General features: G+C 36.3%; 74 protein-coding genes and 1 riboswitch (2 of these 75 running past the window's edge). Of the genes, 22 read left to right on the forward strand and 52 right to left on the reverse strand.

Going from position 1 to position 115,343, the window contains the following annotated elements; genetic code table 11:
- On the reverse strand, positions 1-452 hold the 5' portion of the coding sequence (locus tag ACQY44_RS22435) for a PepSY-associated TM helix domain-containing protein (protein ID WP_428232503.1). Its footprint begins 664 nt before the window's first position; 452 of the gene's 1,116 nt are visible here — the first part of the coding sequence; its start codon is at positions 450-452; its stop codon lies beyond the left edge, outside the window.
- 460 nt (positions 453-912) lie between these two features.
- Between ACQY44_RS22435 and ACQY44_RS22440 the strand changes: the two genes are divergently transcribed.
- A complete protein-coding gene (locus tag ACQY44_RS22440; RefSeq protein WP_428232504.1) occupies positions 913-3,297 on the forward strand; it encodes a TonB-dependent receptor in 2,385 nt (794 codons plus the stop codon).
- 253 nt (positions 3,298-3,550) lie between these two features.
- Here the strand turns inward: ACQY44_RS22440 and ACQY44_RS22445 are convergent, their stop codons facing one another.
- The 8 genes from ACQY44_RS22445 to ACQY44_RS22480 form a co-directional block, all read right to left on the reverse strand.
- Positions 3,551-4,939 carry an AMP-binding protein gene (locus ACQY44_RS22445; RefSeq protein ID WP_428232505.1) on the reverse strand — a complete coding sequence of 463 codons (1,389 nt, stop codon included), beginning with the start codon at positions 4,937-4,939 and terminating at the stop codon, positions 3,551-3,553.
- Positions 4,940-5,141: 202 nt separating this feature from the next.
- Positions 5,142-5,384: an acyl carrier protein gene (locus tag ACQY44_RS22450; RefSeq protein WP_089351709.1), complete on the reverse strand. Its 243-nt coding sequence runs from the start codon at positions 5,382-5,384 to the stop codon at positions 5,142-5,144.
- 185 nt (positions 5,385-5,569) lie between these two features.
- Positions 5,570-6,976 carry an MATE family efflux transporter gene (locus tag ACQY44_RS22455; protein ID WP_428232506.1) on the reverse strand — a complete coding sequence of 469 codons (1,407 nt, stop codon included), beginning with the start codon at positions 6,974-6,976 and terminating at the stop codon, positions 5,570-5,572.
- Entirely contained in the window at positions 6,976-8,808 is a 1,833-nt protein-coding gene (locus tag ACQY44_RS22460; protein ID WP_428232507.1) for an IucA/IucC family protein, read from the reverse strand. Before ACQY44_RS22460 ends, ACQY44_RS22455 begins: the two co-directional genes overlap by 1 nt.
- 22 nt (positions 8,809-8,830) lie before the next feature.
- On the reverse strand, positions 8,831-10,180 hold the full coding sequence (locus tag ACQY44_RS22465; protein ID WP_428232508.1) for a lysine N(6)-hydroxylase/L-ornithine N(5)-oxygenase family protein: 1,350 nt from the start codon (positions 10,178-10,180) through the stop codon (positions 8,831-8,833).
- A gap of 17 nt (positions 10,181-10,197) precedes the next feature.
- Positions 10,198-12,639, reverse strand: a complete 2,442-nt coding sequence (locus tag ACQY44_RS22470; RefSeq protein ID WP_428232509.1) for a GNAT family N-acetyltransferase — start codon at positions 12,637-12,639, stop codon at positions 10,198-10,200.
- On the reverse strand, positions 12,617-14,137 hold the full coding sequence (locus ACQY44_RS22475; RefSeq protein WP_428232510.1) for a pyridoxal phosphate-dependent decarboxylase family protein: 1,521 nt from the start codon (positions 14,135-14,137) through the stop codon (positions 12,617-12,619). Before ACQY44_RS22475 ends, ACQY44_RS22470 begins: the two co-directional genes overlap by 23 nt.
- Positions 14,138-14,168: 31 nt before the next feature.
- Positions 14,169-14,801 (reverse strand): nitroreductase family protein, encoded by a 633-nt coding sequence (locus tag ACQY44_RS22480; RefSeq protein ID WP_428232511.1) that lies wholly within the window; start codon positions 14,799-14,801, stop codon positions 14,169-14,171.
- Positions 14,802-15,071: 270 nt separating this feature from the next.
- On the opposite strand from ACQY44_RS22480, the gene ACQY44_RS22485 reads away from it, so the two are divergent.
- Positions 15,072-16,190 carry a taurine catabolism dioxygenase TauD gene (locus tag ACQY44_RS22485; RefSeq protein ID WP_428232512.1) on the forward strand — a complete coding sequence of 373 codons (1,119 nt, stop codon included), beginning with the start codon at positions 15,072-15,074 and terminating at the stop codon, positions 16,188-16,190.
- Between the two features lie 118 nt (positions 16,191-16,308).
- Here the strand turns inward: ACQY44_RS22485 and ACQY44_RS22490 are convergent, their stop codons facing one another.
- Both ACQY44_RS22490 and ACQY44_RS22495 read right to left on the reverse strand, forming a co-directional pair.
- Positions 16,309-16,926, reverse strand: a complete 618-nt coding sequence (locus ACQY44_RS22490; RefSeq protein ID WP_428232513.1) for a response regulator — start codon at positions 16,924-16,926, stop codon at positions 16,309-16,311.
- Positions 16,923-18,932, reverse strand: coding sequence for a tetratricopeptide repeat-containing sensor histidine kinase (locus ACQY44_RS22495; protein WP_428232514.1), 2,010 nt, complete (start codon positions 18,930-18,932; stop codon positions 16,923-16,925). The genes ACQY44_RS22490 and ACQY44_RS22495 overlap by 4 nt, the downstream gene beginning before the upstream one ends.
- A 135-nt stretch (positions 18,933-19,067) precedes the next feature.
- On the opposite strand from ACQY44_RS22495, the gene ACQY44_RS22500 reads away from it, so the two are divergent.
- Positions 19,068-22,601, forward strand: coding sequence for a T9SS type A sorting domain-containing protein (locus tag ACQY44_RS22500; protein ID WP_428232515.1), 3,534 nt, complete (start codon positions 19,068-19,070; stop codon positions 22,599-22,601).
- 121 nt (positions 22,602-22,722) lie between these two features.
- Here ACQY44_RS22500 and ACQY44_RS22505 read toward each other — a convergent pair whose 3' ends face one another.
- The 4 genes from ACQY44_RS22505 to ACQY44_RS22520 form a co-directional block, all read right to left on the reverse strand.
- On the reverse strand, positions 22,723-23,157 hold the full coding sequence (locus ACQY44_RS22505) for an META domain-containing protein (RefSeq protein ID WP_428232516.1): 435 nt from the start codon (positions 23,155-23,157) through the stop codon (positions 22,723-22,725).
- A gap of 158 nt (positions 23,158-23,315) precedes the next feature.
- Positions 23,316-23,450: a hypothetical protein gene (locus ACQY44_RS22510; RefSeq protein WP_428232517.1), complete on the reverse strand. Its 135-nt coding sequence runs from the start codon at positions 23,448-23,450 to the stop codon at positions 23,316-23,318.
- Between the two features lie 31 nt (positions 23,451-23,481).
- Positions 23,482-25,899, reverse strand: coding sequence for a heavy metal translocating P-type ATPase (locus ACQY44_RS22515; protein WP_428232518.1), 2,418 nt, complete (start codon positions 25,897-25,899; stop codon positions 23,482-23,484).
- Positions 25,900-25,987: 88 nt separating this feature from the next.
- Positions 25,988-26,551: a helix-turn-helix domain-containing protein gene (locus ACQY44_RS22520; protein ID WP_428232519.1), complete on the reverse strand. Its 564-nt coding sequence runs from the start codon at positions 26,549-26,551 to the stop codon at positions 25,988-25,990.
- A 251-nt stretch (positions 26,552-26,802) separates the two neighbouring features.
- Between ACQY44_RS22520 and ACQY44_RS22525 the strand changes: the two genes are divergently transcribed.
- On the forward strand, positions 26,803-27,024 hold the full coding sequence (locus tag ACQY44_RS22525; RefSeq protein WP_428232520.1) for a heavy-metal-associated domain-containing protein: 222 nt from the start codon (positions 26,803-26,805) through the stop codon (positions 27,022-27,024).
- Positions 27,025-27,128: 104 nt separating this feature from the next.
- Here the strand turns inward: ACQY44_RS22525 and ACQY44_RS22530 are convergent, their stop codons facing one another.
- From ACQY44_RS22530 to ACQY44_RS22570, 9 genes are all read right to left on the reverse strand, one after another.
- Positions 27,129-27,680 carry a 4'-phosphopantetheinyl transferase family protein gene (locus tag ACQY44_RS22530; RefSeq protein WP_428232521.1) on the reverse strand — a complete coding sequence of 184 codons (552 nt, stop codon included), beginning with the start codon at positions 27,678-27,680 and terminating at the stop codon, positions 27,129-27,131.
- Entirely contained in the window at positions 27,677-27,931 is a 255-nt protein-coding gene (locus tag ACQY44_RS22535; protein ID WP_428232522.1) for an acyl carrier protein, read from the reverse strand. Before ACQY44_RS22535 ends, ACQY44_RS22530 begins: the two co-directional genes overlap by 4 nt.
- 4 nt (positions 27,932-27,935) lie before the next feature.
- Positions 27,936-29,213 (reverse strand): beta-ketoacyl-[acyl-carrier-protein] synthase family protein, encoded by a 1,278-nt coding sequence (locus ACQY44_RS22540; protein ID WP_428232523.1) that lies wholly within the window; start codon positions 29,211-29,213, stop codon positions 27,936-27,938.
- Positions 29,210-29,647, reverse strand: coding sequence for a 3-hydroxyacyl-ACP dehydratase FabZ family protein (locus ACQY44_RS22545; protein ID WP_428232524.1), 438 nt, complete (start codon positions 29,645-29,647; stop codon positions 29,210-29,212). The genes ACQY44_RS22540 and ACQY44_RS22545 overlap by 4 nt, the downstream gene beginning before the upstream one ends.
- 19 nt (positions 29,648-29,666) lie before the next feature.
- The gene (locus ACQY44_RS22550; RefSeq protein WP_428232525.1) at positions 29,667-30,719 is read right to left on the reverse strand and encodes a type III polyketide synthase; all 1,053 of its coding nucleotides are present in this window, start codon (positions 30,717-30,719) and stop codon (positions 29,667-29,669) included.
- Positions 30,716-31,429, reverse strand: a complete 714-nt coding sequence (locus ACQY44_RS22555) for a methyltransferase domain-containing protein (protein WP_428232526.1) — start codon at positions 31,427-31,429, stop codon at positions 30,716-30,718. The genes ACQY44_RS22550 and ACQY44_RS22555 overlap by 4 nt, the downstream gene beginning before the upstream one ends.
- On the reverse strand, positions 31,430-32,557 hold the full coding sequence (locus ACQY44_RS22560) for an NAD(P)/FAD-dependent oxidoreductase (RefSeq protein WP_428232527.1): 1,128 nt from the start codon (positions 32,555-32,557) through the stop codon (positions 31,430-31,432).
- Positions 32,558-32,859: 302 nt separating this feature from the next.
- On the reverse strand, positions 32,860-33,861 hold the full coding sequence (locus ACQY44_RS22565) for a TQO small subunit DoxD (RefSeq protein ID WP_428232528.1): 1,002 nt from the start codon (positions 33,859-33,861) through the stop codon (positions 32,860-32,862).
- Between the two features lie 28 nt (positions 33,862-33,889).
- A complete protein-coding gene (locus tag ACQY44_RS22570; protein ID WP_428232529.1) occupies positions 33,890-34,306 on the reverse strand; it encodes a hypothetical protein in 417 nt (138 codons plus the stop codon).
- A gap of 346 nt (positions 34,307-34,652) precedes the next feature.
- Between ACQY44_RS22570 and ACQY44_RS22575 the strand changes: the two genes are divergently transcribed.
- The 4 genes from ACQY44_RS22575 (at position 34,653) to ACQY44_RS22590 (ending at position 42,744) form a co-directional block, all read left to right on the forward strand.
- The gene (locus ACQY44_RS22575; protein ID WP_428232530.1) at positions 34,653-35,756 is read left to right on the forward strand and encodes a lipase family protein; all 1,104 of its coding nucleotides are present in this window, start codon (positions 34,653-34,655) and stop codon (positions 35,754-35,756) included.
- Positions 35,757-36,463: 707 nt separating this feature from the next.
- Positions 36,464-39,535: a SusC/RagA family TonB-linked outer membrane protein gene (locus ACQY44_RS22580; protein WP_428232531.1), complete on the forward strand. Its 3,072-nt coding sequence runs from the start codon at positions 36,464-36,466 to the stop codon at positions 39,533-39,535.
- Between the two features lie 11 nt (positions 39,536-39,546).
- Complete coding sequence (locus tag ACQY44_RS22585; RefSeq protein ID WP_428232532.1) at positions 39,547-41,466, forward strand: RagB/SusD family nutrient uptake outer membrane protein; 1,920 nt, start codon at positions 39,547-39,549, stop codon at positions 41,464-41,466.
- Positions 41,467-41,781: 315 nt separating this feature from the next.
- Complete coding sequence (locus tag ACQY44_RS22590) at positions 41,782-42,744, forward strand: CorA family divalent cation transporter (protein WP_428232533.1); 963 nt, start codon at positions 41,782-41,784, stop codon at positions 42,742-42,744.
- Positions 42,745-42,861: 117 nt separating this feature from the next.
- Here ACQY44_RS22590 and ACQY44_RS22595 read toward each other — a convergent pair whose 3' ends face one another.
- From ACQY44_RS22595 to ACQY44_RS22675, 17 genes are all read right to left on the reverse strand, one after another.
- Positions 42,862-44,229: an MFS transporter gene (locus ACQY44_RS22595; RefSeq protein WP_428232534.1), complete on the reverse strand. Its 1,368-nt coding sequence runs from the start codon at positions 44,227-44,229 to the stop codon at positions 42,862-42,864.
- Positions 44,230-44,289: 60 nt separating this feature from the next.
- Positions 44,290-46,536: a beta-glucosidase BglX gene (bglX, locus tag ACQY44_RS22600; RefSeq protein ID WP_428232535.1), complete on the reverse strand. Its 2,247-nt coding sequence runs from the start codon at positions 46,534-46,536 to the stop codon at positions 44,290-44,292.
- Between the two features lie 66 nt (positions 46,537-46,602).
- Complete coding sequence (gene uxuA, locus ACQY44_RS22605) at positions 46,603-47,787, reverse strand: mannonate dehydratase (protein ID WP_428232536.1); 1,185 nt, start codon at positions 47,785-47,787, stop codon at positions 46,603-46,605.
- A gap of 207 nt (positions 47,788-47,994) precedes the next feature.
- Positions 47,995-48,807 (reverse strand): SDR family oxidoreductase, encoded by an 813-nt coding sequence (locus ACQY44_RS22610; RefSeq protein ID WP_428232537.1) that lies wholly within the window; start codon positions 48,805-48,807, stop codon positions 47,995-47,997.
- Between the two features lie 45 nt (positions 48,808-48,852).
- On the reverse strand, positions 48,853-49,860 hold the full coding sequence (locus tag ACQY44_RS22615) for a PfkB family carbohydrate kinase (RefSeq protein ID WP_428232538.1): 1,008 nt from the start codon (positions 49,858-49,860) through the stop codon (positions 48,853-48,855).
- Between the two features lie 63 nt (positions 49,861-49,923).
- Entirely contained in the window at positions 49,924-52,203 is a 2,280-nt protein-coding gene (locus ACQY44_RS22620) for a glycosyl hydrolase family 28 protein (protein WP_428232539.1), read from the reverse strand.
- Positions 52,204-52,347: 144 nt separating this feature from the next.
- On the reverse strand, positions 52,348-54,009 hold the full coding sequence (locus ACQY44_RS22625) for a PQQ-dependent sugar dehydrogenase (protein WP_428232540.1): 1,662 nt from the start codon (positions 54,007-54,009) through the stop codon (positions 52,348-52,350).
- A 9-nt stretch (positions 54,010-54,018) separates the two neighbouring features.
- Positions 54,019-55,008: an L-glyceraldehyde 3-phosphate reductase gene (gene mgrA, locus ACQY44_RS22630; protein WP_428232541.1), complete on the reverse strand. Its 990-nt coding sequence runs from the start codon at positions 55,006-55,008 to the stop codon at positions 54,019-54,021.
- Positions 55,009-55,336: 328 nt separating this feature from the next.
- Complete coding sequence (locus tag ACQY44_RS22635) at positions 55,337-56,815, reverse strand: glycoside hydrolase family 28 protein (RefSeq protein ID WP_428232542.1); 1,479 nt, start codon at positions 56,813-56,815, stop codon at positions 55,337-55,339.
- A gap of 12 nt (positions 56,816-56,827) precedes the next feature.
- Positions 56,828-58,939, reverse strand: a complete 2,112-nt coding sequence (locus tag ACQY44_RS22640; protein WP_428232543.1) for a hypothetical protein — start codon at positions 58,937-58,939, stop codon at positions 56,828-56,830.
- Between the two features lie 18 nt (positions 58,940-58,957).
- Positions 58,958-60,613: a glycoside hydrolase family 28 protein gene (locus ACQY44_RS22645; protein ID WP_428232544.1), complete on the reverse strand. Its 1,656-nt coding sequence runs from the start codon at positions 60,611-60,613 to the stop codon at positions 58,958-58,960.
- Complete coding sequence (locus ACQY44_RS22650; RefSeq protein ID WP_428232545.1) at positions 60,610-62,220, reverse strand: rhamnogalacturonidase; 1,611 nt, start codon at positions 62,218-62,220, stop codon at positions 60,610-60,612. Before ACQY44_RS22650 ends, ACQY44_RS22645 begins: the two co-directional genes overlap by 4 nt.
- Positions 62,217-64,553, reverse strand: a complete 2,337-nt coding sequence (locus ACQY44_RS22655) for a hypothetical protein (RefSeq protein ID WP_428232546.1) — start codon at positions 64,551-64,553, stop codon at positions 62,217-62,219. The genes ACQY44_RS22650 and ACQY44_RS22655 overlap by 4 nt, the downstream gene beginning before the upstream one ends.
- Positions 64,550-66,088, reverse strand: a complete 1,539-nt coding sequence (locus ACQY44_RS22660; protein WP_428232547.1) for a hypothetical protein — start codon at positions 66,086-66,088, stop codon at positions 64,550-64,552. The genes ACQY44_RS22655 and ACQY44_RS22660 overlap by 4 nt, the downstream gene beginning before the upstream one ends.
- A gap of 497 nt (positions 66,089-66,585) precedes the next feature.
- Positions 66,586-68,058 (reverse strand): RagB/SusD family nutrient uptake outer membrane protein, encoded by a 1,473-nt coding sequence (locus ACQY44_RS22665; protein ID WP_428232548.1) that lies wholly within the window; start codon positions 68,056-68,058, stop codon positions 66,586-66,588.
- A gap of 10 nt (positions 68,059-68,068) precedes the next feature.
- Positions 68,069-71,479, reverse strand: a complete 3,411-nt coding sequence (locus tag ACQY44_RS22670; protein ID WP_428232549.1) for a SusC/RagA family TonB-linked outer membrane protein — start codon at positions 71,477-71,479, stop codon at positions 68,069-68,071.
- Between the two features lie 173 nt (positions 71,480-71,652).
- On the reverse strand, positions 71,653-72,819 hold the full coding sequence (locus tag ACQY44_RS22675) for a FecR family protein (RefSeq protein ID WP_428232550.1): 1,167 nt from the start codon (positions 72,817-72,819) through the stop codon (positions 71,653-71,655).
- Positions 72,820-72,933: 114 nt separating this feature from the next.
- Between ACQY44_RS22675 and ACQY44_RS22680 the strand changes: the two genes are divergently transcribed.
- Positions 72,934-73,518, forward strand: coding sequence for an RNA polymerase sigma factor (locus ACQY44_RS22680; protein WP_428232551.1), 585 nt, complete (start codon positions 72,934-72,936; stop codon positions 73,516-73,518).
- Positions 73,519-74,151: 633 nt separating this feature from the next.
- On the forward strand, positions 74,152-75,078 hold the full coding sequence (locus ACQY44_RS22685; protein WP_428232552.1) for a glycoside hydrolase family 16 protein: 927 nt from the start codon (positions 74,152-74,154) through the stop codon (positions 75,076-75,078).
- Between the two features lie 118 nt (positions 75,079-75,196).
- Here ACQY44_RS22685 and ACQY44_RS22690 read toward each other — a convergent pair whose 3' ends face one another.
- From ACQY44_RS22690 to bglX (ACQY44_RS22715), 6 genes are all read right to left on the reverse strand, one after another.
- A complete protein-coding gene (locus ACQY44_RS22690; protein WP_428232553.1) occupies positions 75,197-76,588 on the reverse strand; it encodes an endo-1,4-beta-xylanase in 1,392 nt (463 codons plus the stop codon).
- Positions 76,589-76,725: 137 nt separating this feature from the next.
- On the reverse strand, positions 76,726-77,829 hold the full coding sequence (locus ACQY44_RS22695; protein ID WP_428232554.1) for a hypothetical protein: 1,104 nt from the start codon (positions 77,827-77,829) through the stop codon (positions 76,726-76,728).
- Between the two features lie 8 nt (positions 77,830-77,837).
- Positions 77,838-79,361 carry a RagB/SusD family nutrient uptake outer membrane protein gene (locus tag ACQY44_RS22700; RefSeq protein ID WP_428232555.1) on the reverse strand — a complete coding sequence of 508 codons (1,524 nt, stop codon included), beginning with the start codon at positions 79,359-79,361 and terminating at the stop codon, positions 77,838-77,840.
- Between the two features lie 60 nt (positions 79,362-79,421).
- Entirely contained in the window at positions 79,422-82,526 is a 3,105-nt protein-coding gene (locus ACQY44_RS22705) for a SusC/RagA family TonB-linked outer membrane protein (RefSeq protein ID WP_428232556.1), read from the reverse strand.
- A 452-nt stretch (positions 82,527-82,978) separates the two neighbouring features.
- Positions 82,979-87,133, reverse strand: a complete 4,155-nt coding sequence (locus tag ACQY44_RS22710; RefSeq protein WP_428232557.1) for a two-component regulator propeller domain-containing protein — start codon at positions 87,131-87,133, stop codon at positions 82,979-82,981.
- A gap of 384 nt (positions 87,134-87,517) precedes the next feature.
- Positions 87,518-89,809: a beta-glucosidase BglX gene (gene bglX, locus ACQY44_RS22715; protein ID WP_428232558.1), complete on the reverse strand. Its 2,292-nt coding sequence runs from the start codon at positions 89,807-89,809 to the stop codon at positions 87,518-87,520.
- 848 nt (positions 89,810-90,657) lie between these two features.
- Here bglX (ACQY44_RS22715) and ACQY44_RS22720 point away from each other — a divergent pair.
- From ACQY44_RS22720 to ACQY44_RS22740, 5 genes are all read left to right on the forward strand, one after another.
- On the forward strand, positions 90,658-91,179 hold the full coding sequence (locus ACQY44_RS22720; protein WP_428232559.1) for an RNA polymerase sigma factor: 522 nt from the start codon (positions 90,658-90,660) through the stop codon (positions 91,177-91,179).
- Positions 91,180-91,225: 46 nt separating this feature from the next.
- On the forward strand, positions 91,226-91,435 hold the full coding sequence (locus ACQY44_RS22725) for a hypothetical protein (RefSeq protein ID WP_428232560.1): 210 nt from the start codon (positions 91,226-91,228) through the stop codon (positions 91,433-91,435).
- Between the two features lie 11 nt (positions 91,436-91,446).
- On the forward strand, positions 91,447-92,289 hold the full coding sequence (locus ACQY44_RS22730; RefSeq protein WP_428232561.1) for a FecR family protein: 843 nt from the start codon (positions 91,447-91,449) through the stop codon (positions 92,287-92,289).
- Positions 92,290-92,389: 100 nt separating this feature from the next.
- Positions 92,390-95,005 (forward strand): TonB-dependent receptor, encoded by a 2,616-nt coding sequence (locus tag ACQY44_RS22735; RefSeq protein WP_428232562.1) that lies wholly within the window; start codon positions 92,390-92,392, stop codon positions 95,003-95,005.
- 5 nt (positions 95,006-95,010) lie between these two features.
- On the forward strand, positions 95,011-95,856 hold the full coding sequence (locus ACQY44_RS22740; RefSeq protein ID WP_428232563.1) for a DUF4249 domain-containing protein: 846 nt from the start codon (positions 95,011-95,013) through the stop codon (positions 95,854-95,856).
- Positions 95,857-95,976: 120 nt separating this feature from the next.
- On the opposite strand, the gene ACQY44_RS22745 is transcribed toward ACQY44_RS22740, so the two are convergent.
- The gene (locus ACQY44_RS22745) at positions 95,977-96,903 is read right to left on the reverse strand and encodes a glycoside hydrolase family 43 protein (protein WP_428232564.1); all 927 of its coding nucleotides are present in this window, start codon (positions 96,901-96,903) and stop codon (positions 95,977-95,979) included.
- A gap of 522 nt (positions 96,904-97,425) precedes the next feature.
- On the opposite strand from ACQY44_RS22745, the gene ACQY44_RS22750 reads away from it, so the two are divergent.
- From ACQY44_RS22750 to ACQY44_RS22765, 4 genes are all read left to right on the forward strand, one after another.
- The gene (locus tag ACQY44_RS22750; protein WP_428232565.1) at positions 97,426-100,563 is read left to right on the forward strand and encodes a SusC/RagA family TonB-linked outer membrane protein; all 3,138 of its coding nucleotides are present in this window, start codon (positions 97,426-97,428) and stop codon (positions 100,561-100,563) included.
- 21 nt (positions 100,564-100,584) lie between these two features.
- Positions 100,585-102,528: a RagB/SusD family nutrient uptake outer membrane protein gene (locus ACQY44_RS22755; protein WP_428232566.1), complete on the forward strand. Its 1,944-nt coding sequence runs from the start codon at positions 100,585-100,587 to the stop codon at positions 102,526-102,528.
- 242 nt (positions 102,529-102,770) lie between these two features.
- Positions 102,771-104,105, forward strand: a complete 1,335-nt coding sequence (locus tag ACQY44_RS22760) for a glycoside hydrolase family 88/105 protein (RefSeq protein WP_428232567.1) — start codon at positions 102,771-102,773, stop codon at positions 104,103-104,105.
- 240 nt (positions 104,106-104,345) lie between these two features.
- A complete protein-coding gene (locus ACQY44_RS22765) occupies positions 104,346-105,686 on the forward strand; it encodes a hypothetical protein (RefSeq protein WP_428232568.1) in 1,341 nt (446 codons plus the stop codon).
- A 327-nt stretch (positions 105,687-106,013) separates the two neighbouring features.
- Here the strand turns inward: ACQY44_RS22765 and ACQY44_RS22770 are convergent, their stop codons facing one another.
- From ACQY44_RS22770 to ACQY44_RS22780, 3 genes are all read right to left on the reverse strand, one after another.
- A complete protein-coding gene (locus ACQY44_RS22770) occupies positions 106,014-108,875 on the reverse strand; it encodes a glycoside hydrolase family 2 TIM barrel-domain containing protein (protein ID WP_428232569.1) in 2,862 nt (953 codons plus the stop codon).
- A 20-nt stretch (positions 108,876-108,895) separates the two neighbouring features.
- On the reverse strand, positions 108,896-110,251 hold the full coding sequence (locus tag ACQY44_RS22775; protein WP_428232570.1) for a GDSL-type esterase/lipase family protein: 1,356 nt from the start codon (positions 110,249-110,251) through the stop codon (positions 108,896-108,898).
- A gap of 297 nt (positions 110,252-110,548) precedes the next feature.
- Positions 110,549-111,067, reverse strand: a complete 519-nt coding sequence (locus ACQY44_RS22780) for a 5' nucleotidase, NT5C type (RefSeq protein ID WP_428232571.1) — start codon at positions 111,065-111,067, stop codon at positions 110,549-110,551.
- Between the two features lie 197 nt (positions 111,068-111,264).
- On the opposite strand from ACQY44_RS22780, the gene ACQY44_RS22785 reads away from it, so the two are divergent.
- From ACQY44_RS22785 to ACQY44_RS22795, 3 genes are read left to right on the forward strand one after another with little or no spacing between them, the layout of a single operon-like run.
- Entirely contained in the window at positions 111,265-112,425 is a 1,161-nt protein-coding gene (locus tag ACQY44_RS22785; protein ID WP_428232572.1) for an MFS transporter, read from the forward strand.
- A gap of 33 nt (positions 112,426-112,458) precedes the next feature.
- Positions 112,459-113,124, forward strand: a complete 666-nt coding sequence (locus tag ACQY44_RS22790) for an HAD hydrolase-like protein (protein ID WP_428232573.1) — start codon at positions 112,459-112,461, stop codon at positions 113,122-113,124.
- 31 nt (positions 113,125-113,155) lie between these two features.
- Complete coding sequence (locus ACQY44_RS22795; protein ID WP_428232574.1) at positions 113,156-113,905, forward strand: DeoR/GlpR family DNA-binding transcription regulator; 750 nt, start codon at positions 113,156-113,158, stop codon at positions 113,903-113,905.
- An 88-nt stretch (positions 113,906-113,993) separates the two neighbouring features.
- Here the strand turns inward: ACQY44_RS22795 and ACQY44_RS22800 are convergent, their stop codons facing one another.
- Positions 113,994-114,866 carry a cupin-like domain-containing protein gene (locus tag ACQY44_RS22800; protein ID WP_428232575.1) on the reverse strand — a complete coding sequence of 291 codons (873 nt, stop codon included), beginning with the start codon at positions 114,864-114,866 and terminating at the stop codon, positions 113,994-113,996.
- Between the two features lie 343 nt (positions 114,867-115,209).
- A riboswitch (cobalamin riboswitch) is annotated at positions 115,210-115,343 on the forward strand (it continues 69 nt past the right edge of the window).

Consider the following 115,343-nt stretch of genomic DNA (forward strand, 5'->3'; position numbering starts at 1 on the left):
AAGATCAAACAAGAAGATCCCATGATAATTTTTCCAGCATCACCCATTAACAATTGCCTGTGTAGGGAAAGAACAACAACAAAAAATCTGCTTTCTTGTGGCGTTGTTGCCAGAACTTTACCTGTGTAAGGATCGATAGAAAAAAATTGTGCCTTTTTATCTGAATCCTTTGCTAAAATTTGCATCGTGCGAGAAGGATCATTAAAAGTATAAATACGGGTAATTTTTTTTATCGAATATTGCTTCTGTAGAATAGTCGTACAGTAATCAATTGTTTTTTTAGTTTTTCCTATTGTTGCAACATTGTAATATTCAGGATATATAGCGCCATCTATTTCTTTCTCGAAAACCAGAATACTACCTGTCAATGCAGCGATAAAAACAATTAAACCGGAACCAAGACCAAGCCATAAATGCAATAGGCCAATATTTTTTTTAAATCCTTTCTTCATATATACTGCTTTCTGTAATCCGTTGTAAAGTAGCTCCGGCAAATTGATTTTGTTATTATTACAATAGAGTTGGGGCGCTTCTAAAATTCTGGCACAAATTTATACTTATTTAGACTGAATATACAGTATCTTCTAAAAAAAATGTTCTTTTTTTATTTAAAAAGAAACATTCAGAGTTTTAGTATTAGATCATAATAAAGCATCTTTTTTTAAAGGTATTTTACCTGTTAATTTTATTGATGCTCCTTTGTATTCACAATTTTAAAAGAATAAAGCTTACAGTTGATTATACTTTAAAAAAGGAAAATCAACTTGATTTAACGTGCAATAGAGAGTTTCTAAATAATAATACAATAGAATAAATAGAAATAGTACTTGTTAAACGATTATTAATTTTTACTTTTGTGTTGTTTTTATTAATTCTAAATAAGAATAAATTACTAACCAAATTTAAAAATCAATGAAATATCTTAATTTAAAGACATCAAAGTTTTTATTTATTATTAGCTTTTTATTTTCAGTCTTTTCTTCTTTTGCACAACAAACCAGCGGAAAAATAAAAGGACAAATCACAACTTCTGATGGAAAATCAGCTTCAGGAGTAACCATTATTCTTAAAAATTCAAAATATAAAACAAGTACGAACAACGATGGTAGTTTTAAATTAAACAAAGTAGCCGAAAACAACTATACTTTGCAGGCGTCTTTACCAGGTTATGAAAGCATCCAACAAGAAGTTACTGTTGTCAATAATGAAGCAGCAGATGTAAAGCTGCAATTGAAATTTTCAGGAAAAGAAGAAGCTTCAGATAATAGCGGTGATCAGCTGGATGAGATTATAGTTTCGGCAAGTAGAAAAGTAGAAACTTTATCCAAAACACCTTCTTCTGTAACGGTAATCAATGCCAGGGATATCGAAGATTTATCGATTGTGAGTCCAAATATCGCTAATATCGTAGCTTATGCGGTTCCGGGTTTAGGATCAGCAACCAATAATACTGGTAATTACGGACAAACACTTCGTGGTAGAAATCCTTTGGTCCTTATTGACGGAATTCCGCAATCAACTCCATTGAAATCTGCAGGAAGAGAAATGCGTTCTATCGATCCTTCAGTAATTGAACGCATCGAAGTGATCAAAGGCGCAACAGCAATTTACGGTAATGGGGCTGATGGTGGATTGATCAATTATATCACGAAATCAGGTAAGACGGAAAAGAAATTTGCCGGATACAGCGAAGGAGGAACTACAGGAAATATAAAAGGAGACAGTACGGCAGGATACAGGTTCAACCAACAATTTTACGGAAAGATCAACAAATTCAATTATATCGTTGGTGGTACTTATGAAAAAACAGGTGTTTTTCGTGATGGCGAAGGAGAAGTTATTTCACCGGAATACGGATTAGGAGAAACTAAAACGTATAATATTTTCACTAAAGCAGGGTATAACCTAACAGACATGCAAAGAATAGAATTGATGTACAACTATTTCAGTTCGAACCAGGATTCTGATTTTATACTTAAAAATGGGGTATATGGGGTAAGTCCTGCAATTGGAGTTTTAGGAAACAGACCGGGAGTAGACGAAGGAACGCGTTACAATCACAATGCAAACCTTCAATATGTAAACAAAGAAATTTTCGGGAATACGTCATTAACCGCCAACTTATATTTTCAGGATTTCCTTACGATATTTTCTAACTCCGCGTTTTTCTACGGAAGCGGACAATCTCAAACAGCTTCTGCTAAAAAAGGTCTGAGAGTGTATTTGAATACGCCATTTACAGTTTCTTCAAATTTTAGTGGTGACGTTACGTATGGTTTTGATTTATTGAATGACAAAACCAATCAAAAACTGGTGGATGGCCGGGTTTGGGTTCCCAATATCAATATGGTCAATCTGGCGCCTTACGCACAATTGTCTACGCAAATTTTTAGCGATTTTAATGTAAAGGCAGGTTTACGAATAGAAAATATTAAAATAAATATCGACGATTACAACACACTTGCGACAGGTGCAAACGGAGCAGGAAGTATTGCTGTAAAAGGCGGTGACCTTACTTATGACGCCTTTGTTTTTAATACGGGTCTTAGATATTCAAGATTTAAATTCTTTAATCCTTTTGTAAGTTTCTCTCAGTCTTTCTCAGTCTTTGATCTTGGTCGTGTGCTTACCAATGCCAAAGAAGATGCAGTATCTAAACTACAAACCAAACCTATTATCGTAAACAATTATGAAGGAGGTTTTAGCAGTCAGTTAGGAAAATTTAATTTGAGTGCGTCCTATTATTTCAGTACTTCAAAATTAGGAACAAACCTGGTGCAGGTCGATGGCTATCTGGTAGCAGAACGTTTACCGGAAAGAGTTTGGGGATATGAAGTTCAGGCCGATTATCAAATTATCAAACAATTGACAGTGGGAGGAAACTACGCTTATGTACAAGGTAGAGGTGATAAGGATTCTGACGGACATTTCTACGGACCTACTGATATTTATTTAAAATCAAACAGAATCCCACCATCTAAAGTAACTGGTTATGCCAAATATGGAGATAAGAGATTAAACGTAGAATTATATTGGATGATGGTTGGTGATCGTGATGTTTTTCAACCCAATGCCAAAGGAGCTTATGCTATTGGTGAAGGTCCAATTCATTCTTTTAATTTATGGAATCTGGCTACGGCTTACAGGGTTACGGAGCAAATCAGGGTAAAACTTGGAATCGAAAACTTATTAAATACAGATTACTACACTACAACTTCTCAGTTTTATGGTACTAATGCTAATTATACAAGAGGAAATGGTTCAAGATTCAATCTGGCTCTTGGCTATAGTTTCTAAAAATATCATATAAAATATTTTTTGTTTTTTTATTGGAGGTTTCTGGCAATCTTTTTTGTCAGGAACCTTTTTTTATTTTAAAAGCTTTCTTTTTTTGCCACAGATTATTAAGGATTAAAATGATTTTTATCCAGACTTTGTAATTATAACCGCGATCTTGTCATTTCTGTAAAATGTGGGAAAAATTCAGTTTCAGTTTCCAGTCCGGATGCAAAATTGCATTGAGAATGAAAACTGAAACTGAGACTTTTTTCTAAGCGTAACTTTCCATTTCAAGCCATTCCTTGAGTAAAGGATAATTCACTTTTCCGTTTGGGGTAAGCGGCACATCTTCTATAGGCATAACTTTTAAAGAATTGGCATGAAGATTCAGTTTTGCTTTTAAGACTTTCAGAATTAATTCTTTATTTAAATTTTGATCTGTGTACATAACAGCCAAATGTTTATCGTTTATTCCTAAACAAATAAAAGTTTGTCCGCCCAAAGCATCCTTCAACAAGAGCTCCGTTTCATCTAGATTGAGCCGCACACCAAATAATTTTACAATTCGTTTTATTCGGCCTACAATATAGTAATACCCCTCATCGTCTATTCTGGCTTTATCTCCTGTATGGAGTTTTTCTTCTTGCTCAAAAAACTGAAGATCGGATCTGATATTCGCATAGCCTCCAAATACATTTGGCCCAATATAAATGAGTTCATCTGTTTCATTATCGATCTCAAATCTCCCGTTTTTGACTGGCAAACCAATCGATGTTCCTTTTCTCAAAAGATCTTTAGGGGGCAGGTACGCCATACGTCCGCAAGCTTCGGTTTGACCGTATTGTGCGAAGAACTGTTTTCCGAATTTTTGACTGAAATCTGAAATGGCTTCGATCAGTTTATGATTCAGCATTCCTCCGGTATGTGTAAGATAGCGTAGTGAAGGATGATCTTTTTTAAAAAATCCGATACTGTATAACATCTCATAAAAATAAGGAACTCCCCCCAAAGTAGCATAACCGTATTTCTTAAAATCACTCCAAAATTCTTTCTGGAAAGCATCTTTATCTGTGCAAACAATTTGAGTCGCTTTGATACAATTCGTCGTAAAAATAGATAGGCCGTACACAAAATTAACGGGCACATTTAGAGGTACAACATCGTCCGCTCGAATAGGCATATATTCCATAATCGACTTTGCATTCTGAACCAGATTTTCATCAGAAAGCCTTACGAATTTTGGCGATCCCGTAGTTCCGGAAGTACTTAATAAAAGCTTTGTTTTGGCATGTATCGGATAAATTAAATTCACATTTCTTTTAAACAATACAATAGTTTCTGAGGCCTTTACAGCAACGTAACCTTCTATGGCAGTTCTGGCAGGATCATAAATGTAATAAGGGGTATATTTTTGTTCTAAATTCTCCTTAAAATCTTCCAGCAAACCCATTCCTAATAAAGCAATGGTATACCTGCTTTGATAAAAGTTAAGTAATGTTTCAATTGCCAGCAACTGATTGTCATTATAGATAAACACTACAGAACGCAGGTTTTCAATTTCCAGAGACTGATGCATTTCTGCAATAGATTTTGAAAGTCCGGTACTGGAATCCGTAAAGGTCAGTTTTTCATTTTTTCTGATTAAGTCGTATAATTCCATAGGTTGAGGTCTGGTTTAATCTGTTGTAATTACTAAAAAAAATAATACATAGAAACATAAAATTTATTTAGAACAAAAGAGTGCAAAAATATACTGGTTTCTCGCACATAGCGATGCGTGTATAAACAAGTAAAACGAGTACTTTTAGGTTCGCAAAAGCTATGTTTCTATGTATTAAAAATAATTACACCTAACGTTTTTTTTAATTAATTTCGAATCCGTATTTTTTAAGGATGTCCTTTATTTTCGTTACACTTCCCATTTCCAGAATATCTTCCATTTCGATAGAGATGTTATACGTGCTTTCCAGTTCTTCTACTAAAACCAAGTGGCTCATAGAATCCCATTCGGCTATAGCCTGATATTCTAATTCGTCATTTACCGCTTCAACAGGAATTTCAAAAGCCCTTGCAAATACTCCGTGTAATTGTTCTATTGTACTCATTTTTCTATTATTTTAAATTAAATTGATATTTTTTTAACTGTGGTAATTTTTTTCTCGCAGATTTTAAAAAGATTGAAGCAGATGGGTATAGATGATTATCTCGAATTTAATCTGCCAAAATCTGCGTGCAACAAAAAACTTTTTAAATTCGTTATCCCGATAGCTATTAGGAGTTACTACTTTTATTAGACCTTGGTATGTTTCCATTTTCCTTTTCTAAAGACAATGATACAGGCAACTGCTAATACAATTTCTGAAATAAGGATGGCGGAAAAAACGCCATTTGATCCAAATTCAAGCGAAATCCCCAAGGCATAGGCAAGAGGAATCTGAACGATATAAAACATTAAAATGTAAAGCCAGGTTACGACTTTGACTTCTCCCGCAGCATTCAGCGCTCTTGATATAACCATGGTATATCCCAAAAGAATATAGGCCATCGAAATAAAATGGATATATCTTGTACTAAAGGAAATTACTTCCGGAATATCCGTAAAGATTTTTACGACCGGAACAGCAAGAAAAATCCAACAGATTCCAATTATAACTAAAAATCCCATATTCAGCATTCCGGCTCTCCAAACTGATTTTTCGGCTCTTTCCGGTTGCTTGGCTCCAAGGTTTTGCCCGGTTAAAATTCCGGCAGCATTTCCAAGGCCCCAGGCCGGCATTGTCGCAATAGAAGTAACTCTTTGTGCTAAAATATATCCTGCCAAAGCATTAGGTCCAAAATGAGACATAATTTTGATCATGAACACCCAACTTGAAGCAGGAATAATAAATTGTACCGTTCCTCCAAAAGCGAGTTTTACTATTCTTTTGAAAATGGCGAGATTGAATAATAATTGTGCCATCCCAATTTTCAGTACCGTTTTTGCTCTTACCAGATACCATGCCTGATACAATACTCCAATAACTCTGGCGACCAGTGTGGCTAATCCTACTCCCAGTAAACCGTAAGCCGGAATAGGACCCCAGCCAAAAATGAATATCGGGCACAAAATAATATTCAGGGCATTCGAAAGCCAAAGGATCCTCATAGCAGTCGAAGCATCTCCGGCTCCACGAAAGATTCCGTTGATTACAATACGCAGGATTAGAAATCCGCTGGAAGCAAACATGACGATTCCGTAAGCTGTTCCTTCCTGAACCATGGCATCAGAAAGTCCCATGGAACTCATAATATCAGTTGTCCAAATCGAACATACAACACTTATTATAGCTGCAATTGGCGTTGTGACATAAATAACCTGCATGGCAGTTTGTCCCGCAGCTTTGAACTTTTTCTCGCCAATTCTTCTGGAAATCATCGCTGATGCTGCAATTCCCAAACCTATTGAAACCGAATAACAAAAGGTAATAAATGTGGTTGTAGCTCCTGCGATAGAAATAGCATTTGTTCCCAATCGGCTCACAAAGAAAAGATTTGAACACACAAATAGTGATTCCATTAAGAGTTCTGCAACCATGGGCACAGAGAGTAAAATAATGGTTTTATTGATACTTCCGGAAGTAAAATTACTTTCGGTTCCTGCCAGCGAACGTCTTAGAAGACCAAAGAAAGAACGTGTTTTGAAAATAGCCTCTTTCATTAGTTTTCTTTTACGGTTAGTACTTCTTCATGAACCAATTGATGCAGCGGATTCGGAATAAAACCGCTTTTTTTCATGTGCGGGAAACCGGCCGTTTCTTCATAACCATTGTATAAACGTCGGCTATTGAAAATAAGACGTTTAAATTCAGGAATAAATAAATTGTATTTGTCGAACATATCCTGTAGTTCCGGATGTTCTTGCTGATATTCTAAAATAATATCATGAACGCAATTCCAGAAAGAAGCTTCAGAATAGCTGGCCGTTGTAATCAGTACATCGCTGAGGTATCTGAAAAAAGCATCAAATACTGCAATAAGGATGGTTAACGGTGCATTCTCAGGATTAGGAGAGGCCACGAACATGTTTTCGATAAATTCCTGTGGCAATTTTTTCTTTCCTTCTTCATTGATCAAAATATCTCCAACAAAGTCCTGTAAAGCGATACGTATTGGAATGTAATCTTTGAGAATAAGAATTACATTTTGTCCGTGCGGATCAATACATAAAGAATGTTGGTAATAGATTTGAAGCACAGGCTTAAGATAGGCCCTCATATACTCCTTTAACCATTGCTCTTTAGAAAAGCCTGATTTTTCTATCAGTTCTTCAACAAGGCTTTTGCCATGATCGTCGACATATAATAATGCCGCCATAGTCATTAAATTCTCTCCGTGTTTTAGAAAATTAACAGGACTTTCGCGCCACATGGCTCCCAGGTATTCATTGTACTGATAAGGTGGGTTTACAATTTTACTGTAATCAGGATGCCTGTAGGTAACTGAAACCATCTCACCCAAAAGCACGACTTCCATTTTTTGCAGGTGAACGTCTTTTTTAAGGATGTCTTTCAGATATCCGGTAAGACGTGGCGCGATGGATAATTGTCTTGGACACAAACCTCTAATATGACTTGTATTTAAGATCGACATGGACGTTTTTACATAATGTTTCTTAGGTTTGCTCTGATTAAAAAAGGTACGTATACTTTGTTGCGGACTGTAAATGTCTTCTGTTAATTCTAACGGAATAAGATGTTTGGATGCAATATCATTAGCAAATTGCATCACCAGTTTATTCTGCCATTGCCATAAATGCACGGGAATAAAAATATAATCGTCCGGATTTACCTTCGATTCTATTAATTTCTTTTTTAGTTCCGCCACCTTTTCTTTACCAATTTCATTCTCATAAAAAGATTGCTCATTCATATCCGTTTGTAATCGTAAAGCAGCTCTTTTTTTATGAGCGGCAACCCATACTAATCGGGTTGTTTGACCGGATTCAGGAGTATAGTTCTGATAGTCTTCTGAGTCAAAACCAATTCGTCCTTTGTTTACAATGACCCACGGATGACCGTCGAGACTATGTTCTATGGTTTGAAAATCAGCATCGGCTAATTTTGCTGCAGACAAACGACGTTTTGAATGAATAAAAGCATCGGCATATAAAGTATGCAGCAACTCTTCGATATAATGGGCGAGGGTAAAAGAGTTGATCCCAAAAGTTTCCTGAAGTTCAATAAAGAAATTAGGGACATCAATACGATCTGATTTCAATTCATCTTCAATTTTATGAATACTTTCTTTGACAATATGCCAGTAATTCAGAAATCTGGGATAAGCAGAAAAACTATAATAAATATTCTCTTTGTCTGTATCTAAGATAAAATGGGTTAGTCCATCTTCTTCTTTACTGATTATTTGTGGTTTTGCGACATCTTCGCGCATCAATTCTGCGATGCTTTTAGCGAGCAGGTTTCGATTGACCTGATCCCAGGTAACGGCGTTGAGATGTTGTGCGTCTTTGAATGTGTTTTCCGGGGTTATCATTCTAGTGGTATTTTATTAAGATCTAATTGTTTATTTGCTCGTTTATGAATTCCATAACATTTTCCGGTGTATATTCCGTAGTTGCTTTTTGCACACCAAATTGTTGAAAAGCAATTCTTTTTTCGACCTTATAAACTTCACGATTCGCAAGTTGATTAATGATCCAGGAATTTCTGTAAGCGCCCATTCCTAAGTCAGGAGTAGAAAGACCATGTGTGTGCAGTTCCGCATTCTGAACAAAAATATCCGTACCATTTTTGTCGATGGTGTAATTGCGGTGTACATTAAACAAACCATTTTCCAGACGATTGATTCTGCTTTCAATTCCGGATAAAATTCCCGGTTCTTTGTATTTGTAACCTGTTGCCAGAATTACATAATCGCTTTGATCGTCATAAGGCAGATCAAGTTCGGTGTGGATAAAATCCAGATGATAAGAACCATCCGTTTCTTCATCCACAGAAGTCAGGCGCATGTTCGAACGGAGCTCAACATTTAGCGGAGTATCTTCTAAGCTCATTTCATACAAGCTATCAAAGATCTCGTTAATCAGTTCCTGATCAATACCTTTATAAAGTCCGTGTTGTCGGGCCAAAAGCTGTTTTCGTTTTTCTTCAGAAAGACTATGAAAATGATCTACATATTCCGGAGAAGTTAATTCCAGTGTTAGTTTTGATTTATTGTCTAAAGGAAAAAAATGAGACGAACGGGTAAACCATTTTAACTGCAATCCGTTTTCAGTAGACGGTAAAAGGTCACGAAATACTTCTGCTGCACTTTGGCCTGAGCCTATTATCGTTACCGATGCATTTTTTGGAATACGGGATTTGAAATTCAGGTATTTGGAAGCATGAATCACATTAGGAAATTCCGAATCAATAAAGTCAGGAAGATGCGGAGAAGTTCCTGTTCCTAAAACAATTTTATGTGCATAATAAGTTGCCGTTATACAAGTCTGAGTGTTGATCACCATAATTTTATAAACACCATCGACATGATCTATGGAAACTACTTTATGAGAGAATTTACAATTTGGCAATTGCGAAGCCACCCATTTACAATATTCATTGTATTCCCTTCTGTAAATAAAGAAGTTTTCACGAATATAAAATTTATACAATCTTCCGCTTTGTTTGATGTAATTTAGAAAACTGTATTTGTTTGTTGGATCAGCCATTGTGACTAAATCTCCTAAAAACGGAACCTGAAGCGTTGCGTTATTCAGCATAAGGCCCGGATGCCAGTCAAAGCTTTCTGCCTGATCAAAAAACAATGCCGATAAATCTTCAACGGGTTCTATAAGAGCAGCAAGTCCAAGGTTAAAAGGACCAATCCCGATCCCAATTACTGAATATATTTTTTCTGTATTCATTTTTGTTTTTTTATAAATTAAACCTGAGGTGCTGAAACTACACTGTTTTGAAAATCTTTGGCAGCAGGAAATTTTGCCCAATACCATTCTCTGTAGCAAAAGTTCAGATTGGCTTTTTTGTGTGGCATTTCGATTACTTTTTCGATTTTAAAACCTACGTGGGCTTTATTCATCATAGAAGCAATAGAATCTACAGCACCTTCGCCAACCATTTTACCCACTTTTGGTTCTCCCAGTACAAAATCCATCATAGATTGTGTAGCCGGTGAACCGTATTTTAATTTAGGATCGGTTGGTGCAATAAATTGATGGGTTCCATAATCAGAGGGTAAAACATCATAATAATCGCCAACAATATCACGGCTTGCCCAATAGACTTCGATATTAAAAGTTGGTGCGTCATTTGCTTCTCCGATGTAACTGTGCGAATGATCTCCCGGAAGCAGCATTCTGTAATAGGCTTCTAACTCACGAATTGGCCAGTTCATTTGCCATATTTTCAGTGCATGTTCACGGTGAAACCACTCATGAAGCATTTCCAGATCTTTATCAATATCGACCGGACGCAAGGTGATCGTTACATTTTCTTTTTCAAAAAAACGGCTGAAAGCAGTAGTGTTTTCCTTTGGATTAATTAGTTTTTTAGAGAAGAAGTGTTTGTTTAAAGGATTTGGATACTTTTTGTAAACCGCAGGATTGGTTCTTGGTGCACTAGCTTCATCCATGTTGTTTAAACTCGTCAACAGATTTGCTTTTACGACCAATTTGGTACTTGTAGTAAAATGCGCAACCAAACCTGTAGTATCCAGTTCTTCTTCTTTTTTCAAAGCTTCGTAGATCAGGTTCAGAAGCGTAGTTTCGTCAGCGAGTTTGTTTTTCCCCAGAACATTTACGACTCCAAACAAGTGATTTACCAGGAGATAATATCCCCAAAAGTCAATGATTCTGCTTTCTGCAATAAACGATCTGCTTTCTTTACCAAAATCAGGAATCAAACGTTCCAGTTCTTCGACTTTTCCCTGACGGAAAAAATAACCCTGATTGTCCCTAAAATAAAGTTTTGACGGAAAAAGATCTTCATCAAATTCCACCAGCATGTTCTGCTGATGAAACTCAGATCCAAATCCGTATTTATTAAAAATACCAACCAAAGGAGTTATGGTAATATTCAGATATTGTCTGAACCAGGAAAGGGTAGTATCAGTTACAGAAGCATCTTGTCTTTTGGCTGCTTCATTGATCAGATTGAGGATTCTTGGTGATTCGCCCAAAACACCATCCTGACAAAGAGAAGCGACCATCGTTACATTTTTTCTCGAATTGGCACCATGAAAAGGGTTTTGACGCACGCTTGTACTGAAACCATCAATGATTTTGTCGTCATAAATAACCACAATAAAAGCAGGATCAGTAATAAGCTTTATTTGAGGATATTCTTTTTGAATGTCTTTTCCCCAATCTGTTTTCATGAGTTGCGCCGCATCATAACCACGGTTTAATTCATGCAGATAATTGACACGGAACGAATTGGTAATTTTAACATGCAAGGAGAATTTGTACATCCACTCACTTTCTTCATTATAAACCGTGCGGACAGATGAAGTAGCTGTATAAGAAGGACCAAACTGACCCAGACTAAAAAGAAGCTGTTTCGATTGCATTTCTTTTACTGATGCCTGTTCTAATAAATAATTGGCTTCCCAAGGATGAGTTGGAACAACTTTGTAATTGGAATAAAAATCCAATAATTCTTTAGTATGTTCATCCGCATATTTCGAGATTTCTTCACGCAAATGGGCTGTAATGAGATATTCTTCGGCACTTTTTTCTATTACATTTTCAGGATGAACGAGAAAAAAATGTAAACCGAATTTACCACCGGTTTCAGGAGAATATTGCAGCAGTTCTTCTTTGGTAAAACCTTCTCTGCTTTTCGGCAACGGATGAACGGTATGTCCTAAAATCAGGGATTGTTCAGATTCTATAAAGGTTTGTTCAGGTTTATTCGCTGTCTGATCGCTATTTTTATAATGTTCAAGATAAAGCACCAGATTTTCTATGCTGTTTTTCATACGTTTTTGCGTAGGAAGTGCCTCAATATCAGGATAATCTGTTTTGGCATATACGCTGATAAGTTCAAGAAATTCGACTGGACTTATTTCTTTAAAGACATCAGTTGCAATAGTTCGCGATACAACCGGAAAGCTAAACGAATGAACGCCACTTTCAGAAAAGTAAGTCAGTGGTGCAAAAACTTCCTTACCAATAGTGGTAAAATCAAACCTAAGAAAGGAGCTGTGGTCGATAGTCTGCATAAAATCAGCCAGGGTTTGGTCGTATTTCGGAATGCCTTCGTAACGGCTCCAATTGCTAAATTCTCTGCAATAACAATTCAGCAGGGATTTAAAATTTACCTGTTCTGCCAGCTGGCGAAAATTAGTTAAGTCTGTGGTATTCATCTCCATTTTGTTTTATAAGGTTAAGTATGTTTTTGATGTCATTTAGGGTGGTAAGCGGATTAAAAATGGTGAACTTCAGGTAGAATTTTCCATTTACCTTAGTGCTGGCGACTAAAACTTCTCCACTAAAAAAGAGCTTTTCCTTGATGTATTGATTGACTTCACAGGAATTAGATTCAGCCGGACCATCAAGATATCTGAAAACAAGAACGCCCATATCCGAGTGGCATAAAAGTTCAAAGTTTTCATCAGCTTCAAGATATACGGCTGTTTTTTGAGTGGTTTCTATGATGGTATCCGTAAATTGTCCTAATCTTTCTTTCCCCATATAGCGAAGGGTACACCACAGTTTTAAGGCATCAAAACGACGCGTACTTTGTATAATTGATTTGTTGATTTGAGCAGGAAGTGCCTCGTAGTTCTGTTCTTTTGGATTTAAATAATCAGCGTGGTGCTTGATGATATTCAGGTGAAGTTTGTTTTTTACAATAAAAGCGCTGCTGCTTATGGGCTGGAAAAAGGATTTATGGTAATCGATCGTTACTGAATCAGCCAGCTCGATCCCGTTTAAAAGATGTCTGTGTTGGTCTGTCAATAACAATCCGCAACCATAAGCGGCATCGACATGAAGCCATAAATTATGACGTCCGGCAATAGTTGCTATCGCTTTTAGCGGATCGACATTTCCAAAATCTGTCGTTCCTGCAGTAGCAGTAATAGCGATTGGAATATTCCCTTTTTCAATTTCCTGAGTAATGGCTTTTTCCAGTTGTTCAGGATCCATGCGGTATCTTTGATCGACACCAACATGTACGATAGCTTGTTCTCCAAGACCCAGAATCCAGGCATTTTTATGATTGCTAAAATGTGCTTTGTCAGAAACAAAAACTCTGAACTTAGAGGCATCAGCAGGCAAACCATTCAATTTGATGTTCCATTTTTGATATTCTAAAGAATAATAATCTCTGGCCAAAAGCAATCCCATTAAATTACTTTGGGAACCTCCGGCAGTAAAAATTCCGTCGCCTTTTGTGTATCCAATTTGTTCACTTGTCCAGTCGATAAGTTTTCGTTCCATAAAAGTTCCGCCGGCACTTTGATCGTAGGTATCTTGTGATGAGTTTATGGCACTTATGAGCACTTCTGCTGCCAAAGCCGGTATTACGACAGGACAATTTAAGTGTGCAATGTATTCGGGCAGGTGATAAGCAGTGGCATGATTTACATACAATTCGTCTACTTCATCGAGCAGGCTTTCGTAATCGTGCAGGGGAGATTCAAAATCTACTGCTTCAACTTTGGTTTTTATTTCCTCAGGTCTGATTCCGCTGAAAGGTTTGCGATTGTTCTTTAAGAAATTCGAAACGCGTTCCTGTGCCAGTTTTACAGCTTCGGCATATTCAGTACCGGAATTTTGATGGAAAATGTCTTTATACAAATCCTGATTTGCCAGTAGTCCTTTGTCAGCGACTTCTTCATTGATTAGTGTGGTATTCATAAAGTAATTATTTAGGGGTTTTAGTTATTATTTACTCGAGGTAAATGACTTTTTTAGACAGGGGCGTCCGTTTCTTTTTAGAAGATTTCAGGTCTTTTGGGTAATAGCCCAAATAGAAAAGGCCTAATGATTTTTCGTTTTCTGCCAGACCAAACTGAGTCACATAATCGACAGCGACTCCTTTGGTACTCCAGTAACTACCAATTTTATGGGCAGTACAGGTGAGCGCCATGTTTTGTACTGCAGAGGATACAGCCGCAATTTCTTCCCATTCAGGCAGACCAATTTTGGTATTTCGCACCATGATTACACCAATGAGGCAAGCGGCATTTAACGGATAGTTTCTGAGATAATTTAGTTTCTCTTTTTGGAGTTCAGAAGATAAATCAGAATAGAAATCCTGGTAATAATGGGCCATAAATTCTCCATATTCCTTTAGATATTTTCCTTTAAAAACAATAAACCGCCAGGGCTCCGTCATTTTATGATTAGGGGCCCAGGTTGCATTAACCAATATTTCTTCGAGCAACTGGTCAGGCAGCTCTTTGCTGATAAATTCATTTGCGTAGATACTTCTTCGGTTCCGAATATTCTTCGAAATTTTTTTTAGTTTATCAGAGTAATCTGATTGCTTGATTTTACTGGGGTTGTCCTTGATTCTCATAATTTTTGGAAATTTTTCTAAGAAAATTCTTTTTATTTAAATTAAATACGGATATATTTGTAAGTAATTATTATTTAGAACAAATAAGAATAGTGTCAAGCAAATGTATAAATTAATCTTTATAAAAAAAATAAATCTGAAAAATTTTATACGAATGTCCGTACATATTGACTTTTAGTCTTTCTGGTGCGTTTTTGTATAATATTGATTATAAATGATTTGTTTTTTAAAACCCCTATCTTTTTAATAACTATAAAACGAATTGAAAAAATGAAATCACAATCAATTATTGCAGACGAAAGACCTGCAGAAACCATTTTAAGTTTTGAAATTCCTACAAAGCCTTTAATCGTAGTAGTGACGCCTCAGGAGAGGAATATTTTATCGAATGTTGGCAATCTTTTAGTAAAGGCATTTAACCATTATGAAAACCCAGAATACATAGCAGCATTGCACCTTCACGCTTTTCAATTGCTTCCGGAACGAATTAGCAGAATTTTGAGTCAGTTTGGGACTGATTTTTCAGCGAATCAATATGGGGCAATTGTTTTTCAGGGACTTTTAGAGGTAGATCAGGAAGATTTAGGACCAACTCCTCCAAACTGGCAGGGCGCCGATTATGCAAAACTGAATAAATACGGATTTATTTGTTCGCTTCTTCATGGTGCAGTTCCTTCCAAACCGGTACAATATTATGCTCAAAGAAAGGGTGGAGGACTTTTGCACGCTGTGATTCCGGATGAAAAAATGGCTGTAACGCAAACCGGATCAGGATCGAAGACGGATTTATATGTACATACAGAAGATGCTTTTTTATTGAATCAGGCTGATTTTTTAAGCTTTCTCTATTTAAGAAATGAAGAAAGAGTTCCCTCTACTTTGTATTCTATTCGTTCTCACGGAGAAGTTAATCCCATCATGGAAAAATTGTTTGATCCTATTTATCAATGTCCAAAAGATGCCAATTATGGTGATGAGCAAGCAGCTCCCGGACCTACAGCTTCTGTTTTATATGGAAACAGGGAATTGCCTTTTATTCGTTTTGATGCAGCGGAACAAATATTCAATGAAAATGCGGGACAAACTCCTGAAGCGCTGTACAATCTGACTGAATTCTGGAATGAGGCAAAGGAACTTATAAACAGCGAATATGTTCCGAATTCCGGAGATGTGATCTTTGTCAATAATCATTTATGCGCGCACGGAAGAAGTGCGTTTGTGGCAGGACAACGGGAAGAGAATGGTAAGATTGTAAAATGCGAACGCCGCCAAATGCTCAGAATGATGAGTAAAACCAGTTTAATTCATATGAGATCTGTTACCCATACTGATAATCCTTACTTTATTATGGAGGAACATTTGGGGAATATTTTTGATTTGGACGAATAGTATTTAAACTTGTATTATTGGTTGCTGTTGCTTCTTTTTAAAGGAAAGCTGGCCATAATTTTAATTGAAAAACTCCAAATGCAGACCTATTTGGAGTTTTTTATTGTACTGTAATTTGTTATTTACTATTTTGAATTGCCCATTTGAGTAAAGTATTTTTTTCTTTGACTAAGCCTAGTTTTTCTATGATATTACTACGATGCCCTTCTACGGTTTTTTCGGATAAAAATAATAATTCGGCAATTTGTTTGCTTGTTTTTTGCTGTGCAATAAGTTCTATTATTTTTCTTTCGGATAAAGTTAATTGGGATAATTTATCATTACTATTGAGAGAATCTGCGATCAGATCCTCTTCAAGATGTTCACTTACATAACGATTGCCCTTTTGGACTTGTTCCAGACATATTTCCAGTTCTTTTTGAGCATGTTCTTTCAGGATATAACCAAAAATCCCGTACTCACTTGCTTTTCTGTAAATCGTTATTTCTTTGTGCATGGTGAGTAAAATAACTTTGGTTTTGAGTTTGTTTTCCTGTATTTTTTTAGCGAGATCTAATCCGTCCAGTCCAGGCATATTAATGTCCAGAATAGCAACATCCGGCGTGTGAAGCGTTATTAAATTTAATGCCGAAATGCCATTTGAGCACGTGTCGGTTACTTTATGCCCGTAAGATTCGACAAAGAATTTGGTACCCTGAAGCGTAAAAGGATGATCGTCGGCGATTAATATTCTCATTTTGATTTTTTTATTTCGATAGTAATAATGGTTCCGTTTTTATCGGATACTATTTTAGATTCTCCATTGATTGCTCGTGCACGCTCAATAATATTATGAAGACCGAAAGCACTGTTTCCGGATAGTTTTTCTGAAACATTAAATCCGGTCCCGTTATCCTTGATTTCAATTATTAGCAATTCGCTGGTTTCTGTGATATTAATTTTTGCAGCAACAGCATTGGCATGTTTTATAATGTTGGATAATGTTTCCTGAATGATGCGATATACCTGTAATTCATCTGAAGTTTGTAATGAATTATGATACTCAATTTCAGCTGTAACCATAAAATTATTGATAGATTGTGCTCTTTCTACCAATTGTTCGATGCTGGCTTTTAAACCTATTTTATCAAACATTATCGGATGCAGATTTCTGCTTATAATTCTAATATCGTTTATGATTGAGTCAATTTTTTCGTTTGTTTTTTCAGATTTTTGTTCGAATGAATTCTTCAGACTCAACAATTCATGGCTTACGCTATCGTGCAAATCGCTTGCAATTCGTTTGCGTTCTTCTTCGGTTTTTTCCAGTAATTGTTTGGTGTAGAGCTGTGTATTTTGTTTTTCTGCTTTTAGAATTCGTTGTTTTCTGATCAGGGTTAACGCAATCGATAATAATATAAAACCAATTAGTCCGAAAATCAATAAGGCAATTGTGGTGTTTTTATTAAGGATCGTTTTTTTCTGTAAAGCTATTTGCTGCTCTTTTACTTTAGTTTGGTATTTTTTATCAAGTTGTGCCACAATATTTGCCATTTCTTTGCTGCCTAAACTATCGGTTGCTTCATACATACTGTCTTTATAAAGCATAGACGTTTCATAATCTTTTCTGTTGATTGCATCATTATAAAGAACGGCGTAAAGATCTCTGACTCTCGTAAAATTTTCATTGGCTTTCAGTTCCTGAATGGTTTTAAGAATCAATTTTGGATCTTTAATTCCTTTATTTTGCTTAGATTCTAATGCCGTTAATGCAACCCTGTATTCCTGATCTGTAATGGCAGAATTCAGAAATATTACGTCGGGTTTTAATTCATCCAGCACTACCTTGGCTTCAGCCAGTTTATCCTCATCTAATTTTAAAGTAGTGTAATAAATATTAATAGAAATTTTAATGGACGGATCATTTAATTTGCTTTTTTTGAATGCCACATAAACGGAATCTATTAACAGATTTCTCTTGCTGTAATTCATACTTCGGTCATACAAATTGATTTTATTGTATAAAGCGATAAAAATACTGCCAAGATTTTTCTTTTTGTTTTTTGAGTACGTTTTTATAGCCTTATTCAAAAAATCTTCTGCTTTATCATATTCTTTTGATGCTTGATAAACTTCGGCCAGACCTATATAAACACCTGCTGTCCCTGCTATATTATCTGTCTTTTTAAAATATTCTAATGATTTTAGTTCATCTTTTAATGCTTCATGTAAATTGCCCAACAGGTGATTACACCAGGCGATAGTGCGATAACTATCGGCTTTTGTATAGCAGGTTTTATAATCGACAACTTCAATTTGAGTGTTTTTTGTATAGTACTGAATTGCTTTTTTCAGATCTCCTTTATCCGTATAATAATCTCCAAAATACATGTTTGCAAACAGCATATTGTTTTCCGGAACGTCATCTTTGTATTGCTCTGAAAATGTTGTAATGGTCTGAAACAGGCGTTTGTCAAAAGACGCGTAAGTGGCCGCATTCCAACCTGCTGCTTCCAGCGTTTTGGCGGCCATTATATAATTTTTTTGCTTTAGTTTTTGGTTGTAATACTTGTATAAAACGGTTTGATAATTTGGATTTACAAAGTGGCTGTCCTCTTTTATCCAGTCAAAAGTGGCATCTATTTTTTCAGGAGCAGGTTTTTTATACAGGATCGTACTTTCTTCTTTTTTATCACAAGCAAAAAAAGAAGATAAAATAATAATTGTAATGAGCAGAAAAACGTGTTTTTTGTATGCCATCATTTGGTGTGGATTTTTAGCAAAAGTATCTTTTTTAATTTGATAAAGAAGAGATTAAAATAAATTCAGGGGTTTCCCCTTGTACTAATATATTTTTTATTGATACATCTTTGTTACTCATCCAAAAACAATAATTTTATGAAACGAAAATTACTCCACAAGCCCAATCAATTGTATAAAAAGAAAGAGTATCGAATAAAAATATTCAGTGTTTTTTTCTTTTTCATCGTTGGTTTAACTACAGCACAAGCACAATATACGGCAATACCTGATACCGCTTTTGAGCAAACCTTAATCACTAAAGGAATTGATTCCGGTGCACTTGACGGACAGGTCTTAACTGCAGATATTGCTGGTGTTAGAACCTTAAACATACAAGGCGGAAGCATTAAAGACCTAACAGGAATTAAAGATTTTGCAAGTCTTCAGGAACTGTATCTGAATTATCAGCAACTTACTTCGCTGGATCTTTCAGGAATGACAACTTTGCATGTTGTACAGCTTTACGGTAACGATCTTACGAGTATTAATTTAAATGGTTTGTCTAATCTGGAATTCCTTACTTGTGGATCTAATGAATTAACAACTTTAGATTTAACGGGATTAGCCAATCTTACCTACCTTGCTTGCGGACAAAATTCATTGACTTCATTGAATTTGGCGGGATTGAGTAAACTAGAAACCTTTCAATGTAATGAGAATAAAATAACGAGTTTAGATGTAAGTGGCCTGATTAATTTGACCACTTTAAATTTTGGGGCTAATCAATTGACGCGTGTAGATGTATCCGGATTAACAAAATTAAGAGAATTATCATGTTACCAAAATCAATTAAGCGAGCTTAAATTAGATGGTTTAACAAGTTTGGTTAATTTATATTGTAACAATAATAATTTAGCGGTACTTGATATCAGTAACAAACCTAATTTACAATATTTTTATAGTCCCGATAATCCTGCGTTGACTTGTATTATTGTCGATAATGTTGCAAATGCAAATAATCAAATTAATGCTGAAAACTGGGTAAAAGACGATGTGGCTGGTTTTTCATTGGCCTGCAGCCCGAAAGCAACAGCAACTCAAACATTTTGTAATGGTGCAACAGTTGCTGATTTAGTTGCAACAGGGGATACTATTAAATGGTATGCTGATGCAACCGGCGGATCAGCATTAGTTTCAACTACAGTTTTAATATCAGGAAATTATTATGCTTCGCAAACGGTTAATGGTAATGAAAGCGACAGAACTTCAGTTGCTGTTGTTGTAAATACAACTCCGCTGCCTTCAAGAAATATGGCTGTTAACGGTACTTTATGCAGACCATCTACGTATGCAACATTAGCATCAAAATTTAATAATCCGGGAACTATAAAAATTTACGCAACAGAAACCAGTATAACTCCTCTTGATGGTTCGCTGGAAATTACTCCTGTTAATAGTGTTTTAACACTTTATATTACACAAACATTAAATGGTTGTGAAAGCGCAAGATTAATGGATACCCAAACTGTTGTAAATGCAAATTTTGAACCTACTGCGGCAGATCAAACATTTTGCCAGAGAAATTCCCCAACAGTAGCTAATTTGGTCGCAACAACAAATGGTGGTGGTAGTACTATTAAATGGTATCTTACAGCAACAAGCGTTACTCCGTTAGTTAGTACAAGAGCATTACAGACTCGTGATTATTATGTAACTCAGACTGCTTATCCTTGTGGAGAAAGTCCGAGAAAAAAAGTTAGTGTAACTGTAAATAATCAAAAAGATACAGATATCTATACGTGTTCAAGTTATACATGGCCAGTAAACGGGGTAACTTATACTGAATCATCTTCTGTTAGTTTTGATGATGGTTGTACTGTTCACAATTTAGAGCTGACTATTGTTCCGGTTGATGTTCCTGTAATTCATTCGCAATTTAGACTTACCGGTGCTACAATTGCTGATATTTCTACTCAGGGACAATTAATTCAATGGTATGCAGATGCAACCGGCGGAAATCCTCTTGCAAGTAATACCCCTCTTGAAAGCAAAACGTATTACGCTACTCAAAGTGAGTATTTCTCTGATACTAATACGCAATGCGAAAGTGAAAGAGTTGCTGTAGATATGACTATAGGTGCTATACCGGCAGGTTATACTTTTATTCCGGATGAACGTTTTGAACAAAAATTAATTGATTTGGGGTATGATGATGTTATCGATAATAAGGTGCTTACTGCCAATATCGATACGGTTACCAGTTTAAATCTTACAGCACGATCGATTAGGGATTTAACGGGAATTAAAGATTTTAAGAGTTTAGTTGCTCTTGATTTAATATATAATTCTATTACCAATTTAGATGTAAGCGGCATGACATCTTTAGAAAGTATTCGTGCTTATGGCAATTATTCAAGTACTGTTAATTTAACAGGATTGACTCATCTAAAAGAAATCAATTTTGGAAACTCAGCTTTAAAAGAATTAAATTTATCAGGATTGACCGCTTTACAAAAAATAGAAGTTAGCGGACCAATTACACATTTGGATTTGAACGATCAGGTAAATCTAACCGATTTAAATTGCCGATACACCAATATTACCGGTTTGAATTTAAAAAACAAACCTAATTTGGTTAATATGAATGCGTCTCAGATAGCAAGCCTGACTTGTATTACCGTAGATGATATTGCAGCAGCAAATGCCAATACCAATTGGTCAAAAGATGCTCAGGCAAATTACTCATTAGGAACTACAAATACAACTACAGAATCTGCTTGTGACAGTTTTACATGGTCTGTAAATAATGTGACGTATAATAAATCTGGAAAATATTCCTATGTTAATGATTGTCTTACAGAAGAATTGAATGTGATAATTCATCCAACAGTTGTAATAGATAAAACAATTACAGCTTGCGGAAGTTATGTTTGGGATTTCAACGGACAAACGTATACGCAATCAGGAGTTTATACAGTTTCAGGGGCAACACCATGCGAATCAGGCACTTTAAACTTGACAATTACACCGTTAATAGTTCCGGCTTTTACACCAATTCCTGCCATCTGCAAAGGAACTACTTTATCTGATTTACCGATTATTTCTAATAACGGAATAGGAGGGACATGGTCACCGGCAATAAACAATCACGTTACCACAACATACACTTTTGTACCTGAAGTTAATAGTTGTGCTGTACAGACTACTTTAGAAATTGTGGTTGATCCTGAAATTGATGCTACTGTAGAATATAGCAATGGGGTTTTATCTTCGAATACTTCAAATGCAATATATCAATGGATCGATTGCAATGGCAATTTGCCCGTTTCAGGAGCAACAAACCAAATATTTACACCAACCTCTTCTGGTTCTTATAGTGTTGTAATTACTTCAGGAAGCTGTTCTGTTACGTCTGACTGTAAGTTTGTTACAACTTTAGGAAGAGCTGACTTTGACCCTAATGCTATTTTTAAAGTATATCCAAATCCATCTCATGATATTTTTACTATTCAGAGCGATAGTAATGCAAAACTTGAAGTATTTGATACTTTAGGAAAACAATTAAAAGCGGAGGATATTATTCAGGGGAATTCAAAACTTGATATGAGTAAATATCCAACCGGAATTTACCTTCTTAAAATTACTAATGAAAATAATCAAACCAAAGCAGTAAAAGTGGTTAAGAATTAAAGTAATTCCTGAGTTCATTTTAGAATAAAAGAAACCGTCTCAAATTATGTTTTGAGACGGTTTCTTTTGTTTTTAGATATTGCTGTTTTTAAGGAATTGACAGAATTTAAAATAGCTAAAACTATTTAGTTACTTTTTTAAATCTCATCATAGGGATGTCCTTCATAATTAAATTCAGTTTACCGTCTTTATCAATAGAATAACTATCAATATTTTTAATAGTTTTTGTAAAAACCTGCTCTCCGCCACCTTCGCAATACATTAAAGTAGCCGGACCCTGTTCTCCAAAAGTAAGCGATTTTCCTTTTAAAGTAAATGGAGCACTATAACCATTGCAGCCTGCATTTCCAGATACTTGTTTCGCAGCCTCATCAAACTTAACAAACGGTTTTTTATCCGGATATAAACCTTCAAAAGCAATACGCGGACCGGAAATATACTCCAGTTCCCAGGTTGTATTATAAAGATCAGCAGTTTTTGATTGGTCTTTCATCGTTGTGCAAGAATTAAAGGATAATGCTAAAACAGAAACGAATAGTAATACGTAATTTTTCATAAAAAGATATTTTAGAACATAAATTTAAAGATTTTTAATCAAATTTGCACCAAAAAAGAGCGATTATATTTACTTCTTTTCCCTCTTTAGACCTTAAATAATAAGTAAAATTCAGTTTTGGAGTCTTTTAATAACAACATGAGATTGCTTTTTTATCTCTATTCTAAAATAGCTTTGCTTCTTAATGTTCTTCTAAGCGTAAAAATATCATATTCTCTTCCTATTCCTGATTGTTTAAAACCCCAAAAGGGTGTTATTTTGAACATAGTAAGGAACATAACGATTACTTCCATAATCCTATTTTGATTAATTTTTTTGTTTATTTTATTTTTTCCATTTCAAACGTAAGCTGTTGCTGACTACACTTACGCTACTCAGGGCCATTGCAGCTCCGGCTATCATTGGGTTTAGTAAAAATCCATTTATTGGATATAATATGCCGGCAGCAAGCGGAATACCTATAAGATTGTAAATAAATGCCCAAAACAGGTTTTGTTTGATCGTTGCTACGGTTTGTTTAGACAAGCGAATTGCTTGAGGAATCTTGGTAAGATCGGATGAAATAATGGTCATCTTGGCTACATCCATTGCAATGTCGCTTCCTTTACCCATCGCTATACTTACATCGGCTGTTGCCAAAGCTGTACTGTCGTTGATACCATCACCAACCATGGCTACAATTTTGCCTTGTTGCTGCAGTTCTTTTACAAAATCAGCTTTGTGTTGTGGCAATACTTCTGCTTTGTAATGTTTTATTCCTGTTTGCTTGGCGATCGCTTTTGCAGTAGCCTGGTTATCTCCGGTAAGCATATACAACTCAATTCCCATATCCTGCAGCTGTTTGATGGCTTCTACAGAGGTTTCTTTGATCTTATCAGAAATTGCAATAACGGAAAGTGCCTCTTTACTATTGGCAAACCAAATAACAGTTTTGGATTCTTTTCCCCATTGATCTGCCTGATTCAGTAAAGTATTGGCAATAGAAATATTATTTTCTGTCAATAGTTTTTTATTCCCTACAAAATAGGTTTCATCTCTATAGATACCTTTTGCACCTTTCCCGGTGATACTATCAAAATGAGATAAAACGACAGTTGATACATTATCTAAATTTTTGACTACGGCTTCTGCCAAAGGATGTTCGGATTGTTTTTCGATACTTAGTAAAATCTCTTTTGTGGTATTTTCATCATTCAGCCATTTGATACCGGTAACTTGTGGTCTGCCTTCGGTAATGGTCCCGGTTTTATCCAGCACAATAGCAGTAACTTTTCGTGCCATTTCTAAACTTTCAGCATCTTTGATTAAGATACCATTTTCAGCACCTTTGCCAACCCCAACCATAATCGCGGTAGGAGTGGCTAAACCCAAAGCACAGGGGCAGGCAATAACCAATACGGTAACGGCTGCCAACAAGGCTTGCGCTATGGCATTTTCTCCACCTAAAAAGAACCAGAGAAGGAACGTAATAATTGCGATACCAATCACGATTGGGACAAAAATGCCGGCAATCTTATCTACCAATTTCTGTACAGGGGCTTTGCTTCCCTGAGCATCCTGAACCATCTTGATAATTTGTGCGAGCATGGTTTCTTTACCTACCTTAACGGCTTTGAACTGAAAACTTCCTTTTTGGTTAATGGTTCCGGCAAATACTTTTTCGTTCTCTACTTTTAATACAGGAACAGGTTCGCCGCTCAACATACTTTCGTCTACATAGGAATTCCCTGAAATGACCATTCCATCAACAGCAATTTTCTCACCTGGTTTTACCAGGATAATATCATCAACACTTACGTCCTCGATAGCGACTTGTTTTTCTGTTCCGTCCGGTTGAATAACCATAACGGTTTTGGGTTGTAAACCCATTAACTTTTTAATAGCTGATGAAGTGTTGCCTTTGGCTTTTTCTTCTAATAATTTGCCAAGAAGTATAAATGCGATAACTACGGCCGCAGCTTCAAAATAAACATGAGCATGTAACCCGCGCTGATGCCAAAAATCCATAAACAACATGTTGAATACACTGAACAGATAAGCAATTCCAGTGCTCAAAGCCACCAATGTATCCATATTGGCAGAACGATGTTTGGTTTGTTTCCAGGCGTTAATAAAGAAATCTTTACCCAACCAAAGAACTACCGGAGTAGAAAAGAACCACATAATTTCATTTGCATAGGGCATGTCCATAAAAAACATTCCAATAGTTACTACAGGTAATGACAGTATAATCGCCCAGATGGTTTTATCTTTTAAATTTTTGAATTTCTCTGCATGAATTACCTCCAAAGATTCCTGCTGTTTTGTTTCGTCCACGATAAGCAGATCGTAACCAACGGCCTGAACCGCTTTTTGTAGTTTAACGGCATTTGTTAGATTAGGAAGGTACTCGACGCTTAGATTTCCAGTTGCAAAATTTACTGAAGCACCCACTACTCCTAATTCGTATGTTACAATACTTTCTGCGCTTCCTGCACAAGATGCACAGGTCATGCCCAGAACAGGAAAGGTATTTTTGACTGTTGGAACACTATATCCGAGATCTTTGATGGCTTTTACGGCATTTCCAACGGTTTCATTGCTTTTAACAGTAATGGCCGCCCTGTGGTTGTTGAGTTCTACTTTTTGGGTTTCGATGCCTGTAATCTTTGCCAATCCTTTCTCTACGATTAATGCACAGTGCTCGCTGTCTAAATCTTCAAGAGGGATGTATATTATTTTCTTAGTAGTATTTGTTGCCATATTTTGCTTATTGTATTTTAACTGCAAAGTTGGCAACAAGAGCTGTAAATTCTATTGTGAAATTATGGATTTGATTTGTAATATTTACTTAAACCTGATCTAATGGCTTTCTTTTTTCTTCCCGAATTTGTTTGAAATGGCTTGGTGTCAGTCCTGTTACTTTTTTGAATTGATTGCTTAAATAGGCAACACTTGAATAATTAAGACGTATAGCGATTTCACTTAACGATAATTCGTCATAGACCAGAAGTTCTTTTATCTTTTCAACCTTTTGGGCAATAAAATATTTTTCTATCGTGGTGCCTTCCACTTCAGAAAACAGATTAGAAAGATAGTTGTAGTCATGATTGATTTTTTCACTCAATATAGCAGACAGGTTGTTTTTTGTATCATTATCCTGATGATGTACCAGATCGATGATGATGTTTTTTATCTTTTCGATGATTCGGCTTTTTTTATCATCAATTACCTCAAAACCTAAAGGAACTAATGCTTTTTCAACTGAATTTCTTTCGTCAGGATTGAGCTCCTTTGTCAGGGTAACTTCACCCAGCGTGATAGTGGTAAAGTCTAAACCAAGTTTTTCGAGTTCATTTTGAACCACCATTATGCAACGGTTGCAGACCATGTTTTTAACAAATAATGTATTCATATTTTTAGTTGGATCAGATTTTTTACAGAGCGACAAATCTACTATTAAAATTCAATTCAATGGTATTTTATAATGGATTGCATTTGATTAATGAATAAGCTAAAGTGTATTTAAGAATTGCTTTTGTTGAATAACTTCACTTTTTAAAATCAGTAAATGTCACAAATCAAATAAGGAATATTATAAACAAATTGAGAGAAAATCGATGGAAATTTGCCGTATTAAATAATAATAACAAATCATAAAATAACATGGAAAATAAAAATCTTCAATTCAAAACGACCCTTAATTGTGGTGGATGTGTAGCAAAAGTAAAATCTGATTTGGATAGTGCCGAAGGCATTATCGATTGGAGTGTGGATACCAATAACACAGACAAAATTCTAACAGTCCACTCCGAAGGTGCTACAGAAGACGAAATAATAGCCATTATCAAAAGTAAAGGTTTTAAAGCGGAACCGTTAGGAATTTAGTTTTGCAATACACCTTTGCTTATAAGGGTTAAAAATAGCATTAAACAAAAACTTAATTAAAAGCAAAATCCAAATGGCTGTACTATTTACAGCTTTTTGGATTTTTATATATAATCATGTGTCTCATTTTCTGATATAAATGCTTCTTTATAATGTGGATTAATCGTAACTATTCTTTCAAAACGACCATGATGACTTATAGAGACATCTTGTAATATATTCGGGACGGAATGGCGCCAATAGGGGATTCCATTTTGATCTTTAATGATATTTTTATTTTCGATTTCAATTATATTATTCAAATCATGAAGGCAAGTAACAGCAATGGTATGTAAAATTTCCTGAGAAATCGTGGTTTTGGTATAATACACATTTTCCCGGCAAATTACTTGCCCTGTACTGTAAGAATTATTTTTTGAGATAATATTACATACCAATTTTTTAGGGATATATTCTCTTATTTTGGTTTGCCTGTTATAAATTTTATAAGCAGCTTCTTTCATACTCCACAGCAGCCATAACAAGATCTCCGGTTGCTGATCGTTTTGAATAAGCGATTGTTCATCGGCTGTAAAGATTTTTTCTATAAGACCTTTACGCTGCCAGTTGCTTTCATGGCGTGATGCGATAATATCGACCACATCATTGCCTATCATTTTGCAGCGAGTTTACTTTCTATAATTTCTACTGAAGTTTTTACATCAAGCATTCGTTCCATATCCGTGTTATCAATTACAACATCAAAAGTTTCTTCGATGTCCAGTACAATATCTACCAGATTAGCCGAATTGATACTAAGGTCATTAATAAAATCGGTGTCTTCGGTAAGGTTATCATAAGCTTCTGTATTTGTTGTATAAGGCTTGATGATTAATTTTAATTTTGCTATAAGTTCGTCTTTATTCATAGGATTATTTTTGAAATTTTTTAAAGATTATACAGGCATTTACATCCCCAAAACCAAAACTTGCTTTGGCAATTATATTTACATTGCTATTATTAATTGTTGTTAAAGGAACTCTGGACGTATCGATAAGTGCTGTAATTTCCGGATGGAGGTCTTCGCAATTCAGGTTACCAAATAAAAAACCTTCATGAAGTTGCAAAACCGTAGCTACACTTTCGATACTTCCGGCAGCACTTAAACAGTGTCCGGTCATACTTTTTAAAGAATTGATATACGGAAAATCAGCACCTTTTAGTCCTAAAGCTTCGGTCCAGTTTTCGATTTCGAGACCGTCTTTTGTGGTTGCGGTAAGATGTCCGTTTATAGCATCGATATCGTTCGCTGAAATTCCGGAGTTTTTTAGAGCAGTGGTGATGCACCGCTGTACAGCAGTACTATTAGGAGCTGTCATACTTCCGTTGCCACGTTGTCCGCCGGAGTTTACATGACCGCCTGCTATTTCGGCATAAATAGTCGCACCTCGTTCAAGGGCGGTATCCAGATCTTCTATGATCAATGCTCCGGCACCACTACCGGGTACAAATCCGGCCGCGGAGGCACTCATAGGTCGGGAACCCTGTTCGGGATTGTCATTATATTTAGAACTGCAAACCCGAATCGCATCAAAACCTGCCCAGATATAAGGACCGCTGTCACCGGTACTTCCGGCTAAAACACGTTTTGCCTGTCCGGATTGTATACGGTCATAGGCCATCATAATGGCTTCGGTACCTGTTGCGCAGGCAGAAGAGTTGGTGGTTACCTGATTTCCAAGTCCAAGTTTGCCACCAAGATAAGCACTAACACCGCTATTCATGGTTTGCGCTACTACGGTACTGCCTAATCTGCGAACTTGTAATTCGTCTATTTTATAAATGCTTTCGCGAAACTTATCGATTCCTGATGTTCCGGATCCAAAGATTGTCCCGCTGTCCCAATCCGGATTTTCATTATTTTCTATAGGTAATCCTGCATTTTCCCACGCTTCCATACCCGCAATCACGCCATACAAAATACCGGTGCTGTTAAATCCCCTGAGTTCAAGTTCCGTAAAATACTGAGATTTGAGTTCCTCTGAAATTTGAGGCTGGCCGGCTATCTGACATGAAAATTGCAATGCTTCTAATTGAGGATCATGACGGATTCCCGAAATACTATTTTTTAAGGAATGTGTAAATGCAGGAATTCCAACCCCATTTGGAGCTGCTACGCCAAGACCTGTTATGACCACTCGCTTACTCATAATTTTGTCGTAATCATACCGGCTAAAATGCCTTTACACACTTCTTGCCCGGCTTCATTTTTCATTACCACATCGCACTTCAGCTTACCAAATCTGAAAAATATTTTTTGGGATGTAACGGTTACTTTTTCGTTAGGATAAACGGCTTTTAAAAATTGCATGTCAGCTGAAGTAAAAGCTACTACAGTATCTTTATTAAACTTTTCCTTTAATAAATAAATACCAAGACAAACCATACCAATCTGCGCCATAGTTTCGGTTAAGATAACGCCTGGAGTAACTGGGTTATCTTTAAAATGACCTTTATAAAAATCAAGATCTTCTTTATAAGTATAAGTACCAGTAATCCCGTTTTCATCGACATGAAGTAATTCATCTACAAAGAGAAAGGGTTTACTGTAAGGTAATTGTGCTATAATATGTTTCAATTCCATAGTTTATTTTATATAATATTTACCATTGTAATAAAACGCGTTGCGCCGAAAATCCGGGACCAAAACTAAGCATTAATCCTTTTTCTCCTGGCTTTGGTTTTTCATCCATAATACTTTCCAGAACATACAAAACAGTAGCACTCGACATATTACCGTACTGTTTAAGTACTTCTTTAGTTGCATCGATGTTTTTGCCTAATCCTGAGAAAAGTGACTCGACCGTTGTTACTATTTTTTTTCCGCCGGGATGAAAAATCATGTGGTCGATATCTTTAATTTCTAAATTGTTTTTTTGCAGGAACGGGTGAATGATATCGGCAAAATGCGACGCAATAGTATCCGGAACTTCGATGTCTAAAACCATTTGCAAACCGGAATTAGTCAGTTTGAATCCCATCATATGTTCAGCATCATAAAAATGATACATTTCTTCGTTTACGATTTCCGGTCCGTAATCTTCTTCATAAGATGACAACAAACAACAGGCAGCTCCATCGCCAAAAATGGCGGCACTTACGATATTGGGCATCGAAAAATCATTCAGCTGAAAAGTTGCCGTTGGAGATTCTACTGCTATAACCGCAGCACGTTTTCCGGGATTGGCCTTAAGGAAATTTTTGGCGTATATGATTCCCGATATTCCGGCTGCACAACCCATTTCGGTTACGGGGAGTCGCACTATATCTTGTCTCAGTTTCATTTTATTGATGAGGTAGGCATCTAACGACGGGATCATAATTCCGGTACAACTTACCGTAATGATATAATCCAGTGTTTGGGGATCCCAACCTGCTTTGGCTAGTGCTTTCTCCAGTACTTTTTCGCCCAAAATAATGACTTCACGACTGTAAATATCATTTTTATCTTCAAAAGATGTCGCTGTAAAAACCTCGGACGGATCCATTATAGAGTAGCGTTTGTCTACAGCTGCGCCTTCAAAAATCTTTTTTACTTTTTTGATAAAACGCTCGTCCTGATCCTGCAGCCATCCGTCGAGTAATGGAAGGATGTCTGCCGTTGTACGCGAATATTGGGGTAGTTGCCTGGCAACACTTATAATTTTTACACTCATTTTTTAGCAATTATCCATTGGTAACGAAAAGCCCATTTCCAGTTTATGGTATAGTTTTTTAAATATAATTTTTTAGAGAAGTCCTCCAGTTCGTTTTTCTTAAATCCTCTTAAAATAGAGACAAGCCCATCTTCACGTGACATTTTGTTTAAATTAAAAACAGCACAAACCATTTCAAAAAGACGATAAGCTAATGTGCTTCGGTGCAAATCGTTAATGATAATCCCAATACCTGCATTGTTATTAAAGGTAGTCATTATATTTAATATTTGCTCGTTGGTAAAGTGATGTAAGGTGAGTGTACACAAAACAATATCATAGGTAACGGAATTAAATTCTTCACTAAAAATATCGATACAGAGATATTCAATATTGGGGAAGCCATTCGACAATGTTTTAGCGTAATTTATTGTAAAAGTATTGGCATCAATACCAATCAGTTTAAAATTAAGATTGTTTTTCAGGCCATATTGAGCCAGCATACGCAACATATCACCATTACCGCAGCCTATATCCGCAATTGTTATTGTTATAGTGGTGTCTGATTTTTGCAATAATGTTTTTATTCCGTGAAGGGTTAGTTTGTTGCCGCCTAATAACTGGTTGATGTGGGCAATTTTATCAAGGGCTTCCCGTAATTCATTCCCTTCCAGGGAGAAGTCATCCATTATTTCCGTTTCCTGTGTTCGGTATGTGGTATCTATAGTCATTTAGTTGATTGCTATTGGTTTGCCGTGCGTTTGTTTAATTATTCCGGGCAACAGCGCCGGCAATGCTACTGTTATAGACACCAGGGCATTCGTAATAGTTTTATTTCGTAATATTTTGGATAAAACCCTTCCCATAAATAAGCGTTGGCCAAAATGTTTCTTCCATTGTTGTGTATATTTTTTTTCTAATGCTTCTCTTGACTCTATGTTTCCTGCATAATAATCCAACACCAATTCTGATGCAATTTTTGCACTGTGTATTGCCATAGCCATTCCGTTACCACAAAGCGGATGAATAAGTCCCGCAGTATCACCAATCATTAAGATATGGTTTTCTACAGCTTGTTTTTTATCAAAAGAGATCTGACTGATGGTGAGTGGTTTATCAAAAAGAATCGTACTATTTTCTAATATAGATTTAAGATGTTTGTTTTTATAAAGGACATTACGCTGATAATCTTCAATGTTTTTATATTTTTTAAAGGTGGCATAATCAGCCAGATAGCAAATATTTATGATCTCGTTTTCTACTTTAGAAACACCGCAATAACCGCCTTTAAAGTTGTGCAATGCCACAGTATCATTGGCAAAATCACCTTGATAATGGGCCTTAACAGCCAGCCAAGGAGACTTTTTAGTAAAAAAATCACGAGATAATACCTGATCGATGTTCGAACGTTTTCCGAAAGCTCCCAACACTATTTTTGCTGATAAAGTTTGGCTTGCAGTTGTTATAGTAAAGAGATCATGGCTAAAAGAAACGTCTGTAGCTATTTCTTTAATGATGGTACAGCCGTTTGCTATTGCTTTTTGATATAAAAAATGATCCAGCTGGTATCTGCTAATGCCAAAACCACCCAGTGGAAGATTTGCAGATGCTGTTTTTCCTTTCGTTGTACTAAATTCAAATTTACTAATTAGGGCAGGATGTAATTTTAAAACATCTGCATCAAGCCATTTTAAGTAGGAAAGGATTTCATTTGAAACATATTCACCGCATACTTTATGACGCGGATAACCAGATTTTTCTATTAATGTGACCTGTAATCCTTTCCGGGACAGATGTAAAGCACCTGCCAGACCAGCAAGACCGCCGCCAATAATAATAACATCTGGATTTGTTTTCATACTAAGCAATTTAGCTATTATATCTGGAATATTATATACTTTATTTTTGTTAAAATTGCTTTTAATTCTTAATAGAAAATCTATTTCTAATTTCATTATTAGCTACAAAGATCAAAAAGGTATTAATTTTATAATTACACAATTTTCTTTTTTACTTATACAATTACTGCTTTAGAAGGTTTTAATTTTTAAGTAAAAAAAGCTTAAAAAAAAAGTCAGCATAAAAAAACGGGAAGTTCATTCTTCCCGTTTTTAAGGCTTTTACTATTTAGATTTAATTGAAAAGCAGAATCTGAGAACTCTTACAAAGTAGTACTCCAAGATAACCCGCTTATGTCTGTTAAAATAAGGGTATGATTTTTATAATCTTCTAAGTCGTTTAGTATCGGAATTCGAATTGTTGCTTTTGCTCCAAGCGGAATCACTAAGCTATGTGCACCTGGTTTTACTTTGGCGACATAACGATTGGAGATATTTCCGACAGGAAGTTGAGCCAGATCGCTTCCGTTTAAATGTAAAATTTTCACGCCCGCTTCATCTTCCAGTGTAATACCAATTAAAAAAGAACCGTAAACATCAACACCTTCTACACGAAAAACCTCAAAACTCAATTCGTTGTTTTCGATTGTAAAGTTGTTGATCTCAAGCTTCGGTTTTACAGATTTATTATGAAGCGTTCCAAAAACGCCGCCATGAAAATATTGATTGGTAAACAAAGTGAGTCCTACGATAAAAAAAACGACTACAAGAACAGGTCGTTTGTATGAGTTTAGGTGTAATTCTCCTGACCCCAGCAATCTAAACCATTTAGTTCGCGTAAAGGATGACTTTTTTTGTATAAAATAAGCATCCAGAGAAAGGTAATTGCTTCCGGTTAAGAACAAAGTAAATCCTGAAGCTAATCCTAAAATCCCAATTTGCCATTCGTCCAGGCAAGTAGTTCCAATCCAGCCGGAAGCCAATAAAATTCCCAGTGCTAATAAGAAAATTCCAATACTCATGAGTCGGGTAAACAGTCCAAGAATCATTGCCAAACCCACAATTCCTTCGATGATGGTAAAAACTACCATATTGATGTATAAAGCTTCCGGATGTGTAACTAAGTATTCGATTATGGGTTTTATTCCGAGCGCATTGGGTAAGAAATGATTGAATTTTTCTCCAATATAACCGGCTTCTTCAGGAATTAATTTGTTTTCCAGGATCAGTCGCCTCCAAAAGGCAGAAAAATACGTCCAGCCCACGACCATACGTAAGGCTAATGTAGCCATCGAAGCGGCGTCAAAATTTTTTTGATGTTGCATAATATTTTATAAAATTTGATAAATTGTTTTAAGCGAAGTATGAAACGATTCGCGGGGCAATTTTCAGATTTTTAAATACTATAAAAAGGGCTGGATAATGAATAGAACTTTTATCGAACTCGAAAGCAGGATGAATTTGAAAGGTGGTAAAAGCTATGTTTTTCTTTAGCTGAAAATTAAAAGATTGTAATTTCGGAAACACGGGTGTTTCGGGCGTGGAAAGGGATTTTTTAGAAAGATGATTTTTCTGAATCAGGTTCACAGTACATGATCCCTGAACCGGCAATTGCGTGAGGCTTTTTTGAGAAAGCTCTACAATGTCAATTCCTGCAAAATGCAGAACAGATTTTTTGACATGACAATTAGAAAAAGCATATATCAAAGCCAATACCAGCAAAAGCTGTTTGAGATATCTCGAAATAGTAGTGTGGCTTTTTAATTTCATTTCATAAAAATAGTATTAAAAAAAAACTTTTCCGGCTTTTTGCAAAAGGTTAACAATATAAATTGTAGAATCTAAAGTTTAGGCAATAAAAAAGAGAGTTCGAAATGGAATAGATCAAACAATTTTTTTGAAACTCATTTTTCATCTGCTAGCTAACAATCCTCTTAAATAGTAGGATTTGCTACCAGAATTATTCTTATATTTATTGTAGGATTAATTCACTAATTAAGTAAGGTTCTAATTGCACCCACATTTTGTTAAAAGCATTCGTTTAGGCCAGTGGTGATCCGTTATTTTCCGTTTGTACTGTGAGTTGCAGTAGTAACCTATTAATACCTTTGGATTTATGAAATTTTTAAAATCATCATTAGTTGCTTTCTTTTTTTTATGTTCTTTCTCGCAAAGTATTGCGCAGGACTTAAAGCCGGGATTTGATAAAGCAGAATACAGAGAACTTATTTATATAGCCACTCGATCTACAGAATCTCCGGAGAAAGCAAAATTGATTCCCCAGCCGGAGCATTCTAAATTGGTTTATAAAAGCAAATCGATGGGATTGGATAATCTGTGGGAGTTATGGTTAAAAGACGAAAATACCGCAGTATTGTGTACAAGGGGGACCACTGAAAAAAGCGAAAGCTGGCTGGCTAATCTCTATGCTGCAATGACTCCGGCCAAAGGCGCACTAAAAGTTTCTAATACCTATACGTTTCAATACGAATTATCTTCAAACAAACATGCAGCAGTTCATACGGGTTATTTGTTAAGTACTGCTTTTCTTTCTAAAGAAATGGTTCCAAAGATTGATTCCTGTTACAAAGCAGGGATTAAGAACTTCATTATTATGGGGCATAGTCAGGGTGGGGGAATAAGTTATTTGCTTACGGCGCATTTTTACAACCTGCAAAGCAAAGGAATTTTGCCTGCTGATATTCGTTTTAAAACGTATTGCAGCGCTGCCCCTAAACCGGGGAATTTATATTTTGCTTATGATTACGAAAATAAAACCCAGGGCGGTTGGGCCTATAATGTAGTAAGTGCTATAGATTGGGTTCCTCAAACTCCATTTTCAGTCGAAACAGCAGAGGATTTACCCGTAGTAAGTCCGCTGAAAATGGTGCAAGAAACCATAAAAAAAGAAAGCTTTTTTAAGAGAATGTTTCTAAACATGGTGTACGGCAAATTAACGAACCCATCAGTTAAGACCGTCAACACCTACCAAAAATTGTTGGGTAAAGAAATGGGCAAAAGAGTGCAAAAAGTCCTGCCCGAGTTTGTGCCGCCCCCATTTTACAATAGCAACAATTATGTGCGTACAGGCAATACAATTGTTCTTTATCCAAATCCTGATGATGAGAATTATTATAAAAAATTCCCTAATGATAGTGATGATTTAATGATTCACCATTCTTTCCCTCCGTATTTATATCTTCTGGATCAGCTTAAATGAGGTGTTTCATTTTAGTGTAATATCTTTTTTAATTCAAAAAACTGGATGCTGTAAATTTGCATTACTTTTCTTTGCTCAACTTAAGCTGTTTGGCAGATCTGGATAATTTGATGCTCTGGAGCAATCAACGTGTAAATTAGTTACTTTTAATCTATTCCTTTTTTAATTTTTCTTGTCAGTAAATTATAGGTAATAAGATGCAAATGACTATAAAAGCCATCATTTAGAGCAACCGATTGCCTTGTTGTCACTTCTAATTAATAAATTATCTCTTCCTTATAAATCCTCATTTACGTTGCCAATATCATAATACATGTCTCTTATTTTAGAAATATGAGCTTTTTCTATGCTTTATTTTATTTTTAAAATTATTTTAGTATTTCTGTTTGGATAAAAATCTCTGTTATTATATTTTTCATAGTGATTTAGGCTAATTGCCTAAAAATATCTATATGTTCGCACCTTAAATCTTATATTTTTAGAATATATTAAAATTTTAACCTTAAAAATAAATATGATGTATTTTTATTGCTATCTTTTTTAGTAATGTGTAAAAATATTTAACACAACCGATTGCGTTTTGTTTTAATTTATTTACTTTTGTTTCACTTGTGAAATTTTAGTAGGAGATAACTATTAAATAATGAAGCTCTTATTATTTTTTGAAACGAACTAAACCAAAGTATTAACCAATTAAATTAATTTTTATGATTAACTTTTTTATTATTAAAAAATCAAAACTCTTAACGTGTTTTGGGTTTTTAGGCCTGATGTTTTTGTTTTCCCAAAATGTCTCCGCTCAAAAAACAATAACAGGAATTGTTTCTGATAGTAATGGCCCGATCCCGGGAGCCAATGTGAGTATTAAAGGCACAAAAACAGGTGTCGTGACAGGTTTTGACGGAAATTATTCTATAACAAATGTCCCAGCCAATGGTATTTTAATCTTTAGTTTTTTAGGTTTAACGAATAAAGAAGTCGCTGTTCAGGGAAAAGATAAAATCAACGTTGTTCTTGAGGAAAATTTAAGTAACCTTCAGGAAGTGGTGGTAATAGGATATGGCGCACAACGTAAGGAAGCTGTTACCGGTTCTGTAGCTTCTATAACAGGAGATGATCTGCGGGAAATTCCGGGAGCCAATATTACACAGGCTTTACAAGGAAGAATTGCCGGGGTAGAAATGACACAGACTTCCTCAAAACCAGGAGCGGCCATGCAGATAAGAATTAGAGGTACGCGCTCGCTTAATGCCAGTAATGACCCGTTGGTAGTACTGGATGGTATTCCTTTTGCAGGATCAATAGGCGATATTAATCCAACAGATATTAAAAGTGTAGATATTCTTAAAGATGCTTCGGCTACTGCTATATACGGTTCCCGTGGTGCAAATGGTGTAATATTAGTTACAACAAATAAAGGAAAGAAAGGACAAAAGGCAAGATTTACATTTGATAATTACTACGGATTGAAAAGTGTTTTTGCCCGTTACCCAATGATGGATGGACCAGAATTTGTAAAACTTCGTACTGCAGCGGGAATTTATACCAATGGTATAGATGAATCTAATGATGTCAATACAGACTGGCAGGATTTATTTTACGGAACAGGAATGGTGACCAGCAATGATTTTGGAGTATCAGGAGGAACAGAGAATGGTTCTTACAACTTTGGTATCGGACATTATAAAGATGAGGCCGTGATTCCGGGACAGGATTATGAACGTATTTCATTGCGTGCTTCTGTAGATCAGGAAATAGGAAGATCTTTTCGTTTTGGCATTACCACAAACAATAATTATTCGATTACAAATGGTAGTAATTTATCAATGTATGGAGTCCTGAACAGTTCACCAATTGCCGATCCGTACAATCCGGATGGTTCCTTGAAAAGAATCATTCAGATGCCGCTGGACCAACAATGGGTATATACAAGAGAAAGTGTGGAGAATCTGGGAGATAAGTGGATCAACCAAACCAGAGCTTTTGGATCTTATAATAATATTTACGGAGAAGTAAAGATTCCCGGTGTAGAAGGCTTGAAATACCGCGCCAATATTGGACTTAATTTTCGTATGACGGATTCCGGAAGTTATACAGGAGAAGGAGTTTTCAGCGCAACGCCCACTACACCTTCGACAGCTAATATTGGACATTCTTTAACCACTAATTGGGTGATCGAAAATTTATTGACGTATGATCGCACTTTCTCAGAAAAACACAAAATAAATGTAGTAGGGCTTTATTCTGCTGAACAAACGTCTTTCAACAGTTCTTCTGTATCGGCCAGAAATATTCCTTCTGATGCTTTTCAATTCTATAATTTAGGAAACGCGACTGGTGAAATTACGATTAATCCAAACGATCAAAACTATTACAAAAGCGGTCTGATGTCCTGGATGGGCCGTGCGATGTATTCGTATGATAACCGCTACATGATAACCGCTACAATACGTTCTGATGCTTCTTCAAGATTAGCAGACGGACATAAATGGAATACCTATCCGGCAGTATCTGCGGGGTGGAACATTAAAAACGAGTCTTTTCTAAAAGAGGTTGGGTTTCTGGATGCCTTAAAGCTTCGCGTAGGATATGGAGAAACTTCCAACCAATCTATAAATCCTTATGCTACACTGGGGCGTTTAAGTACAAGACCTTATAATTTTGGTACAGAATACGCTGTGGGGTATTATGTGTCTGAATTGCCTAATCCGAATCTGGGATGGGAATATTCTTCAACATGGAACTACGGATTGGATTTCGCTATTCTAAAAAATCGCTTGTCTGCAACTGTTGAGTATTATGTAACGGATACAAAAGATATTTTATTGGGTGTGAGTTTACCGAGTACTTCGGGAGTAACTAGTTATACCGGGAATATTGGGCAGTCTCAAAATAAGGGTATTGAATTTTCTCTAAACGGTACAATAGTAGACAATGCTGGTGGCTGGACCTGGGAAGCAGGAGTTAATTTCTATTCGAATAAAAACAAATTGGTTGCCTTGGCTTCAGGACAGGATAGAGACGAAAGTAACTGGTGGTTTGTAGGGAAACCAATTAATGTCATATATGATTATGAAAAAGTTGGGCTTTGGCAACAAGGAGATGCCAACTTAACGAAATACGAACCAGGAGGAAATCCGGGTATGATTAGAGTAAAATACACGGGAGATTTTAATGCGGATGGTTCGCCAACAAGACAGATAGGACCGGAAGACAGACAAGTGATGAAAGTAGACCCGGATTTTCAGGGCGGATTTAATACGCGTGTAGCCTACAAAGGATTTGACCTGACAGCAGTTGGAGCTTTTCAAAGTGGCGGTATTTTGATCAGTACACTTTATTCTTCATCGGGTTACTTAAACATGTTGAGTGGCCGTCGTGGAAACGTTGATGTAGATTACTGGACTCCTGAAAATACAGATGCCAAATATCCAAAACCAGGAGGGATTGCCAGTGGTGATAATCCTAAATACGGTTCTACTTTAGGCTATTTTGATGCCTCCTATTTAAAAATCCGTACCATTTCATTGGGCTATAATTTCAAAAGCAAATTTCTGGAAGATACAGGATTGCAAAAGTTCCGTCTTTATTTTACAGTACAAAATCCGTTTGTTATGTTCTCGCCTTACCATAAAGAATCCGGAATGGATCCGGAAACCAATTCGTATGGTGATGAAAATGCAGCGGTAACCACTGCTTATCAAAAACGTTTACTGACTTTAGGAACCAATACACCGGCAACTCGTAATTTCCTGATTGGTTTTAATTTAACATTTTAAAAAAGAAAAAAATGAAACGTATACAAATAAGAACTTTTATAGCAACAGCTTTTATGATGTTGTTCTTAGGATCGTGCAATGAAATTTTAGACGAACAACCAAGAAGTATTTACGAACCCGGATTTTTTAAAACAGAAAAAGGGGTGTACGGAGGATTGACATCCATGTATGCTCACTTGCGATATATCTACGGACCTGCCTACTACTACAATACTTTGGTAACCGGCACCGATGAAGCCACATACGCACAAAGTGCAGACAATAATTTTAAAGACATGGATTTATCCGGAGTGGGTTCTGTCACATCTACAAGCAGTCGTACAGATGGTTTATGGACTTCGGCATTTCCTAATATTAATACCGCAAGTGGTATTATAGAAAATGCAGCAGCAGTAGGAACGATATCAGGCGCCCTGATTGCTGAGGCGAGATTTTTTCGTGCTTTAGATTATTTTCTGTTAGTGCAGACTTTTGGCGGAGTTCCTTTGGATTTGGGCGCAGGAGAATTAAAATTCAATACAAATCCCGTAAGAACATCGACACGTAATACCGTTACGGAGGTTTATACCAAAGCGATATTTCCGGATTTATTAACCGCAATAAATGATCTTCCGTCAATAGGAAGGGTAAAGGGAGGAGTTACAAAAACAGTAGCAAGATTATATTTATCCAAAGCATATCTAACCTATGCATGGTGGCTTCAGAACCCTAATAATGTGCCTACTTATCCGGAAACAACCCGAACAGATCCTGACGGACATGATGCGCAATGGTATTTTCAAAAAGCTTATGATATAGCAACAGAAGGTATTGATAATCCCGGACCGTTTAATTTACAAAACACCTATTACGATGTTAATTTAGGTCAGAACGATCGAAATAACGAAATACTATTATACGCAGACCATACTGAATCGAGCGAGTTTTATAATGCGAGCAGTCTTACGTATTCTAATGGTGCTGCACCGGAAAACTTTGCCGGATGGATGATGACCTGGAATTATACGAATATTAGAAGTACAGGAGTAAGTTCTGTTCAGCGCGAAGCTTCACAGCCTTTGGGACGTCCGTGGGTACGTATGTGTCCAACAATTGGTGTGATCAAAAATACTTTTGCTGATAAAACAAACGACTCCCGTTACGATGGTACTTTCACGACCGTGTATCGCGGAAACTGGAATAAAGCAGGAAATACGTCTCCGACTCTTATAAATGCGAATGGCTTACCGGTGAGCCCGGGAGGAGCGGTTTTAACTTTTCTGAATGATGACAATTCAGGAGTTGTCTATACAACATCAACCGGAAATATTGGCGCAGGATTGCTGGCAGGAAGATCTGATTTTGTTATTAATCCAAGTGGAATTAGCAGAATCGTGTATCCGGGACTTTGGAAACTGGGGGTTTATCGCACGGATAGCGGAACGGGATTGGGACAACCCAATGCGGCGAGTACACGCCCTTTTAATATTGCCAAGTTTTCTGAACTTTACTTTATTGCAGCGGAAGCGGCTGTAAAAGGAGCAGCTCCAAAAGGCGGAAAAAGTGCCAGGGAATTAATTAATGTGATCCGTGCCCGTGCCGGAAAATGGAGATGGGACAATAACGGAAACACGGCAAAAGTAGCAGATAACAGTGCAGTTTTGACAGCAGCAACTCCGGCAATTATCGATATTAATTATATTCTGGCTGAGCGTTCCCGTGAATATTATGCTGAAGGATATCGCTGGTTCGATCTGATTCGTACTCAAAAATGGGAAGAATTGGCGGGTTCATATCAAATTTGCGGAAATAATTACGGCGATCATACTCCAGTAACAGTGACCAGAACGATAGACAAACACCATTATTTACGTCCGATTCCCCAAGGTCAGCTGGACGGAATGGTGATGAGTGCTTCAGAAAAAGCAACTTATCAAAATCCGGGTTATTAATACTTTACATTAAGTTTTAACCTTTTATTATTTTGATAGTATTGATTACAATATTTTTTATAGTTGGTTATCGTTAGTTTTTGCTAAAAGCCGGAAGTTTATTCTTTCGGCTTTTTTAGTTTTAAATTGGCAATAAATAAGAACATCATAAGTTATTAAAATCTCCATTTATTAAAAGTCAGTTTGTGTAGCTAAAATCTATTTTGGCAAATCCGAAAAATGGTTCTAACTTAGTTCCAAACCAGCTTTAGAGAAATGTTAATTACGGTCAAAGTAAATAGCACCATATACAATAACCATAAAAAAATACGATCTATGATTATCGAAATTTTAGATAAAAGTAAAAAAAGTATCAAACTAGATCGTATCGAAGATCTGCCTGAATACATCCCGTTCATCAATAGTATACAACTTATTGATTATACAAAGGAAGACATCACAGCTCTTGAAAAGCTTTTTGATATTGATACCACGATATTAAACAATAGTGATGATATCGAAATAAGTTCACACTATCTGGAAAAAGCAAGTCAATTGGCATTTAATTTTTCATTTCCCTACTTAACTCCTCAGAATAAAATTGAAGAAATAATTGTTTCTTTTATTTTAAAAGAGGATATCGTGTTTTCATTTATGGATGTCAATTTTGAGAATTTTATACCCGAAAGTAAAAGGCAGGAACATTTTGACAAAATAAAGAGTCTGCCTTTTAGCCTGAATACCTTTCTTTTAATGATGATTGGGATTATTCCTGATTATTATGCGGACTTAACAGAAATTATTGCAAAGAATATTAAAACAATTTTCTTAAACTTACAGAAACAGAATCACTTTTCGGAGCACGGATTAAATGAAATAACAGCACTGAAATTCAATAATTTAATTGTCAAGGAATCTCTTAATGAATTTAGGCGCATTATGCATTTGCTTCGAAAAAGCGATAAACTGACGCTCGAAATTAAAGATGAAATTTTACTGGAAATAAGTGATTTAGGGGTAATAAATGAATATGTTCAAAATAATTTTGAACGTTTAAATGATCTTAAAGATTATGTTTCGACTAAAATTGACCTGGAGCAAAACCGAATCTTTAAGACACTGACCATTATAACCATGTGTATTTCGTTACCCATGTTGGTTGCGGGAATTTATGGTATGAATTTTAAGAATATGCCTGAACTGGATTGGAAGTACGGCTATATTTACGCAATAGTATTGATCCTTATTTGTTTTATTGCCCCTTTGATCTGGTTTAAACGGAAAAAATGGCTGAATTAATTTCTTTTTTAATTGAGTTATAAAAAGAATCCCATTTCGATTGAAATGAGATTTTCTTGTCGACATTTTTAGTGGTGAAATTTCCGGTATGCTTTTCAGGCGTATCTCCCAAAGTTCTTAATATATCTGAATATATTTAGGAACTAGCGTTTTCATCACAGCCCAGGCAATAAGATAGGCAACGGCACAAATAACGAACATGATCGTATATCCGGTTTGAACATGTCCTAAAGTTTCATAATAATCGAAAAGCGCCCCACCTAATTTTGAAACTAAAACACCACCGATTCCTCCGGCCATTCCTCCAATTCCAATCACGGAACCAATTGCTTTTTTGGGAAACATATCAGATACTGTGGTGAATATATTAGCAGACCAGGCCTGATGTGCAGATGCACCAACACCAATAAGCAAAACAGGAATCCAGTAACTAATATATCCAAGAGGCTGCGCCAGTAAAACCACTAAAGGAAATAACGCAATAATCAACATTGCTTTCATTCTGCCTTCATAAGCATTGTAACCTTTGTTGATGAAGTACATGGGGAAATATCCGCCATAAATACTTCCTACCATTGTCATGGTATATAATACTGAAAGAGGAAAAGCAATATCCGTTTTTACAAGTCCAAATTGGGCTTCTAAATATTTGGGCAGCCAGAATAAAAAGAACCACCAGATACCATCTGTCAAGAATTTACCAATGATAAAAGCCCATGTTTGTTTGTATTTTAAAAGTTTGATCCACGAAATTTTTTCTTTTGGAGCAGTGTTTTCCACTTCTTTTTCTACAGCTTCATTTTCAAGAATATAATTTAATTCGGATGCCGATAATCTTTTTTGCTTTTCGGGTTTCTCATATAAAATATACCAAAAAAACATCCAGATAAAACCAATGGCACCAATGATGATAAAGGCAGTTTCCCAACCCCAATTCACGGCAATCCACGGAACCGTTAACGGTGCTAATATCGCTCCAACATTAGAGCCTGAATTAAAAATTCCTGTCGCTAATGAACGTTCTTTCTTTGGAAAATATTCAGCAACCGCTTTAATGGCAGCGGGAAAATTTCCTGATTCACCAACAGCTAAAAATGATCGTGAAATCATAAAACCTAAAATAGAAACAGGCACGGCTGCAATTCCTGCCCAAATCAAAATATTGTTTACCGAAGTTCCAATTGGGATGGCATAAGCGTGCATAATGGCGCCAATTGACCATAATGCAATAGCTAAAATGTAGCCAATTTTCGTTCCCATTTTATCAATTAGCCTTCCTGCAAAAAGCATGGAGATGGCATATATAAATTGAAATACAGCCGTAATATTAGCGTAATCAGTATTGTTCCAGTGGAATTCTTCTGAAAGACTTGGAGCCAGCAAACTCAATACCTGCCTGTCAAGATAGTTTACCGTGGTGGCAAAAAAGAGCAGACCGCAAATGGTCCAGCGGTATTTTCCAATAACTTCGTTTTTATTGTACATTATGGTTTTTTGGTTATTATAGTTTACTAATTATTTTTTTTATAAAGTGTTATGGATTGTTTATGGTGCAACTGTAAAATCTTTTTGCAATACATCGTAGCTGTTTCCGCCAACCATCAGTGTGAATTTGCCTGGTTCGACAGTTTGTATGTTGTTTATATTCCAAAAAGCTAATTTTGAAACAGGAAGTTTAAACGCTACTTTTTTAGATTCTCCCGGTTTTAGATTAATTCTCCTGAAATCTTTCAATTCTTTTATTGGTCTTGCAATCGAACCTACTAAATCTGAAGTGTACAATTGAACAACTTCATTCGCTTGGAATTTTCCTGTATTTTTTAAATCTACTGTTACAGTTAAAATATCTGATTTTGATAAGACGTCTGTAGATAGACTTAAATTTGAATATTCGAATGTGGTGTATGATAATCCATATCCAAAATCAAATAAATTATCAAAGGCTGCGTCAAGATAATAGGATGTTGTACCTAAAGAAGATTGTTTCGCTTCAAGCGGAATGTCGTTTAATAAAATCTCGGTTTTTTTAGCTGGTCTTCCAATTTTATCATGATTATAATATACTGGAATCTGTCCGGCATATTTAGGGAATGTAATAGGAAGTTTTCCACTCGGAACAGCTTTTCCAAATAAAATATCGGCCACGGCAGGACCGCCCATAGTTCCGGGATGCCAGAGATATAATACCGCATCAGAAAGTGCAGTTTCTTTTTCTATAGTCAAAGCTCTTCCTGCCATTATCATGGTAACAACTGGTTTTCGTGTTTTGCTCAGTTCTTCAAGTAATTGAGATTGCGCTCCTTTTAAATTTATCTCAGCCAAAGAATGTGCTTCTCCTGATAAAATAGCTTCTTCACCAAGAAAAAGCAGAACAACATCAGCTTGTTTGGCAACTTCTATTGCTTTAGAAAAATTAGTTTTATTGTTGTCTCTGCTAAAGGCAAGGCCTTGTTCGTAAATAAACTTCACATCTTTTCCGTATTGCTTTTGCAAAGCTTTTAGAGGTGTTTGCGTCATTCCTTTTTCTCCGTCAAAAGCCCAGGTTCCCATTTGGTCATGCGATGCATCGGCCATTGGACCAATAATCGCAATGGTTTTAATTGTATTTTTGAGAGGTAATAGGTTGTTTTTATTCTTTAATAAAACAAAAGATTCTTCTGCAGCTTTTTTGGCCGCTTGAAGATGATTTTCTGAATATATAGATGATTTCACTTTTAGGTTCACGTATGGATTTTCGAACAAACCCAGTCTATATTTTAATCGAAGTATATTTCGAACGGCATCATCAATTGTTTTTTGCTCTACTTTACCTTCCGCAATCAGAGCTTCCATATTTTGAAGGTAAGTGCCTGAAGCCATTTCCATATCTACTCCGGCATTTGCTGCTTTCATGGCGGCATCTTTATTGTCTTCGCTAAAGCCAATTCGAACCATATCTCGGATCGAATTGTAATCTGTAACGACAACGCCATCAAATCCCCATTCTTTTCGTAAAACAGTTCGCAGTAAAAACTCATTTCCGCTGGCTGGTATTCCGTCATTGGCATTAAAAGAGGTCATTAATGTGGCACAACCAGCCTCTCTGATTGCTTTTTCGAAAGGAGGCAGATAAAAATTTCTTAATTGTCTCTGGGTGATATTGGTTAAATTATAATCACGTCCGCCTTCAGCTGCTCCATAAGCAATAAAGTGTTTAGCACACGCAGCAATAGAGGCGGGGTTCGATAAATCTTTTCCCTGAAAACCTTTAACCATTGCCACCGCCATAATTTCAGACAAATAAGTGTCCTCGCCAAAACTCTCCGCAATTCTTCCCCAACGGGAATCTCTTGCAATATCCATCATAGGAGCGAACGTCCAACGGATTCCTTTTTCATAAGCTTCTCTGGCTGCTATTTGAGAACCAATTTCTACAATTTCAGGATCAAATGAAGCTGCTTGTCCTAACGGAATGGGAAATATGGTTTTAAAGCCATGAATAACATCTCTTGCAATCACAAGCGGAATTCCTAATGTGGATTCCTCTTTTGCTATTTTCTGCAATTGATTGACCAGTTCCGGATTTTCGGCATTTAAGATAGAACCAACTTCTCCGTTTCGAATCTGCTGATACAATTTCTCCGAAGGCATGCGTCCATTAAGCTGGTTCATCTGACCGATTTTTTCCTTCAGCGTCATTTTTGCCAGCAAAGCTTCTACTTTATCTTCTATCTTTTTATCCTGCGCAAAACAGGTTGTAAATTGAAAACAGCTCAGAAGTATGAAGAATAAAGAGAGATAAGAATATTTCATATTTTTAAATTTAAACCAATTCCACCCTGAACAATTATGCAAAAGTCCAAGGCGGAATAACCACATTTATAAACTTCTTTTAATTCCTAGTTCTAAACCTCGCAATTCAGCCAAACCTCTTAAGCGGCCAATTCCGGAATATCCCGGGTTTGTTTTTTTCTTTAAATCATCAAGCATTTGGTGCCCGTGATCGGGGCGCATTGGCAGTTTGGTACCGTTTCTTTTTTCTACTTTAATGATTTCTTTTACCACTTCGTACATGTCAACATCGCCCTCAAGATGATTGGCTTCGTAAAAATTACCCTGCTCGTCACGCTGTGTGCTTCTTAGGTGAATAAAGTTCATTTTATCTCCATGACGTCTTACAATTCCGGCCAGATCATTATCAGCTCTGACACCGTAAGAACCTGTGCACATGGTAAATCCGTTTGATTTAGAATCGTACGCTCTCATCAATTCGATAAGATCATTTTCTGTGCTCACCACTCTTGGTAATCCTAAAATAGGATAAGGCGGATCGTCAGGATGAATGGCCATCAAAACATGATTGCTTTCGGCAACGGGAATAATTTCTTTTAGGAAAAAGAATAAATGCTCTTTTAATTTAGCACTGTCAATTCCATCATAAGCAGCCAATGTAATCAGGAAGTCTTCAATAGAATACGCTTCTTCAGCACCGGGAAGTCCGGCCAGAATGTTTTGTTGTAATTTGATTTTGTCTTCTTTTGATGCATTTTCGAAGTAAGTTGTAGCCGCTTTAATCTGCGCTTCTGAGTATGATTTTTCAGCATTTGGGCGTTTTAAAATAAACAATTCAAAGGCTGCAAATTCAGTCATATCAAAACGAAGTGCTTTCGATCCGTCTGGTATTTCATAAGACAAATCAGTTCTTGACCAGTCTAAGACAGGCATAAAATTATAACAAACACAGTGAATCCCGCATTGGGCAAGATTTTTAATGCTTTGTTTGTAATTTTCAATGTATTGAAGATAATTTCCTGTCTGTTTTTTGATGTCTTCGTGAACGGGAATACTTTCAACAACCCTCCATTTTAAACCTGTCAAACCGTTATCCGGATTGCCATCTTTGTATTTTACAAGATCAATTCTTTTTTGAATTTCTTCTACTTCCCAAACCTGACCGTTTGGTATATGGTGTAAAGCTGTCACAACTCCTGTTGCGCCTGATTGTGCTATATCTGATAAAGAAACGGGATCGTTTGGCCCGAACCATCTTAGTGTTTGTTCCATTTTATTTTAAATTTTATTATTACTGTTTTTTGATAATGTGTTTTTTTTTTAACGCATAGAGACATAGATTTGGCAACTTAGAAAAGGCGTTTCACTTGTTTAAATGAACATAGCTATGTGTTAAAATCCAGATTTTTCAGATCATCTCTTTTTAGAATATAGTCTATGTTTCTATGTGTTTAAGTAATAGCTAACAATGCGTTACGATTATATACTTGTTGCGCCAAAACCTCCATCTACTTTTATAATGGTGCCTGTTACGAATTTGGACATGTCGCTGCACAGGAATAGTAAAACACCGTCTAAATCTTCAGGAACGCCAAAACGTTTCATTGGAGTCTGATCGATGATTTTATTTCCTCTTGGAGTAAGTTCTCCTTCGGGCGTCAACAATAAAGCCCGGTTTTGTTCTCCGATAAAAAATCCCGGAGCAATGGCATTTACACGAATTCCTTCTCCATATTTTGAAGCCAGTTCTACAGACATCCACTTAGTGAAATTATCTATAGCTGCTTTTGAAGCAGAATAACCCACCACTCTGGTTAACGGACGTTCTGCTGATGCCGAAGAAATATTGATGATAATACCGCTGTTTTGTTTGGCAAAAAGCTCCGAAAATACTTTTGAAGGAAGCATTGTTCCGATCACATTCAAATCCATAACCTTTTGTAAATCGCCTAGTTTTAAATCGTAAAAAGCCTGATCCGGGCCAATGGTTGCTCCGGGCATATTTCCGCCAGCAGCATTTATTAAGATATCCAGACGACCGTATTTCTCCACAATTAAATCACGGATTTCTTCCAGCTCCTGCTGATTTAAAACATTTCCTTTTACGGCAAACGCTTTAACACCTTTAGCCTCTAATCTGCCTACCGCTGCCTGAGCTTCTTCGTGACTAAGCCCGACAATTCCTGTAATTACGCCTTCTTTGCCTAATACTTCGGCCATATTACTGCCTAAAACCCCTGCACCTCCGGTTATAAGGGCAATTTTTCCTTCTAAATTAAATACTGAATTCATTTTTATTTTATATTGGTTTGTTATTTATTCTCTAGTTTAGATTCATTATCTAATGACTCTTCCGCCTGTAGCACCATTCATTAAGGCCTTTATATCATTGGCTGTAGCCAAATTAATATCGCCGGCAATAGAATGTTTAAGACAAGAATTTGCCAATGCATATTCGACCGTTTTTTTAGAATTGTCCGGCCAGTTCATTAGTCCATATATAAGTCCGGCCATAAAAGCATCGCCAGTTCCAATGCGATCGATAATGTGTGATATTTTATATTCTTTAGCTTTATGTAATTTTGAATTTCTCCATAAAACAGCTCCAATTGTATTAGAAGATGCGTTGGCATCATATCGAAGTGTTGTGGCAATAATTTTTAATCTTGGGAATTTTTCCTGCCATTTTTTATAAGCGATTTCAAAAGATTCGCCTTCCATTGTATGTATTCCCAAACAATTTTCAGAGTCATCGACACCGCCCAGAAGCACATCGCAATACTGGATGAGGTTTGGCATTACTTCATTGGCTTTTTTGCCATAATTCCATAAGGTTGGCCTAAAATTTAAATCAGCTGAAATGGTCAGTCCCATTTGAGAGGCGACGATTAAAGCTTCTTCGCAAACGTCGGCCAGATTTTGTGAAAGGGAAGGAGTGATACCCGACCAATGAAACCAATCGGCATCTTTAAAAATAGATTTCCAGTCGATCATTCCTTTTTTTAAGGTTGAGAAAGAAGAATGAGATCGGTCATAAATTACTTTTCCAGGTCGTTCAGAAGCGCCCGGTTCAAAATAATAAATACCAATTCGATCTCCTTGTTTGGTAATATTGGTTCGCATTCCATACGAAAGCATTTCACCTTCTGCAGCTGCTCCAAGTTCATTTTGGGGAAGTGCAGTTATCATATTCACATCACAGCCCATTAAAGCGAGCGATGCTCCAACATTTGCTTCGGCACCGCCATAGTGTGCTTCAAATGTTCTTGATTTAAAAATTTTTGACTGATTTGGAGGAGAAAGCCGAAGCATTATCTCTCCAAAACACACGATTTTGTTTGACATAATCTTTATTTGTAAATTACTTTTGTATGGAATTGAGAACCAACATTTATTATTTATTTAAGCTTAGTTAACCAATAGTTTTTTGGTTGAAACTTTGCTGTCTGATTTTAATGAAACCACATATACTCCGGTTTTTAAAATTGAACTCAAGTCAATTTGTAATGCGTTTTCGGCATCAATTTTTTTAGAGTACATCAGATTTCCGGTACTGTTATAAATTTGTATTGAAGTATATTTTTCGCCATGAAAATCAATATTTAAAATTCCGTTATTAGGATTTGGATACACATAAAAACCACCAGCTAAAGAATCTGTTTCTGGTGCAGTTTCAGTTTTAACACCTTTAGCAGCGATACCTCCAGAAGTAGTTTTTACAACTAAATAATCTACATTTAATTCTGTAGTTCCTTCGGTATCACGTAATTCTATCACGTTATTTCCTTGATTAAGCGCACTGTTTAAGGAAACTTCAGCAAAAGCTAAAGAAGAAGATGTGATAACGCCCTTTTTTACACCGTTTACATAAAGTCCCATTTTTCTTGTACCTGCAGAGTAAACCGCAACATTAATAGCTAAGGTATAAGTGCCTCCTGTAGTCATATTAACATTACCCCATTTCAAAAATCCTCCGGCATTTAAGTCAACGTATCTTCCGGTTGCTCCGTCGTTTATAGTACCTTCATTGATTAAAGCATTTTCTGCTTCATAAATATTTTTATTTGTAATCTCAAAATCCATAGTACTTACGGCTCCACAGCTGTTGGTATACGTTGCGGTATAGGTTCCGTATTTTGCATCCTGAATATTAGAAATGGTAACTTCGCGTGAATTTGAGTTAAATCCGTTTGGTCCAGTCCAGCTCCAGCTGCCATTTGTAGGCTGAGGTCCAAAAGTCACAGAAGCTCCAGTAGCTGCAACAGTAATGGGAACATTTCTATAGGCACCGTTATTTACTTTTGAGAAGGGATCAATTGGAATTCTGGTACATCCATTCGTTTCATGAACGTCAGCAGTGGTACTATCAAAATAAGTTCTTGTACGGCTGCTATTTCCGGTATTGATAAAATCACAGTTATTAATATCTAAACCATCAATACCACGTGCCCAGATACCATACGCATTTGCGATTCCGTTGTTTTTAACTTCAGGATAGTTTCCGTTCATACAAGTAGGAATAACTCCGGCATTTGCACTGTAATTATAAACCGTAATGTTGTTAAGGGTTACATCCTCAATTTTAGTCGTTTCGGCACAGTCATAATTGAACACTACCGGCTGGATTGTTGCCTTTTTACAATTGATGTTTTCAATTAAAATATTGCTTAGTTTACCATTAAACGGGCTATTATTTCCTCTGTTTTGTAATTCAAGGTAAATAGGGTTATAACAGCTGTTAATTGTAAAATTTCTAACGATAATGTCATGAACATTTGTGTTATCATTACTTTGTAGTGTAATGGCTGATATACAATCACCTGTAGAAATGGGATCTTGTCCGGAAGCTGCAGGATTTGAATGCTTGTTTATAATCACATTTTCTGCAATGATATCGTATACATCATTTTTTGTATCGGTACCAATTTTAAAGGCGTTGCAGGAAGAAGCCAGAATACAATTTTTGATTCTTACTTTATGCAACGGAGCTTCAGGTTTAACCTTTAAACACAATGCATCGTCACCCACTTCAATGTCGCAGTTGGTAATGGTAACATCGTAGCAGCTTTGTATGTCCAAACCATCAGCAGAACCGTGAAAGTTATCGAAAGGCCTACCGCGAATCAATAAGTTGTCTGCTATTACGAGCGTGCATCTTTCGATATTGATCGCGAAATTTGGAATGTTTCTAACCGTTAAATGATGAATGTTTACATTCGTACAGCCAATTAACTCAATACCACGTCCTGGTTTCTGATACGGTCGCGTACTGCGTTCGTATACCAGACCACCACCATCGATGATTCCTCCTCCGGTTATTTCGATATTCTTAAGGTTTTCTCCATAGAATAAATCGCTTCCGTTTTCGCGCCATACATAAATTGTATTGGCTTTTATAAGTGCACCGGGAGAAATGATAACGGTTAAGTCGTTGGATTTAAGGGTTAAACCGCTATCCATTAAATAGGTTCCGTCAGGAAAAAATAAAATATCACCTGGCTGGCAGGCGTTAATTGCATTTTGGATATTGACAGTTGCATAATTTGCACCTGTATTATCTGCTCCATAATCTGTAACCACGTTTCTGGTGGCACTCCAAAGGACTGATGCATTGCATAAAAACACAATACATGTTAAAAAGAAAATCTTTTTCATCGAGAATCGATGCATACTTAAATTTGTTTTCATAATAAATGGTTTAAATTAAAAAAAGGTTATTCTGATAGTTAATACTGCGCGTGTGCGCACACGGTTTTTGTTAAATTTTTTTATATTTAGGACTTAAATTTTATTTATAATGATTTAATTATTTCTGAACGAGATATGACGATACTATTTAATTTTGCGAATAGCAGCAACTTCTTCACTTGAAACGGCATTGGCTTTATTACCAAAACTATTTCGCACATAGGTTAAAACATCTGCAATTTCTTTATCTGTTAAAAAGCTGTGAGAAGGCATAGCATTACTATACATTTCTCCATCAAGTTTACCGCCTTTAAGTCCGTTAAGAAGCGTCTTAATTAGTTTGCTTTTTTCACTCACTACATTACTGGATTTTTTAAGCGGTGCGTTAAGATTGGTTACGCCTGTTCCATCATCCATGTGGCATACCGCACAATTTCTGCTATAAATTTGCGCTCCATTGCCATTTATTGTGCTGGTTTTATCGTTCTCTTTTAATACAGTTTCAGGTTTAGAAGATTCCAGATTCTGCGTTATTCTGTTTTCATCGTAAGTAATTTTGTAGATAGCGCCTTTTTTATCATCAGAAATATAAAGGGAACCATCTGGCCCTTGTGCGAGACCGCACGGACGACGCGCTGCATGACCCGATACGGTATTTTCTGTGGATCCTGAAAAACCATCAGCAAAGACTTCCCAGTTTCCATACGGTTTCCCGTTTTTGAAAGGCTGAAAAACAACAAAATAACCCATTTGAGGCTCCGGTCTGCGATTCCATGAACCGTGAAAAGCGATGAAAGCACCGTTTTTATATCGTTTAGGAAATTGGTTTCCGGTATAAAACAAAATGTCATTTGGAGCCAAATGCGCCGGATAAGCTGCAATTGGATTCAAATATTTAGAACTGCCTTCCTTTTTGCCGTCACCGCCATATTCAGGCATCTGGATCTTCTTCTTTTTTAAATAATCATAATAGATAAAAGGCCAGCCTGCATTGTCTCCTTTTTTTAACGCGTACATGCATTCGGCAGGAATTTCAGCATTTTGTTTGGTTGTGTATAAATCAGGAAAAAGGTAATCCAACTGATCGCGTCCGTGCTGCATAACAAAAAGCTGATTGGTTTGTATATTCCAGTCCACAGCGACAACATTTCGTAATCCGGTAGCATATCGCACACCATCTTCAATAGTTTGATTTAGGACATTGGGTTTAAACTGCCATACTCCACCGCTGATTTTCAACAACGGACAATCGGGGATTCCCATTGATCCTTTTTTTCGGTCTTCCTGCTGACAGGAGTTTAACGGGCAGCCAATCGGAATATACATGTTTCCTTTGTTGTCCATCATAATCGATTTGGTTTCGTGCGTGCCATTATCGAGTAATCCCGTAACGATGGTTTCGCGCGCCGTCGTATCGATTACTTGTCCATTGTTATCTAATTTATATCTGAAAATTTCTGAGTTGGAAGAGGTATAGAGATATCCTTTGTAAATATGAACTCCGGTTCCTCCATAATTTCCAAAACCAAATTTTACAGTCGCTTTTCCATTTTGCTGTTCTATTAATAATGTTCCCTTTCCGTTAACAGGTTTAGCAAGTCTCGCATATATCTTGTCATTATCTGTCACGGTTATATGTCTTACTTTACCAAGGCTGTCGATTATTTTTACAGCGGTAAAGCCTTGAGGTAACGATAATTCAGTGTTCAATATATAAACACTATCTTTTGATTTAACCATAGCCACCACGCTTGCCAAAATAGCAAGAGCTAGAATAAGTACCGGAATGGTGTCATTTTTTTTCATGTTGATACTCTATTTTAGAATAGTATTGATAGTCTCTAATTCTTCATTTGTAAAAGAAGTATTCTTTAATGCCTGAATGGAATCAGTAATCTGTTCCGGTTTGCTTGCCCCAATTAAAACTGATGTGACTTTTGAATCACGCAAAATCCATGAAAGCGCCATATGTGCCAGTTTTTGTCCTCGTTCCTGAGCGAGTTTATTTAGTTGGGAAATTTTTTCCAGTTTTTCAGCAGTAATATGGTTTTCATTTAAGAACTGTCCGCTTGTTGCTACTCTCGAATCGGTTGGGATCCCGTTTAGGTATTTATCCGAAAGTAATCCTTGTGCCAAAGGTGAAAAGGGAATACAACCAACGCCTTGATTTTCTAAAACATCCAATAATCCATTTTCAGGATCACGAACAAACATCGAATATTTGGGTTGATGGATGAGACAAGGAGTTCCGAGTTGTTTTAAAATTGCAACGGCTTTAAGAGTTTGCTCTGCATTATAATTGGATAACCCGACATATAATGCTTTTCCTTGTCTGACAATCAAATCCAAAGCCGTCATTGTTTCTTCCAAAGGTGTTTCCGGATCAGGTCTATGGTGATAGAAAATATCGACATAATCGAGTTTCATTCTTTTCAGACTTTGATCCAGACTTGAAACCAGATATTTTTTAGAACCCCAATCTCCATAAGGGCCGTCCCACATCGTGTAACCGGCTTTACTGGAAATAAGCATTTGATCTCTATAACTTTTAAAATCCTGCTGCAGGATTTTACCAAAATTCTCTTCGGCAGATCCCGGAGGCGGACCATAATTATTGGCCAGATCAAAATGGTTTATTCCGTTATCAAAAGCCGTTTTAATAAGTTCGCGACTATTTTTAAAATTATTGACATGTCCGAAATTATGCCACAAACCCAGTGAGAAGGCAGGTAATTTAATACCCGAATTTCCACAGCGTCTGTATTCCATATTTTTATATCTTTCTGAAGATGGTTGATAGGTCATTTTAAAGATGTTTATTCGTTTAATTGTGTAATGTGTTTAAATAATTAATAGATCGAGATTTGTGTAGTCCCTACGGGACAATTTTCAGGATATTGAATATTTTTTTTTACCGATATGTAATCTCTACGAGATATATTTTTTAAATACTCCGTTAGGAGTTAAATGTTGTTAGCATAATAATTTTGTTTTACCAATATTTTGTCTCTACGAAATATATTTCTTAAAATACTCCGCTAGGAGTTAGATGTCGGTAGAAAATAAATAACGACCCTAAAATTGTTCCGTAGGGACTACACAATCGCTTTACATATAATTACACAAAACGAAATTATTTAACCACATTATCACAATCCTCAATAACCAATGCTTCTCGCGGATCGTTACATTTCAAATCAAATTTTAAATTTTCGATATTCAAACCGTTGATGTATTTAAAATTAAAACCATAACTTGACATATTCCCGAAGGTATCAGGCGATGGATATCCGGGCTTTTTCTTCTTTAATAATTCCGCCATATCGATGTTTCTATCTTCGGCTTTTCCAGGTTGAGTTAATTCAATTGCAATGTTTTTCAGCACAATATTATTGATTTTGTTTTCATTGTTTAATCCCGTTACAGATGATGCCATAGGGCCTGCGCCGAATGCTTTTATATTAGAGATCAGGATGTTTTTAATACTTCCTACAGTTGGTATTGGTGCTGTAGCTGTATGTTTACGGCTACGGTTTCCTAGTGTTACAAATATGGGCGTTACGCAATCTGTCGCTTCAATATTATCAAACCAAACATTTTCCATTTTTCCACCATCGGTAATAATTAATGTAATCGCCGTACGTGTGGTTTCTGTTCCGTTAACTCTGTGAAAACCTGTAACGGATTGTTCTACTTTACAATTTCTGTATAAGATATTTTTAAATCCTCCTGTTGTTTCTGTTCCTAGTTTTAGGGAATTACAATGACTTGCAGCCGTGCAATTTTCGATTAATACATTTTCGCAGGCCGATGGTCCGTTGCTTTTTAAACAGATGGCGTCGTCATCACTGTCAATACGGGAATTACGCAGATATACATTTTTACAGCCGTCAATATCAATTCCGTCATTGTTTTGATGGGCATGATTGTAAACGTTTATATTTTCTACCATTAGGTTTTCACAATCTAAGTAATGCTGCATCCATTGTGGTGAATTCAAAAGCATAATCCCGTTTACGTATATATTTTTAGAACTTATAATTCTGATTCCATACGGTCTTCGCTTGTCGTTATTTCCCGTTCCTAAATAAACAGGACTTGTTCCCTGAAAATCGATAATTCCTTTTCCGGTTATCGAAATACCGTCTACTTTTTCGGCATAAAACAAGGATTTGTCTACCTGAAGATCTGTGTTGTTTTTATAGGCGGGCTGTATAACCAAGTAATCTTTGGCATCTGTACTTCCTATAATTTTTGCCGCTTTATCCAATTCAAGGTGAACTCCTGATTTTAAAATAAGTGTTCCCGTAAGGTACATTCCGGCAGGAAAGAACAAACGGGCAGGACCTTTTTTAGAACATTCATCAATAGCGGTTTGCAATTGTTTCGTCGTGATTTGTTGCCCGTTATTGATGGCTTTAAAATCGGTTACGACATTATAAACAGGCAAATTGCTATGATCTGCAGCAAGTGATTTCTCCAGTTTTTTAGCCATTATTTCCAAATCCGAAGCTAATTTAAGATTGTCGAACGAGTTGTTTTGCGCTATGATTCCATTTGTAAAAATGAAAGCCATTAAGCAAAGAATAGTGGTTACTATTTTTGATTTCATGATGGTGTGAGTTTATTTTAAAGCTATTTTTTTCTGTATTTTTTCGTTTTTCTTTAATGATATTTTTTCTCCGTTGAGGTCAAATTCACAATCTTTCCAGGCCGTTAAAACCAATAAAGCTGAAGTTTGATCTATCTCGCCGCTTACCGTTACACCTAATTTGGAATAGATATCTTTGATGAAAACTTTTTCTTTCCACGGATTGCATTTGGCGATTTCCAATTTTCCGTACCAGTCCGAAACTATATTGTTAAGAAGTGATTGCGTTATTAATCCGTTCGTAATATTATAATAGGAATCTTTGTAAACACCGCTGGTTTCAAATACCTGAATCCATTCTTTATCTACATAATTGGCTTTTCTAAGATTATCCCAGTCTTTCTGCCATTCGGCAACATTTCCAATTCTTGATCCCGCTAATAAAAATTCACCTAAAGTCCATCCGTAGAAATACGGTTTTTTAGCGCTCATGGTAATATAATAGCGAAGATCGTAAGCGGTTTTTGAAGTGGCTGAAACTGTTTTTTCTATCGGAAGAAAAGCCAACGGATTCAATTGAACGGGATGTTTTTGATTCCCGAAATCAGATTCTCCTCTTCCTTTATTGGTGAAGTAAATGCCTCTTTTTGATTTCAGTGCAGGAAAAGCCAGACCATCATTTAGAATTTTAGCGTAAGCTCCGTCCTCATCAAGATTGTATTCGATGGCTTTTTGCAAACAATATTCGGCACTAAAAAGCGCACATAAATAATCGTCCTGATCTACACCGCCTTTTTCATCCTGTCCTGTTGAAGGTTTAATAGAAAGATGCCAAAGATTATCTTCACCTTTTTTAGCGATGCTTTTGTAGAATTTTGCCGTTTCGCTGATTAGAGGTTTTGCATATTGGTCCGTCCAGCTTTGATCGTTTACAAAAACAGCCGTTTCATAGGTCATTCGAGCCAAATAACCCGAATTATGGATCTCATAATAAAATTTATTTGGAACCGAAGGCGTATGATATCCTTCAAAATCGCCTAACGGAAAAACCCACGGAGCCATTATTCCGTCTACATTCATTAAACGTTTCGTGTAAGCTTTCATTCCGGGAATTCGCTCTGAAAAATATTCGATCCATGATTTTGCCATGTCGATATTTCCCGTTGAAAGCAACATAGTATGAACGAATGAAACATCTTGAGGATAACCAAAATTCCAATGATTTCCGGTGAAACCCATTGGCGGTGGCAATCCCAATTTTTGATCATTAAACGAATATAAAAATTGAGCCATTGATCTTACCCACATTTGCTGTGCGTGAATTTCAGGAACAATTAAAAGTCCCATTGTTTGCCATTTGTTATGCCACCAATCTGTGCTTTGTGTTAAAGATTTTTCTGCAGAAATTACAATAGGTTCTTTTACCGAAAGCAGTATATCATTTTCGCCCTGATTTAAGGTTAAAACCAAATTAGAATCCTGAAGTTTTACAGCGGCATTCGTTTTTAAATAGACAATTATGGTTTTATCCAAACATAATAATTCAATTTTCCATTGGTCGTTTTCGTTTGTGATTTTCGAAATTTGAGTCAGTTTTTGATCGTAATGCACTTCTAAAATATCCAATGGCTTAAAAACAATGTCAGAAGCTTTTCCCTGAACACTAACTTTTAATCCGGCAATGTTTTTATTAACAGCATCAAACCAGGTTTTTACGTCGATTTTATTTTTCTCATATTCAAAATAAGTCGAAATAGTACCATCATAATACGATTGTGTCTGATTGTATTTTGTAATTTTTTCAGGTTCATTTTCCCAGTAAAACTTCGCTAACGGAACCAGATAATCAGCTGCATATTTGCCTCTGACAAAATAATTCATAGTATAATATTCTGTTTTTCCGTATTTCGTAAGTGCCGCATTTTTAGCCGGATTAATATGCAATCCAAGTGGTCCGTATGAACTCCCGAAAACACCATTTCCCTGATAAAGATTTATGACAGCGGTATCTGCATAAGTTTTTCTCACGACATCTGTTGACCTAATGGCTTTTTCAATATCTCGTTTACTGATGACCGAATTTTGTGCAAAAGCGGAGGAGCTCAAAAAGAGAAAGAAAGTGATGAGTATGACTTTTTTAAACATGATTTTAGTGCTAAAAATTTAATTAACAAGACTGGTGATTTTTATAGCGTCTTTTAAAACTGCTTTATCCTTCTTTATAAAATCTTCATTCTTGATTTTTCTTAAAGTTTGAATTATAATATTCTGCGTTTTATTTCCTTTGAATGTTATCCACGGGTTTGCAGCTGGAAAATTCAAGTTTAAAAGAGTCGCTTCCCGAACATCTGTAAAATCCATTACAGCATCACCTTTATTATTCGAATTCGTTTTTAAATTATTTACATATAAATGTTCTACATCTTCAGCTTTAATCAAAGGACGCATATCCTCTTTGTCGGCATAAATTTGTACATCGTTTAAATGAATATTTTTTGCATGTCTGATGAACAATCCTGAGATTGGAATAGGAGAGGTGTCATCTGATTTTGACAATACTCTTCCCCACATTTTCGGGTCGGGATAAGACTTTTCTAATTCGTCAAGAACAATAGAAGCTGTTTCTTTATTTTCTCCGCCCAATGTTTTAATGGTTATGTTACTTAAAGTCACATTTTCGAGATAAGAACCCGGAATTGAAGTAATCGACGAAGCAATACTAGCATTATAAGCTACTACATTCGAAATAATAATATCTTTTAAAGTGCCGGCAACAGATGGAGAAACTTTTTGTTCTCCTGCACCACGATTTCCTAAACGAATAAAAATTGGGCACCAGGCGCCATCTATCACAATGTTAGAAATGGTCACGCCCTGAATATTGGCTCCGTCCACACTTTCGATTGCGATTCCACTTGAAGCAGCTAATCCATATCTTCTTGCTTTTACATCAATGTAAGTTGCTGCCTCTCTTGCCAAATCTTCATCCGGTCGGGCTGTTTTAATTACTGAATTGCTGAAAACAATGTTTTTAAAATCTCCTTGGGTTTCAGTTCCTATTTTAAAAGAATTGCAAACCGAAGTTAAAATGCAATTGGTAACCGTAATATTTTCGCAGGTTTTATGAATGTAACGCGGATCTCTGTTTTTGAAACAAATAGCATCATCTCTTGTATATATATCGCAATTGGCAATTCGAACATTGCTGCAGGCCTGAATGTCGATTCCGTCGGTATTTGGTCCTTGCAGCGGATTTCTAATCGTGATACCGTTTACTAAAACCTCGTCGCAGCCTAATAGGTGAAGTGTCCAGCTTTCGGCTCCTTTTAAATGCACGTTTAGAATGTTCACATTGGTGCATCCTTCTAATTTTATTAAGTTTCTTGGACTTTTTTCCGGATGAATCCATTCCGGCGCACGGTCGTATGGTATTTTGCTTTTATCAGCAGGAATCCAAAAGGTATGGCCTTGCCCATCGATGGTTCCGTTTCCGGTGATTGAAATATTTTTTACCTGTAAAGCACGAACCAAAATCTGCGGGTCATAATCTTCAATTTTAGTGCTTCCCAGCAATACTGCACCCGTTTCTAAATTAAGATTGACATCATTTTTTAAATAAATTGTTCCAATTAAAAACTGCCCAATGGGTACCGTAACAGTCCCTCCGCCTGATGCAGAACAGTCGTCGATTGCTTTTTGAACGGCTTTTGTATTTAATGTTTTTCCGTCTGCAATTGCTCCATAATCAAGGATATTGGTGTTTTTTGCAGAAGTTTGAAATACAATAAAGCTTAAGAATAAGATGAGGTAGACTTTCATTTTTTGATCTTTTTAAGGTATGTTTTTTGATTTAGGGAAGGCGAATTTTGAATATGAAGGTCTTTCACATCAAAAGCAAATAAAACAGCTTTTACACCTTGATCTGTTTGTAATTTCAGGTTGTTGATTTCTAATCCCTGAATGTCCGAAAACATTGCTGCAGGGCGTTTATCGATTGTTTCAAATTGGGTTGTAATGTTTGCCAATTCTAAATTTTTTACATGTCGGACAAAAATTCCGTAGGCTGGCAAAGCTCCTATCTTATAAGGTTCAGGATAACCATCGCCCAATTCCCGGGGTTTTATGGCTGCATCTTCTAAAGTTCCGCCACCTTTGGTGATCAATCGAATGTTATCCAATCGCAAGCCATCAATAGGTTCCTCCGGAAGCCCCATAATTTGTATGCCGCTCATTTTATCAACACCGGTCGCAATAACGTTGGAGATTAAAACATTTTTCATTCGGCTGTTTGTTTTAACGTCAGGAGCACGGTTACGATTTCCGGTTGCGATGTAAATCGCATAATGATACAAATCAGTCATCACTAAATTGCTTATCGTAATATTTTCCAGAATACCGCCATCTACAGATTCTAATGCAAGTCCTCTGCAGCTTCGGATTGTACAATTTGATATGGTAATATTTCGAAATCCTCCACTTGATTCTGTTCCAAGCTTAATACGTCCTGAGGCATTTGGTCTCGGCTTCATAGTGCCGTCAAGCAGCGTACCTTCCTGAAATCCGGAAACCTGACAATTGGTTATGGTAACATTCTCCGTAATTCGGAACTCGCCAAGTGCGAAGGTGCTTTTAAGGCAAATTCCGTCGTCACCTGGTGAGTTAACGCGGCAGTTTGAAATCATTACATTACGGCAGCAGTCGATATCCATGCCATCGCGATTGGTATCCATGGTGACATTATCTATCGTCATCATATCGCATCCTGTGAGCAGCATTGCAAAATGACCGCCGTGTACAATAGTAATGTCTTTGATCGTTACATTTTTACAAAGTTTAAGTGCAATGGCTTTATTACCCAGTCGAAGTGGCTGCATTGCAGGCGGGTTAGGATTTTTCCAATTGTCGTGATCATTCATTTTATTTAAAATAAGATCATCACGAACAATTCCTCCGCCGTTTATTATTCCGTGACCGGTAATAAAAACATTAGTTAGATTTTCTCCCCAAATTAAACTGTTATGAAAGTACGTGTGTGCACCGTCCTGATAAGGGCCAGCTGTGCTTGGTTCCGTTTCATCATAAGCATTCATTTCCTGTGGTGCTCCTAAAATTGTGGCACCGGCATCAAGATGTAAATTGATATTACTTTGCAAATGGATAGAACCGCTTAAATACGTTCCGGCCGGAAGCCAGACTGTTCCGCCTCCGGATTTTGCAGCTGCTTCAATTGCTTTATTGATAGATGGACTGTCCAGATTTTTTCCGTCACCAATTGCACCGTAATTACGAACATTATAGACTGTGATTATTTCCTTTGACTGGGCATTTATCGATAACAATAAACCAGAAAAAATGAAGAGAACAAACGAAGCAAAAAATGATTTTGTAGTTATCTCAAAATGGAATAGGGAAGTTATCTTTCTCATGGTTTTTCGATTTTATAAAGTTTAGTTTGTGCCTGAGTCAGATTAATTTCTAACTTTTTGTTCCCGATAATGGTTTTGTTTTTGTTCCAAAGTTCAGCAACCTCTACAGATTGGTTTTTTACAAATAATGCAGGAAGATTTAGTATCGTGCCTACCGTATGATTTGCTGTATGGTTGATTCCTTCTTCGAGATTTCCGGCCATGATTTTGAAGCTTCCGTCTTTGAGCTGCCACATTGATAATTGAAGAGGTTGATCTTGCTTTATTTCATCAACATATACAAAACCTGATTTTTTCATGACTTCATTCATTAGTCTTGCCGTTAATACATAAGAGACAGGACTTCCCATAATTTGATCGAGTGAACCTTTGTAATTATCAGTTCCGCCTGGTAGATTATTGAAAAACTCGGGAGCATCCCAGTAAATCAAATTTTTGCCATTGGTTGTGTTGTAGCCTAATGCAGGTGAACTACTTACAGAATAAATGGATTCCAGTTCATTACTGAATTTATTTTGGGTAAACGGCTGAAAAATAGGAAATGTATTGGGCAATGATGCATAAATACCATCGGTTTTATAATTTATCGTTCCGATGTATTTTGTTCCGTTAATTGCTGTATTCGTTGAAGAAACACCTAAAATGTCAGCTATTTCTTTATCTAATCCTCCTGAGGGACTTCCAATAACCATTGCAGGTTTTCCGGATTTTAAATAGGTGATTACGTTTTCTTTTTCTGACGCATTTAAATGAGATGGAGCCTGGAAAACAAACAAATCACTTTCAATTTTAGGCAAATATTCCAGACGTGTTGCAGACATAATAGGAGCAGACCATTTCATTAATGTTCCGGCTTGTTCATCTATCCATTCTTTGATAGTTTCGTCTGGTTTATTGGCAGATTGCCATTCCATTGCACTGCGGTTATACACTATTGTTGGGCCAAAAACTTCTTTGGTTTCCGCCGCATCAGCAAAAGCGTCATTTGTAGTTTGTGCAAGGAATTTTACATCTTCTTCTGGTAATAACATTTTTCCTCGGTTACACCATGAAATATAACTTCCTTGCGGCATTTTAAGTCCGCTTGGTGTTTTTAATGCGGCATGTGAGTATGCCCAGATACCCCATCGCAGACGTTCTCTTGCATTGTGAATCATATCCCAGGTTTCCCAGGCATCAAAGGTTTCGGTAAGAAAATAATGATGCACTTTTGTGTCCGCCAGCATAGCCGAATGAGTCAGCATATAACCCAACATATAACTGTAACCCAATAGAGGAGAGCTCCAGAAACGAACTTCCGGAACGTAATTCATTACCGGGCGTTGTCCAACCTCATTCCATGATCCGGCCCAGGATTGGTCAATCCAGCCGTCTAAGAAGCCTTCTTTTGCAATGGTTTCTAAGTCGAAGCAATTCGCGCGCCAGCCACCAATAGCACTTGCTGCATTTGAATATCCAATGACTAATGCTTTTGGATTGGCTAATTTGGTTTGTTTTACCAAATCGGCTGTGGCTTTACTCCATTCTGCTACCAATTGCGGATCTTTTGGTGCTGTTTCTCCATAAGGACCTTTTCTTCTCGAATACAATCCTGTTCCCAGAAAACCGTCTCTTAAAATGATTACATCAAGATTCAGCGCTTTTGACAAACTTCCCCATTGTTTCCCGAAGAATTCTGTCAAAGGTGTGCCTTCAGCGATTCCTCTTGGGAATGCACCGTATTTATGAGATTCAGCGGCAAGTTTGGCAATCATATTTGGTTTGCCGTTTTTATATGAATTTACATGTCTTAATGAGAAAGATGATTTATCTCCGTCATAAGAATTTTGGCCACCGGTAATAAAAGTTCCTACTTTTATATCTTTTAAATGGTATTTATTTTGGGCTGTTTTTTTAATAATAGCTACTAGTTTTTTTAAATCAACATAGGTCCATTTTTCGTAATTGATGGATTGCGGTTGATCTGCTTTTTCGAAACGTTCTTTCCATAAATCCATACGCTCCGTAGTTGTTCCTGCCAGTTGACCTCCATCTTTGATTGAACCCCAGGTTTTCATGTTTTTTGGCAGTTTTATTTCCTGATTAAGATCGCCCTGCCATTCGTATAAATAATCTGTGATCCAGCCCACATTGATGATCACGCCTCTCCAACCATCGATTCCTTTCATCAATGGTTCGTAACGTTCCCAAAACTCATTAGCCGATTTTTGCATGTCTTTGTGTTCAAACCAATACAGATCAATTTCCAGCCAGCGATCTGCAGCAACAGGTATTTTTGCATTTATGTTAATACTGTAGAGTATTGAAAATAATATAATAAGCGATTTTTTCATTTTGTTATGCTGTTATCGTACTCTTTTTTATTGAATTTTAAAACCAATCCGGGATCTGATTTATCATTTTTTGATGCTGCTGAAAGTCCTGTTTTTCGAATTAAATCACCGGAAATAATGATTTTGTTGTCTTTAAAAAGGATTTCTTTGGTAATATTAGAAGGCACATCTCCAGCCAAATCCTGACCTAAAACCTCATAATCTGAAGCTTTTATTTTTGTTGGAAGAACAAACGTCAAAGACTCATAATCGCCAAATATGCCGATTGGGTTATCGATGTTTTTGATTTCCTGTTCGACTTTAACCCGCTCTGTTATATATTCATGGTTAATTCCGCGACCGATTGTAGCGATAGCAACAGCTCCATTTGGATACATGGAAGACAGTACAAAAGGCTGATTAGCATTTGAGTTTATCACTTTTGCCAGAGGTAATCCTCTGCTGACTCTTGCAGGAGCATTTTCTCTTAAAGTATCTCCGGGTTTGTGTTTTTTATTCCAGGTTTCTCTTTCTCCTAAAACCCAGTAATCTTTTAGAACACTTTTGTCAATATTGTAATCTGAGCCTACTCCAAAAGGTTCTGCAATACGATGCCATCTTACGCCTCTAATAATTTCATCCATTCTGTATTTCATATTTCGGCCTGCCGGAGGAAAAGCATAATCTGCAGTGCCGTTTGGAAGCTTGTCAGCGAAAGGATATCGCATTACACCAATCGCGCAGCCAAGGCCCGCAGCGATATAAGGTTCATCTTCACAATTGATAATACCTTTTGCATCACCTTGTGGTTTGTAGTGTAATAAATTGGCTATTCTTTGAATAGTAACGGGTTGTGCAATCACATTTTCGACATCATACGTTCTGTAGGTATCGCTAATTTCAATTGTATATCCATTAAAAGCGTGTTCAATTATTAAATTTGGCGCATAAGTACGACCTAATTTGGTCATGTTTTTTCGCCATTCTATGTTTCGGGATTGTTTGCCCCAATCGACTTTCCAATAGGTAAATCCGGCTTCGTTGGCGGCTTTTAAACGTTGTGTCCAGTATTCTTCTGAATTGACATTTCCTGCAAAAGGGGCCTCCTGCGCACAGATCCATCCGCCTAAGCTTTTCCATCCTTTTGCTTTTACGGCATCAACCAGTTTTGCAAGCCTTTCTGCCGGATTTCCGGTATAAGAAGGAAAACGTTCGTGATTCAATTCCGTAAGACCAAAAGTGGGGCCGTCTTTACTGGTTTCTGAGATAGGAATATCCCACGAATCATCCATTACAAAAATGAGATCTTCGCGGATTTTAGGAAAAAAACTCACCCAGTTCTGATATGCTCCATTCCCAAACATATTATTTTCTGTCATTTCCTGACGCATAATTGCACTGGATTCAAAACTGCAGATAAACCCCTGAATATTCCAGGTACAGAAATAATCTGGTGCTTTTGATGGGGTATTGGGTATAAGCGAAACGACATTTTGTGAAACCCCATTTGTAATGAGCATCAAAAAAAGCGTTATCGAGAAAAGAAGATGTTTCATCTCTTTGTAGTATTATAATTTTAATATTATTACTATTTATATATTATGTGATATGAATTTGTATTTCTAGTCCCATCGGGATGCAATATTGATAGAAACAATAAACCCACCTATTATAAACCCCAGCGGGGGTGATCTTTTAATTTATAACACAAATATTTTGCTCTGATGGAGCTTTAATTAAACGGGCTTTAAATATGCTGCTCCTCTGGAGTTTGCATGTTTAATTAAAAAGAAATTAAATATTGGGATACAGAAGCTTTAAAAGGGCGGAATAAGAAGGAGGATTCTTATTCCGCTTCTTCTAAAAACAAAACTACTTAACCAATTCTAAAAAAAAATGTATTCAAACCAGACAGTCCTTTAGCCTTCGCCAAATTGGAGCTGCCGTAACGTAATTAAATGCATGCGGAATCTGTCGACTTACTTTTAAGCGTCGACAATGTAAATAGGTTAATGACTTCCCCATGAAGTAACATGGGAGAAAGATCATTTATTTAGTATCCGGGATTTTGATCCGATGGGTCTATTTTATTATTGATATCTATTTCTCTTTGAGGAATAGGAAATAATAAATTTTTGGGCTGTGGGTTTTTACCCGCAGCTGTCATGATCGGAATTAATTGTTCTGTACGAATCAGATCAAAGTATCTTTTGCTTTCAAAACAAAACTCCCAACTTCTTTCCTGTAGAACGGCGGCTCTAAATTGTGCCTGGGTTAAACCCTGAAGCTCAGTCATCCCTGTTCCGGCTCTTTTACGAATCGCATTAATAGCTGCGTAAGCTTCTGTGGTTGGTCCGCTTAACTCGTTTAGAGCTTCTGCTTTTATTAATAATATATCCGCATATCTCAGGATAGGGTAGTTGTTATTGTTATTGCTTCTGGCATAAGCCTGAGGATCAAAGTACTTGAAAATACTCAATTCAGCCAGACCTTTAGTAGGATATTCATAATATTTGCTCGTTTTAGGATCCGTAAAACTGGATAAAACGGAGGCATCACGACGCGTATCTGCTGCAGCAAAAGATTTCCAGAATTTATCTTCCACTAAATTGATAGCGAATCCGGATACACCATTATTCTGAATAACATTGGCGGTTCTCGAAAGATAGAACTGAGAATAAGCACTTCCCAGGGCTTCAGGACCAGACTGAAACTGAATTGAAAAGATATGTTCAATTTTATTTTCATTGGCTATTTTCCATATATCAGCAGGTGTTGGAAATAAGCCATAACCGTAAGCAGCTTTGTTGTCTATCACTTCCTGCGCTTTCGCTGCTGCATTTGTCCAGTCTTTTTTAGTCAGATAAACATAAGCAAGCAGGGATGAGGCAGCACCTTTAGTAGCTCTTCCTGTTCCAGTGTTTGGCTGTACGGCAGGAAGCTTTGATTCGGCTTGTTTTAGATCATCTATGATAACAGCATAAACTTCTTCTGCTGAAGATCGCGCGATATCAAGTCCGGCTAATTCAGTAGTCTCTTTTAAACGTAAAGGAACCCCGCCAAAAGCCCTTACCAGATTAAAATAACCTAATGCGCGTAAAAAATGTGCTTCGGCTATAATCACTCCTTTGTTATCCGCAGGCATATCAATACCCGGAACACGATCAATAACGGTATTGGCTCTGTTGATCACAATATAGTTGTTGTTCCAGTTACCACTTAAAACAAGATTAGAGGACTGAACTGTAAAGTTATCAATATCAGCCCTGTCTGTATTTGAACCCGTTCCCGGATTGGTCTGCTCTCCCGCCAGGTCGCCTACAAAGGTCATGTCCTGACTGTATATGGCTCTTAAACCATTATAGACAGAGATTAATGCGGCATTAGCATCAGCCTCAGTTTTATAAAAATTGGCAGGTGATAAAAATGATTCCGGATTTTCGTCCAGAAAATCACCCTGACAGCTGCTAAATCCTGTAATCAAAATTGATAAAGCTGCAACAATAAGAAAATTATTAGATTTCATGTTTTTTTGATTAAAGTTTTACATTAAGTCCCATTAGGAATGTCTTCGCAGCCGGATAACCTCCACGATCCACTCCGATACTTAGATTATCCTGTCCAAATGAATTAACATCAGGATTGTATCCTTTGTAATTGGTGAAAGTAAAATAGTTTTGTAAACTCATATACAATCGAATGGATTGTATGAAAGTATTTTTAAAAACAGTCTGAGGCATACTATATCCAAAGGATATATTTTGAATGCGCAGGTACGAACCATCTTCTACTTGCTTATTGGTCAAGCGAGTTTCTTTGGTTGTTCTGGGAACATCAGTATTGGTGTTTGTTGGCGTCCATCTGTTATTTGAACCGGGAGCATTGATATCGGTTTCTGCATTTACATTCAGATTTAGTACATCATTGCCCTGAACTCCATTGATTAAGACATTTAAATCAAAGTTTTTATAATTAAATGTATTCGTCATTCCGTAGAAGAAATCGGGTTGTGCATATCCTAAAATAGTACGGTCATTCGCATCTAATTTTCCATCACCGTTTACATCTTTATAGCGTCTGTCTCCCAATTGCACACCGGCTTGCCCGGCAGCCAATCCTGCCGAAACTTCAGCGGGGGTCTGGAATAAACCATCCGTTACATAACCATAAAACAAACCAACGGGCTCGCCAACTCTTAATATTCCTGTATTGGCGATCGCTTTACTGTTACTGCCTCCTCCTGAAGGTCTTTCGTAATCTCCCCCTAAATCGAGAACTTCATTTTTGTTAAAAGTGATATTAAATGATGTTTTCCATTTGAATTCACCGTCAAGGTTCACTGTGTTTAAAGCCAGTTCAAGTCCGGTGTTTTTTACACTTCCCACATTTTGAAGTGAAGTCTGGTATCCTGAAGTTCCCGGAATTTGCACGTCAAGCAATAAATCTTTAGTACGTTTGTCGTAATAATCGGCAACAATGTTAATTCGGTTAGAAAACAAACTTAAATCGATACCCGCATCAAATTGCGATGTAGTTTCCCAACGTAAATCAGGGTTGGCAATACGTATGGAGCCTATTCCGTTCGTTATAGTTCCGCCAATAGGATAATTGGTGCTTCCTAACGCTGCTAAACTGCGGTACTGAGGGATTTCCTGATTACCGGTTTGCCCGTAACTTGTTCTTAATTTTAGATTGGAGATGACCTTAGCTGTTACTTTCATAAAATCCTCTTCAGATACTCTCCAGGCAACAGATCCTGAAGGAAAGAAGCTGTATTTATTACTTGCACCAAAGCGGGAGGATCCATCAGCACGGCCCGTAAGTGTTACTAAATACCTGTCATGATATCCGTAATTTATTCTTGCTATATAAGACTCCAATGCCCATTCAGAATTGGCTGATGTAGGGGGAGTGGCAATAGCTCCTCCTCCTAATGAATTGTTTTCTAAAATGTCGTTGACAAACTTTTCAGCTCCTGAAGTTGACGTTTCAGAGGTTAACTTCTGACGTGTAAAACCTGCTAAAGCCGTAAAATGATGTTTTTCAGCAAAGGTTTTAGTATAGGTTAAAGTATTCTCATTTAGCCAGCTGAAACTTTGGTTGTATCCTAATTTTGCTTTTCCATTTGCTCCTGCAACCTGAATAGAAGCCGGCATATAATATTCTTCTTTAACATTAATTTGGTCGGCACCAAAACTTACTTTAAAAAGTAAATCTTTTGTGATTTTATAATCGAGAAAGATGTTTCCTAATACACGGTTATTGCTGGATAAATTTTTAATCTCTAATAAAGACGCTATAGGATTTACATAAAAGCTGCCGTCAGGCCCAATAAAGCGATTGTAAACTCCCGGAGCACTATAAACAGGCTGAGTAGGCGGTGCATAAAGAATAGAACTTACCGCACCAACATTGTTAGCATCCAGATCCGTATCGGTTTTGGCCTGATTGTTTTTTGTTTGTGAAGCGCTAAAGCTCAAGCCAAGTTTAAATTTTGAGCTAAGATTGCGATCCAGGTTCACACGTACAGAACCGCGTGTAAAGTCGGATCCTAATAAAATACCGTCCTGAGTAAAATAATTTCCTGAAATAGCATATTTTGTTTTGTCATCTCCACCCGTAAAACCTAATTGATAGTTTTGGGTTGGGGCTACTCTAAAAGCTTCGTCCTGCCAGTCTGTTCCCTGACCATATACTGCAGGATTGTAAATTTCCGGATTTGGATAAATTATAGGACGCGCTCTTTGTACGTTGTCTACATTAGCATTTTTGGCGAAATCGTAGGCATTTACCAAATCTATTTTTTTACTAAGCTGTTGAAAACCGTAATACGTATCAAAAGTAACGTTTGATTGTCCGGTTTTACCACGTTTAGTTGTAATAATGATTACTCCGTTAGCACCTCTTGATCCATAAATAGCGGTAGCAGAAGCATCTTTCAGGATCTCCATTGATTCAATATCTCCCGGATTTATAGAAGCCAGTACATTTGATGGTTGTCCATTTCCAAGAACTCCGGTAGAACTGCTGTTATCATTGTATATAGGGAATCCGTCTACTACGTACAATGGTTCATTTCCGGCACTGATGGAGTTACCTCCACGAATTCGAACAGAGGCACCACCACCCGGAGCTGATGAAGATTGCGTCATCTGTACACCGGCTGCCTGTCCTTTTAGAGCCTGCTCAGTTGAGGTAAGGACTAAATCTTTTATGGCGCTTTTATTTATAGAAGATATAGATCCTGTGATGTCGTGTTTTTTTTGTGTACCATATCCTACCACAACAACTTCATTAAGTCCTGCCGCACTTTCTTTTAGCACTACTTTGATGGTTGCTTGTCCTTTGAGCGGCACTTCTTGTGTGTCAAAACCAATATAAGACACGATTAGTATTGCATTCGCATTTTGTACCGTAAGAGAAAATTTTCCGTCAAAATCTGTTGTGACGCCGTTTTTACCCCCTTTTTCGACCACATTTGCACTAGGCAAAGGCTGTCCGTTAGAATCAACAATTGTTCCTTTGATTGGTACAGGAGGAAGATCAATAAGATTAACCATAGGCACCATTTCAGTCCTGGACTCTTTTGCCTTAGTTAACAAGATCTTTCGATCATCAATTTCATATGTAGTATCGGAACCCTTAAAGAGTAATTCCAGAATGACATTTACTGGAACTTTTTTAACGTTTACAGTAACCTTTCGATTTAAATCAACGGCCTTAGTATTAAAAAGAAATTTAAATTCTGTAGTGGTTTCGATTTCATCGATAACTTCTTTTACAGTAACGCTTTCTCTGTTTAGGGAAATTTTGGTTTTTTGGGAATACGATATGCTGGCTTGCATAACAAAACTTGCGGTGACAAAAAATAATAGCGATAACTTCATTTTTAAATCAAATTTTAAGCACGCAGGAAATAATCCATTGGACTTTGGTGGTTTTTTCATAATTTTGGAATGTTAATTAGTGATTGATCTTTGCGGTTTGATCACTTTACCTAAGTCGGGAAATGTTAGCGCATTTTCCGATTTTTTATTTCCAGATGATTTGGATGAGGTAAGAAGTGATAGTTAGTGTTAAGTTTTACGTGGAACTTCAATTCATAGGCACTGTTTTAATTTTAGTTGATTATAATTTTGTTTTCTACAATGCTGTAGTTAATCTGATAGACTTTTTTGAAGTAATTGAATACCTGTTCAATGCTTTCATGATCGGTTTCAATAGTGGCATTAAACGTTTCGTTTGCCAGACTTTTATTGTTATTGATAATAATTACGTTATAATGCCTTTCTAATTTTTGAATGATGTTTTCAAAAGATTCATTTCTAAAAACCAGATTTCCGGTCATCCATGAGGTATAGAGTGAAGTATTTACTTTTTCGTTTGTAATCTTCTTGTCTTGTTTGTTAAAAGTTCCCTTATAGCCCGGCGTCAGGAAGAATTCATTTTTATTTTTGGTAATTGGTCCTGATTGGGACATGCTAACAGATCCTTCTACTAACACTACGTCTGTAGCTTGGTCTTCAGGATAGTTGTTTACATTAAACTTCGTACCATAAACCTGTACATCAAGTTTGTTGGCGTTTACGACAAAAGCATTTTTTTTATCGTGAGCTACTTCAAAATAAGCTTCTCCGGAAAGAAAAACTTTGCGGATGCTGTTTTTTAGAAACTGCACCGGAAAAGTGATCGAACTTCCGGAATTCAAATGCACCAGTGTACCGTCTGAGAGTGTAATATTAAAACGTTTTCCGTTAGGGATACTTAACGTATTGTATACTAATTTTGTAGACGCTCCATTGCCTGAATACACTAAATCTTTTCCATTTTGCTTTCCAACAACTTTTCCATTTGCATCATACACTTTCGAAGTGCCGTCTGCCGCAATAATTTTGATGTTGCCATTTCCCAGTTTTAATGTAATCTCATCTTTTTTGGGTACAATTGTCTCTTTGTCAGTACTATTGCTAAAGATGTTTTTTTGTAACAAAATACCAATTCCTAAAAATACAATAGCAATTGCGGCATACTTCATTATAGATTTAAGTCTGAACGCACGCACTTTTTTCTTTTCTTTTCTGATTTCGTGGAAAAGTGCTTTTTTGATATTTTTAATATCTGGCTCGTTCATAGCTAAAGTGATTGCAAAATGTGTTTTTACATATTCCTGAAATATCTCCTGATTTTCCGGGCTTTCTATCCATTTATTTAGTACATCCAAATCGTCCATATTCGCTGATTGGGAAAAATACTTTATGATTATAATTTCAACTTTTTTGAAATCCATTTTCGTGTTCTTTTTTATGTAATACAAGGCAGAATCATAATACCCTAATTTTTTATTATAATTTTTTTCATATTCGTATATTTTTTTTCTTTATTTTGCCGAATAATTACTTTTATGGATTTTGAGGATAATAAAATTTTGATGGAAAGCCTTACAAAAGGTGAAGAAAAGGCCTATAAATTTCTGCTGAATAAGTTTCACAGAAAATTGCATGCCTATGCATTGACACTGGTCAACGATCATTCTATGGCACAGGATATTGTTCAGAATGTATTTTTGAAGACATGGAAAAACAGAAACAAACTGAATCCTGAGTTTTCTATTCAAAGTTTTCTGTATAAATCAGTCTATAATGAATTTATAAACAGCTACCAGCAAAACAAAGCCATGATGCTTCTACAGCAAAAATATCTGGAATCAATGCAGCGCGTTGTGGAGACAACAGATGAAAGTTCAATTGAACGTATGCTGGCTATCATCAATAAAGAAATTCAAAATTTACCCAATAAGTGCCAACAAGTTTTCATTCTCAGTAAAAAGGAGGGACTTACCAATATTGAAATTGCTGAACATCTTGATGTTTCTATCAAAACGGTTGAAGCACAAATCAGTAAAGCTTATAAAATACTAAAGGACAAATTGAAAGATAATTATAATATGATGTTGTTCTTACTTTTTTCAGTTCCGAACAGGGAATAATTATTTTATCTCCGGAAGATTTCCAATCTTAAAATTATTGCCACCGATTTAATGTGAGAAATCATTAAAATTACTTTCAGATGTGTCTAAATTACTGCAATCCATTTGTGTGAATTTGTGTAATTCGTAGCAAACTGATTTTTTTCTCTTAATTCATTTAGAAGTTTTCTAATCATTGTTGTTTTGGTAACACCGGGAAAAGGTCTATTTCCTTTACTTTAAGAATCATTTGTTTTTCAGATCTTCTTTATGTATTCAATTTTCGAATACTTTTCTATCGTTTTTAAAATGTTTTATTGTTGTTGTGATCTCAATTAATTTTTAGATCATATCAACTCGTACTGTTTTTTTTCAATTTTATAATTTTCAGAGTATTGGCGTATAAATACATCATCTGTGATATATTTTGCATCAAATGAGTTACTTTTTATTTCTGTATAAACTTACTTTTATTAAAAATAATTTACTGTTTTATAATGTATTAACGATTTTTAATGATCGTTTTTTGAATAGGATTTTTTAGAAGTCGTACTACTACGTGAATAAAACTTCTATACTGTAAAACAGCTTCTATTATTAATTCAAATCGAAATTAACACTTTACTAGAATTATAAATTTAACCACAAAAAATTATGAAAAGATTAAGTCTGTTTTCCTTAACACTAACGTGTGTGTTAGGATTCGCGTCCTGCTCAGATAATGTAACTCCTGCGGCAGAGAATCAATTGTTAAATGCAACTGCCAATACAAAAGGCAGTACGAACAAAGTAGCCGATGCACCCTGGGTGAAACAATTTGAAGATACATTCGATGTAGGTTCCAGTTTGTCACAATGGACAAAAGAACAACGAGCGGATTATAATTCCTGGTATTGTGATTATTACAGTTCAGTCCCTACCACACAATGGCGAGACGGGAAACAATGTTTAGAAATCAAGACTACAAAACTCAGCACGTATAAATATCAATCTGGTTTTATTACTTCTAATTATCAATACAAACCAGAAAATAATACAGAATACATGCTTTCTGCTAATATTAAATTGATAGCGATGGATGGCGGGACTTATAAGTCTTTCAAAAGCACTTATGGCGCCTGGCCAGCCTTTTGGTCAGTACAGGGAAATGCATGGCCTACGAAAGGGGAGATCGATATTATGGAAGGCTACTCTTTTGCACCTAATGCAAGTCGTTTTACTTCAAACATTTTTTACGGAACTTCTGTTGGAGCAAACTTATTAGGAAACTCGGCCGAAAGAAACTATCCGGCGAATTTTGATATAGATGGAAACAACGGATGGCATCTGTATGAATCCTTTTGGAAGATGAAAGATAATGTCGTAACAGTAACCATAAAGGTTGATAATGTAACTGTTTCGACCTATACGAATAGTAATGTATCGAATCTTAATTTAAATAATTTTGGAACGCATGCTGTTATTTTTAATGTGAATGTAGGTTCAAAAGATTCTAATTTTATTGATCCTAACAAAATAAACTTATTTACAACTGTAATGATGTGGGTAGATGATGTAACGGTTTACAAAAGACCTATTTAGTATACTGGATAGTTAACTTCTAAAAACAATAATTATTCGAATAAAAAAGCCTGCGAAAATATATTATTTCGCAGGCTTTCTATTTTTCCTTTTATCTCAAAAGACACAGTTCTCAAATTTAATCTAAACCTTCCAGAAATCCGGTATGCGAACTTTTGATTGCAAAATTTGAATCGTATAATAAAGGCCAATCATTTCCTGTATGGTTCAGCTCTGTACTGTACGGAATCCAGGATTCATTATCCTTCATTCCCCAAACCGTTAAGGCATATTTATTTGCTTTAGGAAGAGCATTATATAGTTGCACGATCTCTTTGTATTTTTCTTTTTGAGCCCGCCTTCTTTCATTTGTAAAAGCAGCAATGTCATTGGATTGATTTACTTGAATATCCAATTCCGAAACATGAATTTTCAATCCTTTTGCCACAGCTCTGTTAAGATCCGTTTCTATTTGAGCTTTGGTTGGACTTAAATAGGTATTATGCATTTGAAACCCCAGACCATCAATAAGATTACTTGCTTTTAAATCATCAACAATGCTAAAAACTTTGTTTTGTTTTGCGATATTAGTTGAGGTTGCATAATCATTATAAAACAGTAACAAGTTCGTGTCACCTGCCGCAGTTGCAGCATTTCTGGCCCATTGAAAGCAGTCTTTGATGTAATTAGGCCCCATTCGCTGAAGAAAAATAGTAGTTCTCATGTTACCGCCATTATCGTCTGCAGCTTCATTCACCACATCCCAGGATTTTACTTTTCCAGCATAATGCGTAACGACATCCGTAATGTATTTTTTTACTTCTGCCGCAAATTCAGTATCAGTACCGGAAAAATCCTGTAACCATTTCGGAACCGAATTATGCCATACCAATGCATGACCGTGAACATTGATTCCATTGGCATTTCCGTAAGCCACAATTTTATCAGCCACAGTCCAGTTGTAAACCCCGCTTGCGGTAGAAATCTGATCCATTTTCATTTCGTATTCAGCAGAAATACTGCTAAATTCATTTTTCAAAATGATATCATAAGAACTTCCGCTGGTTAATTGCGAAGCTTTTACGGCCATGCCTACAAAAAACGGATTGACTAATTTATTTGCTTTTACTTTTAAAAAGGTGGGATCTTCAGGAATGTTGCTTGAACCTGTGGTTACCACAGAAATAACATTTGAATACTCTGAAATTCCTGTCTCGTTTTTGGCCCTTACTCTGTAAAAATATTGTGTTCCTCCTTTTAAACCAACGACAACTTCATTTAGATCAGTTACAGGTTTTGCATTGTAATTAGTTACAAAAGAGTCGAAATTTTGGGTGGTAGAAACATCCAAAAGATAGCTTTTGGCATGGGAAACATAATTCCATTTGGCTTTAAAACCAGTATCGTTTACGTCTTTTGGTGCGTTTGCAATTGGCGTTTCTAAAGTACTCGCCACTACATTATCATCTTTTGAACAAGAGTTAAAAAAAAAGACAAGGCTGGTGAGCACAAGTAAAATTTTATTTTTCATACTGTTTTTTATTTTAGGGTAGTGGCGTTATCAATGCCAATACTTTTATTTATAGATTTTATTTTTATTAGTTTAAAAGAGGCTGCTTTTGATCGCAACCTCTTTTTAGTTTAAAAATTAAAAGACAAAACCATCCATTATTGGTAACGAATCTTAATATTATCAAATTTTATTACACTAGGATTTGGTGTATCTCCCTGGGCAATTCCGACCTTAATTTCATTGATTTTAGAAGGATCTAATGTAGCGGCTGAATTCGAACCAAAACCATAATTGTCTTTAAAATCCGCTATTGATATTGTTTTTGTAGTCCAGTTAACATCCGTTATTTTAAAATTATAGCCGTAATCTTTTCCATCAATAGTATTCAGTTGAATGGCAAATTGAGCACCTGCAACATTCCCGCTTACATCAATATCTATAAAAGTTTTTGTAGCATCGTTATTAGAGGTACTTAGAAAACCAGCTCCTCCGCCGGCGCTGCTTCCGTTATACCCGTTGGCAGTTGAACCAGTCCATGTTAATGTTGCATAATTACCTGTTGGCCCGCCTGTGGTATTGGTGTTAAAACTATCGATATCACCGTAAGCATTCCACTCAGTTCTGGTACCTTTTCCGTCAAAATCAGACACAAGAATTATGGTGGCAAAATCGATTGTCTTTTTTGCCGTGCCTCCTGGTGTCGTAATGACCAATTCTGATCCGGAAACTGCATCTGCAGGTAAACCAATAATAATGGATGAAGATGAGTTTACAGAATAACTCAGCGATTTTCCTCCTAAGGTTATCGAAGAAACATTGTAAAACCATGTACCCTGAATTTCCAGAGGAAATCCGGGAGTGGCTACAGCCGGAATTGTTTTGATAACGGCAGGAACCGGTTGTAAAATCTCAATGTTTTTAGTTACAGATCCGGTTCCTGTTATAAATGTAATGGGCTGTACACCAAATCTGCTTCCTAATTTTTCATCAAAAGGAATAGTAAAAATAAACGCTTTATCTGAATTATAATTTGGATTGAAACTAATATCAATTTTATTGTCCAGCGTGATTTTTTTCAATCCCATTAGACCTTCGCCTTCAACTCTGACTTTATTTAATGGAAAAGCCTGATTCAACAGATCCCCGGGCTCAGCAACCATGGCATCTACATTTGCAACAGTTGTATCGTCATTTTGACAAGCTGTAAAAGAAGCCAATGCCAAAAGAATTATAATCGTATATTTTATTTTATTAATCATAGTATAAATTAATTAAAGTTATAAGGAACCGGAGCTTCTAACAATGAGGGGTTAGTATCAATAGCAGATTGCGGTAATGGCAGTTCAAAATAATGGCTTCCCGGAGTAATCTTTACAGAAATCAATGCCGTTCTGGCATCATCAGAATAAAAACCAACTTCCTGCTGCGAGATAATGGCTGTTGCTTCTGCCAGACCACGGCGTTTCAAATCAAAGAAATATTGTCCTTCAAGAGCGAACTCAATTCTTCTTTCTTTAAATAACTCATTTCTGGTAAGTATTGTTTTAGTTGGTAATCCTGCTCGTGTTCTCACTTCGTTAAATGCGCTTAAGGCAGATGCAGAAGTTGTAGAAGGCGCTCCGGCCAAAATTGCTTCGGCATGCATTAATAAAATATCAGCATATCTTAGTATAATTGTGTTTTGTGAAGTTTTCATAAAAAAAACATCGTTTCTTTCGGCTGCAGAACCTACAATATACTTTCTGAAATTAGCCCCTGTTGAAGAGAGGATTTTTTTATACGTAAAACCACCTTTATTTTTCAATAATTCAGGATAAAAGTCGCCATCTGTCATGATCGTGCTCTTTTTTCTGGTATCCTTTGGTTCAAAATCACTTTGCAGTGAAATAGAAGGCAGGTGAACTCCCCAACCGTCGCCACCACCTGTTATTCCGGTACCTCCGGGAACGATATAGGCCTGATTTGTATTTTGAGTTCCCCATTCGGTAGCAATTGCTTTCCATTGTAGGGCAAACATACTTTCAGGGCTGTTATTATTTTCCGGGCTGCTAAACAAGTTGCCGTAATCCTGAATTAGGGAATATTGTTTTCCCATAATTTTCTGGGTCAAATCAGCACATTCTGTATATTCGTTTAAAGTTAAATGCACTTTTGCAAGAATTCCCATTGCCACTGTATTAGTAACATATCCTTTTTTTACCGAGGTTTCAGGTAAATTTTCGATAGCATATTCTAAATCTTGTTTTATAAATTTATAAACATCTGCAATAAGATTTCTTTTAGGTTGTGCTGCTGTTCCTGCTTTATTGATAATGGGCACAGCTCCAAAAGTTCTTACCAAATAGAAATAAGCATTGGCTCTCATAAATCTTGCTATGGCAATCGAATTTTTATAAGATGCTTCCGGCAATTCGCTTTTTCTGTCTTCCACCAGACTCATTAAATTATTCGATTGATCGATCACCGAAAACAACGAAACATAGCCTTCTGTCAGGATGGGGTTTTGTGAGGTTACCTGAGCATCTTTAAATTGCGCATAAGCACCATCAAATGTAAAAGCGTTTCCGGCGTACATATCGCCAACGGCAATTAAGAATTTATCATTAAAAGTAAACCAGGGCTTAAAATATAAACTCTCGGCAATTCCGTCAAAAGCGGTAACGCCTTCCGGTAAATCACCCGGGGTTAATTGATTTTCAGATGGAGCATCCAAAAATTCTTCAGAACAGGAAAACAAAGACAGCAATGGGATTAGCATTACCATCATAAAAAGTTTCAGGAATTTTTTCATAACTATTATTTTTATTTTAATGACTCTAAATCATTAAGTTAATTGTGTTTTGTTTCAATTTTAGAATTCTAGATTCAAACCTACAGAAGTAGTTCTGGGTACTGGATATCTTCCTAAATCAATACCGCTCAATGTTATATTTTGATCTAAATTTCCTAAAGCAGGATCAAAACCGGAATATTTTGTCCACGTATATAAGTTTTGGACATTGACATACAATCTAACTTTTGTGATAATTGATTTTTCGAATATTTCTTTTGGTAAATCATAGCTCAAAGAAACATTCTGGATTCTTAGATAAGAGCCATCTTCAACAAATCTGTTCGAAATTCTGCCGTTTCCGTTTGGATCGTTTAGGGTAATTCTTGGCACATCTGTATTTTCGTTTACTCCCGCTTCAAAAGCATTTAGAGCCTGAGTGCTCACATTTGCATATCGATCTCCAAATCCGGGATAAATTCCATCAGTATAATGGCGGGTAAAGTTGTAGATTTCATTGCCCTGGCTTCCGGTTAAAACAACAGATAAACTAAGGTTTTTATATTTAAAATTATTGGTAAATGAATATGTAAAATCCGGGATTGCGCTTCCTAAAGCTGTTTGATCTTTAGCATCAATTTTTCCGTCGCCATTAAGATCTTTAAAACGAATATCACCAATTCCCGTTCCTGTTTCCTGAATGGGGCCTGCCGCTAATTCTGCCGCATTTTTAAATAAACCATCAGTAACATATCCATAAAATTGACCCACTGGCTGTCCTTCTGTAGTTCTGGTTACGTTGTATAAATCGAATTGTACTTTCCCCAATAAAGCTTTTCCCGCTCCCTGAAAACTAGTAAGTTCATTATTATATTTTGATAAAATAATAGTACTGTCCCATGTAAAATTCTCTGTAATAATATTTCTTGTATTCAGTGTAAATTCTACTCCTTTTGTTTCAATTTCACCTGTATTCAAATAATAATTAAGTGCACTTTGATTTGATTCGTCGTTGATTTGTTTGGTCAGGAAATCAGAAGATTTTTTAACATAATAATCAAAATCTAATTTTACCCTGTTATTAAACATTCCTAATTCAAAACCAGCATTGAAAGATTTCAATGATTCCCATTTAATATTCGGGTTACCTAAATTATCAATTGTTGGCGATACGCCTCCAAACGGAGATGCCGTTAACGACAGAATCGTCTGGTACCTGTTTGCCGGAATATTTTGGTTACCTACTGAACCGTAACCGGCTCTGAATTTTAAATAGTTTACAGTACTAGATAAAGGCTCAAAAAACTTTTCGTTACTCACTGTCCAACCTGCCGCAAATGAAGGGAAATACCCCCATTTATTATTAGGCCCAAAGTTAGACGAAGCATCTGCTCTTAAAGAAGCTGAAAAAGAATAACGATCAGAAAAACTATAGTTTAATCTCGAAATATAAGAAGTCATCGACCATCTTCCGGAGCCATTTCCGTTTACTGCAGTATCAATATCACCTATGTTTAAGTTGGGAAAATCTTTGCTTAAAAAATCCCCGCTTCTGTAACCGCTCAAATATTCGTATTGACTTTCTTGTGCTTCCTGACCTAGTAAAAAGGTAAAATTGTGTTTTTCGTTAATGGTTTTATTATATGTTAAATAATTTTTAAGACTCCAATAATAGCTTTGATCCTGTTGTTTGAATGATTTATTTAAAAGTTCAGATACAGTTCCTAAAGTATAGGCTGGGGCAAAAGAACTGCTTTTGGCAAAATTTAAGTCATATCCTAATTCAGTTCTAAAAACCAATCCTTTGATAAGCGTAATATCAGCAAAGAAGTTTCCGTTGACTTTATATCTTTCTGTTTTTGCATTATTGTATTCAGCCAAAGCAATTGGGTTCGTTGCTTCATTTGCAGATGAACCGATACCCCTCGCCGGACCAGCATAAGAACCATCAGCATATCTTACCGGTAATTCCGGAGATTGTCTTAGCGAATTCATGACTAAACCGCCCCGATCATCGTTTCGTACTACTTTTTGGGATGACCTGCTCAATGACATATTGTTACCAATTTTCAGCCATGATTTTACATTCGAGTCTACATTTAATCGCATAGACATTCTGTTGAAATCTGAATTTAAAACAATTCCTTCCTGATCAAAATAATTTAAAGAGGTGTAATATCTTGTTCCGTCTTTTTCACCAGAGAATGATAACTGATGGTTGTACATGGTTGCGGTTCTAAAAAGCTCATCCTGCCAGTTAGTTCCGTTACCTAATAAATCAGGCTTTTGGTATTGATAGGGAACAGGTTCGCCATTTAGTTTGAAAATTTTAGCTTGATACGCAGCATATTGTGGTAAATTTAAAACATCAACGTGATTTGTTACTTCCTGAGTGCCCAAATACGTTTCATACGCAAAAATTGATTTTCCTTTTTTTCCTTTTTTGGTGGTAATCAAAACAACACCGTTTGCACCATTTGCACCGTAGATTGCTGTAGATGATGCATCTTTTAAGATATCAATAGATTCGATATCCGCAATATTTAAACTGGATAAAGCAGAGTTTTTAGTCTGACCGTTTCCGCCACCTAATGCGCCAAACGAAAAGGAGTCGTTGTTTTTATCCGCAAAAACCGGAGTTCCGTCAATGACATATAAAGGTTCATTCCCATTAATAGAGGTAATTCCCCTAATCTGAACAGAAATTCCACCGCCTGGGGTTCCGGAATTTTGGGTCACATTTACACCCGCGGCTTTACCTACAAGCGCCTGATCGATAGAAGTAAAGGGCTTGTCCTGAATTTCTGAAGCCTTAATAGAAGAAATGGCTCCATTAATATCTTTCCTTTTTGAAGTTCCGTAACCAATAACCACTACTTCATTTAATTTCTCAAGATCATTAACCATAGCAACCTGCATCACTGATTTTGTGTCCGCTGGCATGGATACATTTTTGTACCCGATATAACTAAAAGTCAATATAGATTTTGGGTCTACATTGTTTAATACAAAACCACCATCAAAATCGGTGGAGGTTGCATTTTTTGTTCCTTGTACTATTACACTAACACCCGGCAAGCCCATTCCGCCTGATGTTACTTTTCCTTTAACAGTCTGAGCGAAGAAAAAATTCCCCCACATACACACTATTAAACACAATAGTTTTTTTAATGTTTTTTTCTGCATAAAATTTGGTCGTTAAGTTTTGATAATTAGTTAGTTTTTATTTCAAAATATTGAATAGTAACATCTTTTGTCAAGCGAATTATTGAGGTAATGACAAGCGGTATTATTTCTTAAATATTTCTTAACGAAAGTAAAATGTAGAGGTGTGCTATTATAGAACGGATGAAGCATATTGTAAAACATTTGATGCAAAAAAAAGCCTTAAATGCGCTATTGACGCGAAAAGAGATCATTATGTAATTTGAACAACTTGCGAAGTATTTGCTAATTTTTTTGCTTTAAAAATATTTTATGTTTAAAAAATGGGTAAAATATTTTTCATATGTGAATTTTAGTGGATTTAAAAAGGAGCAAGTTTTGAAAAAATTGACTTACAAAAAAAGAGCTTCAATTGTTTAAAATTAAAGCTCTTTTGGCTGGATTTTGCTTTTAGCAGATTATTTTTTAACCCTTTATTCTTTTATTCTTTTTTCCTGCGTAGGCAAATATCCGTACTTAATTTTATAACATTTGGCGAAATAGGAGGGAGAAGTAAAGCCTACTTTGTAGCTAATTTCATTAATATTATTATTTCCTTTTTCGATCAGTTGTTTTGCTTTTTCCAGTCGTACGTTTCTAATAAACTCATTAACAGAAACGCCTGTTAATGTTTTTATTTTTCGATACAGCTGGCTTCTGCTCAGGAAAATTTTAGAAGACAATAACTCTACGGTCAATTCAGGTTCGCTAATGTTTTCATTAATAAAATGCAGGATTTTTTGAATGAAATCATTGTCCAGCGAAGTTGTTTTTTCTTTCCCGTTTTTTGTGATTCCGCTATAGAATTTCTTAAACATGATCTGTCTGCTTGTAATAAGCTGTGCCAGACTTGATTTTAAGATATCCAATTCAAATGGTTTACTCAGATACATATCAGCACCGGAATCGATACCTTCAAGTCTGTCTTTTACCATTGCTTTTGCAGAGAGCATTAATAAAGGAATGTGACTTGTTTTTAAATCTCCTTTGATGTTTTTGCACAATTGCAACCCATCCATTACGGGCATTATAACATCTGTAATGATTAAATCCGGTAATTTCTCAACAGCAAGTTCGTAGCCTTTCTGACCATTTTCGGCTGCAATAACCTTATACGATTTGCTTAGTTCATGTTTGAGATAATTTCTTAATTCAGGATTGTCTTCAACAATTAAAACAGTGTATGGTTTTGTAGTTTCAACAACAGTATTTTCGACAGTTTGATTCGTTTCATCATCGTCGTCAGGTGAATGGTTAAGAGATTCAGACAGAAATTGGTTTTTATTTTTTTCTATTTTAAAAACGGCATCAACTATTTCGCTTTTTTTATAAAAAGATTTACCTAATGGAAAGGTCACCGTAAATTTTGTGCCTTGTCCTACCTGACTTTCAACATCAATTTTTCCTTTATGCAGTTCAATAAATTCTTTTACAACCTCTAAACCAATACCTGTGCTGCCGTAGTAATCTTTATTGACATTATTGACCTGATAGAATCGATCAAATATTCTTTTTAAATCTTTTTTGTGAATTCCTGAACCCGTATCTGTAATGGTTATAGAGAAAGAAGGTACTTTATTTCCATTAATTAACAGCGAATTGTCAAGATCTGATTTAGCTATAGAAATAATAATAGCACCATTATCCGGAGTAAATTTAAATGCATTTGAAATAATATTAAACAATATTTTTTCTAACATTTTAGGGTCAAGCCAATCTTCAAGCTCCTCAAATGCAGACTCAAAATTAATGGTAATATTTCGGGCAGCAGCTTCTTCATCAAAATAACCGATGATTCCTTGCGTAAATGCTACGATTTCAATTTTCTTAGCCTGAAGGAAAATTTTATTAAACTCTAATTTATTAAAATCCATCAACTCATTAATAAGCCTCGAAAGTCTGTCGGAACTTTTGTGTACGATTTTTAATTTATGATGTATTTCCGGAGATAGATTTTTACTTCTTAAAATATCTTCAAGTGGATTAATAATCAGTGTTAGTGGTGTTCTGAATTCATGCGAAATATTCGTGAAAAACTGTAATTTCTTATTGTTTAGTTTCTCTGCCTGAATGCTTTTTTCTTTTTCTAAAATGATAGCTTGCCCGGCTTTAAAACGGTTTTGATAAATTTTATTAAAATATATAATAAGGAAAATTAAAATAGACGAGTAGAGTAAATACGCCCAAATGGTTTTCCACCACGGTGGCAGGATTTTTATTCTTAGTTCTAATTGATCAGTACTCCAGGAACCATCTGCATTTGCCGATTTTACTTTAAAAACATAATTACCCGGTGCCAGATTGGTATAGGTAGCTGTTCTGTTATTTCCTACGTAATTCCAGTCCTTTTCAAAACCCTGCAGGTAATAAGCATATTGGTTTTTCTTAGAATAATTGTAGTTAATTCCCACATATTCAATGGTGAAAACAGATTGTGTATGATTGAGTGTAACTTCTTTCGTTTGAGAAATTACTTTGGTTAATGGCGAGGCATCTTCATTAGGTGTTACGGATCGATTGAATAATTTGAAATCGCTGAAATACAAACTTGGTGCTTTCTCTGTTTTTTTGATCTCATTAGGATTAAAATAATTTACTCCTTCGTAACTGCCAAAATACAACTCTCCGTTTCCGTCCTTAAAGACCGCATTATTGTTGAAGTCATTATCTACAAGACCATCGTCTTTATTAAAATGGGTACTTTTTTTATTTTTAAAATCAAGTTTTGTTAATCCTGATCCTCCACTGATCCATAAAGAGCCGTTGTTGTCTGCAATTATGGCACGAACAGATTTTTCTTTAAAACCCGGAAAGTTATTGTAGTTTGAAAACTTCTTGTCTTTTTTATTGTAGCTAAATAATCCTTCGCCATCTGTTCCTATCCATATTGTTTTATCGTTAGACTCGTAGATCGATAAAATAGTCTGAATACTATTGTATTTCGTTTTATCCTTGAACATGGCATCCCGCATTTTGGTCACCTTAAAATTGAAGTCATCTTTTAAGTTTACCTGATACAATCCTAATATTGTTCCTATCCATAAGACATTATCAGAATCTACAAAAACTTTACGAATAAAAGCATTGTCTAAAGCGTTTTCTGTAAAAGATTTAGAGTCACAATGAACAAATGTATTGCTCTTATTGTCAAAATAATGCAATCCTTTGATGAAAGTTCCAATCCAGATCCGGCCTTTTGAATCTTCCGAAAAACTAAAAATCCGATTCGATTTTAATCCTGTCGCATTTGCGGTATTGTAGTTGATGAATCGGGTAGTGCCGTTTTTCAAAAAGTAGATGCCACGATCCCAGCTTCCTATCCAGATATTTTGTTTACTGTCAATAAAGATGGTCTGAATATCTACAGCGTCTAAACCGGAATAATAGCTTTGATTGTTTTGATTAACGTGAATGTAACTTTTATTCGTAAGGTTATAAATATCGAGTCCACCGCCCTCGTTACTGATTAATAGATTGCCCTTTTTATCTTTTATAACCGAAGTTACATAACTGCTCTGCAAAGAATTGTCATTATTGACAAGTGATTCAAGCGAATTGAATTTGTTATTGGGTTTGTCAAATACACCAAGTCCTTTATTAAAATAACCTAACCAGAGCCGATTCTCTTTGTCTTCGAATAATGACCAAACGGAATTTGATTTTAAGCTGAAGTCATTGTACTTGCTGTGCAAATATTTTTGCAGAACCTGTCCTTTATAATTGACAACCAATAATCCGTCATTCTCGGTACCGCAAATGATATAATCCAGGCTGCTTTCCAGGATTGATAAGATTTTGTTTTTGGTAATCGAATACTTTTCAAATTGGTAATTGTCTGTTTCCGGTTTAATTTTGATCAGGCCGCTTTCAGTAGTTCCCAGCCATATATATCCAAATTTGTCTATAACCAGATTTTCGATGTCATCTAATAAAGGTTCTCTTTTAAATTTATCTTTATAAACCTGCTTGAGTTTTCCGTTTAAATCGAGCTCTAAAAGACCATAACTCGTTCCTAAATAAATAACTCCATGTTTATTTTTTACTGAAGATTTTATTAGAAAATTATATTTATTCAGGACCTTTGACGGAATGAGAGAAGTTTTTAACGTTTTTATATTAAGTTTGAAGACTCCAAAACCATAAGTGCCTAAGATTAAATTGCCATTATTATCCTGAATAATTGTTTTTACGGTAATAGGTTCATCATAACCTATCCTAATGACATCCTCAATATTGATTTTAGTAAAATTATCTAAATCTCTGTTGTACAAACACAAACCGTCATCCGTCCCGACCCATAAGTTATTATCAGCATCAATAAAAGTAGCGTAAACAAAATTGCTGTTTAGGGAACCCGGCTTTTTATTATATTCATATCCAAAATAATTGACGCCATCATATCGGTACAAACCTGTGCCGTTTGTACCAATCCAAATAAAACCATTCTTATCCTGAATAATAGAAGTTATTGCTCTTTTTGAAGTAGTTTCCTGTACGCTTCTAAATTGGTAGTTGTCAAATTTGCCCTGAGATAGCAGACAATTTATGAATACAAAATAGCATACAAGAATATATTTAATATTTTTCATTTAATGTATTATTGATCAATTCTAAACGGGGATTTAATCTGTAAATTAACTTTTGTTTTAAGTATAAATAAACAATATTAATAAAACTAAATATATAATTTGCTTTTTGAATATAAATTTCATCATATTGCTAAAAACCTGATTACGATTAATAATTTTGCAAAGATTAATCGTAATCAGGCTATTAGGTTGTTTACTTAAGAATAAATTCCACGCTTCGCGCAATATCATTGAGTTAAGCTTTTAAAAAGTAAAATTATTACAAATCAAATCCGTTTTTATCCGCGTTTTTACGAAGTAAATCTGTTTTATCTGCGTCAAAATTAGAAGCTGATTTTACTGATTCGGTAAAGCGAAAACGCTGATAAAAACGGATTTTTCTAATTATTTTAATTCAAATTTGCCGGTAAGTCCTTCGTTAGAATTCCAACCCACCATGATATTGAACAAACCCGGCTCTGTTAAATATTTGCCATCATTGTCATAAAAACCAAGTTCCTTCTCTGTCAATGTAAATTGAATTGTTTTGGTTTCTCCTTTTTTCAGGTTGACCAGCTCAAAACCTTTTAATTCTTTCACAGGTCTTACTATACTGGCAACAGCATCATTTATATACAATTGAACCACTTCTTTTCCATCATAATTTCCGGAGTTGGTAACCTCGACGCTTACCTGAATTTTTTCGCCTTTAGCAAAAGCAGTTTTATTGATTTTAAGATTTTTGTAATCGAATTTGGTATAACTCAGTCCAAAACCAAAAGGAAACTGAGGCGTTTTCTCTACATCCATATAATGCGACCAGAATACGTTTTTATCAGTATCAACAGGTCTTCCTGTACTGTACTTGTTGTAATAAACAGGGACTTGTCCAACGTTTCTCGGGAAAGAGATGGGCAATTTACCACTCGGATTGTAATCTCCGTATAAAACCTGAGCGATTGCGTTTCCGGATTGCGTTCCTAACTGCCAGGCTTCTACAATTGCCGGGATATTTTGAGCAGCCCACGGAATAGTCAACGGACGGCCGTTATTTAAAACCAAAACGATATTAGGATTTACTTTGTAAATTTCTTCTAATAATTCCTGTTGCAATCCTGGTAAATTAAGATCGGTTCTGCTTCTGGCTTCTCCGCTTTGAAACCCGTATTCACCTAAAACCATCAGCACAACGTCAGCGTTTTTTGCGGCTGTTTTTGCTGCTTCAAATCCGGTTTTGTCTGTTGTATTAAATATAGTTTCTGTCAGGAAAGTAGCTTTCTGCGAAAGCAAATCAGCACCTTTTTCAAAAGTCAGCTGATTGTCTTTGTATTGCTGCATTCCTTCTAAAACCGAAACCGCAGTATTGTCATCGGCTGCAATTCTCCAGCTTCCCAACGGACTGTTTTTATCATTTGCCAGAGTGCCTATCAAAGCAATTTTTTGTCCGGATTTCTTCAGCGGAAGCAAATTTTTATCGTTTTTCAATAATACAATAGATTTTTTGGCCATATCCAGAACGCCGTCATTATTGGCTTTGTTTCCAACAACTTCTTTTTCACGCTTTTCGTCGCAATATCTGTACGGGTCATCAAATAAACCCAATTCAAATTTCACACGCAAAATTCTGCGAACGGCATCGTCAACCAATGATTCTTTTACTTTTCCTTCTTTTACCAAGCCAACCAATTTTGCAACATATAAATACGATTCCATATCCATATCAGAACCCGCAATAACTGCTTTGGCTGTGGCATCGGCTTCGTCTTTTGCATAACCGTGGGCAATCATTTCACGAACAGATGCATAATCCGAAACTACAAATCCGTCAAATTTCCATTTTCCTTTCAGAATATCTCTTTGCAGGAAAGCATTTCCAGTTGCCGGAATTCCATTGAGCGTATTAAATGAATTCATAAACGTACGAACTCCCGCTTGTACCGTGGCTTCAAAAGGCGGTAAAACCGAATTGTATAATTTAGAAGTACTCATATCTACACTATTATATTCCAATCCAGCTTCAACAAAACCGTATGCTGCAAAGTGTTTTGCACACGCCACAATTGTATTTACTTTTTGAAGATCGGCAATCGTTTCACCCTGAAAACCTTTTATTCTTGCGTAGCCTATTTTACTCCCTAAATACGGATCTTCTCCTGCACCTTCCATTACACGTCCCCAGCGTGCGTCATTTGTAATATCGACATTGGGTGCAAAAGTCCAGTTAATACCGGATGCCGAAGCTTCATCAGCCGCAATAGCCGCAGATTTTTTAATGGCTTCCAAATCCCAGCTTGCCGCTTCTGCCAGCGGAATAGGACTTAACGTTTTATAACCATGAATCACATCAAAACCAATAATCAAAGGGATTCCCAAACGGGTTTCTTCTACTGCAATTTTCTGTACTGCACGCACTTCCTTTACGCCCCGAACAGTAAACATTGATCCAACCAGTCCTTTTCTTAAATGTTCATATTTCAATTCAGCGCTTCCGCCTTTTGGAACCGGTCCCGTAACATCCCAAAAACCATTGTATTGATTCATTTGTCCTACTTTTTCTTCTAATGTCATTTCTTTCATCAAAAGTGTAATGCGTTCTTCAATTGGTTTTTTAGGATCCATATGTTTTTTGGTCTGGGCATACCCGTTTCCTAAAACGATTAGCAGTAAAAAGGCATATTTGTTAATTTGTTTTTTCATCATTGTGGTTTTAGTTTTATGGTAAAGTTGTTTAAATCATCAATCTGGCAGATCTTCTTTTTTTATATTTTGAAGATTAAAATTTTAAAAGTTGATGCACTGGAAATCTATCGCATTCAGGATTGTAAATGTAGTTTTACAGCGATAATGAGAGTAGTAAATTTGAAGCATTATATAAAACAAATGATGTATTTACCAGATATATAAACGAAAGAAATGTGATAAAATTTAAAGTTACCAGCAGGTAGTACAAGTTTATAATGCAGTTCCGGCAACCAATACAGATACAATCAGGATTCAAATGATGCATTATAAGAAAAAAACTTTTTTTCAGCCTCTCCGGTGCCGGGTTAAAAAGTTCTTAAATCGCATATTTTTCAGTGCTACACCAAAGCGATAAAACAACTATTATCATTTTTATTTTAATTATTAATTGGAGTTGTTTTAAGTATGATTTTAAATTAAAGTATCGCTTTTATTAATGTGTCATAATATCATTTTATAATAGTATAGTAAGTCCATAACTAAACTGAAATTTAAAAATAGTAAAATACTATATTACTGTATGAAAAGCTATTTTTATTTGTGGGCTTCAAACTTTTTAATTCTAATTATTTCAGCACCACAATTGGTATCTGAAACAATAAAAAAGGCAACAAATACTACGGTTTAAAATTCAATTTTTTAAAACTATATTTTTTCTGTTAAATGATTTTGAATAAAATTTCTGTTCTTTGCTAATTCAATTTTTATTAAAAAAAAGTAACGAAGTCTAAGTCTTAGCGACCAATTTAAAATACAATATTATTAGGTATTTTAAGTTAAGACTAATCATCGTATTTACGTTTATGGACAACAGGAAGTTTATATTAAGTTTAAAAAAAGGTAACGAAGCTTCTTTCAGGAAAGCTTATCTCGATTACTATGATAAACTGATAAACATTGCCAGACGATTTAATTTTACAGTCCTTACCCCGCAGGACTTTGTTCAGGAAACTTTTTTAAGGCTCTATAACAAAAGGGAATTACTTCATGAAGACGTCTTGCTGGACAAGCAATTGTTTACGATCTGCAAGAATATCATTATCAATCATCTCAACAGAGAAAATAAAATAATTCAGCTTGATCCTTTGCAGTTTGATATGGAACAAGAGGATCCTGAAACAGGAATTTTTGAAGAAAGAAGAGAAAAATTCTATAGTTTCATAAATATGCTTCCGGAGCAGCAACAAAAAATATTTACTTTATATAAACTGGAAAACCTTAGTTATAAGGAGATTGCAGCAATTACAGAGCTTTCTGAAAAAACGATTGCCAATCATATTTATCTTGCCAGTAAATTTATTAGAAAAAAAATAGAAGATCGTTAGGAACTTTTATGTTCTCGTTTGTTATAGATATAAACAGCAACATAAAATGAATATTGAATCTTATAAAACGGATGTTACAACCAAGGAAGAAGCAAGCTCTATTGTCGTTCTTCTTCAGTTTATCATTTCTGATTGTATCATGAATTTTGACTTAGAAAACAGTGATCGTATTCTAAGGATCGAAACCAACAGAGATATTAAAGATATGGTATATCGTGTTTTTAATAAACAGGGATTTTATTGTCAAAAACTTTAACGCTTCAAAAAATGGATGAAAAGAAATTAGAAGAAGAATTAAAAAAAATATGGGACGAAACACCTATTTCACATTCTGATAGTGAAAAAGAGGTTTGTTGGGAACAATTCCAATCAAAAGCCTTTTCTTCAAAAGAGAGAAAGTTTAAACCCTGGCGTTATTATGCCGCTGCGGCCGTTTTGATTTTTGTATTGGTTGGGACTGGAATTTATTTTAACAGCACTTCTTCAGGCAACGAGATTATTCTTGCTGAAAATACAATTGAAAATACGAGTTCTATAATCAAAAAGATTGTGTTGCCGGATAGTTCAAGGGTAGAATTAAGCCCCAATTCTAAAATTGTCTACGCCAGTAATTTTGCCACGAACAGAAAGGTTGAGGTTTCAGGTGAAGCTTATTTTAAAGTCAAAAAAGACAAGAAACATCCCTTTCAGGTATTTTGCAACGAAACGACGACTACCGTTTTAGGTACTTCTTTTACCGTTAAGGGCTATGCTCGAAAAGAAGTGACTGTAGCACTTTACGAAGGAAGTGTTCAGATGAATGTTAAGAATCAGGACAAAAAATGGATTCTAAAACCCGGTGAAAAATTCTCGTATGGAAACAATACGCCTTTAGTAACAGAATTCAACAGGTTTACCGATTTTGACAATCAAAAACTAAGCGATGTTGGTGATTATATTGAATCGAATTATAGTTATAAAGTAATTATTCCGCAGGAATATTACAACCAAAGAATTACAGTACGAATAAATAAAAAAGAAGATTTAAAAACAATTGTTCAATTAATATCAGAAATGTATAACCTAAACTTTACAGTAAATGAAAATTTAAAACAGATTACTTTTCAATAGAAAAGAAAAGGATGCCCTAGCCGCGAAACTAAACATCCTCCTCATTGTCAAGATAGTATGAAGCTATCCCATTTAATAATATTCAAAAATACAAAATTTCATGAAGCATATAATTTCAGCATGCTTTTTTTTATTCAGTTGGTGTATGTTTTCTCAAAACGTAACCGTAACGGTAGACCAGACTGTAACATTAAAAGAGTTCTTTAAGCAAATTGAGAATCAAACTGATTTTAAATTTGCCTTTACGGATCAAATTAATACGGGCCAAAAATATTTTACCCAGAAAAAAACGTATACTAATATTGACACTAAAGAACTTATCAATGAATTAAACAAGACCGCATTAGTTCAGTTTTCGATCGTAGGGAGTAATATTTTTGTAAAGCAAAAAGCTACCGCTAAAACAGCTAAAAAAAAAAACAAGCTGACTGGCCAGATTCTAGATGAAAACCGGGAGCCTATTATTGGAGCGAATGTTTTTATCAAAGAACTTTCCAGCGGTACCACAACAGATAGAAACGGAAAGTTTTCTCTGGAAGTAGATCATGGGACTTATACTGTTTTGATAAGTTATGTGGGCTTTAAAAACAGAGAAAAACAAATTACGGTTTCTGATGATGTAAGAATGGATTTTAATATAGAATCAGACAGTCAGGAACTGGATCAGGTCATCGTAACGGGAAACAAAGCAGTAGATGTCAGGAATACTCAAATGAGTGTGAGTAAACTTTCTATGGAGCAAATAAAGAAGATTCCTGTTGCTATGGGCGAACCGGACCCTTTGAAATCAATCTTAACATTACCCGGAGTTACCAATGCCGGCGAAGCTTCATCAGGTTTTAACGTACGTGGAGGTGCTGCAGATCAGAATTTAATTCTTTTGGATGGTGCTCCGGTATACAGCGATTCTCATATGTTTGGTTTTTTCTCTGTTTTTAATGCCGATATTGTTAGCGGATTGGATTTGTACAAAGGCGGAATCCCATCGAAATTTGGAGGTCGCGTTTCTTCTGTTCTTGATGTAACCCAGCAAACCGGTGATTTTGAAAACTACAAAGTAAGCGGTGGTATTGGTATGATATCGAGCCGACTGATGGTTCAGGGACCTATTCAGAAAGAAAAAGGTTCGTTTATCGTGGCAGGGCGTGCTTCTTATGCCCATTTATTTTTGAAACTGGCGGATAACAATAATTCGGCTATGTTTTATGATATCAATGCTAAATTCAACTATCGTCTTGGCGCCAATAATACACTTGCTTTTTCGGGATATTTAGGAAGTGATATTTTTGATATCAGCGATCGTTTTGCCAGTACGTACGGAAATACAATGGGAATCTTAAGCTGGAAACATCGATTTTCAGACAACCTAAATACCAATTTATCCGTTTTTTACAGTGATTATAAATTCAACCTTGGTATGTCAACGGAAAATTTTGAGTGGGATAGTAATATAGCAACTTACGGTCTTAAATACGGTTGGAACCACTCGTTATCAGAAAAATTGAAGCTGAATTACGGAATAGACGGTCAATATTATAATTTCAATCCCGGTACTGTACAACCTACAAATTCTAATTCACAGTTTAATTACAAACAACTGGATAAAAAATATGCTTTTGAATCTTCTGTTTATCTGGATTTCGAACATCAGATTACAGAGAAACTGAATCTTCGTTACGGACTTCGTTATAGTATGTTTTATCGCTTGGGTAACGAAACCATTAACACTTATGAAAACGGAAATGCAGTAGTATTTAATTCGTTATATCATATTTATGAAAAAGGAACACCTACCGGAAGTATATCGTACGGAAGTGGAAAGACCATAAGTGATTTTGGTAATTTTGAACCACGATTTGCCTTGTCATACGCTTTCAATGATGACACGTCTGTAAAGGCGAGTTATAACAGAATGGCACAATACATCCATATGCTGTCTAATACACAGTCTCCGTTGCCAACTACGATCTGGACACCAAGCGGGCCCTTTACAAAACCACAATTACTGGATCAATATGCAGTGGGCTATTTTAAAAACCTAAGAGACGGTGATTATTCTTTTGAGGGCGAGTTGTTTTATAAAAAGATCCAGAATCGTATCGACTATATTGACGGAGCAGATATATTGGCAAACAATAATATAGAGCAGGTAATCTTAAACGGTAAAGCCAGATCATACGGTATGGAATTATTACTTAGGAAAAATACCGGAAATTTTACCGGATGGGTTTCTTATACCTTGTCAAGAGCAGAACAAAAAACTCCGGGAAGAACAGCAGCAGAGCCCGGTATAGCAAATGGTGACTGGTATTTGTCAGGATATGATAAACTGCATAATCTGAGCGTTGTAGGAAGTTATGAGTACAACCCTAAATGGTCTTTTAGTGGTAATTTCTCCTTACAGTCAGGTCAGCCTGTAACGTATGCCAACGGATATTATGAATTTGGAGGGATCAACATTCCTAATTATTCCCTTAGAAATGAAAACAGATTGCCACTTTACCACCATTTAGATGTAGCGGCGACTTACACACCAAGACCGGACAAAAAGAAAGGATGGCAAAGTTACTGGGTATTTAGCATTTACAATATCTACAATAGAAAAAATGCTGCTTCTATGACCTTTACTACAAATGATGATACAGGAGCAAACGAAACCAGAAGACTGTCTATTTTTGGAATGGTACCTGGTATTTCTTATAATTTTAAATTTTAATGAACATGCAAAGGATTGAAAAATATAATTTAAAAAACAAAGCACAGCTATTGGTTAGCCTTCTTTTAGTGCTGTTTTTTTCATCTTGTGAAGATGTGGTCACCCTTGATTTGGAAACAGGACCGCCCAGAATAGTTGTAGATGCTGAAATCATCTGGAAAAAAGGAACAACGGGTAATGAGCAAATCATAAAGATTAGTAAAACAGCTCCTTATTACAATAACACGACACCAAAAGTTTCGGGTGCACAGGTAAAAGTTCAAAATAGCAATGGCGATGTTTTTACTTTTAATGAAACAGAACCCGGTTCTTATGTATGTACTAATTTTGTTCCCGTACTCAATATGAATTATGTGCTTTCCGTACAGGCAGAAGGACAAAGTTTTACAGCAGCAGAAAAGCTGACTTCTGTTACACCAATTGATAAAGTAGAACAAAACATCATTAAGGATTTTGGAGGAAAAGATACAATCGAACTGACATTTTACTATAAAGATCCTGCAGATGAGGAAAACTATTATCTTACGGATTATAAAAGTGAATTCCTGATTTTTCCACAATACTCACTGATGTACGATCAGTTTTTTAACGGAAACGTAGTAAATACAAAATTTTCAGACGAAGATATGAAAGCAGGAAATACAGTTGAGATTACACACCGCGGTATTTCTAAAAACTTCTATAATTATATGAATCTAATTTTAGAAGCCTCAAGTGCGAATCCTTTTTCTGTAGTACCGGGTAATATCAGAGGCAATATTGTGAATACCGATACAAGTGATTCCAATAATTTTGCATTAGGATATTTCAGGCTTTGCGAAGCAGATAAAGTTTCCTATCTGGTAAAATAAAAAAAATTAATTGAAGGTTGATTTGTAAAGTACATCTGGCATATAATATGGTATGTCAGGTGTATGTTTTTTTTATAGCATAAAGGTTTGTCTGAAAACCTTAGCCCGTCAATAAGCGATTTATTCTTTCTTCAAATTCATAATTTCTTCAGCACTAACTTTTATTACCGTACCGTGGCGTGCGCCTAAAGGAAAGCTAACCTGATCCGAAATATCCTGCCAGCCTGTAACAGTTTCTTTTACAGCGCCATATTTCTTTAGGGTATATTTATCAAAATACACAATCCATTGGTTATCGATTTGGATTGCAGTTGGCCCTTCAGCCCAATAGTTTCCCGTAATAGGTGCGCTGGCTTTGCTGTACGGACCTGTTAGTTTTTTGCTGAAAGCAGTTTTTAAATTTTTCTGTACTGGATTGCGAGTTTCATCTTTAAAGTACATAACAAATCCCTGATCTTGTTTTACAACAGAAGCATCTATAACATTAAAACCGGGTTCATACAGTAATTTTGCTTTACGAAACTTTTTAAAATTTTTGGTAGTAGTATAATAAATTCGATGGTTATAGCCTTTCTCATCTTCTGATTTAGTCTCAGGAAACTTCCCGTCAATTGTCGAAGCCCAATAAATCATATACGTTTTATTTTTTTCATCGAAAGTAATTTCGGGAGCCCAGGTATTTCTTGCTTTTTCTTCATGTTTCATGACAGGGATGAATTCCTGTTTCGACCAATGAATTAAATCTTTTGATGAAGCATATCCAATTCCTTTGTCGGTCCAGCTTACTGTCCAGACCATGTGATATAATCCGTCACCACCTTTTATAACACACGGATCTCTCATCAATTTATCTTTGCCAACTTCAGGCGTCAAAAAGGAAGTGTCATTTTTTAAAGTATTCCATTTATAACCATCTTCACTATAGGCTAAATGCAGACCGTCTTCGCCATTTCCTTTAAAATAAGCGAACACATATCCATCTGCTTTTAGCGTATAATTATCCCTTAACGCAACCTCTTTTTTTTGTGCAAACGAAGGCATGCTCATACAAAATGATATAAAAAAGCACAAGCTGCTCAAAAATCTGAAATAATTTGATTTTTTCATAAAAATTCTATTTTCAACAATACACAATTGTCAGTTGGTACTTTTTTACAAGAATAATAATTTATAAAATTCGAAACTAGTCCTTGGTATAATTTAATATAAAGCCGAAATTTTAGCGAAAGGAAAAGTACTCGTGATACGTCGAATTGACATCCTGTAGTATCCTGTTTTACAGGGTTAAATAAATATCGAAAAGTAGTACTTGCTTCCTAATTCTCAAATTATAACATAATTAAGTAGGAATAATATAAAAATAAATTATTATTTTTTTTGATATGATATTTTGATACACAGCAGTTCAAATAATGGTTGCCAATAAAGGGTTTGTACAGTTTTTCTGCTTAAATAAAAATAGCTGAAAAGTTAAGGTATTGAAAGTTAACAGGATACTACAGGATAGAGAGCAATCGTGTTCTGGATAAATTTGGTTTTAACTAAATAATTAACCAAATTTTAACTTTTATGAAAAACAAATTAAGTTTGCTGCTGGCAATAATGTTGATAGCATTTTTTCATGCGTCAGGTTATGCACAGAACAAAGTAGTTAAAGGTACAGTTACAGACGGAACCGGATTGCCCGTTCCGGGCGTTAATGTCCTCACTAAAGGAACTCAGAATGGTGTAAGTACAGATATGGATGGAACGTATTCCATTAGTGCGGCACCGGGCGCTGTTCTTGTGTACAGTTTTATTGGTTTTAAAAAACAGGAAATCACTATTGGAAATTCAAATGTTTACAATGTTACTCTTAAAGAAGATGATAATGCTCTGGAAGAAGTGGTTGTCGTGGGTTATGGTGTAAAAAAGAAAAAAGATCTTACCGGATCCATTGTGAGTGTAGGCGCTGACGAAATTGCGTCAAGGCCCGTGGTAAATGCGGTACAAGCCATGCAGGGAAAGGCAGCTGGTGTCGATGTGACTACAAATGAGCGCCCGGGAACGGTAGGGAATATTACCATTCGAGGTGCGCGTTCTATTTCTGCTTCTAATGCGCCACTTTATGTTGTAGATGGTATTCCCCTAAATTCAAGGCTTGTTACGGATGCATCTACAGGCAAAATTAGTGTGGATGCGAATTCAGGCGGGATCGATTTTTTGAACCCGACAGATATTGAAACTATTGATGTCTTAAAAGATGCTTCGGCAACCGCTATTTATGGTTCCCGTGGTGCAAACGGCGTTATTATCGTAACTACAAAAAAAGGTAAAAACGGAAAGTTTACTTTAAATTATGACACTTCGATCCTGTTTGAAACCATTCATGAAAATGCCAGAATGATGAATTCAGCAGAATATATCGAGTTTCGTCGTTGGGGAAGATATTATTCAAACCCAACCGCTTTCCCGAAAGGAGATGTGCCTACAATTGAAAATGACCGTGTGATTTTTTTGGCTTCCACCGATCCTTCTGCGTGGGCCAATATTGAAAAAGGATGGAGAGATTCAAACGGAAATTTAACCGCTACATGGGACGGTTCAAAAGTGGCCACCACGGACTGGACAAAATTCGTAACCCGAACCGGAATCACACAACAGCATACCATTGGGGTCAGCGGTGGTACCGAAAAAATGAAAGCCTATGGTTCTTTTGGATATCTCAACAATACCGGAACCTTAAAAGGACAAAGTTATGTGCGCTACAGCGGAACTGCGAGTGTGGATATCACGCCTACAAAATGGTTTTCGATGGGAGCAAGCCTCAATACGAGTTATGGGGTAAACGAATACGGACAATCGAATGTAGGCAGAACCGCCGTTACAACTTCCGGCGGAATTTATGCCACCGCCCGCACCAATCTTCCATACGCTGTTCCGTATGATAGTAACGGAGTACGGATTGACAATCCGGGAGGAGATTCAACGATAAGAACCCCGGTTGATGAGGATAAATATTCACAGGATCAGCGCGTTTCATTGCGTGCTTTTGGTAGCTTATATGCCCAGCTTGATTTTGGCTCGTTTTCTTCTAAACTGGAGGGTTTAAAATACCGTATCAACTTTGGCCCGGATATTACTTCGTATCGTGATGGTGTTTATTTAGATGAAAAATCGGCCATACGTTCCGGAACAAGTTTTGCTTCTTTGTACAACGAAAAATCAATTTCATACACCTTAGACAATTTGATTTTTTACAACAAAGCCGTTGGTAAACATAATTTTGGTGCCACCTTATTAATGAGCCAGACAGAATACCATAATGAGCAAAGTTCCATGTCGGCCAATGATATAAAAAATCCTGCCAATAAATGGAACGCACTAAATCCTGCGAATGTAACACTTGCGGGATATTCTTCGGGTTTGACAGATACTGGTTTGTTATCCTATATGGGAAGGGTCAATTACAGCTATTCAGATAAATATTTACTAACAGCTTCAGGTCGTTTTGACGGAGCTTCGCAACTAGCAGCCGATAACAGATGGGCCTTTTTTCCCAGTACTTCTGTCGCATGGGTCATCAACAAAGAAAAATTTCTGGAAAATGTAAGCTGGATCAGTCAGTTAAAAATGAGAGTGGGTTTTGGTGTTACGGGTAATGCTGCAGTTCCCGCTTATGCCACTCAGCCACCCTTAATTGGGATTGTTTATCCAACCGGATCAGGCGTAACAAACAATACATCCTTAGGCAATATACAATTGGGCTGGGAGCAGACTTCGCAATTTAATTATGGAATTGATTTTTCTTTCTTCAACAACAGAATTTCAGGTGCTTTAGATTATTACACCAGCAAAACTACCGATTTGTTATTGAAAAGCAGTGTGCCCACGGTTCTTGGTGTCAAAGATACTTATCAAAACGTTGGGGAAACGAAAGGAAACGGAGTCGAACTTACTCTAAACACGATTAATATCACGACAAAAAACTTTGAGTGGAGCTCTAATTTTAGCGGATCGTACCAGCAAAGCAAAATTGTATCCCTGCAAAACGGAAAATTTGACGATATCAATAACAATTTATTTATTGGAGAATCGCAAAATGTAATTTATGGTTTTGCTTCAAACGGAATCTGGAAACCGGAAGATGCGGCAGAAATGGCCAAATTTAATGCCGCGGCAGGTTCTGCTATTTTTTCGTTTGGAAATGCCAGACCTGTAGATCAAAATGGGGATTATAAAATTGACGCCAATAATGATCGCGTTATAATTGGTTCAAAAGATCCCAAATATATTGTGGGTTTAACAAATACGTTTGTTTATAAAAGTATTGAATTATCCTTCTTTATGTATGGTCGAATGGGCTATTTGTATGATACTTTAGGTGAAAACGAAGGAGCAAAAGGAAGTCAGAGAGCCATTGATTATTATACCGATAATAACATCAATGCCGAATATCAAAAGCCAATTTATTCTGCTGGAACGGGAGATCCTTATTTTCCTGTTTTGGGTTACAGAAACGGGTCTTTCTTAAAAATGAGAAACATTTCTTTAGGCTATCACTTTGATAAAGATTTAGTACAGAAACTGGGGCTTTTTAAAATGAAATTATACTGTCAGGTGACCAATCCGGGAATGATTTTCACGAAAGTGAAATGGACAGATCTGGATACGCAGACTACGGCTTCAAACAAAGGTGTTGCAATGGGTTTAAATGTAGAATTCTAAATTGAACTAAAAACAATCATTATGAAAAATTATAAAAAACGATATATCAATTTGATGCTTTTTACTGCTTTAATTTTAGGCAGTTCCTGCAACAAAGATTTCCTTGACGAAGAGTTGACCACAGCCTACAGCAAGGATTATTATAAAACCGAAGCTGGAATTCAGGCATTGGCAATTGGAACTTATTATCAGGTATTTGCTGCAGAATTTGCAAGCGAAGTTCCCCTTACGGCTACAGAATCCGGTACCGATGAATTTCATGCAGGCGGCGACCCTTCTAACTGGATCTGGAATTCGTATTCTTCAGGATTTAAAGCTTTTGTAACGGCTTCTAATGCCAATACCGTTGCTGCCAATACCAATTGGGATAACTTGTATATCGGAATTGGAAATGCGAATCAGTTAATTGAATCCGCTACAGAAATTGTATCAACAAACGATGCCATCAAGAAAACAGCTTTAGGCGAAGGCTATTTTTTACGAGCCTTTAATTATTTGAAATTAGTAAATCAATATGGCGGAGTTCCCATAAAATTAACCACAAGTTCTACTGTCCAATTAGAATTTACAAGAGCAACACCAAAGCAGGTTTTCGAGCAGATAATTGCTGATTTTACACAAGCTTATAATTTATTGAGTAATGCAGGTGCTCCCGCAAAAATAACGAAAGATGCCGCCGCTCATTATTTGGCGAAAGCTTATCTAACAAGAGCCAGCGAAATTAACGATACCTGGAACTCAGCAACAAAACAGAGCGATTTACAGCAGGTTGTGATCCTGTCCGATGAAGTTATTGCGCATCATCCATTGGCTGCAAATTTTGTTGAGTTATGGAATTATACTACCGCAGATGGTGCTAATGAAAAACTTCCGGAATTGATTCTGTCAGCCCAATTTAATGCAAGTACCTTAACAACAGGAGGAAATCAGCAGCATTTGCATTTTCTCTCCACCTATGACCAATTACCGCAAATGAGACGTAATCTTGCCGGAGGAAGACCTTTTAGCCGTTTAGCACCAACCTATTTTGTATATGATGCTTTTGATCATGTAAACGATTCCCGTTTCTGGAAAAGTTTCCAAACCAAAAGTATTATTAATAACAAATCAGGAAATTATTATGCAAATGGCGACTTAGGAATTATGTACATTGTTAATAATGCAGGCGACACCCGTTTTGCCAAAACCAAAAATGCAGATGCCATAATTGATGCAAAAACAGGAAAAACGATTCCGAGTGTATATGTAGCACATGCCGCTGATAATATTGGTCTAATGGCCGATGTGAGATTTCCATCACTGAGTAAACATTTAGACGGAAACAGGATCGATTTAAGTAATACAAAAGGTTCTCGTGACATTATTTTGGCGCGTTCCGCCGAAACGTATTTACAGGCAGCAGAAGCAAAAGTACGTTTGGCTCAAATGGGAAGTGCTACATTTGCTGACGCATTACCTTATATCAATGCAATTCGTACGCGTGCAGCTTATAAAGCGGGAGAAAATCGTGCGGCCTACACAGATGGTTCTGCGGCCTATACAACAACAGGTCAGGCGGGAATTCCGATTTCTTTTGTCCCGGAAAACTCTTATTATGAATCTAATAATATTCCGGTTTCGACAGCGGCTACAAATCTGGCCATTAGCAATATTGGTACTCTGCCTGCAGAAGATGAGGCTGTTATTTCAAAACTGGGCTATGGAAGTGATTATGATCGAATGCTGTGTCTCATTTTGAACGAACGAACCAGAGAACTTTGCGGAGAGTTTCACCGTTGGGAAGATCTAAGCAGAACCAAAACTTTGGTTGCCAGAGCAAAAGCCTACAACATTGAAGCAGCGCAAAACATTCTGGATAGACATAATTTACGTCCGATTCCGCAAACCTTCCTTGACGGAGTGTATGCAAACGGAAGACCTTTGAGCGCCGCAGAAAAAGATGCCATGCAAAATCCGGGATATTAAAATATTTAGAACACGAATTTCACTAATGATCACGAATTTGAATCAGTGACAATTAGTGAAATTCGTGTTTGTTTTAGAAGCTATTCAACACAAATTTACTTCGTCTCTTCACTATCGATTGATCACGAATTGGTTTGTGTCATTAATTCTACGAACTAATTAATCTAATTCTATGTATTAGATTAATTAAGTCCGACAGGTAAAGGTTAAAAAATAAAATTCTCAATTTAATTATACTCATTATGCGTTATACAGCAACCAAAATAACAGCTATTTTCACATTTGGAATATGCACTTCTATAAACGCCCAGACAACCGATGCAACCACTCCATTACATTTGATGCAACCCGATTATGTAACACCGTATGTGATTCCCGAGAAGGATAATATCGAAAAAGTATTGAACAGGGTGTATGCTTTTCTTGACGAAAATACCGCTTCGAAAGCTGTAAGTGTTAACGACAATTCAGAAGTGAAAGATTTTAAAAAAGTAAAAGATAAAATCAAATTCTCACCGGGAGCTTTTAGATTAACAAGTTACGAATGGGGCGTAACTTATGCCGGAATGCTTTTGGCAGCCGATGCTACAGGAAAAAAAGAATATGCGGCCTATACCAATAAACGCTTAAAATTAATCGCAGACATTGCCGCTAATTATAAAACCGAAAATGCGAAAGATTCTCCTGTTCATAGTGTTTTACAGCCAAAAGCTTTAGACGATGCGGGCGCTTTATGTGCAGCATTTATAAAAGCAAAAAAAAATGATCCAAATGCGGATTATGATCCGGTAATTAACAATTTTATCCAATATATAAGCGAAAAAGAACATCGGCTAAAAGACGGAACATTAGCAAGAAACAGGCCGCAGGAGAATTCCCTCTGGTTAGATGATATGTTCATGAGCGTTCCAGCTTTGGCACAAATGGGAAGTTATACCGGTGATGCAAAATATTTTGACGATGCTGTCAGACAGGTCAATCAGTTTTCTGAGAGAATGTTCAATTCGCAAAAAGGACTTTATATGCACGGTTGGGTCGAATCAATGCAGGTGCATCCACAGTTTCACTGGGCAAGAGCAAACGGCTGGGCCGTGATGACAATGGTCGAATTATTAGAAGTATTGCCTAAAAATCATCCCGGCTATCCCCAGGTTTTATTACAATTGCAAAAACACATTGCAGGATTATTGCAATATCAGGACGGAACCGGTTTTTGGCATCAGTTATTAGACAGAAACGACACTTATTTAGAGACTTCGGCTACTGCTATTTATGCTTATTCAATTGCGAGAGCTATCAATCGCGGGTATGTTGATAAATTGGCTTATGCGCCTGCAGTTTTACTGGCCTGGAATGCTGTAGCTTCAAAAGTGAATGCAAAAGGGCAGGTCGAAGGAACCTGTGTTGGAACCGGAATGGGGTTTGATCCGGCATTTTATTACTACCGCCCCGTAAACATATATGCGGCCCACGGTTATGGCCCTGTTTTATTGGCCGGAGCCGAAATACTATTATTATTAAAAAACAATCAGTTCGAAATTAATGACAGCTCTATACAATTGAAAGTTAAGAGTTAGAAGTTAAGAGTCAAGAGTTAGAAGTTAGAGGTTTTAGCAGAAAAATTTATGAGGGATTCTGATTAAAACATGGTGTGTTTTTTCGCGCAGAGGTGCAGAGTCGCAAAGCAATAATTAAAAAGTTATAATAACAAAAACTTTGCGACTCTGCGACTCTGCGCAATTAATAGACAAAGTATATCAACAGATAACCTAACAAGATAGCCTTAGTGGCAAATTAACCAACTATACCAACAGTATATGAAATTAAAACCAGCAATAAACATACTTTTCCTGTTATGCACAATAACAGTTTTCAGTCAGATTGGGAAACGATTTCCATCTGAAAAGAAAATTATAAAAGATCCTGTGACAGGTCAGGAATTAATTTTTCTGACCACTCAATCAGCAGGTGATTCTAAAACATACCCCACACATCCGCAATGGACTTCAGATGGAGAATGGCTTATTTTCAGAACCAAAAGAGCCAATGGAGAAGCAGTTGCCGTTAATGAAAAATCAGGCGTAATGGTTCAGGTAACAGAAGGGGGTTATACCGGAACTTTATGCATGGCACAAAAGTCGATGAAACTATATTTTATGCGCAAAACAGCAGCCGATAAAATGCAAATTATAGAAGTAAATCTTGCTGCTGTTTTTAAAGACAGTCAGAACGGAAAAATGAAATCCGTTGCAACTTACGAACGTGTTTGTGGTACGGCGAATCCAGAAATGGGCGCTTCAGGAGATATGGCTTTAGATGCCGATGAGGAAAAGGTTTATTTTAGAATAGGGAAAGAAGAAGCGGCAAGACATCTGGACCCCAATAGTAAGATTGAAAAGAATTTTGGCCCTCGAAATATGGGTGCAGGACCTGGCGGAATTAGTAGTATGAATTTAAAAACAGGAGAATTCAAACATGTTGTTTCAGTTCCTTTTCAGGTAGGGCATATTCAATCGAATATCTGGAATTCGGGAGAACTTGTCTTTTGCTGGGAAACCGGAGGAAAATCACCGCAAAGAACCTGGACCGTTATGGCGGATGGTTCGGGTTTGCGCCCTTTGTATCCTGAAGCGGATTATGAGTGGGTGACACACGAAGCTGTAATCTCTAAAGATGAAGTTGCAATGGCCATTATGGGCCATCGAAAAATTGACATTCATAAAGAAGCACCGGTTGAGGTTACAGACAGCAATGAAGTACGAAACCCTCAAAATCCCGGACAGGAAAGTAATTGGGGAAATTCGGGAACCCGTGAAAAGCCAACAGGTTTAGCCATTGTAAACTTAAGAACCAGAGAAATGATTATTGCCGGACAAACAAAAAGTGGCAGCGGTTTATGGCACGTACACGGTTCATCTGACGGTAAATGGGCTGTTGGTGATGATTTTTCCAGAAGTTTGTATCTGATTGACCGGAAAACCAACGAAATGATGATGCTCACTACGGGACATAAAGAAACGGCGGCTGATCATATACATCCTACTTTTAACAAAGACGGAACAAAAATTCAGATTCAGTCGGCAATGCTTTCTGCAGATAATCGTACGCTGAATATCTGTATCGTAAATGTTCCTGAAGGATGGCTGAAACGCAGGTGAGAAGAGTAAAGAGTAAAGAGTAAAGAGTAAAGAGTAAAGAGTAAAGAGTAAAGAGTAAAGAGTAAAGAGTAAAGAGTAAAGAGTAAAGAGTAAAGAGTAAAGAGTAAAGAGTAAAGAGTAAAGAGTAAAGAGAATAGAGAATAGAGTAAAGAGTAAAGAGTAAAGAGTAAAGAGTAAAGAGTAAAGAGTAAAGAGTAAAGAGTAAAGAATTTTTTATTAGGCAGAAAGACAAAAGCTCGTTTATCATAAACGAGCTTTTGTTTTAAGAAATGTCATCCGGATGGTTAGTTATCGGGACTGAAATCAGAGAGTAGTGTAAAACTTAAACTAAATGCCTTCTCTAAAATCGAACCATAAATTCATTTTAATCCCATCGTCACCACTTTTGATACGAATGTTGGTGGGCTGACTTTGTGGGCCTTGTTGTTCTAAAGGTTTAAAATCTCTCATGGCCGGAATTTCATACATAAACGAAATGTCTCCTTCCGGAAATGCGGGCTGAGGATAACTTCCCGGGAAAGCGTTTTTAGGCAAATCAGGCGTGAACAATCGGAGGAATAAATGATCAGATTCACTGAATACTTTAAACGATGAAGTTCCGGCTTTTAGATTCGCTCCCAATAAGTCTGCATGATAGCCTTTAAATTCCGGATAAATTAGATTTTCAAAGCTTTCACCTGTAATAGTATTGTTATAGTTCTTTTCCCAAAAGCCGTAAGTAGTTCCTTTTATTCGGTTTTTCCAAACATGATAGGGCCCTCTTCCAAACCATTTGATGCCTGTAACTTCTTTTTCGGGAAAACTGAAAGTGATGCCGAATGCGCTGATTTTATCCTCAAAAAAAGCACCGTCAAAACCCTCTCCGCCCGAAGCATTTTTTAGGGCAACTAATTCCATTTTAAATCTTCCGTCCGGTTCCATAATCCATTTTATAGAAGATAATCCTCCTGAATAATTGACCTGGCAAATGGCTTTATTACCCTCTTGCGAAATCTGAATGTCTTTTAATTTCGCCTTCATTCCAATTGGTCGGGGGCCATTTGTCAGCGGAATTGTTGAGGTCTTATTTTTAACAGAGGAGATTTCTCCTGTTGCAGCATCAATATTTATTGTAATGCCATTGCCTTTTAAAGTAATTTCATTATTTGTTTTAGTTGCCAGAGCTTTGGCAGTTGTATTTTGAACCGCTAAAAATTTAGCAGCATAAAACTTCGCTTTATGAATAGGCCATGTCCAGGTATAAATTTCTTTATTAAATGCATCGTAAGCCGAAATAGACAAAATATCTCCTTCATAGAAATTAGCAGGTACATCCAGTTTAATTTTTCGGGTTTCACCCGGCTCAATACCCGGAATCTCAATTTTACCCGTACTTATTTCTTTTGAGGCGCCATTAGTATAAAAAATGTCATTTCCCCCCTTAATCACTTTAAATTCCATTTTACAGGAATTCAAATTACTAAAAAGATAATCGTTGGTAATCAAAAAGGATCCGTCAAAATCCTCTGTAACTTGTTTGGGCTGGAACTGAATAGGCGCCCAAACTTCTTTTACGGTATAATAACTTCCTTCTCTTTCGCGATGAGGTCCCAGAATTCCATCCGCGGCAAGCGAACCTTTCGAATCAAATTTTACATCGCCTGTCCAGTCAGAACGTTTTACCGCTTCATCCAACATAGCCCACATAAATCCTCCGGCAAACAGCGGACTTTGTCTGTAACGATTCCAGAAATCCTCCAGAGCCGATCCGTGTCCGTTATCATAAGTCCCGTGCATAAATTCCGTTGGAAAAAACACATTTTCACCTGCATTAAAACGATGCATTCCGGTTAAATAAGTTGGATAATGATGCGTATCCCAGCCATTAAAATCAGCCCATGGGTGAATTACAATTCTTTTCTGCGGATCATTCTCAGCAAAAACTTTATCGACATCGTAGTTCCAGCCGCCTTCGTTACCATTGTCCCAAATAATTACAGAGGGATGATTAACATCTCGCGCCAGCATTTCTTTGACTAATTTAGTTCCGGTTTCAGTATCATACGAGTTTTGCCAGCCAGCCAATTCATTCAGGACAAAAAGACCTAATGAATCGCAAACCGCTAAAAAGTGATCGTCCGGAGGATAATGCCCGCGAACCGCATTCATATTCATATCTTTTAATAATTTACCGTCTAATTCGCTAATACGCTTGCTGGTACTTCGTCCTCCTTCCGGCCAAAACGAATGACGGTTGATTCCTTTCATGATAATTTTAGTGCCATTCACATAGATTCCGTCCTGCTTTTTAAACTCTAAAGTTCTGAAACCAATTCGTTTGTTGTATTGATGAAGAACAGTTTCGTTTTGTTTCAAAACCAATTCTAAATCATAAAGATTGGGCGTTTCAGGATTCCATGGCTTGATGTTCTTCCATTGTGCACTAATAGAGGTTACGGCACTTTTTGCCTTAACAGGAAAAGTAAAGGTTTGAAAATTTTCTCCATTTAAACCTTTAAGCGACGCTTCCAGAAAGGTATTTTTCGGAATGTTTTTTAGATTCAGATCAACCGTAATCGAACCATCCATTTTAGGATTTACGGCAATATTCTCAATATGTGATTTAGGGGCAATTTCTAACCAGACGGGACGGTAAATACCACCAAACAACCACCAGTCAGCCCGTCGTTCTGCTGCATTTACAGATTTATTAGCAGAATGTTTCCAGACATGAACTTCTAAAACATTCTTGGTACCAAATTTTAATAAAGAAGAGATGTCATATTTAAATTCATAAAAACCACCCTGATGAATCGCTCCTGCGAGTTTTCCGTTTACTTTGACTTCGGTATCTGTCATTGCGCCTCCAAAAACAATCAGTACCTCTTTATCTTTATAATTCGCAGGAACTTCAAATTCATATTTGTACAAACCTTCTTCCTTACTTGGTTCTTTTTGGTTCAGTTCTTTGTACCATCTTCCATAGGTATATTCGCCAAAACCTTCTAATTCCCATTGGGACGGAACATTTATTTTCGACCAGGTTTTACTGTTATTTCCGTCCGTACAATAAAAATCCCATTGTACAGGATGTTCAAAATCTTTTCCTGAAAGATAGATTTTATCCGTTTGCTGCGCCGTATTATTTTGCGATATAAAAAATGCCAATGCAATAATAGTAAGCTTTTGAATGTTGTTTCTAAACATCATAATAAATTTGAATTCTTTGGTTAGTTGCCATCTGGTTTAGCAATTTCAAAATGAGCACTCATGGGAAGTGTCCAGCTGGAAATAAAATTGGGTTGGTTGGGATTGTAGTCAGGAGTTTCTTTTTTAATGTGTTTTTTTAACGGGATGTCAAGTTCACGAATGCCTTTAATCACACAAAGTGCAATTTGATTGGCTCCAAAACTATTAAAATGAGTATTATCGTCCAACGCTTTTTCTTGTCCCGGAAAAGTATTTGCGGGATATTGTACAAAAGCCTTTCGCGAAACCTCGTCGCCCCAGGCTTCGTATAATTCGGTAGTCATTTTGGTAATGTCGATAAGGGCACTATTATTTTTTTGAGCCACAGCGCGCATCGCATCCGGAAATTCGCCGTGGGTTTCTTTTAGAGTACCGTTTTCATTAAAAAACCGACGTTGCGTTGGCGTTACCAAAACCGGAATCGCTCCTTTTTCTTTGGCCGACTGAACGAATGTTGTCAATAAATCTGAATAAGATTCCCACGGACCATTTCCGGCTCCTTTTATTTTTTCGTCGTTATGTGCAAATTCCACAAACAAGTAATCTCCTTTTTTGATTTGTGAAAGTATTTTTTTGAGACGATTTGATTCTTTAAAAGAACTCAGTGAAGAGCCTGAATAGGCATAATTTGCAACCACGACAGCAGCATCAAAATAGTTCGTGATAAATTGCCCCCACGATGCCCAGGGCTCTACATCCTGATCGGTAACAGTTGAATCACCAGCCAGATAAACCACTGCTAAATCATCTTTTGGGGTGATTTTTATGCTTTGAATAGAAACTTCTCCTAAAAATTCAAGGGTCAGTTTATCATCCCAATTAAAAATGTCCTTTTCCCGATCTTTCAGGCTGATAGTCGTTTTATCATCAATTTTAACGCTTCTTACATTTACATTAAAAGTCGTTGTTGTTTTTTGTCCCTTTTTTATTGGGAATTCCCTCAGCATTAATCTCCTTGATTCAGCTTTTAGGGTAACATTTGATTGAATAGCATTGCTTCCCATAACAACTTCTATCTGATAATTTCCTTCAGGAACTTTTACCGAAAAGTAAACAGGCTTTGTTGCGGAAAAAGAATTAGAACTGATCGTTACATTAGATACCGAATTAGAATCAAAACCGTAGCCTAAATTAGAATTGTAAACGAATCCTTTTTTTATAATTATTCCTTTTGCTGTTTTTGAGGCAGTGCCAAAGCAGAACAACAAAGGTTTCATATCCTTAGTATTATCATCTGCCAGATTTACTTTTGATAAAAGATTCAACGTGCTTGGCGGCGTTGCAGATAAAAAAGCCGGCAGGAACAAACAAAATAAGAATATTTTAATTTTTATCAATTTTCAGGGATTTAAAATTATTTGATTTTCAAATCTAACTGATCCATTTTGATAAAGTATCCTGTACTATGATGTTAAAAAAAAATGAAATTTATTTTTTTATTTTCAATTAAATGAGAATATTGAAATTATAAAATCAATCGTTTTACATTTTTTAAGCTGCATTTGCATTACGGGTATTTATTTGAAATACTTTCTGCTTATTATCAAAATGGAAAATAAAGAAGGATAGCGCAAGTTCTTATTACTGCATCTTTCAAAGGTGCTGAACAGCAAATAAGATATCAAGCTTTAACCTTATAAAAGTAGTTGGCTTATTTCTTTCCAGTTTCCAACTCTGGTGTGGCCATTTTCAGTGCGTTTGAGGTTGTGTGGCTGGCTAAATAATAAGGTCTGACCATCAAATTTGTCCAGATTCTTAAAATGGTCGTCGATCATTATATCTCCCTTTATCACTTCTTTTGTGCCACAAAATACAATTTGCTGCCATGTGATAAAAGGAAAGTGTTCTGCAAGCCATTCGTGTTTTTCTGCCATGCTTTTTGGAAATTTTGTTGCGGCAGAAACTATAAACACATCGTGTACCTGATTCAATTCTTTTAGTACCTCAATACTGCCTTCAATAACAGAGGCATTTCTAAAAAAGCCTTCGGTTGCCATATAGTTTTCACCATTAATAAATGCTTCCTCTTCTAACTTTCCTGTAATTTCAGATAATTCCTGAGTGGTTCCCAAATCTTGTGATTCAAATTTTCTAAACTGTCCGTAGATGTCTGCCAATACGCCGTCGATATCTACAATGATCCTTTTTTTCATGTGTTACGTGTTTAAATAATAATTGTGCTAACTGAATTTTAAAATCCAACAGGATTTTGATTGTGGCTTTATTTGTTGCTCATAGCATTGTATAACAAAAAACATGCTCTGGTGCCGTAAACCTAATTTGATCTTATTATTTGCAAACTTATGCAAATTTGCATAAGTTTGCAAATAATATTTAAAACGAATGAATTATGATTAACAATGTGGTTAAAGCTAAAACAGCAACAAAAGCAATGTTTTTAGTTTGCGGATTAGGAATAGCAAGTTGGGCGCCAATGGTTCCAAATGCAAAACAACGACTAAATCTTGATGATGCCAGTTTAGGTTTGCTGCTCTTAATGTTGGGTTGTGGTGCCATAACCATGATGCCCGTTAGCGGATATCTGGGACATAAATACGGTAACCGGATCGTTATTCTCTGTGCGACATTATTAATCGCAATAACATTACCATTGTTGTTAATGCTGAATACGCCAATAGTAATGGGGATTGCATTGTTTGTCTTTGGTGCGGCAATAGGAACAGTCGATGTTGCCATGAATTCTCATGGTGTTCACGTACAGAATCTATTTGGAAAACCTATAATGTCATCTCTACACGGGCTTTTTAGTATTGGCGGACTTTTTGGCTCTCTGGGTCTGGGCTTTTTAATAAAACTAGGCTTAGAACCTATAACTGCGGCTGTAAGCATTTCTGTCCTGCTCGTCTTAATTGTTTCTACCCAATATCGTTTTCTTTTTAATGTGGAGAATGAGAAAGCGGCTATTGAAAGTTTTGCTTCAGATAAAGAACCGGGGGTAAAATCGTTTTCCTGGTTAAAAAGCAGTGTTATTTTTCTGGGAATTATGTGTTTTGTCGTCTTTCTTTCTGAGGGTGCCATGCTGGACTGGAGTGCTTTATTCTTGCATGAAAACAGAGGCCTGAACACTGCATTTGCAGGAATAGGATACGCTACGTTTTCGATTGCCATGGCCACTATGCGACTGATGGGAGACAGAATTGTATCGCGTTTTAGCGGTAAATTGGTTGTTGTTGCCGGAAGTCTTGTGGCTGCCTCAGGATTGTTTCTGGCAGTATTTACCCCGTGGACCATAATGGCATTAGTTGGTTTTGTCCTTTTAGGATTGGGCGCAGCTAATATTGTTCCTGTTTTCTTAAGCGAAGCGGGCAGACTAAAGAATATATCAGCAGCAGTTTCTATCCCCGCTATTACTACTATGGGGTATGCAGGACAGTTGGCAGGACCAGCCTTACTAGGTCTGATTGCACAATTGTTTTCTTTACCAATAGCCTTAGGTTTTTGCGGAGGTTTATTGGCAATGGTAGCAACAGCCTATTGGTTTAAAAAATAAGAATACAAATATTTAGCCTATTAAAAAGCAGCTATGAAAAAAGAAAAAATTGCACCCGCTATTGCCTGTATTATATTTAATTGCGATAGTATCTTACTGAATACAGAGACGATAATAATTTCTGTCCTGTTGGACAAAGCAGAAGAATATGGACTGAATATAGAACTGGATGAAGCAGTTTGGCTTTTTAGCGAAAAAGGCATAGAACAGAATATTATACATTTTAAAAATCTTTTTGGCATCAGCGTTTCGGATAACTTTGAAGAAGAAGTACGAAAAAAAATTGATCAAGAACTAAGGTACGGACTCGAGGCCAAAGAAGGGGTAAGAGAAATGCTTGAACAGCTGGAAATTCCATTTTGTGTAGTATCTGATATTCCTCGTGAAGAAATTGAATTTAACCTCAGACTCACAAATCTGCTTAAATTTTTTAGTGCTGAAAAAATATTTACCACCTGTGAAATAGTAAACAGAGCACCAGGCACCGGATTGTATTTGCATGTTTCAAAGATTATGGGATATGAGCCTGAACAATGTGCCGTAATTGTGGATCGTATTACTGGGATAAGAGGAGAAGTAAAAGATGGTTTTACTATATATGGATTGACTAACGGTTTTAATAAAAATGAAATGGCTGACCTGGATATATTGGTTTTAGAAGAAATTATAGAGTTGCCAAAACTCTTAAAAATTGTTTAATCTGTTATATTTGTAGTAATAATAAAATTTCATGATAAAAGAAGAACGTTTTGACCACATACTTGGATTACTGAAGCAAACAGGCAAAGTGAATTATGATACGTTGGCACTTGATCTCAAAGTTTCTGAAGATACAATTCGAAGAGATATTGAGCTTCTTCACAATAACGGATTACTGTCAAAAGTCAGGGGAGGTGCAATTTCAATAGCAAACAATCCTTTGAATTTTCAGGAGCGGGCGTCATACCTTTCAGAGGGAAAACAGACAATTGCACTAAAAGCACAGCAATTTATTAAGAATGGCCAAACAGTATTCATGGACGGCGGCACGACGATATGTGCCATTGCAGCTCATCTTCCGATGAATTCAAATTTAAGAATCATCACTAATAATATAGCGCTGGTACCAATTCTTTCGAAATTTAAAGGCATTGAAATTATTATTTTAGGCGGTATTTATAACAAACATACCGAAACTAATTTAGGGGCTAAAACTTGTGAAGATACCAGGGATTATATAGCCGATGTTTATTTTATGGGCGCATGTGCCATACAGAGTAAATTTGGGATTACCTCGACTTTTAATGATGAAGCAGAAGTAAAACGTGTCATGTTAGCGAACGCAAAGCAGACAATTGCTTTAGGAAATATTGAAAAGATAAACAATACGGAATCTTTTAAAGTCTGTGCTCTGGAGGATATCAGCACACTTATTACAGATTTGCCGAGTGACGACAGTAAACTAGATGATTACAGAAGCCTCGGAATCAGATTAATCTGATCTCTTATTCCAATCCTTATTAAATTAAGGAGTATCAAAAAAACAAACCTCCAAATTGCTTGATTTTGGAGGTTTTTTCTTGACACTATTATTCTGTTGCTTCTAAGTTTGCATTAGTTCTGCGAATAGATTCGGCATCCTTGTAATCCAGCCATTCCTGTCCTTTTCTTCGGCGCATCCAATTATCATAATAACGAATGATGGCAACATTAGCAAAGCCTTTCCATAAGTTAGAAGGCCTTCCGGGAAGCGAACGCAGACTAAGAGAAAAACCTGGCGTAAGATATTTCATGTAGTGCCACCAGCCCTCCGGCATGTAGAGCATTTCTCCATGATTGAGTTGGGTGATATAAGGCTTTACCTTCTTAAGCGCAGGGAATCGTTCAAAATCAGGATTGTCAAAATCAATGTCTTCATTGCACAACCAGGAATAGGGAAGGCGGTACATGTATTTTGTCTCTTTAGGATCTACAATGACACACTGTTTTTTACCTTCAAAATGAATGTGAAAGATATTAGGAAAATCAATGTCGTAATGCATAAACACTTTAGCATCCTGACCACCAAAAAATACTAGCGGCAAGCTCTTAAGCAATCGGATTCCCAGACGTGGCCAGAGCATGTCTTTTTTCATTTCAGGCACTTCTTTTATAAGATTATATAAAAAGATGCGAAGATCAGTTGGTCCTTTTTTCAGGATATCGATATACTCGGACATGGTCATTTTAAAATCAGGCTCATTGACTTTCTTGGTATAATCGGTTTTACGGCTGTCGTATAAGGGAACTATTTTATCTCCTGCAACTTCCCTGATAAAATCAAAATCCCATTTGGTAAATGCAGGCCAGTCTTCTATCTGATTGGTAATTACTACAGGCTTCTGAGGTTTATAATAATTTTCTATAAATTCCTTTTTGGTAAGTTTTTCAACCCTTTCTATCGGTATATAATCAAATGACATATTATAACAGGTTTTTAAAGTTAGTCGTTAATTCAATAAACAATTACTATTTAGTCACTATCATTTGACAGCTCTGATATAGCATTTTAATCTTTAATATAGGATTTTTCATAGTAAAGATACGCATTCTTAACGAAAGTAAAGAGGGCAATTTCATGCGGCAGAAGGCATCCTGCTTAGGGGGAGTCTGTACATTGCAAATAAAAATATTAAAAAAGAGAGTTTCTTACGAAAATGGTATTTTAATCAATTTTTTAAGTATTAAACTATGACATTTTTTAGATAAATTGTGATAAATAGTATTTATTGTCAAATAATAGTAGATTTTCATAAAGTTAATTCTATATTTACGCCAGATTTTGGTCTGTTTTTTCTTAAGAAAAAACAGTTAAAAGGGAATCAGGTGTAAATCCTGAACAGACCCGCTACTGTAAGTTCTATACAAGTCTTTAAACGTTTACTAATGCCATTGTCCCG

The sequence above is a fragment of the Flavobacterium sp. genome, assembly GCF_965277525.1.
Lineage (GTDB): Bacteria > Bacteroidota > Bacteroidia > Flavobacteriales > Flavobacteriaceae > Flavobacterium.

What these genes read in the sequence shown, in the direction of transcription:
- ACQY44_RS22440 (WP_428232504.1), top strand. Translation starts at nt 913, where the DNA reads ATGAAATATCTTAATTTAAAGACATCAAAGTTTTTATTTATTATTAGC.
- ACQY44_RS22445 (WP_428232505.1), bottom strand. Translation starts at nt 4,939, where the DNA reads ATGGAATTATACGACTTAATCAGAAAAAATGAAAAACTGACCTTTACG.
- ACQY44_RS22450 (WP_089351709.1), bottom strand. Translation starts at nt 5,384, where the DNA reads ATGAGTACAATAGAACAATTACACGGAGTATTTGCAAGGGCTTTTGAA.
- ACQY44_RS22455 (WP_428232506.1), bottom strand. Translation starts at nt 6,976, where the DNA reads ATGAAAGAGGCTATTTTCAAAACACGTTCTTTCTTTGGTCTTCTAAGA.
- ACQY44_RS22460 (WP_428232507.1), bottom strand. Translation starts at nt 8,808, where the DNA reads ATGATAACCCCGGAAAACACATTCAAAGACGCACAACATCTCAACGCC.
- ACQY44_RS22465 (WP_428232508.1), bottom strand. Translation starts at nt 10,180, where the DNA reads ATGAATACAGAAAAAATATATTCAGTAATTGGGATCGGGATTGGTCCT.
- ACQY44_RS22470 (WP_428232509.1), bottom strand. Translation starts at nt 12,639, where the DNA reads ATGAATACCACAGACTTAACTAATTTTCGCCAGCTGGCAGAACAGGTA.
- ACQY44_RS22475 (WP_428232510.1), bottom strand. Translation starts at nt 14,137, where the DNA reads ATGAATACCACACTAATCAATGAAGAAGTCGCTGACAAAGGACTACTG.
- ACQY44_RS22480 (WP_428232511.1), bottom strand. Translation starts at nt 14,801, where the DNA reads ATGAGAATCAAGGACAACCCCAGTAAAATCAAGCAATCAGATTACTCT.
- ACQY44_RS22485 (WP_428232512.1), top strand. Translation starts at nt 15,072, where the DNA reads ATGAAATCACAATCAATTATTGCAGACGAAAGACCTGCAGAAACCATT.
- ACQY44_RS22490 (WP_428232513.1), bottom strand. Translation starts at nt 16,926, where the DNA reads ATGAGAATATTAATCGCCGACGATCATCCTTTTACGCTTCAGGGTACC.
- ACQY44_RS22495 (WP_428232514.1), bottom strand. Translation starts at nt 18,932, where the DNA reads ATGATGGCATACAAAAAACACGTTTTTCTGCTCATTACAATTATTATT.
- ACQY44_RS22500 (WP_428232515.1), top strand. Translation starts at nt 19,068, where the DNA reads ATGAAACGAAAATTACTCCACAAGCCCAATCAATTGTATAAAAAGAAA.
- ACQY44_RS22505 (WP_428232516.1), bottom strand. Translation starts at nt 23,157, where the DNA reads ATGAAAAATTACGTATTACTATTCGTTTCTGTTTTAGCATTATCCTTT.
- ACQY44_RS22510 (WP_428232517.1), bottom strand. Translation starts at nt 23,450, where the DNA reads ATGGAAGTAATCGTTATGTTCCTTACTATGTTCAAAATAACACCCTTT.
- ACQY44_RS22515 (WP_428232518.1), bottom strand. Translation starts at nt 25,899, where the DNA reads ATGGCAACAAATACTACTAAGAAAATAATATACATCCCTCTTGAAGAT.
- ACQY44_RS22520 (WP_428232519.1), bottom strand. Translation starts at nt 26,551, where the DNA reads ATGAATACATTATTTGTTAAAAACATGGTCTGCAACCGTTGCATAATG.
- ACQY44_RS22525 (WP_428232520.1), top strand. Translation starts at nt 26,803, where the DNA reads ATGGAAAATAAAAATCTTCAATTCAAAACGACCCTTAATTGTGGTGGA.
- ACQY44_RS22530 (WP_428232521.1), bottom strand. Translation starts at nt 27,680, where the DNA reads ATGATAGGCAATGATGTGGTCGATATTATCGCATCACGCCATGAAAGC.
- ACQY44_RS22535 (WP_428232522.1), bottom strand. Translation starts at nt 27,931, where the DNA reads ATGAATAAAGACGAACTTATAGCAAAATTAAAATTAATCATCAAGCCT.
- ACQY44_RS22540 (WP_428232523.1), bottom strand. Translation starts at nt 29,213, where the DNA reads ATGAGTAAGCGAGTGGTCATAACAGGTCTTGGCGTAGCAGCTCCAAAT.
- ACQY44_RS22545 (WP_428232524.1), bottom strand. Translation starts at nt 29,647, where the DNA reads ATGGAATTGAAACATATTATAGCACAATTACCTTACAGTAAACCCTTT.
- ACQY44_RS22550 (WP_428232525.1), bottom strand. Translation starts at nt 30,719, where the DNA reads ATGAGTGTAAAAATTATAAGTGTTGCCAGGCAACTACCCCAATATTCG.
- ACQY44_RS22555 (WP_428232526.1), bottom strand. Translation starts at nt 31,429, where the DNA reads ATGACTATAGATACCACATACCGAACACAGGAAACGGAAATAATGGAT.
- ACQY44_RS22560 (WP_428232527.1), bottom strand. Translation starts at nt 32,557, where the DNA reads ATGAAAACAAATCCAGATGTTATTATTATTGGCGGCGGTCTTGCTGGT.
- ACQY44_RS22565 (WP_428232528.1), bottom strand. Translation starts at nt 33,861, where the DNA reads ATGCAACATCAAAAAAATTTTGACGCCGCTTCGATGGCTACATTAGCC.
- ACQY44_RS22570 (WP_428232529.1), bottom strand. Translation starts at nt 34,306, where the DNA reads ATGAAATTAAAAAGCCACACTACTATTTCGAGATATCTCAAACAGCTT.
- ACQY44_RS22575 (WP_428232530.1), top strand. Translation starts at nt 34,653, where the DNA reads ATGAAATTTTTAAAATCATCATTAGTTGCTTTCTTTTTTTTATGTTCT.
- ACQY44_RS22580 (WP_428232531.1), top strand. Translation starts at nt 36,464, where the DNA reads ATGATTAACTTTTTTATTATTAAAAAATCAAAACTCTTAACGTGTTTT.
- ACQY44_RS22585 (WP_428232532.1), top strand. Translation starts at nt 39,547, where the DNA reads ATGAAACGTATACAAATAAGAACTTTTATAGCAACAGCTTTTATGATG.
- ACQY44_RS22590 (WP_428232533.1), top strand. Translation starts at nt 41,782, where the DNA reads ATGATTATCGAAATTTTAGATAAAAGTAAAAAAAGTATCAAACTAGAT.
- ACQY44_RS22595 (WP_428232534.1), bottom strand. Translation starts at nt 44,229, where the DNA reads ATGTACAATAAAAACGAAGTTATTGGAAAATACCGCTGGACCATTTGC.
- bglX (WP_428232535.1), bottom strand. Translation starts at nt 46,536, where the DNA reads ATGAAATATTCTTATCTCTCTTTATTCTTCATACTTCTGAGCTGTTTT.
- uxuA (WP_428232536.1), bottom strand. Translation starts at nt 47,787, where the DNA reads ATGGAACAAACACTAAGATGGTTCGGGCCAAACGATCCCGTTTCTTTA.
- ACQY44_RS22610 (WP_428232537.1), bottom strand. Translation starts at nt 48,807, where the DNA reads ATGAATTCAGTATTTAATTTAGAAGGAAAAATTGCCCTTATAACCGGA.
- ACQY44_RS22615 (WP_428232538.1), bottom strand. Translation starts at nt 49,860, where the DNA reads ATGTCAAACAAAATCGTGTGTTTTGGAGAGATAATGCTTCGGCTTTCT.
- ACQY44_RS22620 (WP_428232539.1), bottom strand. Translation starts at nt 52,203, where the DNA reads ATGAAAACAAATTTAAGTATGCATCGATTCTCGATGAAAAAGATTTTC.
- ACQY44_RS22625 (WP_428232540.1), bottom strand. Translation starts at nt 54,009, where the DNA reads ATGAAAAAAAATGACACCATTCCGGTACTTATTCTAGCTCTTGCTATT.
- mgrA (WP_428232541.1), bottom strand. Translation starts at nt 55,008, where the DNA reads ATGACCTATCAACCATCTTCAGAAAGATATAAAAATATGGAATACAGA.
- ACQY44_RS22635 (WP_428232542.1), bottom strand. Translation starts at nt 56,815, where the DNA reads ATGAAATCAAAAATAGTAACCACTATTCTTTGCTTAATGGCTTTCATT.
- ACQY44_RS22640 (WP_428232543.1), bottom strand. Translation starts at nt 58,939, where the DNA reads ATGTTTAAAAAAGTCATACTCATCACTTTCTTTCTCTTTTTGAGCTCC.
- ACQY44_RS22645 (WP_428232544.1), bottom strand. Translation starts at nt 60,613, where the DNA reads ATGAAAGTCTACCTCATCTTATTCTTAAGCTTTATTGTATTTCAAACT.
- ACQY44_RS22650 (WP_428232545.1), bottom strand. Translation starts at nt 62,220, where the DNA reads ATGAGAAAGATAACTTCCCTATTCCATTTTGAGATAACTACAAAATCA.
- ACQY44_RS22655 (WP_428232546.1), bottom strand. Translation starts at nt 64,553, where the DNA reads ATGAAAAAATCGCTTATTATATTATTTTCAATACTCTACAGTATTAAC.
- ACQY44_RS22660 (WP_428232547.1), bottom strand. Translation starts at nt 66,088, where the DNA reads ATGAAACATCTTCTTTTCTCGATAACGCTTTTTTTGATGCTCATTACA.
- ACQY44_RS22665 (WP_428232548.1), bottom strand. Translation starts at nt 68,058, where the DNA reads ATGAAATCTAATAATTTTCTTATTGTTGCAGCTTTATCAATTTTGATT.
- ACQY44_RS22670 (WP_428232549.1), bottom strand. Translation starts at nt 71,479, where the DNA reads ATGAAAAAACCACCAAAGTCCAATGGATTATTTCCTGCGTGCTTAAAA.
- ACQY44_RS22675 (WP_428232550.1), bottom strand. Translation starts at nt 72,819, where the DNA reads ATGGATTTCAAAAAAGTTGAAATTATAATCATAAAGTATTTTTCCCAA.
- ACQY44_RS22680 (WP_428232551.1), top strand. Translation starts at nt 72,934, where the DNA reads ATGGATTTTGAGGATAATAAAATTTTGATGGAAAGCCTTACAAAAGGT.
- ACQY44_RS22685 (WP_428232552.1), top strand. Translation starts at nt 74,152, where the DNA reads ATGAAAAGATTAAGTCTGTTTTCCTTAACACTAACGTGTGTGTTAGGA.
- ACQY44_RS22690 (WP_428232553.1), bottom strand. Translation starts at nt 76,588, where the DNA reads ATGAAAAATAAAATTTTACTTGTGCTCACCAGCCTTGTCTTTTTTTTT.
- ACQY44_RS22695 (WP_428232554.1), bottom strand. Translation starts at nt 77,829, where the DNA reads ATGATTAATAAAATAAAATATACGATTATAATTCTTTTGGCATTGGCT.
- ACQY44_RS22700 (WP_428232555.1), bottom strand. Translation starts at nt 79,361, where the DNA reads ATGAAAAAATTCCTGAAACTTTTTATGATGGTAATGCTAATCCCATTG.
- ACQY44_RS22705 (WP_428232556.1), bottom strand. Translation starts at nt 82,526, where the DNA reads ATGCAGAAAAAAACATTAAAAAAACTATTGTGTTTAATAGTGTGTATG.
- ACQY44_RS22710 (WP_428232557.1), bottom strand. Translation starts at nt 87,133, where the DNA reads ATGAAAAATATTAAATATATTCTTGTATGCTATTTTGTATTCATAAAT.
- bglX (WP_428232558.1), bottom strand. Translation starts at nt 89,809, where the DNA reads ATGAAAAAACAAATTAACAAATATGCCTTTTTACTGCTAATCGTTTTA.
- ACQY44_RS22720 (WP_428232559.1), top strand. Translation starts at nt 90,658, where the DNA reads ATGGACAACAGGAAGTTTATATTAAGTTTAAAAAAAGGTAACGAAGCT.
- ACQY44_RS22725 (WP_428232560.1), top strand. Translation starts at nt 91,226, where the DNA reads ATGAATATTGAATCTTATAAAACGGATGTTACAACCAAGGAAGAAGCA.
- ACQY44_RS22730 (WP_428232561.1), top strand. Translation starts at nt 91,447, where the DNA reads ATGGATGAAAAGAAATTAGAAGAAGAATTAAAAAAAATATGGGACGAA.
- ACQY44_RS22735 (WP_428232562.1), top strand. Translation starts at nt 92,390, where the DNA reads ATGAAGCATATAATTTCAGCATGCTTTTTTTTATTCAGTTGGTGTATG.
- ACQY44_RS22740 (WP_428232563.1), top strand. Translation starts at nt 95,011, where the DNA reads ATGCAAAGGATTGAAAAATATAATTTAAAAAACAAAGCACAGCTATTG.
- ACQY44_RS22745 (WP_428232564.1), bottom strand. Translation starts at nt 96,903, where the DNA reads ATGAGCATGCCTTCGTTTGCACAAAAAAAAGAGGTTGCGTTAAGGGAT.
- ACQY44_RS22750 (WP_428232565.1), top strand. Translation starts at nt 97,426, where the DNA reads ATGAAAAACAAATTAAGTTTGCTGCTGGCAATAATGTTGATAGCATTT.
- ACQY44_RS22755 (WP_428232566.1), top strand. Translation starts at nt 100,585, where the DNA reads ATGAAAAATTATAAAAAACGATATATCAATTTGATGCTTTTTACTGCT.
- ACQY44_RS22760 (WP_428232567.1), top strand. Translation starts at nt 102,771, where the DNA reads ATGCGTTATACAGCAACCAAAATAACAGCTATTTTCACATTTGGAATA.
- ACQY44_RS22765 (WP_428232568.1), top strand. Translation starts at nt 104,346, where the DNA reads ATGAAATTAAAACCAGCAATAAACATACTTTTCCTGTTATGCACAATA.
- ACQY44_RS22770 (WP_428232569.1), bottom strand. Translation starts at nt 108,875, where the DNA reads ATGATGTTTAGAAACAACATTCAAAAGCTTACTATTATTGCATTGGCA.
- ACQY44_RS22780 (WP_428232571.1), bottom strand. Translation starts at nt 111,067, where the DNA reads ATGAAAAAAAGGATCATTGTAGATATCGACGGCGTATTGGCAGACATC.
- ACQY44_RS22785 (WP_428232572.1), top strand. Translation starts at nt 111,265, where the DNA reads ATGATTAACAATGTGGTTAAAGCTAAAACAGCAACAAAAGCAATGTTT.
- ACQY44_RS22790 (WP_428232573.1), top strand. Translation starts at nt 112,459, where the DNA reads ATGAAAAAAGAAAAAATTGCACCCGCTATTGCCTGTATTATATTTAAT.
- ACQY44_RS22795 (WP_428232574.1), top strand. Translation starts at nt 113,156, where the DNA reads ATGATAAAAGAAGAACGTTTTGACCACATACTTGGATTACTGAAGCAA.
- ACQY44_RS22800 (WP_428232575.1), bottom strand. Translation starts at nt 114,866, where the DNA reads ATGTCATTTGATTATATACCGATAGAAAGGGTTGAAAAACTTACCAAA.